Source organism: Pseudomonas sp. HR96, from assembly GCF_034059295.1.
In the GTDB taxonomy this organism is placed as follows: domain Bacteria; phylum Pseudomonadota; class Gammaproteobacteria; order Pseudomonadales; family Pseudomonadaceae; genus Aquipseudomonas.
On sequence record NZ_CP139141.1, the window covers coordinates 3,854,854 to 3,967,537 of the forward strand.

Annotated in this window: 102 protein-coding genes, 3 tRNA genes, 3 rRNA genes and 2 pseudogenes (2 of these 110 running past the window's edge); 55 read left to right on the top strand and 55 right to left on the bottom strand. The window is 64.8% G+C overall.

Translation table 11 applies throughout. The features are described from left to right. Positions 1-213, bottom strand: partial view of a DUF1652 domain-containing protein gene (locus SFA35_RS17175; RefSeq protein ID WP_320571738.1) — the 5' portion only. The gene continues 48 nt to the left of window position 1, outside the view; only the first 213 of its 261 coding nucleotides appear in the window; it begins with the start codon at positions 211-213; its stop codon lies beyond the left edge, outside the window. 296 nt (positions 214-509) lie between these two features. Here SFA35_RS17175 and SFA35_RS17180 point away from each other — a divergent pair, with 296 nt between their 5' ends. After that, complete coding sequence (locus SFA35_RS17180) at positions 510-1,436, top strand: Ku protein (RefSeq protein WP_320571739.1); 927 nt, start codon at positions 510-512, stop codon at positions 1,434-1,436. Between the two features lie 23 nt (positions 1,437-1,459). Continuing rightward, entirely contained in the window at positions 1,460-2,095 is a 636-nt protein-coding gene (locus tag SFA35_RS17185; RefSeq protein WP_320571740.1) for a hypothetical protein, read from the top strand. On the opposite strand, the gene SFA35_RS17190 is transcribed toward SFA35_RS17185, so the two are convergent. Beyond that, positions 2,092-2,289: a hypothetical protein gene (locus SFA35_RS17190; protein WP_320571741.1), complete on the bottom strand. Its 198-nt coding sequence runs from the start codon at positions 2,287-2,289 to the stop codon at positions 2,092-2,094. The two genes, SFA35_RS17185 and SFA35_RS17190, sit on opposite strands and share 4 nt — an antisense overlap. A 138-nt stretch (positions 2,290-2,427) precedes the next feature. Between SFA35_RS17190 and SFA35_RS17195 the strand changes: the two genes are divergently transcribed. The 4 genes from SFA35_RS17195 (at position 2,428) to csrA (ending at position 6,517) form a co-directional block, all read left to right on the top strand. Continuing rightward, positions 2,428-2,709 (top strand): RcnB family protein, encoded by a 282-nt coding sequence (locus tag SFA35_RS17195; protein ID WP_320571742.1) that lies wholly within the window; start codon positions 2,428-2,430, stop codon positions 2,707-2,709. Then, positions 2,706-4,127, top strand: coding sequence for an MFS transporter (locus SFA35_RS17200; protein WP_320571743.1), 1,422 nt, complete (start codon positions 2,706-2,708; stop codon positions 4,125-4,127). Before SFA35_RS17195 ends, SFA35_RS17200 begins: the two co-directional genes overlap by 4 nt. A 340-nt stretch (positions 4,128-4,467) precedes the next feature. Then, positions 4,468-6,054, top strand: a complete 1,587-nt coding sequence (locus tag SFA35_RS17205; RefSeq protein ID WP_320571744.1) for an ABC-F family ATPase — start codon at positions 4,468-4,470, stop codon at positions 6,052-6,054. Positions 6,055-6,319: 265 nt separating this feature from the next. Then, the gene (csrA, locus tag SFA35_RS17210) at positions 6,320-6,517 is read left to right on the top strand and encodes a carbon storage regulator CsrA (RefSeq protein ID WP_320571745.1); all 198 of its coding nucleotides are present in this window, start codon (positions 6,320-6,322) and stop codon (positions 6,515-6,517) included. Between the two features lie 67 nt (positions 6,518-6,584). On the opposite strand, the gene SFA35_RS17215 is transcribed toward csrA, so the two are convergent. Then, positions 6,585-6,893, bottom strand: coding sequence for a hypothetical protein (locus SFA35_RS17215; protein WP_320571746.1), 309 nt, complete (start codon positions 6,891-6,893; stop codon positions 6,585-6,587). 170 nt (positions 6,894-7,063) lie between these two features. On the opposite strand from SFA35_RS17215, the gene xth reads away from it, so the two are divergent. After that, positions 7,064-7,861 carry an exodeoxyribonuclease III gene (xth, locus tag SFA35_RS17220; protein WP_320571747.1) on the top strand — a complete coding sequence of 266 codons (798 nt, stop codon included), beginning with the start codon at positions 7,064-7,066 and terminating at the stop codon, positions 7,859-7,861. 174 nt (positions 7,862-8,035) lie between these two features. Next, positions 8,036-8,170, top strand: a complete 135-nt coding sequence (locus tag SFA35_RS17225) for a hypothetical protein (protein WP_320571748.1) — start codon at positions 8,036-8,038, stop codon at positions 8,168-8,170. Here the strand turns inward: SFA35_RS17225 and SFA35_RS17230 are convergent. The 3 genes from SFA35_RS17230 to SFA35_RS17240 are packed head-to-tail and all read right to left on the bottom strand — an operon-like array spanning position 8,146 to position 13,344. Then, positions 8,146-10,557, bottom strand: coding sequence for a response regulator (locus SFA35_RS17230; protein WP_320571749.1), 2,412 nt, complete (start codon positions 10,555-10,557; stop codon positions 8,146-8,148). The genes SFA35_RS17225 and SFA35_RS17230 overlap by 25 nt on opposite strands. A gap of 44 nt (positions 10,558-10,601) precedes the next feature. After that, positions 10,602-11,063, bottom strand: coding sequence for a response regulator (locus SFA35_RS17235; RefSeq protein WP_320571750.1), 462 nt, complete (start codon positions 11,061-11,063; stop codon positions 10,602-10,604). 13 nt (positions 11,064-11,076) lie between these two features. Continuing rightward, positions 11,077-13,344 (bottom strand): ATP-binding protein, encoded by a 2,268-nt coding sequence (locus SFA35_RS17240; protein ID WP_320571751.1) that lies wholly within the window; start codon positions 13,342-13,344, stop codon positions 11,077-11,079. Between the two features lie 195 nt (positions 13,345-13,539). Between SFA35_RS17240 and SFA35_RS17245 the strand changes: the two genes are divergently transcribed. Then, positions 13,540-13,625 (top strand) — tRNA-Leu (locus tag SFA35_RS17245). 74 nt (positions 13,626-13,699) lie between these two features. Continuing rightward, positions 13,700-14,029, top strand: coding sequence for a DUF6388 family protein (locus tag SFA35_RS17250; RefSeq protein ID WP_320571752.1), 330 nt, complete (start codon positions 13,700-13,702; stop codon positions 14,027-14,029). 45 nt (positions 14,030-14,074) lie between these two features. On the opposite strand, the gene SFA35_RS17255 is transcribed toward SFA35_RS17250, so the two are convergent. Next, on the bottom strand, positions 14,075-14,407 hold the full coding sequence (locus SFA35_RS17255; RefSeq protein ID WP_320571753.1) for a hypothetical protein: 333 nt from the start codon (positions 14,405-14,407) through the stop codon (positions 14,075-14,077). Positions 14,408-14,737: 330 nt separating this feature from the next. Between SFA35_RS17255 and SFA35_RS17260 the strand changes: the two genes are divergently transcribed. The 5 genes from SFA35_RS17260 (at position 14,738) to SFA35_RS17280 (ending at position 16,891) form a co-directional block, all read left to right on the top strand. Next, on the top strand, positions 14,738-15,058 hold the full coding sequence (locus tag SFA35_RS17260; protein ID WP_320571754.1) for a YXWGXW repeat-containing protein: 321 nt from the start codon (positions 14,738-14,740) through the stop codon (positions 15,056-15,058). An 89-nt stretch (positions 15,059-15,147) separates the two neighbouring features. Further along, positions 15,148-15,729 (top strand): RNA polymerase sigma factor, encoded by a 582-nt coding sequence (locus tag SFA35_RS17265; RefSeq protein WP_320571755.1) that lies wholly within the window; start codon positions 15,148-15,150, stop codon positions 15,727-15,729. After that, entirely contained in the window at positions 15,726-16,172 is a 447-nt protein-coding gene (locus SFA35_RS17270) for a hypothetical protein (protein WP_320571756.1), read from the top strand. Before SFA35_RS17265 ends, SFA35_RS17270 begins: the two co-directional genes overlap by 4 nt. Next, positions 16,169-16,633 (top strand): periplasmic heavy metal sensor, encoded by a 465-nt coding sequence (locus SFA35_RS17275; RefSeq protein ID WP_320571757.1) that lies wholly within the window; start codon positions 16,169-16,171, stop codon positions 16,631-16,633. Before SFA35_RS17270 ends, SFA35_RS17275 begins: the two co-directional genes overlap by 4 nt. Positions 16,634-16,660: 27 nt before the next feature. Then, on the top strand, positions 16,661-16,891 hold the full coding sequence (locus tag SFA35_RS17280) for a hypothetical protein (RefSeq protein ID WP_414058417.1): 231 nt from the start codon (positions 16,661-16,663) through the stop codon (positions 16,889-16,891). Positions 16,892-16,939: 48 nt separating this feature from the next. On the opposite strand, the gene SFA35_RS17285 is transcribed toward SFA35_RS17280, so the two are convergent. The 7 genes from SFA35_RS17285 to SFA35_RS17315 all read right to left on the bottom strand — a co-directional run bounded on the left by SFA35_RS17285 (position 16,940) and on the right by SFA35_RS17315 (position 22,609). Next, positions 16,940-18,034, bottom strand: a complete 1,095-nt coding sequence (locus SFA35_RS17285; RefSeq protein WP_320571759.1) for a lactonase family protein — start codon at positions 18,032-18,034, stop codon at positions 16,940-16,942. Positions 18,035-18,158: 124 nt separating this feature from the next. Beyond that, positions 18,159-19,064 (bottom strand): metal ABC transporter substrate-binding protein, encoded by a 906-nt coding sequence (locus SFA35_RS17290; protein ID WP_320571760.1) that lies wholly within the window; start codon positions 19,062-19,064, stop codon positions 18,159-18,161. Continuing rightward, on the bottom strand, positions 19,061-19,942 hold the full coding sequence (locus SFA35_RS17295; RefSeq protein WP_320571761.1) for a metal ABC transporter permease: 882 nt from the start codon (positions 19,940-19,942) through the stop codon (positions 19,061-19,063). The genes SFA35_RS17290 and SFA35_RS17295 overlap by 4 nt, the downstream gene beginning before the upstream one ends. Next, positions 19,939-20,688 carry an ABC transporter ATP-binding protein gene (locus tag SFA35_RS17300; RefSeq protein WP_320571762.1) on the bottom strand — a complete coding sequence of 250 codons (750 nt, stop codon included), beginning with the start codon at positions 20,686-20,688 and terminating at the stop codon, positions 19,939-19,941. Before SFA35_RS17300 ends, SFA35_RS17295 begins: the two co-directional genes overlap by 4 nt. Continuing rightward, positions 20,685-20,810: a hypothetical protein gene (locus SFA35_RS17305; protein WP_320571763.1), complete on the bottom strand. Its 126-nt coding sequence runs from the start codon at positions 20,808-20,810 to the stop codon at positions 20,685-20,687. Before SFA35_RS17305 ends, SFA35_RS17300 begins: the two co-directional genes overlap by 4 nt. A gap of 125 nt (positions 20,811-20,935) precedes the next feature. Further along, positions 20,936-21,112, bottom strand: a complete 177-nt coding sequence (locus tag SFA35_RS17310; protein ID WP_320571764.1) for a hypothetical protein — start codon at positions 21,110-21,112, stop codon at positions 20,936-20,938. Positions 21,113-21,151: 39 nt separating this feature from the next. Next, positions 21,152-22,609: an FAD/NAD(P)-binding protein gene (locus tag SFA35_RS17315; RefSeq protein ID WP_320571765.1), complete on the bottom strand. Its 1,458-nt coding sequence runs from the start codon at positions 22,607-22,609 to the stop codon at positions 21,152-21,154. Between the two features lie 256 nt (positions 22,610-22,865). Here SFA35_RS17315 and SFA35_RS17320 point away from each other — a divergent pair, with 256 nt between their 5' ends. Then, on the top strand, positions 22,866-24,923 hold the full coding sequence (locus tag SFA35_RS17320; protein WP_320579084.1) for an ATP-binding protein: 2,058 nt from the start codon (positions 22,866-22,868) through the stop codon (positions 24,921-24,923). On the opposite strand, the gene SFA35_RS17325 is transcribed toward SFA35_RS17320, so the two are convergent. After that, positions 24,920-25,621 (bottom strand): CerR family C-terminal domain-containing protein, encoded by a 702-nt coding sequence (locus SFA35_RS17325; RefSeq protein WP_320571766.1) that lies wholly within the window; start codon positions 25,619-25,621, stop codon positions 24,920-24,922. The two genes, SFA35_RS17320 and SFA35_RS17325, sit on opposite strands and share 4 nt — an antisense overlap. A gap of 118 nt (positions 25,622-25,739) precedes the next feature. Between SFA35_RS17325 and SFA35_RS17330 the strand changes: the two genes are divergently transcribed. From SFA35_RS17330 to SFA35_RS17340, 3 genes are read left to right on the top strand one after another with little or no spacing between them, the layout of a single operon-like run. After that, a complete protein-coding gene (locus tag SFA35_RS17330; protein ID WP_320571767.1) occupies positions 25,740-26,843 on the top strand; it encodes an HlyD family secretion protein in 1,104 nt (367 codons plus the stop codon). Then, positions 26,836-28,416, top strand: coding sequence for a DHA2 family efflux MFS transporter permease subunit (locus SFA35_RS17335; RefSeq protein WP_320571768.1), 1,581 nt, complete (start codon positions 26,836-26,838; stop codon positions 28,414-28,416). The genes SFA35_RS17330 and SFA35_RS17335 overlap by 8 nt, the downstream gene beginning before the upstream one ends. Further along, entirely contained in the window at positions 28,413-29,837 is a 1,425-nt protein-coding gene (locus SFA35_RS17340) for an efflux transporter outer membrane subunit (protein WP_320571769.1), read from the top strand. The genes SFA35_RS17335 and SFA35_RS17340 overlap by 4 nt, the downstream gene beginning before the upstream one ends. 474 nt (positions 29,838-30,311) lie before the next feature. Here the strand turns inward: SFA35_RS17340 and rrf are convergent. From rrf to SFA35_RS17365, 5 genes are all read right to left on the bottom strand, one after another. Beyond that, positions 30,312-30,427, bottom strand: a 5S ribosomal RNA gene (gene rrf / locus SFA35_RS17345). Between the two features lie 140 nt (positions 30,428-30,567). Beyond that, positions 30,568-33,460, bottom strand: a 23S ribosomal RNA gene (locus tag SFA35_RS17350). A gap of 252 nt (positions 33,461-33,712) precedes the next feature. Then, a tRNA-Ala gene (locus tag SFA35_RS17355) sits at positions 33,713-33,788 on the bottom strand. 30 nt (positions 33,789-33,818) lie between these two features. Continuing rightward, positions 33,819-33,895: transfer RNA gene (locus SFA35_RS17360), tRNA-Ile, on the bottom strand. A gap of 122 nt (positions 33,896-34,017) precedes the next feature. After that, positions 34,018-35,554 (bottom strand): 16S ribosomal RNA (locus SFA35_RS17365). Together the 16S, 23S and 5S rRNA genes with 2 tRNA genes alongside form the textbook arrangement of a ribosomal RNA operon. 625 nt (positions 35,555-36,179) lie before the next feature. On the opposite strand from SFA35_RS17365, the gene rhtA reads away from it, so the two are divergent. Both rhtA and SFA35_RS17375 read left to right on the top strand, forming a co-directional pair. After that, the gene (gene rhtA / locus SFA35_RS17370) at positions 36,180-37,067 is read left to right on the top strand and encodes a threonine/homoserine exporter RhtA (protein ID WP_320571770.1); all 888 of its coding nucleotides are present in this window, start codon (positions 36,180-36,182) and stop codon (positions 37,065-37,067) included. Positions 37,068-37,235: 168 nt separating this feature from the next. Next, complete coding sequence (locus SFA35_RS17375) at positions 37,236-37,517, top strand: hypothetical protein (protein ID WP_320571771.1); 282 nt, start codon at positions 37,236-37,238, stop codon at positions 37,515-37,517. 3 nt (positions 37,518-37,520) lie between these two features. Here the strand turns inward: SFA35_RS17375 and SFA35_RS17380 are convergent, their stop codons facing one another. Together SFA35_RS17380 and SFA35_RS17385 are read right to left on the bottom strand one after the other, a co-directional pair. Continuing rightward, the gene (locus SFA35_RS17380) at positions 37,521-39,329 is read right to left on the bottom strand and encodes an aminopeptidase P family protein (protein WP_320571772.1); all 1,809 of its coding nucleotides are present in this window, start codon (positions 39,327-39,329) and stop codon (positions 37,521-37,523) included. Positions 39,330-39,484: 155 nt separating this feature from the next. After that, positions 39,485-39,751, bottom strand: coding sequence for a hypothetical protein (locus SFA35_RS17385; RefSeq protein ID WP_320571773.1), 267 nt, complete (start codon positions 39,749-39,751; stop codon positions 39,485-39,487). 301 nt (positions 39,752-40,052) lie between these two features. On the opposite strand from SFA35_RS17385, the gene SFA35_RS17390 reads away from it, so the two are divergent. The 8 genes from SFA35_RS17390 (at position 40,053) to gloA (ending at position 48,825) form a co-directional block, all read left to right on the top strand. Beyond that, on the top strand, positions 40,053-41,375 hold the full coding sequence (locus SFA35_RS17390) for a sugar ABC transporter substrate-binding protein (protein ID WP_320571774.1): 1,323 nt from the start codon (positions 40,053-40,055) through the stop codon (positions 41,373-41,375). Positions 41,376-41,484: 109 nt separating this feature from the next. Continuing rightward, entirely contained in the window at positions 41,485-42,411 is a 927-nt protein-coding gene (locus SFA35_RS17395) for a sugar ABC transporter permease (protein ID WP_320571775.1), read from the top strand. A gap of 10 nt (positions 42,412-42,421) precedes the next feature. Next, positions 42,422-43,255: a carbohydrate ABC transporter permease gene (locus tag SFA35_RS17400; RefSeq protein ID WP_320571776.1), complete on the top strand. Its 834-nt coding sequence runs from the start codon at positions 42,422-42,424 to the stop codon at positions 43,253-43,255. 31 nt (positions 43,256-43,286) lie between these two features. Next, positions 43,287-44,390, top strand: a complete 1,104-nt coding sequence (locus tag SFA35_RS17405; RefSeq protein WP_320571777.1) for a sn-glycerol-3-phosphate ABC transporter ATP-binding protein UgpC — start codon at positions 43,287-43,289, stop codon at positions 44,388-44,390. A gap of 32 nt (positions 44,391-44,422) precedes the next feature. Further along, positions 44,423-45,907, top strand: a complete 1,485-nt coding sequence (locus tag SFA35_RS17410) for a mannitol dehydrogenase family protein (protein ID WP_320571778.1) — start codon at positions 44,423-44,425, stop codon at positions 45,905-45,907. Between the two features lie 3 nt (positions 45,908-45,910). Beyond that, entirely contained in the window at positions 45,911-47,401 is a 1,491-nt protein-coding gene (xylB, locus tag SFA35_RS17415; RefSeq protein ID WP_320571779.1) for a xylulokinase, read from the top strand. A 233-nt stretch (positions 47,402-47,634) separates the two neighbouring features. Continuing rightward, positions 47,635-48,009 carry a histone-like nucleoid-structuring protein, MvaT/MvaU family gene (locus tag SFA35_RS17420; protein WP_320571780.1) on the top strand — a complete coding sequence of 125 codons (375 nt, stop codon included), beginning with the start codon at positions 47,635-47,637 and terminating at the stop codon, positions 48,007-48,009. Positions 48,010-48,303: 294 nt separating this feature from the next. Then, the gene (gene gloA, locus SFA35_RS17425) at positions 48,304-48,825 is read left to right on the top strand and encodes a lactoylglutathione lyase (protein WP_320571781.1); all 522 of its coding nucleotides are present in this window, start codon (positions 48,304-48,306) and stop codon (positions 48,823-48,825) included. A gap of 120 nt (positions 48,826-48,945) precedes the next feature. Here gloA and ahpF read toward each other — a convergent pair whose 3' ends face one another. The 4 genes from ahpF to galU form a co-directional block, all read right to left on the bottom strand. Continuing rightward, positions 48,946-50,508 carry an alkyl hydroperoxide reductase subunit F gene (gene ahpF, locus SFA35_RS17430; protein WP_320571782.1) on the bottom strand — a complete coding sequence of 521 codons (1,563 nt, stop codon included), beginning with the start codon at positions 50,506-50,508 and terminating at the stop codon, positions 48,946-48,948. Positions 50,509-50,628: 120 nt separating this feature from the next. Next, the gene (gene ahpC / locus SFA35_RS17435; protein ID WP_320571783.1) at positions 50,629-51,192 is read right to left on the bottom strand and encodes an alkyl hydroperoxide reductase subunit C; all 564 of its coding nucleotides are present in this window, start codon (positions 51,190-51,192) and stop codon (positions 50,629-50,631) included. Positions 51,193-51,331: 139 nt separating this feature from the next. Next, positions 51,332-52,708 (bottom strand): glutathione-disulfide reductase, encoded by a 1,377-nt coding sequence (gene gorA / locus SFA35_RS17440; protein WP_320571784.1) that lies wholly within the window; start codon positions 52,706-52,708, stop codon positions 51,332-51,334. Between the two features lie 118 nt (positions 52,709-52,826). Beyond that, positions 52,827-53,666, bottom strand: a complete 840-nt coding sequence (gene galU / locus SFA35_RS17445) for a UTP--glucose-1-phosphate uridylyltransferase GalU (RefSeq protein WP_320571785.1) — start codon at positions 53,664-53,666, stop codon at positions 52,827-52,829. A gap of 288 nt (positions 53,667-53,954) precedes the next feature. On the opposite strand from galU, the gene SFA35_RS17450 reads away from it, so the two are divergent. After that, positions 53,955-54,239, top strand: coding sequence for a hypothetical protein (locus SFA35_RS17450; RefSeq protein WP_320571786.1), 285 nt, complete (start codon positions 53,955-53,957; stop codon positions 54,237-54,239). A gap of 52 nt (positions 54,240-54,291) precedes the next feature. Here the strand turns inward: SFA35_RS17450 and SFA35_RS17455 are convergent, their stop codons facing one another. Next, positions 54,292-54,642, bottom strand: a complete 351-nt coding sequence (locus SFA35_RS17455; protein ID WP_320571787.1) for a hypothetical protein — start codon at positions 54,640-54,642, stop codon at positions 54,292-54,294. Positions 54,643-54,798: 156 nt separating this feature from the next. Between SFA35_RS17455 and SFA35_RS17460 the strand changes: the two genes are divergently transcribed. The 4 genes from SFA35_RS17460 to ada all read left to right on the top strand — a co-directional run bounded on the left by SFA35_RS17460 (position 54,799) and on the right by ada (position 56,912). After that, positions 54,799-55,101: a DUF1883 domain-containing protein gene (locus SFA35_RS17460; protein WP_320571788.1), complete on the top strand. Its 303-nt coding sequence runs from the start codon at positions 54,799-54,801 to the stop codon at positions 55,099-55,101. A gap of 23 nt (positions 55,102-55,124) precedes the next feature. Next, the gene (locus SFA35_RS17465; RefSeq protein WP_320571789.1) at positions 55,125-55,286 is read left to right on the top strand and encodes a hypothetical protein; all 162 of its coding nucleotides are present in this window, start codon (positions 55,125-55,127) and stop codon (positions 55,284-55,286) included. A gap of 37 nt (positions 55,287-55,323) precedes the next feature. Beyond that, positions 55,324-55,968 (top strand): DNA oxidative demethylase AlkB, encoded by a 645-nt coding sequence (alkB, locus tag SFA35_RS17470; protein ID WP_414058551.1) that lies wholly within the window; start codon positions 55,324-55,326, stop codon positions 55,966-55,968. A gap of 116 nt (positions 55,969-56,084) precedes the next feature. After that, entirely contained in the window at positions 56,085-56,912 is an 828-nt protein-coding gene (ada, locus tag SFA35_RS17475) for a bifunctional DNA-binding transcriptional regulator/O6-methylguanine-DNA methyltransferase Ada (protein WP_320571791.1), read from the top strand. Between the two features lie 42 nt (positions 56,913-56,954). On the opposite strand, the gene SFA35_RS17480 is transcribed toward ada, so the two are convergent. Beyond that, positions 56,955-60,392 carry a hypothetical protein gene (locus SFA35_RS17480; protein WP_320571792.1) on the bottom strand — a complete coding sequence of 1,146 codons (3,438 nt, stop codon included), beginning with the start codon at positions 60,390-60,392 and terminating at the stop codon, positions 56,955-56,957. A 178-nt stretch (positions 60,393-60,570) separates the two neighbouring features. Between SFA35_RS17480 and SFA35_RS17485 the strand changes: the two genes are divergently transcribed. Continuing rightward, positions 60,571-63,048, top strand: a complete 2,478-nt coding sequence (locus tag SFA35_RS17485) for a PAS domain-containing protein (RefSeq protein WP_320571793.1) — start codon at positions 60,571-60,573, stop codon at positions 63,046-63,048. A 44-nt stretch (positions 63,049-63,092) separates the two neighbouring features. Then, complete coding sequence (locus SFA35_RS17490) at positions 63,093-63,305, top strand: AbrB/MazE/SpoVT family DNA-binding domain-containing protein (protein WP_320571794.1); 213 nt, start codon at positions 63,093-63,095, stop codon at positions 63,303-63,305. A gap of 109 nt (positions 63,306-63,414) precedes the next feature. On the opposite strand, the gene SFA35_RS17495 is transcribed toward SFA35_RS17490, so the two are convergent. Together SFA35_RS17495 and SFA35_RS17500 are read right to left on the bottom strand one after the other, a co-directional pair. Next, entirely contained in the window at positions 63,415-64,689 is a 1,275-nt protein-coding gene (locus tag SFA35_RS17495) for an MFS transporter (protein ID WP_320571795.1), read from the bottom strand. Positions 64,690-64,792: 103 nt separating this feature from the next. Beyond that, positions 64,793-65,752 carry a LysR family transcriptional regulator gene (locus tag SFA35_RS17500; protein ID WP_320571796.1) on the bottom strand — a complete coding sequence of 320 codons (960 nt, stop codon included), beginning with the start codon at positions 65,750-65,752 and terminating at the stop codon, positions 64,793-64,795. 101 nt (positions 65,753-65,853) lie between these two features. On the opposite strand from SFA35_RS17500, the gene SFA35_RS17505 reads away from it, so the two are divergent. From SFA35_RS17505 to SFA35_RS17535, 7 genes are all read left to right on the top strand, one after another. Further along, on the top strand, positions 65,854-66,630 hold the full coding sequence (locus tag SFA35_RS17505) for an SDR family oxidoreductase (RefSeq protein ID WP_320571797.1): 777 nt from the start codon (positions 65,854-65,856) through the stop codon (positions 66,628-66,630). Between the two features lie 30 nt (positions 66,631-66,660). Continuing rightward, complete coding sequence (locus SFA35_RS17510; protein WP_320571798.1) at positions 66,661-67,509, top strand: ureidoglycolate lyase; 849 nt, start codon at positions 66,661-66,663, stop codon at positions 67,507-67,509. Between the two features lie 93 nt (positions 67,510-67,602). Next, positions 67,603-68,580, top strand: coding sequence for a D-erythronate dehydrogenase (gene denD / locus SFA35_RS17515; protein ID WP_320571799.1), 978 nt, complete (start codon positions 67,603-67,605; stop codon positions 68,578-68,580). A gap of 73 nt (positions 68,581-68,653) precedes the next feature. Beyond that, positions 68,654-70,027 carry an MFS transporter gene (locus SFA35_RS17520; protein ID WP_320579086.1) on the top strand — a complete coding sequence of 458 codons (1,374 nt, stop codon included), beginning with the start codon at positions 68,654-68,656 and terminating at the stop codon, positions 70,025-70,027. After that, positions 70,024-70,908 carry an NAD(P)-dependent oxidoreductase gene (locus SFA35_RS17525; protein ID WP_320571800.1) on the top strand — a complete coding sequence of 295 codons (885 nt, stop codon included), beginning with the start codon at positions 70,024-70,026 and terminating at the stop codon, positions 70,906-70,908. The genes SFA35_RS17520 and SFA35_RS17525 overlap by 4 nt, the downstream gene beginning before the upstream one ends. A 19-nt stretch (positions 70,909-70,927) precedes the next feature. After that, the gene (locus SFA35_RS17530) at positions 70,928-72,712 is read left to right on the top strand and encodes an IlvD/Edd family dehydratase (RefSeq protein WP_320571801.1); all 1,785 of its coding nucleotides are present in this window, start codon (positions 70,928-70,930) and stop codon (positions 72,710-72,712) included. A 16-nt stretch (positions 72,713-72,728) separates the two neighbouring features. Then, positions 72,729-73,910, top strand: coding sequence for a fumarylacetoacetate hydrolase family protein (locus SFA35_RS17535; protein ID WP_320571802.1), 1,182 nt, complete (start codon positions 72,729-72,731; stop codon positions 73,908-73,910). A 101-nt stretch (positions 73,911-74,011) separates the two neighbouring features. On the opposite strand, the gene SFA35_RS17540 is transcribed toward SFA35_RS17535, so the two are convergent. Beyond that, a complete protein-coding gene (locus SFA35_RS17540; protein WP_320571803.1) occupies positions 74,012-75,211 on the bottom strand; it encodes an MFS transporter in 1,200 nt (399 codons plus the stop codon). Between the two features lie 106 nt (positions 75,212-75,317). On the opposite strand from SFA35_RS17540, the gene SFA35_RS17545 reads away from it, so the two are divergent. Then, complete coding sequence (locus tag SFA35_RS17545) at positions 75,318-76,259, top strand: LysR substrate-binding domain-containing protein (protein ID WP_320571804.1); 942 nt, start codon at positions 75,318-75,320, stop codon at positions 76,257-76,259. Here the strand turns inward: SFA35_RS17545 and SFA35_RS17550 are convergent. Next, positions 76,241-77,134 (bottom strand): AraC family transcriptional regulator, encoded by an 894-nt coding sequence (locus SFA35_RS17550; RefSeq protein ID WP_320571805.1) that lies wholly within the window; start codon positions 77,132-77,134, stop codon positions 76,241-76,243. The genes SFA35_RS17545 and SFA35_RS17550 overlap by 19 nt on opposite strands. Positions 77,135-77,316: 182 nt before the next feature. On the opposite strand from SFA35_RS17550, the gene SFA35_RS17555 reads away from it, so the two are divergent. The 4 genes from SFA35_RS17555 (at position 77,317) to SFA35_RS17570 (ending at position 79,654) form a co-directional block, all read left to right on the top strand. Then, complete coding sequence (locus SFA35_RS17555) at positions 77,317-78,369, top strand: NAD(P)-dependent alcohol dehydrogenase (RefSeq protein WP_320579088.1); 1,053 nt, start codon at positions 77,317-77,319, stop codon at positions 78,367-78,369. 179 nt (positions 78,370-78,548) lie between these two features. Then, on the top strand, positions 78,549-78,788 hold the full coding sequence (locus tag SFA35_RS17560; protein WP_320571806.1) for a CopG family ribbon-helix-helix protein: 240 nt from the start codon (positions 78,549-78,551) through the stop codon (positions 78,786-78,788). After that, positions 78,778-79,062, top strand: a complete 285-nt coding sequence (locus SFA35_RS17565) for a type II toxin-antitoxin system RelE/ParE family toxin (RefSeq protein ID WP_320579091.1) — start codon at positions 78,778-78,780, stop codon at positions 79,060-79,062. Before SFA35_RS17560 ends, SFA35_RS17565 begins: the two co-directional genes overlap by 11 nt. Positions 79,063-79,096: 34 nt before the next feature. After that, on the top strand, positions 79,097-79,654 hold the full coding sequence (locus SFA35_RS17570; protein ID WP_320571807.1) for a GNAT family N-acetyltransferase: 558 nt from the start codon (positions 79,097-79,099) through the stop codon (positions 79,652-79,654). 4 nt (positions 79,655-79,658) lie between these two features. On the opposite strand, the gene SFA35_RS17575 is transcribed toward SFA35_RS17570, so the two are convergent. After that, entirely contained in the window at positions 79,659-79,958 is a 300-nt protein-coding gene (locus tag SFA35_RS17575; protein WP_320571808.1) for a hypothetical protein, read from the bottom strand. Positions 79,959-80,199: 241 nt separating this feature from the next. Between SFA35_RS17575 and SFA35_RS17580 the strand changes: the two genes are divergently transcribed. Beyond that, the gene (locus SFA35_RS17580; RefSeq protein ID WP_320571809.1) at positions 80,200-82,137 is read left to right on the top strand and encodes a tyrosine-protein phosphatase; all 1,938 of its coding nucleotides are present in this window, start codon (positions 80,200-80,202) and stop codon (positions 82,135-82,137) included. A 328-nt stretch (positions 82,138-82,465) separates the two neighbouring features. On the opposite strand, the gene SFA35_RS17585 is transcribed toward SFA35_RS17580, so the two are convergent. The 14 genes from SFA35_RS17585 to SFA35_RS17650 all read right to left on the bottom strand — a co-directional run bounded on the left by SFA35_RS17585 (position 82,466) and on the right by SFA35_RS17650 (position 94,131). Further along, a complete protein-coding gene (locus tag SFA35_RS17585; RefSeq protein WP_320571810.1) occupies positions 82,466-83,455 on the bottom strand; it encodes a helix-turn-helix transcriptional regulator in 990 nt (329 codons plus the stop codon). 121 nt (positions 83,456-83,576) lie between these two features. Continuing rightward, the gene (locus SFA35_RS17590) at positions 83,577-83,996 is read right to left on the bottom strand and encodes a type II toxin-antitoxin system VapC family toxin (protein WP_320571811.1); all 420 of its coding nucleotides are present in this window, start codon (positions 83,994-83,996) and stop codon (positions 83,577-83,579) included. After that, positions 83,996-84,247 (bottom strand): type II toxin-antitoxin system Phd/YefM family antitoxin, encoded by a 252-nt coding sequence (locus tag SFA35_RS17595; RefSeq protein ID WP_320571812.1) that lies wholly within the window; start codon positions 84,245-84,247, stop codon positions 83,996-83,998. Before SFA35_RS17595 ends, SFA35_RS17590 begins: the two co-directional genes overlap by 1 nt. Before the next feature lie 66 nt (positions 84,248-84,313). After that, positions 84,314-86,566 (bottom strand): type II secretion system secretin GspD, encoded by a 2,253-nt coding sequence (gspD, locus tag SFA35_RS17600; protein ID WP_320571813.1) that lies wholly within the window; start codon positions 86,564-86,566, stop codon positions 84,314-84,316. Beyond that, positions 86,563-87,069 carry a type II secretion system protein N gene (locus tag SFA35_RS17605; RefSeq protein ID WP_320571814.1) on the bottom strand — a complete coding sequence of 169 codons (507 nt, stop codon included), beginning with the start codon at positions 87,067-87,069 and terminating at the stop codon, positions 86,563-86,565. The genes gspD and SFA35_RS17605 overlap by 4 nt, the downstream gene beginning before the upstream one ends. Beyond that, a complete protein-coding gene (gspM, locus tag SFA35_RS17610; protein ID WP_320571815.1) occupies positions 87,066-87,677 on the bottom strand; it encodes a type II secretion system protein GspM in 612 nt (203 codons plus the stop codon). Before gspM ends, SFA35_RS17605 begins: the two co-directional genes overlap by 4 nt. After that, positions 87,652-88,686: a type II secretion system protein GspL gene (locus SFA35_RS17615; protein ID WP_320571816.1), complete on the bottom strand. Its 1,035-nt coding sequence runs from the start codon at positions 88,684-88,686 to the stop codon at positions 87,652-87,654. Before SFA35_RS17615 ends, gspM begins: the two co-directional genes overlap by 26 nt. Next, entirely contained in the window at positions 88,683-89,402 is a 720-nt protein-coding gene (locus tag SFA35_RS17620; protein WP_320571817.1) for a type II secretion system protein GspK, read from the bottom strand. Before SFA35_RS17620 ends, SFA35_RS17615 begins: the two co-directional genes overlap by 4 nt. Continuing rightward, positions 89,399-90,001: a prepilin-type N-terminal cleavage/methylation domain-containing protein gene (locus tag SFA35_RS17625; protein ID WP_320571818.1), complete on the bottom strand. Its 603-nt coding sequence runs from the start codon at positions 89,999-90,001 to the stop codon at positions 89,399-89,401. Before SFA35_RS17625 ends, SFA35_RS17620 begins: the two co-directional genes overlap by 4 nt. Beyond that, on the bottom strand, positions 89,998-90,360 hold the full coding sequence (locus tag SFA35_RS17630; protein WP_320571819.1) for a prepilin-type N-terminal cleavage/methylation domain-containing protein: 363 nt from the start codon (positions 90,358-90,360) through the stop codon (positions 89,998-90,000). The genes SFA35_RS17625 and SFA35_RS17630 overlap by 4 nt, the downstream gene beginning before the upstream one ends. Further along, complete coding sequence (locus SFA35_RS17635; protein ID WP_414058418.1) at positions 90,357-90,785, bottom strand: Tfp pilus assembly protein FimT/FimU; 429 nt, start codon at positions 90,783-90,785, stop codon at positions 90,357-90,359. Before SFA35_RS17635 ends, SFA35_RS17630 begins: the two co-directional genes overlap by 4 nt. A 4-nt stretch (positions 90,786-90,789) precedes the next feature. Beyond that, complete coding sequence (gene gspG / locus SFA35_RS17640) at positions 90,790-91,209, bottom strand: type II secretion system major pseudopilin GspG (protein ID WP_320571821.1); 420 nt, start codon at positions 91,207-91,209, stop codon at positions 90,790-90,792. Positions 91,210-91,222: 13 nt separating this feature from the next. Then, positions 91,223-92,422 carry a type II secretion system inner membrane protein GspF gene (gene gspF / locus SFA35_RS17645; RefSeq protein WP_320571822.1) on the bottom strand — a complete coding sequence of 400 codons (1,200 nt, stop codon included), beginning with the start codon at positions 92,420-92,422 and terminating at the stop codon, positions 91,223-91,225. Continuing rightward, positions 92,422-94,131 (bottom strand): GspE/PulE family protein, encoded by a 1,710-nt coding sequence (locus tag SFA35_RS17650; protein WP_320571823.1) that lies wholly within the window; start codon positions 94,129-94,131, stop codon positions 92,422-92,424. The genes gspF and SFA35_RS17650 overlap by 1 nt, the downstream gene beginning before the upstream one ends. Positions 94,132-94,669: 538 nt before the next feature. On the opposite strand from SFA35_RS17650, the gene SFA35_RS17655 reads away from it, so the two are divergent. Next, on the top strand, positions 94,670-94,927 hold the full coding sequence (locus SFA35_RS17655) for a hypothetical protein (RefSeq protein ID WP_320571824.1): 258 nt from the start codon (positions 94,670-94,672) through the stop codon (positions 94,925-94,927). After that, a complete protein-coding gene (locus tag SFA35_RS17660) occupies positions 94,924-97,674 on the top strand; it encodes a beta-glucosidase (protein WP_320571825.1) in 2,751 nt (916 codons plus the stop codon). Before SFA35_RS17655 ends, SFA35_RS17660 begins: the two co-directional genes overlap by 4 nt. Before the next feature lie 15 nt (positions 97,675-97,689). On the opposite strand, the gene SFA35_RS17665 is transcribed toward SFA35_RS17660, so the two are convergent. From SFA35_RS17665 to SFA35_RS17675, 3 genes are read right to left on the bottom strand one after another with little or no spacing between them, the layout of a single operon-like run. Then, positions 97,690-98,343 carry a TetR/AcrR family transcriptional regulator gene (locus SFA35_RS17665; protein ID WP_320571826.1) on the bottom strand — a complete coding sequence of 218 codons (654 nt, stop codon included), beginning with the start codon at positions 98,341-98,343 and terminating at the stop codon, positions 97,690-97,692. Then, a complete protein-coding gene (locus SFA35_RS17670) occupies positions 98,330-99,700 on the bottom strand; it encodes an MATE family efflux transporter (RefSeq protein WP_414058419.1) in 1,371 nt (456 codons plus the stop codon). The genes SFA35_RS17665 and SFA35_RS17670 overlap by 14 nt, the downstream gene beginning before the upstream one ends. Further along, complete coding sequence (locus SFA35_RS17675) at positions 99,697-104,925, bottom strand: DUF4011 domain-containing protein (RefSeq protein WP_320571827.1); 5,229 nt, start codon at positions 104,923-104,925, stop codon at positions 99,697-99,699. Before SFA35_RS17675 ends, SFA35_RS17670 begins: the two co-directional genes overlap by 4 nt. A 232-nt stretch (positions 104,926-105,157) precedes the next feature. Here SFA35_RS17675 and SFA35_RS17680 point away from each other — a divergent pair, with 232 nt between their 5' ends. Further along, positions 105,158-106,033, top strand: coding sequence for a LysR substrate-binding domain-containing protein (locus SFA35_RS17680; protein WP_320571828.1), 876 nt, complete (start codon positions 105,158-105,160; stop codon positions 106,031-106,033). On the opposite strand, the gene SFA35_RS17685 is transcribed toward SFA35_RS17680, so the two are convergent. The 5 genes and pseudogenes from SFA35_RS17685 to SFA35_RS17705 form a co-directional block, all read right to left on the bottom strand. Next, positions 106,030-107,391, bottom strand: coding sequence for an MFS transporter (locus SFA35_RS17685; RefSeq protein ID WP_320571829.1), 1,362 nt, complete (start codon positions 107,389-107,391; stop codon positions 106,030-106,032). The two genes, SFA35_RS17680 and SFA35_RS17685, sit on opposite strands and share 4 nt — an antisense overlap. A 49-nt stretch (positions 107,392-107,440) precedes the next feature. Then, positions 107,441-107,756: pseudogene (locus SFA35_RS17690) on the bottom strand (aldo/keto reductase); the annotation flags it as partial. A gap of 65 nt (positions 107,757-107,821) precedes the next feature. Next, positions 107,822-108,334: a formaldehyde-activating enzyme gene (gene fae, locus SFA35_RS17695; RefSeq protein WP_320571830.1), complete on the bottom strand. Its 513-nt coding sequence runs from the start codon at positions 108,332-108,334 to the stop codon at positions 107,822-107,824. A gap of 148 nt (positions 108,335-108,482) precedes the next feature. After that, on the bottom strand, positions 108,483-109,694 hold the full coding sequence (gene zigA / locus SFA35_RS17700; protein WP_320571831.1) for a zinc metallochaperone GTPase ZigA: 1,212 nt from the start codon (positions 109,692-109,694) through the stop codon (positions 108,483-108,485). A gap of 221 nt (positions 109,695-109,915) precedes the next feature. After that, positions 109,916-110,776 carry a LysR substrate-binding domain-containing protein gene (locus SFA35_RS17705; protein WP_320571832.1) on the bottom strand — a complete coding sequence of 287 codons (861 nt, stop codon included), beginning with the start codon at positions 110,774-110,776 and terminating at the stop codon, positions 109,916-109,918. 214 nt (positions 110,777-110,990) lie between these two features. Here SFA35_RS17705 and SFA35_RS17715 point away from each other — a divergent pair. The 3 genes and pseudogenes from SFA35_RS17715 to SFA35_RS17725 all read left to right on the top strand — a co-directional run. Beyond that, positions 110,991-111,268 (top strand): annotated as a pseudogene (locus tag SFA35_RS17715) (2-aminoethylphosphonate--pyruvate transaminase); the annotation flags it as partial. 23 nt (positions 111,269-111,291) lie between these two features. After that, positions 111,292-112,119: a phosphonoacetaldehyde hydrolase gene (gene phnX / locus SFA35_RS17720; RefSeq protein WP_320571833.1), complete on the top strand. Its 828-nt coding sequence runs from the start codon at positions 111,292-111,294 to the stop codon at positions 112,117-112,119. 77 nt (positions 112,120-112,196) lie between these two features. Continuing rightward, a protein-coding gene (locus SFA35_RS17725) for an isochorismatase family protein (RefSeq protein WP_320571834.1) crosses the window boundary here: on the top strand, positions 112,197-112,684 show its 5' portion. The gene runs 148 nt beyond the window's last position; the window shows 488 of its 636 coding nt (coding positions 1-488); it begins with the start codon at positions 112,197-112,199; its stop codon lies off the right edge, out of view.

Consider the following 112,684-nt stretch of genomic DNA (forward strand, 5'->3'; position numbering starts at 1 on the left):
GAGGTCGGCGCGCAGGCCGGCGATCAGGTTGGAAATGGCCCGGCTGCTGGTCAGTTGGTCGCCCTTGATACCGGTAACGGTCAGGTCGACACGCTTTGACGATCGATCGAAGACACGCACCGTCAGCGACCGGTCCTCGGCCTGGGTGCATTGGCAGCGCACTGGCAGAAAGCTGCTCTCGATAATGTTGCGCAGTTCCAGGGTGGACAGCATAAAAACTTCTCCTTGACTTCTTTTCGTGTGGCGCCGGATCGATCGAACCCGTCTCGCCAAGATGGAGCAGCTTTCATGCCTACGGCGACAAACGGTCGCACCCTGCGCAATCAAGGACTTACGCCAATGCTGGCCGCACGCCTTCGTGCAGAACGCCTGATCGTCGGGCGGCGGCCATGCACTTTGCATTATGCCGGTGCACGCTCTGGCCCGGCGACGCCATCCGATGAGCCGCTGGAAACTTTGCCGCGCCTGCCAAGGTCTTCCGCAACACAGGGTTCAGGCAAGGAATGGCAATGGCTCGCTCGATCTGGAAAGGCGCAATAAGCTTCGGTCTGGTGCACATCCCCGTGGCCCTGGTCTCGGCCACTTCTTCCAAGGGTGTCGACTTCGACTGGCTGGACAAACGCAGCATGGACCCGGTGGGGTACAAGCGCATCAACAAGGCCACCGGCAAGGAAATCGACAAGGACAATATCGTCAAGGGCGTGGAGTTCGAGAAAGGCCGCTACGTGGTGCTCAGCGAAGAGGAGATCCGCGAGGCGCATCCGCTATCGACCCAGACCATCGAGATTTTCTCCTTCGTCGACAGCGACCAGATCCCCCTGCCGAACATCGATACTCCCTACTACCTGGCGCCCGACAGGCGCGGCGAGAAGGTCTATGCTCTGTTACGCGAGACCCTGGAAAACACCGGCAAGGTCGCCCTGGCGCGCGTCGTCCTGCATACCCGCCAGTACCTGGCAGCCCTGATGCCGCTGGAGTCGGCGCTGGTGCTGGTCAAGCTGCGCTGGCCGGCCGAAGTGCGCGGGCTGGACATTCTCGAGCTCGGCAGCGAAGTGGCCAAGCCCAAGCTGGACAAGCGCGAGTTGGAAATGGCCAAGCGCCTGGTGGAAGACATGAGCGGGCAATGGTCGCCTGAAGAATACGTCGATCAGTTCGAGGAGAAGATCATGCAGCTGGTGGACAAGAAGGCCAATGAGGGCAAGATCGAAGACGTCGAAACCGAGGTGGGCAAGGATCAGCGCAAGACCGCCGATGTCATCGACCTTACCGAGCTGCTCAAGCGCAGTCTGGGCGGCAAGGCACCGGCCCGGCCAGCCGCCAAGGCCGAGCCCGCTGCCGACAAGCCGGCCAAGGCCCCTCGCCGCAAAACGCCTGCCGCCAAGGCCCAGGACAAACCCGAGGCCAAGCCGGCGCGCAAACCTCGCAAGGCTTCCTGAGTGCGTGACCGGGGACATTGATCATGCCGGACATCGAAGCAAAACTGTTGAATGCCCTACCCGAGCAACTGGCCCCGCCCCTGGCGACGCCGCAACAGCAGGCGCCGTCGGGCGACTGGGTGTATGAAATCAAATACCACGGCCATCGCCTGCTCACCCGGGTGGTAGAGGGTGAAGTGCGCATGTTCTACCGCAACGGCGAAGACTGGACCGAGCGCTTGCCCGTGCAGGTCGACGCCGTGGCCAGCCTGGAACTGGAAAATACTTGGCTGGACGGTGAATTGGTTGCCATTGGTGACGAGGGCGTGCCGGACTTTCTGGCGCTGCAGGCGGCGCTGGAAAGCGGCGACACCGGCGCACTGCAATATTATCTGTTCGACCTGCCGTTCTACCGCTGCAGCGACCTGCGCGAGCGGCCGCTGGAGGAACGCCGCGCCCAGCTGGCGCAACTGCTCGGGCATGGGTCGCCGGCCTGCCTGAAGTTTTCCGCAGCCTTTGCCTCGCGGCAGGCCGAGGACATCCTGGAGTGCGCCGGCATGCTGCACATCGAAGGCCTGATCGCCAAGCGCGTCGGCAGCCCCTACCGCTCCGAACGCTGCCCGGACTGGATCAAGCTCGATTGCGCGCAGCAGCCGGGCAAGCGCCCGGACGACGCCTAGGCGGGGTCGTCGGGGCTGATGTCATCGTCGCCGGTTTCACGGCGCACGGTGTCAGGGTCCAGCTCGGGGTCCTGGTCCAGCGGCAGCGGCGCCTCGTCCTCGTCTCCAGGGCGGGCGGGGTCCAGCGGGGTCTGCGAGCGATCGAGCGGGTCCGGCAGGTCGGCGGCCGCAGCAACGGGCGAATATGAGGTCATGGCACTGGCTCCAGTCAATGGCAGGTAAAGGATTGGAGCTCGCCATGGCGCCAGCGTGCCATTTATCATTGAGAGTATGATCCAGAGCAGCCCGACGGCTGCTTCACCTCGCCTCCCACCCTGTTTTCGGAGCGCATCATGTCTGCTCGTACCCTCTTCGGCGCCACCTTGCTCGGCGCTCTGCTGCTCACTGGCCAGGCCCAGGCCGCCTCCGCCACCATCGATGGCGTGTACAACCCACGCGTCGGCACCCAGGCCCCGGCCCGCTATAACGGCACGGGCCTGACCCAGAAGCAGATGGACGAAGCCGGGCTCAAGGCGCCGGCAGCAGGAGCCAAATGGGTGCAGATCGGCGACAAGTACGTGCAGTTGCACTCCTCGGATGGCACCGTGCTGGCGGTCGAGCCGACCGTTAAATGAATGAAGCCCTGAAAACCCCAACCACCCCGGTCGACGGCCTGAGCGGTACACGCCTGCTGTTCGCGGCCATTTCCATCTACATCGGCATGATCTGCGCCAACCTCGACATGGTCATCCTGCAGAATGCCCTGCCGACCTTGACCCGTGACCTGCAGGTCGATTCGGCGACGGCGGTGTGGGTGGTAACCCTGTACATGCTGGTGATGCTGGTGTTTCTGCTGCCGCTCTCCAGCCTTTCCGACCGCATCGGCTACAAGCGCACCTACCTGTGGGGGTTCGGCATGTTCACCGTCGCCTCGCTGGGCTGCGGCTTCGCCACCAGCTTCTTCTCGCTGCAGGCCTGGCGCGGCGTACAGGGCCTGGGGGCGGCGGCCATGATGTGCAGCACCACTTCACTGATCCGCGTGGTCTACCCGCGCGCACGCATGGCCCGCGCCATTGGCGCCAATGCCACGGTGGTGGCCGTGTCGCTGGCAGCCGGCCCAAGCATCGCCGCGCTGATTCTCGAGCAGGGCAGCTGGCACTGGCTGTTCTGGGTCAACGTGCCCTTGGGCGCGCTGGCGCTGCTGGTGGGCAATTGGGCGCTGCCAGCCAACCCGGTGCAACTGAGCCTGGGCCGTGGCCAGGGCCGCGAGTGGCTGGCGGCCTTGCGGGTGATCGATCTGCGCAGTTTTGTGCTCAGTGCGGCGTTTTTCATCGCCCTGGTGCTGGGCTCCGGGCGAATCGACGTGGCGCCGCTGCAAGGTGCCGGGGTGCTGGCGCTGGCCGTCCTGCTCGGCTATGCCTTCGTTCGCCGCGAGCGGCGCAGCGCCGTGCCCATGCTGCCGCTGGACCTGCTCGGCCAGCGCCACTATGGATTGACCATCCTCACCTCCTACGCCTCGTTCGCAGCCCAGGGCGCCGCCTTCGTCGCCCTGCCCTTCTACCTGCAACACGGCCTGGGCTTCTCCCTGGCCGAGTCGGCGCTGGTGATGACCGCCTGGCCGTTCTCCCTGGCCCTTGCCGCGCCGGTGGCGGCACGCCTGACCCAACGCCTGCCGATCAGCCACGTCTGCGGCGCCGGCCTGTTCGCCTTGGCGGCAGGCCTTTTGAGCATCGCTAGCGGCTGGCTGCCGGCCACCCCGGCCCTGCTCGCCGTGCCACTGGCGATCTGCGGCGCAGGGTTCGGCATGTTCCAGGCACCCAACAATTACCTGATCATTGCCGCCGCGCCGGCCAACCGCAGCGGCGCCGTGGGCGGCTTGAGGGCCGTGACGCGCACCTTCGGGCAGATGAGCGGCACCGCAGCGGTGGGCCTGCTGCTGGCCCTGCAGGCAACCCTGGGGGTCAATGGCGCGATCCTTGGGCTGTTCGCCGCCGCCGCGCTGGCGGCCAGTGCGGGGTACGCCAGTGTGGCGAGGGGCGGCGCTGGCACCTGACCGCAGCGCAAAGGGCAAGATGCCGCTCACTGATTTTCAGACAAAACCACCGCGTCCGATCGTCGCGGCGGCCCGGCCCTGCTGGGCCGCCGTGGATCACATCAACGATAGAGGCCATACACCTGCCGTCACACCTATGCGACAATGCGCGCAATGTCCGGTTTGAATCCCGCCTTTCTTCGCCCAGCAGCCTGGCCCTTGCGTCCAAACGTTGCTGACGTCTTATGCACGATGGATCATCCCAAGCGCCGATGGGTGCGAACTGGAAAAATCGCCGACGGGTCCTGCACGACCTCTACGCCACCGCCAGCAGTCTCTACGTTATTGATAGGTAAGCCCTTTGATCTCCACCGCTAATATCACCATGCAGTTTGGCGCCAAGCCGCTGTTCGAGAACGTCTCGGTCAAGTTCAACAACGGCAACCGCTACGGCCTGATCGGCGCGAACGGCTGCGGCAAGTCGACTTTCATGAAGATCCTGGGTGGCGATCTCGAACCGACCTCCGGCCAGGTCATGCTCGAACCCAACGTGCGCCTGGGTAAACTGCGCCAGGATCAGTTCGCCTACGAAGAGTTCAGCGTGATCGACACCGTGATCATGGGTCACGAGGAACTGTGGCGGGTCAAGGCCGAGCGCGATCGTATCTACTCGCTGGCAGAGATGAGCGAAGAAGACGGCATGGCTGTGGCCGAACTCGAAACCGAATTTGCCGAAATGGACGGCTACACCGCCGAATCCCGCGCCGGCGAGCTGCTGCTGGGCCTGGGTATCGGTATCGAACAGCATTTCGGGCCGATGAGCGAAGTCTCGCCCGGCTGGAAGCTGCGCGTGCTGCTGGCCCAGGCGTTGTTCTCCAACCCGGAAGTGTTGCTGCTCGACGAGCCGACCAACCACCTGGACATCAACACCATCCGCTGGCTGGAAAACATCCTGACCCAGCGCAACAGCACAATGATCATCATTTCCCACGACCGTCACTTCCTCAACAGCGTGTGCACGCACATGGCCGACCTGGACTACGGCGAACTGCGCCTGTTCCCAGGCAACTACGACGAGTACATGACGGCGGCCACGCAGTCGCGCGAGCAGCTGCTGTCGGACAACGCCAAGAAGAAGGCGCAGATTTCCGAACTGCAATCCTTCGTCAGCCGCTTCTCGGCCAACGCCTCCAAGGCCAAGCAGGCGACGTCGCGGGCCAAGCAGATCGACAAGATCCAGCTGGCCGAGGTCAAGCCTTCGAGCCGTGTCAGCCCGTTCATCCGCTTCGAGCAGACCAAGAAGCTGCATCGCCAGGCGGTCACCGTGGAGCGCATGGCCAAGGGCTTCGACGGGACCATTCTGTTCAAGGACTTCAGCTTCGTGGTCGAGGCCGGCGAACGCGTGGCCATCATTGGCCCCAACGGCATCGGCAAGACGACCCTGCTGCGCACCCTGGTCAACGAACTGACCCCAGACGCCGGCAGCGTGAAATGGACCGAAAGCGCCGAGCTGGGCTACTACGCCCAGGACCACGCCCATGATTTCGAAGATGACGTCACCCTGTTCGACTGGATGGGCCAGTGGACTCAGGGCGAGCAAGTGATCCGCGGCACCCTGGGGCGCATGCTGTTCTCCAACGACGAGATCCTCAAGTCGGTCAAGGTCATTTCCGGTGGCGAACAGGGCCGCATGCTGTTCGGCAAGCTGATCCTGCAAAAGCCCAACGTGCTGATCATGGATGAGCCGACCAACCACCTGGACATGGAATCCATCGAGGCGCTGAACCTGGCCCTGGAAAACTACCCAGGCACGCTGATCTTCGTCAGCCACGACCGCGAGTTCGTGTCGTCGCTGGCTACCCGCATCATCGAGCTGAGCGCCGACGGCGTGATCGACTTCAGCGGTACCTACGACGACTACCTGCGCAGCCAGGGCGTGACGTTCTAGCCCGCGGGTTTGCTGCGGCCGTAGCGGGCGGACGACTAAAGAAGCCCGCTATCAGGCCGATGAATTTTTTGACAGGCACAAGTCGTAGGCGCCGTAGCACGATCCAAGCCATACTGGCAGCACCTGCACCCACCGTGTCGCTGACAGGCCGTCTGTGGTCGCCTGGCAATACAGGGAATTAAATCCGCTAACTCGCGTCTCTTGTAAGACGCAGCGGGGCAAATACTCACTGGAATCAACAAGCAAAGGAATCAAGGAGCCGTTAATGCTGATACTCACCCGCAAGGTAGGCGAAAGCATCGTCATCAATGACGACATCAAGGTCACCATCCTCGGCGTCAAGGGGATGCAGGTTCGCATCGGCATCGATGCGCCGAAAGACGTGCAGGTTCACCGCGAAGAGATTTTCAAGCGCATCCAGGCCGGCAGTCCTGCTCCAGAGAAGGACCACAAGGACCAATAAACGCTCGGGCGGGCGGCTGACGTTGGGTCAGCGCCCGCGGGGTGCCACGTTCGAACCGGCCGCCTGGCTAGATCGGCGTCGCCTGGTGGTGATTGTCGTTGGGAGCGCCGAACGCTCCACCCGCGATACGCTTGGCCCGGTCGGCACCGTGGTCACGAGCTTTCTTGACTGTACTGCCATCCTCCACGGTAATGCGCTCTTCCTTGAACAAGGCGCCATCGGGCCCATGCACGTGAAGCAGCACGACGATTTTCTTCTCTCCTTGCTGTTCGGCCCACACCTCTATGCGTGCGCCGTTGTCCAGCGTCTGCCTGATCGGTGCGTCGTCACGCAACGGTGTCACGGAGCGGTGATCTTCAAAGCCATGGTCAGCCATCTCGATATCCCTCTTCAGCGATTATTCTAGTTTTTGAATCTCTCTACATCGACCCGTCCAGGCCGGCGAGGTTCACCGCCCCCCGGCAATCGCCCGACGCGAATCCGCCCGGTAACGGACGCCCTGCGCGCAGGTCACAGCTGGTATCTCCACTGCTGTGACCTGCGCCCATGAAAAAGCTCAAGATCGCCACCTTCAACGTCAATGGCATCCGCGCCCGGTTGCCCAACCTGCTGGCCTGGCTCGACCGGGAAAAGCCGGACATCGCCTGCCTGCAAGAGCTCAAGGCCATCGACTCGGCGTTTCCCGCCCAAGAGCTCAAGGCTGCCGGTTATGGCGCACTGTGGCAGGGCCAGGCGTCATGGAACGGGGTGGCGATACTGGCTCGCGACGCCGAGCCCCTGGAAAGCCGCCGCGGCCTGCCCGGTGACCCTGGGGACAAGCATAGCCGCTATCTCGAAGCAGCCGTGCACGGGGTGGTGGTGGGTTGCCTGTACCTCCCCAATGGCAATCCGCAGCCCGGGCCCAAGTTCGAGTACAAGCTGGCCTGGTTCGAGCGCCTGATCCGCCACGCGGCGGCGCTGCAGGAGAGCGAGCACCCAGTGGTGCTGGCCGGCGACTTCAACGTGGTGCCGACCGATGAGGACATCTACAACCCACGCTCCTGGCTCAAGGACGCTCTGCTGCAGCCCGAGAGCCGTGAATGCTACGCGCGGCTGCTGGCCCAGGGTTGGACCGATTCGCTGCGCGAGCTGTACCCGCAAGAGCGGATCTACACCTTCTGGGATTATTTCCGCCAGCACTGGCAGAAGAACTCCGGCCTGCGCATCGATCATCTGCTGCTCAACCCGGCGCTCAAGCCGTACCTGCTCAATGCCGGCGTCGACGCCTGGGTGCGCAACGAAGAACACGCCAGCGACCATGCGCCGACCTGGATCGAGCTGAGTTCGCGCAAGCAGCATCGTTGAACCAGCAATGGCCGTCCGACGACCGGTCAATGACGCGCTCAAAAAATTTGAATTAGCGCAAATGCACCAGGGTCAAGAACTATGTAAGGCAGTTTTCTACAGTTATTGAAACGCCAGCCGTTAACATGACAAGGCGTTAACGTGACCCGCTGTTTAGCTAACGAGGAACTTACCATGACCATTGAAGCCGATACCCTGTCGCAACTCACTGCAAAACTGCGCAAACAAGGTAAAGTCTTATTTACCGAAGTTCATTTCATCCGGGCCCCGTATCGGGTGGATCATCACTGGGTGTGCACCGTCGCATGAAGCGCGGCACCGTGGCTCAAGGCGTTATGCAGTTTTGCCGCCAGTTCGTCGTCGCGAAACGGCTTTTGCACGATGAACTGGTCTTCGGCATCCAGAATACTCAAGTCGGCATAACCGGTAATAAACAGAATCGGTAACTGCGGACGCACCTGGCGCACTCGCCGGGCCAACTCGGCACCGTTCATTCCAGGCATGGCAAAGTCGGTCAAGAGCAAGTCGATTTCATCGTTCAACTTGCCCAGTGCCTGATCGCCACTCCCCGCCTCGACCACCTGATAACCATAGGCATCCAGCAAGGCAGCGGTGACTTGACGCACCTGCGGATCGTCGTCGACCAACAGAATGGCTTTCTGTTCGCCATCGCCCAGCGGTCGCGCCAGCACTTCAGCCTTGGCCGGCGTCAGCAACTGCTGCTCGCCGATACGCGGCAGGTAGACCTTCACTGTGGTGCCCTGGCCAGGTTCGGTGCTGATAGCGACGCCACCGCCGGACTGTTTGGCGAAGCCAAACACCTGTGCCAGGCCCAGCCCCGAGCCTTTACCCACGCCCTTGGTGGTGAAGAATGGCTCGAAGGCCTTGGCCAGCACCTCGGCGCTCATGCCGCTGCCCGAGTCGCGGATCGACAGCACCACGTAATCGCCGGGTTCCGGGTCCTGTGGGCGCAGCGGGGCGCGGGTGATGCGCTCGTTGGCGGTGCCCAGGCAGAGGGTACCGCCATTAGGCATGGCATCCCGGGCGTTGATGGCCAGGTTGAGCAGGATCATCTCGGTTTGCGTCGGGTCGACCAGCGCGTCCCACAGATCGCCCGCAGTGTCGGTCTCTATCCATATGCCGCCGCCCAGCGTGCGCTGCAGCAGCTCGATCATGCCCAGCACGGTGTCGTTGAGGTTGACCGAGACCGGCTCCAGACGCTGGCGCCGGGAGAACGACAGCAGCTGGCCGGTCAGCTTGGCCCCGCGCTCACCGGCCTCGGTGATGTTCTGCAGGCGGCTGCGGGTCTTTTCGAAACGGTTCTTCTCGATGTCGCGCACCACGAAGCTGGCGCTGGTGAGAATCACCGTCAACAGGTTGTTGAAGTCGTGGGCAACCCCTGCGGTCAGCTGGCCCACGGCCTCGAGGCGCTGCATTTGCTGCAGGGTGGCCTCGATCCGCTGGCGCTCGGCGATCTGCTCGCGCAGGCGCTGGTTGGTGGCCGCCAGTTCGTCGACCACGGCGCGCTCGCCGGTGATGTCGCGCACCGCGGCATACATCAGCCCCTGGTCGGGGACAATGGTCCAGGACAACCAACGGTAGTCACCGTTGGCATGGCGCATGCGGTTGACGAAGCGCGTGGAAACATTGCCGCTGGCGATGCTCTCGGTCTCGCGCAAGGTGGCGTCGAGGTCCTCGGGGTGCACCAGGCTGCGCAGCTGCATGCGCCCCAGCGCCTCGCGCGACCAGCCCAGGGTGTGCTCCCAGGCCGGGTTGAGCGCGGTGGGGGTCATGTCGAACTGCATCACGCCCAGCAGCTCGCGCGACAACTCCCAGGTTCGATCGCGCTCGCGGGTGCGCAACTCGACCCGTTCGCCAAGCAGGTCGTTCAGGCGTTGCAGGGCCTGGGTGGCTGCCTTCTGCTCGCTGACATCCTGCAACACGCCGGTGAAGCGCACGCAGCGGCCATCCTCGAAAAACGCCCGGCCGCTGCTCGACAGCCAGCGCTGCCGCCCCTCGGGCAGCACCACGCGAAATTCGGCGTGATAATCGTTGTCGTGGGCGGCGGACATGGCCAGTTGCACGCGCCGCTCCACTTCCGCACGGTCGTCCTGGTGGCAGTGCTTGAAGAAACCCGGCAGGTCGACGACATCGTCGCCGGTCATGCCGTAGAAGCTCTTGCAGCGCTCGTCCCAGTTCAAGCGGCCGGTTTGCGGGTCGAAATCCCACATGCCCATCTGCGCCGCATCGATCGCCAGGCGCGCACGCACCTCGACATCCATCAGCGACTCTTCGGCGCGGCGGCGCTGACGCCGCTCCTCGACCTCGTCCATGGCGCGCTGCACGGCCTTGGGCAACAGTGCTAGGTTCTGCTTGAGCACGTAGTCCACCGCGCCCAGGCGCATCATCTCCACGGCCTGCTCTTCGCCGAAAATGCCCGACAGGAAGATGAACGGCACATGCGGGCACTCGCGGCGGGCGATGTGCAGCACCTGCGGCCCGGAAGAGCCGGGTAGCAGGAAATCGCACAGAATCAGGTCGAAATGCTTGGCAGTCAGCGCCTGTTCAGCCCCCTGATGGTTGAACACCAAGGTGGGCTCGATCAGCAGGCCGTGCCGTTCCAAGGTCAACAAAGCCAGTTCGGCATCGCGCGCGCTGTCTTCGATGAGCAGGAGTTTCAAAGGCTTGGAAGGCATAAATGTTCACTTGCAGGAGAAATACAGCCGCAGCTGGTCGGAAATCAAGCGCTCGGCTTGCGCACGATCCGCAGGGAGCCGGGTGGTGGCTCGTTGAGCACCGCCCAGAATATCCCCAGGTCGGAAATGGCCGAGACGAACTCCTTGAATTCGACCGGCTTGACCACGTAAGCGTTCACTCCAAGTTCATAGGCGCGATTGAGATCGGGTTCTTCCCGCGAGGAGGTGAGCATGACGATGGGAATGCTGCGCAAGGCGTCGTCCTCGCGCACGGCCTTGAGCACTTCCAGGCCGTCGACGCGCGGCAGCTTGAGGTCCAGCAGCATGACGGCCGGGTTGCCCTCGGCGCGACCAAGGTAGTCGCCACGCTTGAACAGGTAGTCCAGCGCCTCGGCGCCGTCGCGCAGCACGATCACTTCGTTGGCCAGCTGGCTGCGCTCCAATGCAACCAGGGTGAGCTCCAGGTCGTGGGGATTGTCCTCGACCAGCAGAATGGGTTTGAGCATGTTCTACCTCGTTTCAAAAACCTGCGGTGCTACCGGCAGTGCCTGAATGGTTGCGACGTGGCAGGGCAAAGTAGAACGTCGCGCCCTTGCCCAACTCGCCATGGGCCCAGACCTTGCCATCATGACGCTCGATTATACGGCGAACGCTGGCCAGGCCAATGCCCGTGCCCTCGAATTCTTCCATCCGGTGCAGCCGCTGGAACACGCCGAACAGCTTGCTCGCGTACTGCATGTCGAAGCCCACACCGTTGTCGCGAACATACACCACCACCGCATCGGGATCTTCCACGGCGCCGACTTCGATCACGGCATGGGGCTGGTTGCGGGTGTACTTGATGGCGTTGGACATCAGGTTGCGCAGCGCGAGGTGCACGAAAGCAGCATCGGCGATCACCGTCGGCAGCGGTTTGAGCTCCCATGTGATGTCGCGACCTTCATAGTCCGGAAGCATCTCGCGGCGGATCGATTCGACCAGGGCGCTCATGTCGACGTCGGAGAAGCGCAGCGCCGAGCGGCCCATCTGGGAGAAACTCAGCAGGTTGTCGACCAGGGAACCGGCGAATTTCGCCGAATCGCCAATGTGCTCGAGAAAACGCAGGCCGCGCTCGGACAGTCGCTCGCTCTCGAAGTCCGCCAGCAGCTCGGCATACCCGGCGATGTGCCGCAACGGCGCGCGCAGGTCATGGGAGACACTGTAGGAGAACGCCTCGAGCTCCTTGTTGGACTTCTTCAGTTCGTTGGACAGTTGCGCCAGCTCCTCGGCCTTGCGCAGCACGATGCCCAGCACCGCCACGCGCAGTTCCCGCGCGCCCTCGGCTTCCAGCTCATGCCATGGGCTGGAAAAACCGCGCACGGTCTCGGCCCAGCGCTCGAAGCTGGCGCGTGGGTTGAGCGAACCGCTGTCAGCCAGGGTTTTCTCCGGGCGACCGGCCCAGTCCACGGTGCGCGCCTGTTCGGGCTTGAACCAGAACAGGTAGTGCGAATGCAGTTCGGAAATCGCCACCGCCATCACACCGCCAATGTGCTGGGTCAGCTCGGGCAGCTCAGGGATGTCGCGTCCGACGTTGTCGCTTTGGAAAACATCGTGCACGTTACGGTCGGCCAGCCACTGCGCCAGGGCGTCGACCAATGATTGTGGCGGCGTGTCACCCATCAGCTCGCAGTGCGGGCCGGTGACCACGGCGGCGCCGTTGGCCTGGGCGAATCCGATGAACACATCGGGCAGGGCCTTGAGGCCTTCATTGACACTGTCGCGATCGGCCATGGAGGACAGCAGCTGGACGATCTTGTGCCGCAGCCTTAGCAGATGCTGATGATTGTCATGGGTTTCGCGGGTTTCGATCTGCAGCGACAGCACGTTGCCGACCAGCTCGCAGGCTGTTCGGGCGTGCACATCCAGCTGGCGCGGTTCGTTGTGATGGCAGGAGATCAGGCCCCAGAGGCGGCCAGCGACCACGATCGAGACCGACATGGAGGCCAGCGTCCCCATGTTGCGCATGTACTGCAGGTGCACCGGCGAGACGCTGCGCAAGGCGGCGAAGCTGAGGTCCAGGGGCGCACCGGTGACGTCATGGGTGGCCGGCAGCAGTGGCACTGGCTCATAGTAGGCATCGGCGATCAGGCGCACGCGGTTGGCGCAGTACAGCGACCGCGCCTGCTGGGGGATGTCGTCGGCCGGAAAGCACAGGCCCAGGTAACGCGGGTAGCCCGGGTCGGCCAGCTCGGCGTTGACCCGGCCATTCCCCTGGGCGTCGAAACGGTATGACTTGACCCGGCCGAAGCCGCTCAAACGCTTGATTTCCTCGACAGCCAGCAGGCACAGCTCGTCGACGCTCTGCGCCGCTTGCAGCTGGTTGATGAAGGTGCGCACCACCGGGTAGAGCTGCGCATAGGGCGACATACGCTCGCTGACCGCCTCGAACTCGACGATCAATACACCGTCATTGCGGTGCGCAAGCATTGCCGCCCGCCGACCGGCGCCGTTGAGGAAGCGTACATCGGCGACATGGTAGGGGTTCTGGTCGTCTTCAGGCATGCCCAGCAGGCGTTCGACCAGCGGCCCGCCGTCTTCGATGAGGTCACCCAGGGCCTGGCCCAGCAGCGCCTGCGCGCCGACCCCAAGCCAGGCCTCGGCGTTTTCGCTGGCCTGCAGGATCTGCGATGCACTCACATCCAGCACCAGCAGCAGGCCATGGGGCTGAATGCTGCCGGGGATGTGAATAGGCTCTCTGGCGCAGTTTTCACTGGCAGCCAGAAAAGCGGCGGTCTCGCTCGACTTCACAGAACATCTCCTCGCGGCGTTGGCGGGTTGGCCAGATCGCGATCAGGGCAGGGGGTCGTGTGACATCACCTTAACAAAAACGTGCACTACGATGCTATCGCCGTTTTGCCACGGCCCGGCCGCGTCCAGCCCACGCCCGCCCGGCGCATTAGCGAATGACATTATTCAAAGTAATCAGTATCATGCGCGCTGCATGCGAGGTTGGCGAAACTGGTAGACGCATCAGACTTAAAATCTGACGGCCTTAGGCTGTGCGGGTTCGATTCCCGCACCTCGCACCATGCATTTGCATCCCTTCTTGAAGCACCTCCCCCACGCCCCCATCTGGTCTTCATCCTTGCCATGAGAACCCTCGATGAGTACGCCTGAACCGCGCCACCAAGCCGCGCTCGACCGCTTCCTGCGCGAGCGCCCGCCACTGGCTGAATCCCTCGAACACCTCAACCCCTTGCAGGCCCAGGCCGCCGGGTTGAGCATGGCGCAGTACCGCGCAGAGCGGCTGCACGAAGCTTTCGAAGAGTTCGCCCAACAGCAGGGGTTGTTCGCCTGGGAGCTGACCTTGCAGCTGACCTGCGCCAGCGCCGAAGAATTCGAAGCCCAGCGCCTGGAGGTGCACCGCGAGGTGGCCGAGATGGCGCACATGAGCTGGGCCGAATACGCTGAACTGCATGGCCTGAAGGGCTGACTCCAAGCCACTGCGCGCCCGACCACAGGCTGTACTAGCGGCGCCCTACAGGCACGATTGCGCCATCTTGGTCCAAGCCGTGGTGCCGGCCCATTCCGGCGGCAGGAACACGGTGACCTTGGCTCCGCTGCCCTGGCTGTCGATGGTGGCCACCGCGCGCTCGCCGGTGAACTGCGCGGCGGCTTCCACGCGCCAGCCGCTGGCGGTGGCCGTCGACGTCGCGGTGGGTACGAAGGCCTGCCACTTCGGTGCCAGGCATTCGGCATAGGCCTCGGCGCTCTTGCTGGTGGTCTGGGTCAGCGCGTCACCCGCTTCATGGTGAACGGTGGTGCATGCCGCCAACATTGTGGCGGCCACGGCAGCAATCTGGATGCGCATAATGAAGTCTCTGAAAAGGAATGCTTACTGTAGCAGCGTATGGCCAGTTTTCCCTCCTCTTGCCGCTTCGCTGATTATCGGGACAGCGATTGAAGGAGGAGGCAATGCCCAAGCGTCCGCCATCGGATGAAAATGGAACCACTACATCCTTTTCACGAATCGTTCACCGCACCGCCCCTATTCTTGCCCCAGCTCCTTCAATGTTTCTTCAGCCCGCAGATTGCGGGCTTTTTTTTGCTTTTTTTTCAGCACAGCGCGACGGATTCCTGCACACGGCTCCGTTCAACTTATCAGCTACGGTCACTACCGACCGCCGCATGAGGAGTCGTCATGTCATTCGCACGCCGTCTGGCCAAATTTCGCTACGCGCTGATCCTGCCGTTCGCGCTCGCTTCGTTGGCGAGTCTTCCGTCCATTGCCCAGGCCCAGGGTTTCAACCAGCCACCGCCGCCGCCGATGCGCGCCGAGATGGTCCCCGGTGGCCGTCCTGGCTTCGCCTGGGATCCGGGCCACTGGCGCTGGGAAGGCGGTGGCTATGGCTGGGTCCCCGGGCACTGGGAACCCATGCGCGGCCACGGTCACTGGCAGCCCGGCCACTGGGTCGCCCGCGGGCCGAACTGGTTCTGGGTGGATGGCCGCTGGGTACGCTGAAACCTTGGTCGGGGAGTGACCTCTATAGAGGCACCCCTCCCCGGCCAGCGCCCGGCTGAAGTCCCGCCACCGTCCCTGGAAATGCCATATTGAAAGACACTGATCCGGACGTCGAGTTGTTGGCCCGTGTCGGCCACAACGAAGCGGCGGCCGTGAATGAAATGGTTTCACGCAAGCTGCCGCGTCTGCTGGCCCTCGCCAGTCGCCTGCTGGGTGACGCGGACGAGGCCAGGGATGTGGCCCAGGAAAGTTTCTTGAAAGTCTGGAAGCACGCCGCCGATTGGCGTGCCGGCCACGCACGTTTCGACACCTGGCTGCACCGGGTGGTGCTCAACCTCTGCTACGACCGGCTGCGCGGGCGCAAACCGCTGGCGCCGTTGGACAGCGAGGAAAGCATGGAGCTGGTCGACCACCGACCAGCCCCGGATGAACAATTGCAGGCAGCCGACATGAGTCGGCAAATGGAGATCGCTCTGGCGGCCCTGCCGGACCGCCAGCGCGAAGCAATCGTGTTGCAGTACTACCAGGAGCTGTCGAACATCGAGGCGGCGGCGTTGATGAACATCAGCGTCGATGCTCTGGAAAGCCTGCTGTCGCGGGCCCGGCGCAACTTGCGCACTCTGCTGGCCGAAGCCCACGGCCCGGCGGTTCAAGGGAGGGAAAGATCATGACGCCAGAACGATTCGCGCAATTGTCCGACGCCTATGGCGCCAACCTGCAGCGCTGGCCCAGCGCCGAGCGCAGTGCCGCCCAGGCGCTGCTGGCGACTGGCGACCCGCAATTGCAGGCGTGTCTGTCCCAGGCCGGTTGGCTGGATCGGCGGCTGGACGCCTACCAGGTGCCGGCGCCCTCGCCTGCCCTGGTGCGCAGCATCGCCGCCGGTGCGCTGGCGGCCCGCAGCCAGTCGTTCTGGAGCCGCTATGGCGCCTGGTTGTCGCGGGTCAGTTTCGTCGGCGCCGGCCTGGCCGGGTTGGCCACCGGCATGCTGGTGGTAGCGCTGAACATGCCGATCGGCCAGGCGCCCGGCATGGAAAACGAAGCCTTGCCCAGCGTGTTCGATCACAGCGACCTGGAGAGCGTCTACGCCGGTGACACCGAGGAGAGCGAGCAATGAACCAGCCCACCAGGCATTTCAAAGCCCTGCTCGGCGTATCGCTGATGTGCAACGTGTTCCTGGTCTGCGCGCTCGCCGGCGGCGCCTACCAATGGCGCAAGCACAGCCAGGTGCAGCTCGCCGCGGCGCATCCCCATGGCCTGCGCCAGGCCCTGGCGCAATTGCCCGAGCAACGCCGGCATGAGTTGCGTCACCTGCTGCGCCAGGCCCGTGCGCAAAACCAGCCGCTGATCGCTGCCGGCCGCCAGGCGCGGCAAGGCGTGGTGCAGCAGTTGCAGGCCAGCACGCTGGACCGTGAGGCGCTGGACAAGGAATTGGGCCAGGCGCGCCAGGCCGATGTTGAACTGCGCGCCCGGGTCGACAGCACCCTGGCCGAATTCGCCAGCACCCTGGAACCGGATGAGCGCATCAAGCTGGCCGACGCCATGCACCTGGGCAAAGGTGCCCGGGCACCGAATTGAAGCACAACACATCACCTGAAGAAGGAAATGGCAGTGTCAGGAACAGTCAAGACTATCGTGGTGGCCGCCCTGCTGGCGGCTTCATTGAGCGGCTGCATCGTCGAGCCCGTGCATCATCGCCGGCCACCGCCGCCGCCACCGGTCGAAGTGGTGCCGGTGATGCCAGCCCCGAACTATCATTGGGTCGCCGGTCACTATCGCTGGGGGGAACAGCGCGGCGAGTGGCTCTGGGTGCCTGGGCATTGGCAGGGTCGCTGATCGCCAGGCAACAGCAGCTTGACGGTTGCCCGGCAAGGTCCTTAGCGCTTACAACCGCACCACTTCGATCCACACCTGATTACGCCCCGCCGGCGCCTCGCCGGTGCGGGTCAGGCTACCGTCCTCCGGGTCGATGTCATAGCTGGCGAACTTCTCGCTCTTCTCGCCACTGACCAGCAGCCAGCGACCGTTGGCCGAAAAGGCGATATTGCGCGGCTGCTTCTCCTGCACCGGGTAGTAGCCCAGCCAGGTCAGTTCGCCGCTGTCCGGGTCGACGGCGAAGGCCGATACCGAGCTGCTGGTGCGCTCGCTGAAGTAGAGCAAGGTCCCGTCCGGGCTGAGCTTGATGTCGGCCGCCCAGATACGCGGCGTCGGGTCGTCCTTGCCGTCGTTGTTGCGCGCGTCGCGGACGATCCCCTGGGCCAGTTTCGACGTCTCGGGAATCCCCACTTCGCGGGCCGACTGGCTCAGGGCCCCGGTGTCGGGATCGATCAGGTAGGCGGTGACCGCGCCGTCGGTTTCGCCCAGCACATAGAGGAAGCGGCCGTTGGGCGAGAACGCCAGGTGACGTGGCCCGCTGGAGGCGGTCGCGGCGATCTTGCCGCCGTCGATGGCACTCAGGTCGCCGCTGTCATGCAGGCGATATTGCAGCACGTGATCGGTGCCCAACTCGCCGATGTAGACGAAGCGGTTGCTGTTGTCAGTGCGCACCGAGTGGGCATGCATGCCGGTCTTGAGCACGCAGGTCGGCTCGGCTTCGACACTGTGGTCGGGATTGATTGCTTGCACGCTGACCAGGTCATCGCCATAGGAAGCGCCAAAGAGGAACTGGCCGCTGCGGTCGGTGGACAGGTAGGCCATGCTGCCCGGCAGCGGCGTTTCGCCGACATGGCGCAGCGTCCCGGTGCCGGGTTCGATGGCAAAGCGCACCGAGCGCGGCGCCTGGCCGCGCAGGGCGACGTAAAGGGAACTGCGGTCGGGGCTGACCGCCATGGGTGAAGACTGCTCGCCGGCGACCACCGTATCGATCAGGGTCAAGGCGCCGGTCTGCTCGTCGAGCCGGTAGTGGCTGATCAAGCCGTCGGCGGTGCTGGACACGTAGACGAACGTGGTCGCAGCGGCGGCGCAAGTTTTACTGACCATCGGAATGTCCCTTTCTTGGCAAGGCAGAAGAATGGACCATCCTACGTCCGGCGGCAAAAGGCCGGCAAGCGCGGGGACGGATGTTTCATGCCCCGGCCTGCCTGGTCGCCCCAACCTGGGTCGACTATTGGGCCGCCGGGAGCGGGTGTTTCATGGCCGTCACCAACTGGTCGACGTTGTAGCGGAACATCTGCGCGTAGGTCGCTGCCGGGCCGTCCGCCGGGCTCAGCGCTTCCACGTACAATTCGCCACCCGGCTGCGCGCCACTGGCCGCAGCGATCTGCTTGACCAGGCGCGGGTCGCCGGAGTTTTCGAAAAAGTACGCGCTGACCCGCTCCTGCTTGATCTGACGGATCAACTTCGACACGTCGGCCGCCGACGCCTCGTTCTCGGTCGAAAAGCCCAGCGGCGAGATGAAGTTCACCCCATAGGCGTCGCCGAAGTAGCCGAAGGCATCATGGGAAGTCAGCACCTTGCGCTGCGCAGCCGGCACTGCCTGCACCTGGGCCCGGGCATAGGCGTCAAGGCCCTGCAACTGCTGGATGTAGGCTTTGCCGTTGCGCTCGTAGTCGGCGGCGTGGGTCGGGTCGGCCTGGTCCAGCGCAGCGATGATGTTGCGCACGTAGATCACGCCATTGGCGGCGCTGTTCCAGGCGTGCGGGTCGACGATTTTTTCACCGTCTTCCTGCATGCCGCGGGTCTTGATGCCCTGCGACAACACCACCGGCGTGCCGGCATAGCCGGACGCCTTGATCAGGCGGTCCATCCAGCCTTCCAGGTGCAGGCCGCTGACGAAGGCGATGTCGGCATTGTGCAGCGCCTGGGCGTCGGCCGGCGTCGGCTCGTAGACGTGGGGGTCGCCGTTGGGGCCGATCAGCGAGGTGACCTGCACGTGTTCGCCGCCGACCACATGGACCATGTCGGCGATCACCGTGAACGAGGCCACGGCGTGCAGCGGCTCGGCCTCGGCCAGCGCGTTGAACGTCAGGGCAAACGCCGCGAGGGCGGGCAGCAACGAGAGCTTTTTCATACAGGTCCTTGGTCCGACAGGTGGGGTTGTGGAAACAGCCGGCGCAGGATGCCCGTGCGCCCGAACAGCACCGAGAAGGCGTAGAAGGCGCTGGCCGACAAGACAATGGCCGGCCCCGAGGCCACGCCCAGGTGATAGGAGACGATCAGGCCGATAAAGCCGGACAAAGTGGCGATCAGCGTCGAAATCAACATCAGCGCGCCGAGCGAAGTCGCCCAGAAGCGCGCGGCGGTGGCCGGCAGCATCATCATGCCCACGGCCATCAGGGTGCCCAGCGCCTGGAAGCCCGACACCAGGTTGAGCACCACCAGCAGCAGGAACAGCACGTGGTACAGCGAGCCACGCCCGCCTACGGCGCGCAGGAAACCGGGGTCGAAGCACTCCATCACCAATGGGCGGTAGATCAGGGCCAGCAGCACCAGGGTGAACGAGGCGATGGCGGCCACCAGGTGAATGGCGTCGGCGTCGATGGCCAGGATGGTGCCGAACAGCACGTGCAGCAGGTCGACGTTGGAGCCGTGCAGCGACACGATCATCACCCCCGCCGCCAGCGAAGTCAGATAGAAGCTGGCGAAGCTGGCGTCCTCGCGTAGCGTCGTCAGGCGGCTGACCAGGCCGGCCAGCAGGGCCACCGCCAGGCCCGCGACCAGGCCGCCAAAGCCCATCGCCGGCAATGACAAGCCACCGAACAGAAAGCCTACCGCAGCCCCGGGCAGCACGGCGTGGCTCATGGCGTCACCGACCAGGCTCATGCGCCGCAGCATCAGCAAGACGCCCACCGGGCCCGAGCCCAGGCCCAGGGCCAGGCAGGCCACCAGCGCCCGGCGCATGAAGCCGAACTCGACGAAGGGCTGGATCAACGAGGTGTATAGGATCACAGGCCCGCCTCCCCGGCCACGCACGGCAGGCTGTCGGGGCTCCAGGCCTCGGCCATGTTGCGCGCCCGGCGCAGGTTGTCGGCGGTCAGCACGCTCAGGGTGTCGCCCCAGGCGACGGCGCTGCGGGCCATCAACAGAGTCTGGGGAAAGTGCCTGCGCACCTGATCGAGGTCATGCAGCACGGCGATCACCGTACGGCCCTGGCGGTGCCAGCCACTGACCAGCGCCAGCAGGTCTTCGGTGGTGCGTGCGTCGATGGCGGTGAATGGCTCGTCGAGCACGATCACCTTGGCGTCCTGCATCAGCAGCCGAGCGAACAACACGCGCTGCAGCTGCCCTGACGACAGCGAGCCAATGCTGCGCGCTTCGAAGCCTTCCAGGCCCACCGCCGCCAATGCCTGCACGCTGCGCTCGGCCTGGGCGCGGCTGAGCCCCAGCAGCGCGCCGATCTGGCCCCAGGCGCCCATGGCCACGGTATCGCCCACGCTCAGCGGAAAACTGCGATCGATCTCCGCCGCCTGGGGCAGGTAGCCGATGGTGCGCGCACTGAGCCGGCCCAGATCGACCTTGCCCTGGGCCGGCTTCATGACGCCGACCAGGGCCTTGATCAAGGTCGACTTGCCGGCGCCGTTGGGCCCAACGATGGCGGTCAGGCTGCCGGCGGCGAACTGGCCGCTGATATGGTGCACGGCCGCGCGGCGTTCGTAGCTGACGGTCAGATTGGACAACTCGATGGCGGCGCTCATGGAATCGCCACCGCCCACTCTACGGCCAGCCACAGCAGGGCCAGAGCGCCGAGCGCCAGGAGAATGCGATAAGCCGCCGAGCGGGCGAGCATGGAGTGAGCGAGGGAGCGGCGAGCAGTCATGGTGGCCTGGGCAGTGATGAGCGGCCACGCATGCTAACAGCGAGTGTTATGTTATAACAACTTATTTAAATGACAGAAAATTCAGCTGGCTGTGGAAGGGGCAGGCCCCTTCCACAAGCGTCGTCTCATTTGGTGAAGGGCGGATACTCCGGATCATCAACCCCACTGTCCGGCTTCACATCCGGATCACCTTCAGGCACCTCGGCCGGATGGGTCGGGTCGACATCGGGATCGGCCACGTCGGGCGAATCCTCGTCGAAACCCGGGTCATTGGGGGTGCTGGCATTGGCAATAGACGTCATGGCAACCTCTGATCCATGGCCCGGCGATTGCGGGCCCTGTCATTCTGAGGCCGGGCCGGGCCTGGAGTGCGACGCCGCTGACGAGTGGTGCTGTTGCACCAGGGTCATGGCCAGCGCCTTGGCCTGGGCGGCGACGTCGGTGACCGCCGTGCTTTCCCACCACAGCCCGCGCAGCGGCGGCCCCATGGCGAACAGCCGCTCGCTGGCGCGGCCATCGGCGCCCAGCACCGCCCCGGCGGCGGTTGCAGCGATGCCCAGCGCCAGCGGCCCCGGCTGCACCAGGCCGCGGGCCAGCAGCTGGCGCGGGAGGGGAAGGTCGACCCGGCGCCAGTCGTACTCGATGCCACTGGAGTTGATTAGCGCATCCCCGGCCACTGTCTCGACCTCAAGGCAGCCACGCCGGCGCAGGCGGATCCGCACCGGCCCTTGATCGCCGGCGTCCAGGCCCTTGAACGATGCCGCCTCGATGCTCAGCCGACCGCTGTCCAGCAGGCGGGCCAGCAGCGCTCCACCCTGGGGCGGCGAGCGGTGGTGATGGCTTTCCCACCAGGGCCGCACGTGACGCACGAACTGCCGGCGCTGGACATCGCTGGCCTGGCTCCACAGGCGGCCGATGTGTGCCCGCACCGTGTCCAGTGGAGCTTGCCAGTCGATGCCCGCCGCTGCTGCCAGCCGGCATTGCCGGCGCAGCTCGTGGAGCAGCTGGCGCGGCGTGCGCAGGCTGTGGTCGGCCGCCAGAAAGTCCTCCCAGGCCGGTGGCTGGCGGCGCACATGGGGCAGCAGGCCATGGCGCGAGAAGACCTGGATGGGGCCGCGGTGGCCGGCTTGTTGCAGCGACTCGACGGCGTCGACCATGGTCAGCCCGGCGCCGATGATCAGCACCCGCGCCTGCTCGGGGAGCTGGCGCATCGCTGCGACGTCCCAAGGGTCGAGGGCGCGGGCATTCAGGCCGCTGGACTGGCGCTGCGGCGTGCGCGCCGCCGGAAACATGCCGGTGGCCAGCACTGCGGCCCGGCCGGCCAACACCTGACCGTCGGCCAGGGTCAGACGCACCCCGCCCGCCTGCACCTCCAGGTCCACCGCTTCGCCCTGTACGTGCTCGACGCTGCGGCCGAGGCCTGCGCCCGCCGCGCAGGCTTCGCGCAGGCGCTGCTGGACATAGACGCCAAACAGCCCGCGCGGCGGGAACAACTCGGCAATCGGCACATGTTGCTGCCTGGACTGCGGCCAGCCGCCCTCGGCAATGTGGGTCGTCAGCCACTGGCTCAGGTCGTCGGCGTTGTCCGGGTCGACGCTCATGCGCGCGGCGTTGCCGTTCAGGGTATGGCCCAGCTCTGTGGCGCTGTAGGCCTCGCCGCGGCCCAGTTCGGCGCGCCGCTCGACCACCCGCACCCGCCGCGCGCCCGGCAGGCGCATCAGCTGCAACGCCAGCAGTGCGCCGCTGAGGCCGCCACCGATGACCAGGATGTCGTTTGTCGCGGGCGCAGCTGCTGTCATGGGTCCGTCTCTGCAGGGGGTTGCCCGGCATGATGCCGGGCCGACCCATCCCCGGCAAGGCTCACGATCCCTTCGACAAATCCGCGCCAATCGCCGATGATTACCGGGCAATCGACCTGGACCAGCGTTCCCCCGGCAGCGCCCGCGGCAGCGCTATTTTTTTGCCCGGGCCTGGCGTCCGACCCACTGACATGAAAGCACTCGCGTGACCGACGATACTCTCAACCAGCTTGACCAGCAGGCGCTTCAGGCCGAGGTGGTGCGCCTGCACCTGGCCGTCGAGCGCAGCGAGGAGCGTTTCCGGACCATCCTGGAAACCATCGAGGCGGCATTCGCCATCGTCCAGGTCAAGTTCGATGCCGACGACCACCCGGTAGACTACCGTTTCCTTGAAGCCAACCCGGCGTTCGAACGCCAGGCCGGGGTCAACCTGCGCGGCAAATGGGTCACCGAGTTCGCCCCGGACCTGGAAAAATTCTGGTTCGAGACCTACGGCCACGTCGCCAAGACCGGCGAGTCGGCCAACTTCGAGAGCTACGCCAACACCTTCGAGCGCTGGTTCGACGTGCGCGCGGTGCGCGTGGGCGACCCGGCGCAGCGGCAGATTGCGATCTTCTTCAGCGATGTGACCGGCCGCCGCCGTGCGGAGGAGCGCCTGCGCGAAAGCGAGGCGATCGCCCGCGAAAACATCGAGCGGGTGCAGCTCGCCCTGGCCGCCGGGGCGATCATCGGCACTTGGCACTGGCACCTGCCCACCGACCGCTTCACCGTCGATGAAGCCTTCGCCCGCGCCTTCGGCCTGGACCCGGCCCTGGGCCGCGACGGCTTGAGCCTGGAACAAGTGGCGGCCACTGTGCACCCCGACGACCGCGACAGCCTGCTGCTGGCCATCAACGAAGCGGTGACCCGCGGCGGCGCCTACTCGCACCAGTACCGGGTGCGCCGCGACGACGGCCGCTACTACTGGATCGAGGCCAATGGCCGCGTCGAACACAGCGAAGATGGCACACCGCTGCGCTTTCCCGGCGTGCTGATCGATGTCGAGGAGCGGCGCAGCGTCGAGGCCGAGCGCGACCGCGCGACCACCGCCCTGCGCGCGCTCAACGACACCCTCGAGCAGCGCGTCGCCGAACGCACCGCCGAGCTGATGCAGGCCGAGGAGAAGCTGCGCCAGTCGCAGAAGATGGAAGCCGTCGGACAGCTCACCGGTGGCCTGGCCCATGACTTCAACAACCTGCTGGCGGGTATCTCCGGGGCGCTGGAGCTGATGGGCAAGAAGATCCTGCAGGGCCGCTACGCCGACATCGACAAGTACATGCTCAGTGCCCAGGGCGCCGCGCGTCGGGCCGCCGCGCTGACCCACCGGCTGCTGGCGTTTTCCCGCCGGCAGACCTTGGACCCGCGCCCCACCGACGTCAACAGCCTGGTCGACGGCATGGCCGAGCTGATCCGGCGCACGGTCGGCCCCGGCATCCTCCTGCACACGGTCGGCGCCCCCGGCCTGTGGCCAGTGCTGGTGGACGCCAGTCAGCTGGAAAACGCCCTGCTCAACCTCTGCCTGAACGCCCGCGATGCCATGCCGGACGGCGGCAGCATCACCATCGAGACCGCCAATTGCCTGCTCGCCCATGATGCCGCCAGCACCTACGGCATCCCGTACGGCGAGTACCTGTCGCTGTGCGTCACCGACACCGGCACTGGCATGACGCCGGAAGTGATGGCCAAGGCCTTCGATCCCTTCTTCACCACCAAACCGACCGGCCAGGGCACAGGCCTGGGGTTGTCGATGATCTACGGCTTCGCCGAGCAATCCGGTGGCCAGGCGCGTATCCAGTCCAGGCTCGGCCACGGTTCGACTATCTGCCTGTACCTGCCGCGCTACCACGGCGAAGCGGCCCCTGAAGAAAACGCCAGCGGCGAACCGACCGCCGCGTTCGCCGAGGCCGGCGAGACCATCCTGATCGTCGAAGACGAACCGACCGTACGCATGCTGCTGACCGACGTGCTCGGCGAGCGCGGCTACACCTTGATCGAGGCAGCCGACAGCATCGCCGGGCTCAAGGTACTGCGCTCGGACGTGCACATCGACCTGCTGATCACCGATGTCGGCCTGCCCGGGGGCATGAACGGGCGGCAGTTGGCGGACGCCGGACGCGAAGTGCGCCCGCGGCTCAAGACCCTGTTCATCACCGGCTACGCCGAAAACGCCGCCATCGGCAACGAACAGCTGGGCCACGGCATGCAGGTGCTGACCAAGCCGTTCGCGGTGGATGTCCTCGCCGCCCGGGTCAGCGCCTTGCTGCAGGCAGGCTAGGCGCCTTTCTGCCGGGCCAGGCCCTCGAGGGTGAAGCGTGCCTGGGTCAGCACCACGTCACGCACCCGTTCCATCTGCGCCTGATCGATGCTGGTCCATTTCAGCGCGGCCAGCAGCCCAGGCTTGCGGATACGGAACGCCAGGCCCTGGGTGAACAGCGCCATGGCATGAATCACCGTGCGTTCATCGTCCACCGCCAGCCCCGCCAGCCGTGCGATCAGCAGGCGGATCACCTGGCTGATACGCGCCTTGAAGCGCTCCTCGAACGCCTGGGTCGCGCTCGGCGGACACAAGCCGGCCTGATGGCGCTCGAGAAAGTTGCCCATGGCCGTGGTCTGCGGGTCGTCCTGGATCGACGCCAGCACCGCGCTGAGCAGCTGCAGGGATATCTCGATCAGCAGCTGGTCGGGCGTCGCCGGGTCGGCCAGGGCGCCGTGGGCGGCTTCGACCGAGGGCCCCATGCGCTGCCATAGCCGTTCGATGAGGTGCTCAACGCACGCCAGGTAGACCCCTTCCTTGCCATCGAAGTAGTACTGGATGGCCGGAGCGTTGACCCCGGCGGCGGCAGCGATCTCCCGGGTGGAAGCGCCGTCGTAGCCACGCTCGGCAAACACCGCCACCGCCGCCTCGACGATTCGCAGACGGGTTTCTTCACCGCGCTGGTAACCGCCCTCGGCAGTCGGTCTGTGTCGTGCCATGAGGCCGCTCTCCTGTGCATTGGCGGTCGATGAAAAGCATGCCGGCCAAAATATACCAGTTGACAAAATTTGGCGAACATCTGATTTTATTCCAAACGGTATATTTTGGAGTGGCCCCATGCCGCCTGCAGTCTCCTCCCCCAGCCCATCCATCCCACCCGAAGAGCAGCGCGGCAAGGCCCGCCGAATTCTCCTGACGCTGGTCGGCGTTGCCTTGCTGCTCGCGCTGGGCTGGGGCCTGTGGTGGTGGCTGAACGGGCGCTTCATGCAAAGCACCGATGACGCCTACCTGCAGGCCGACAACATCAGCGTGGCGCCGAAGATCAGCGGTTACGTCGGCGAGGTGCTGGTGACCGATAACCAGTACGTGCGCCGTGGCGACGTGCTGGTGCGCCTGGATGCCCGCAAGTACCAGGCGGTCACCGACCAGGCCAGCGCCACCATTGCCGCGCGCCAGGCCGACCGGGCCAAGGCCGAGGCCGACCTGGTGCAGCAGGATTCCACCATCGCCGAAGCCAGCGCCCAGCTGCAAGGGGCCCAGGCCGACGTGCGCCACGCGCAGACCGAGGTCGCCCGCTATGCCCCGCTGGCGCGGTCTGGCGCCGAGCCCGAGGAGCGCCTCGCGCAACTGCACAACCAGCTCGACCAGGCCCGCAGCACCCTCGCCGCCCGCCAGGCCGCGTTGCGCTCCAGCCAGACCCGCTACGCCACCTTGCAGGCGCAGCTCAAGCAGGCTCGCGCGCAACTGGGCGTGGCCCAGGCCAGCGCAGCGCAGAGCCAGCTGGATGTCGATGATGCGGTGATCGTCAGCCCCCTGGACGGCCGCATCGCCGACCGCGGCGTGCGCGTCGGCCAATACGTGCAGCCTGGCACGCGGCTGCTGACGGTGGTGCCTGTCGACGCGCTGTACCTGACCGCCAATTTCAAGGAAACCCAGATCAGCGCCATGCACGCGGGCCAGGCCGTCACCGTGCACGTCGATGCTCTGCCCGGCCATGACCTGCAAGGCCGCATCGACAGCCTGGCACCCGGCACCGGCGCGCAATTCGCGCTGCTGGCCCCGTCCAATGCCACCGGCAATTTCACCAAGATCGTCCAGCGCGTGCCGGTGCGCATTGATCTGCAGGTGCCCGACGCCCTGCGTGGGGTGTTGCTGCCCGGCCTGTCAGCGACCGTCGAGGTCGACACCCGCACCACTGCGGCGGACGCTCATCATGGCTGAGTCCGCGCTGCACCCGGCGGCGGCCGAAACGCCGCGCAATGCCTCGCTGACCGACTGGATCGCCGTGGCCGCCGGCTCCCTGGGAGCGCTGCTGGCGACCCTGGACATCTCCATCACCAACTCGGCACTGCCGCAGATCCAGGGCCAGATTGGCGCCACCGGCAGCGAAGGCACCTGGATCGCCACCGGCTACCTGATGTCGGAAATCGTCATGATTCCGCTGGCCGCCTGGCTGACCCGGGTATTTGGCCTGCGCCGATTTCTGATCGGCACGGCGCTGATGTTCACCCTCTTCTCGATGTTCTGCGGCCTGTCATCGAGCCTTGGCGCGATGATCGCCGGACGTATCGGCCAGGGTTTTGCCGGCGGCGCGATGATCCCCACCGCACAGACCATCGTGCGCACTCGCCTGCCTACCCATCAGTTGCCGATCGGTACCACGCTGTTCGGCATGACCGCCATCCTCGGGCCACTGCTGGGGCCGGTCATCGGCGGCTGGCTGACCGAGAACATCGATTGGCGCTGGTGTTTCTTTCTCAATCTGCCCATCAGCGTGGCGTTGATCACCCTCCTGCTGACCGGGCTGCCGAGTGAGCGGATGAACCTGGCACAATTCATCGAGGCCGATTGGCTGGGTATTCTGGGCCTGGCCATGGGGCTGGCATCGCTGACCGTGGTGCTCGAGGAGGGCCAACGCGAACATTGGTTCGACTCGGTGCTGATCACCTGGCTGAGCCTCGCCTCGGCGATCGGTTTCTTGCTGATCGCCATCGGCCAGTGGCGCGCACGCACGCCCATTCTGCGCCTGCAGCTGCTGGGCAACCGCAGTTTCGCCAGTGTGCTGCTGATCGGCACCGCCGTCGGGGCGGGCCTGTATGGCACGGCCTACCTGGTGCCGCAGTTTCTCGGCATTCTATCGGGGTACAACGCCGAGCAGTCGGGGTCGATCATGCTGCTGTCGGGCATTCCGGCGTTCATTGTGCTGCCCTTCCTGCCAAGGATTCTTGGCCGTTACGATCTGCGCTACATGGTCGGCGCCGGTCTGCTGCTGTACTGGGCCAGCTGTTTTCTCGACACCGAGCTGACCACAGCCAGCGTCGGCCACGATTTCATCGGGTCGCAGTTGCTGCGCGGCTGCGGCCAGATCCTGGTGATGATGCCGCTCAGCCAGCTGAGCATGCGCTCGGTGGAGGCCCGACATGCCGGCGACGCTGCCGGGCTGTATAACATGTCGCGCAACCTGGGCGGCACCTTCGGCCTGGCGCTGCTGGGCATCCTCATGGACCGCCGCAGCCACTTTCACGACAGCGCCCTGCGTGAAGGCATCAGCGCCAACAGCAGCCTGGCCCAGGACCAGATCACCAGCTGGACCGCGAGCTACCTGGCGCAAACCGGCGACCCCGGCACCGCGCAGCTGCAGGCGTTCGGCCAACTGGCCAACGACATCGCCCAACAGGCTGCGGTGATGGCCTACAACGACGCTTTCTATGCACTCGGCCTGGCCATGCTGGCCTGCCTGCCACTGATCTTCCTCCTCAAAAAGCGCACAGCGCCGGCTGGCCCTCGCCCATGAATATCCGCTTTGTCTACACCTTGCTCGCCAGCGCCTGCCTCGCCGCTTGCACGGTGGGCCCCAACTACCCAGGCGCCCCCGCAGTGGCCACCGGGACCCTGAGCGCCGGGCGCCTGCCGCATGCAGGCAGCGAGGCCAGCAGCCCGGCGGTGGCCCGCTGGTGGCTGGCGCTGGGTGACCCGACACTGGACCAGCTGATCGATCAGGCTTTGCGCAACAGCCCGGACATCGCCAGCGCTGCCGCCCGCTTGCGCCAATCGCGGGCCAGCCTGAGCGGCGCCAGGGCCGATGCCCTGCCCAAACTCGGCGCCGAAGCCGACATGCTCAAGCTGCGCTCTCCTGACCTGTCTGCACTGAGCGGCGACAGCAGCGGGGGCGGTCGGGGCCCGTTGACCTTCTACCTGGCAGGTTTCGATGCCAGCTGGGAGGCCGACCTGTTCGGTGGTACCCGGCGCGCCGTGCAAGCGGCCAGCGCCGAGGCCGACTCGGCCCAGGCGCGGCTGGCCGACGCCCAGGTACAACTGGCCGCCGAGGTGGTGCAAAGCTACGCCGACCTGCGTGAATGGCAGGGACGGCTTGCCCTGGTGGATGCCAGCGTCGACATCGAGAGCCAGGCCCTGGACCTGACCGGGCAGCGTCGCAGCCGCGGCGTGGCTTCGCAACTGCAACTGGAGCAGGTGCTGACCCAACTGCAGGACACCCGCGCCCAGCGCCTGCCACTGCAAGCCTCGATGGTCGAGTCGCTGGACCAGCTGAGCTTGCTTTGCGGCCTTGAGCCGGGCGCTGTCGACGCTCGCCTGGCACCGTCGCAACCCATGCCAAGGGTGCCCGCCAATGTGCCTTACGCCGACCCGGCAGCCATCCTCAAGGCTCGTCCGGACATCCGCGTCGCCGAACGCCAGTTGGCCTCGGCCTATGCGCAGATCGGCGAGAAGCAGGCGGACTGGTTCCCCAAGCTCAGCCTGATGGGCGACCTCTCGTTCTCGGCGGCAGACCCCGGCCACCTGGTGCGCAAGGACAACGGCACCTGGCTCCTGCTGCCGCGTCTGACCTGGAACGTGCTGGACTTCGGCCGCGTCAGCGCCAGTGTCAAAGGCGCCGAGGCCAACCGCGACCAGGCGCTGGCGCAATACAAAGGCGTGGTCCTCGGCGCCCTGCGCGACGCCGATGTGGCACTGGCCCGCTACGGCCACCAGCGCCAGAATCTGCTGCTGTTGCAAGACGTCGAAGCGTCCGCTGGGCGCGCCGCCGACCTGACCCGCCAGCGCTACCGCGCCGGCACTGCCAGCACCCTGGATTGGCTTGACGCTGAACGTACACGCTATCAGGCGCAGGAGAACCGGATCTCGGGCGACGCCGCCTTGCTCAAGGATTTTGCCTCGCTGCACAAGTCCTTGGGGCTGGGTTGGCAGCTGGATTGAGCGGCACTTGATGGGAAAGCGACAGGCCTGTCGCGCAGCTGTAAAGACGCCCCCTGCCAGTACCTTGGCGCATCGCCAAGTTGTTCATTTTCCGAGCAAAGCTGTCCAAGGCAGGTGGCACAAGCCTTACAGCGACTTATCCACAGAGATACCCAAGATTGTGGTGGATAACTTGCTGCGGCCGCGCGTTGGTGGGGGTGAGAACTGCAGATTTGGCAAGCAGAAAGTGCGGTTGGTGAAGAGATTCGCAAGCCTTCCGCTCTAGTGGGAGAGGTGGGTTGTGGGAGGGGGCGAAGCCCCAGCGAGGCCGTCAGGCCGGTTTGATCTGCAGGATCAAAAGATCGTGGGCTGCGCCCACTCCCACATTGCCCGCATTGCACCAGGCCCTGCATGGCAGCTGGGCCTGCCTTGGGCGTTTTCCAGGCACAAAAACAAAACCCCATCTGCGCGAGCAGATGGGGTTCTGGAATTTAATCTTGACGATGACCTACTCTCACATGGGGAAACCCCACACTACCATCGGCGATGCATCGTTTCACTGCTGAGTTCGGGATGGGATCAGGTGGTTCCAATGCTCTATGGTCGTCAAGAAATTCGGGTGCCGAGGTGTCTTTTGAGGGACAACTCGGCAAATCAGGTATGTGATGTTTGTGAGTCGCAAATTTTCGTGCTGTTGTCGTCTTCACAACACCGCAATCTGGTCGTTCGACGCAAATTGCTTGGGTGTTATATGGTCAAGCCTCACGGGCAATTAGTATGGGTTAGCTCAACGCCTCACAGCGCTTACACACCCCACCTATCAACGTCGTAGTCTTCGACGGCCCTTCAGGGAACTCAAGGTTCCAGTGAGATCTCATCTTGAGGCAAGTTTCCCGCTTAGATGCTTTCAGCGGTTATCTTTCCCGAACATAGCTACCCGGCAATGCCACTGGCGTGACAACCGGAACACCAGAGGTTCGTCCACTCCGGTCCTCTCGTACTAGGAGCAGCCCCTCTCAAATCTCAAACGTCCACGGCAGATAGGGACCGAACTGTCTCACGACGTTCTAAACCCAGCTCGCGTACCACTTTAAATGGCGAACAGCCATACCCTTGGGACCGGCTTCAGCCCCAGGATGTGATGAGCCGACATCGAGGTGCCAAACACCGCCGTCGATATGAACTCTTGGGCGGTATCAGCCTGTTATCCCCGGAGTACCTTTTATCCGTTGAGCGATGGCCCTTCCATACAGAACCACCGGATCACTAAGACCTACTTTCGTACCTGCTCGACGTGTCTGTCTCGCAGTCAAGCGCGCTTTTGCCTTTATACTCTACGACCGATTTCCGACCGGTCTGAGCGCACCTTCGTACTCCTCCGTTACTCTTTAGGAGGAGACCGCCCCAGTCAAACTACCCACCATACACTGTCCTCGATCCGGATAACGGACCTGAGTTAGAACCTCAAAGTTGCCAGGGTGGTATTTCAAGGTTGGCTCCACGCAGACTGGCGTCCACGCTTCAAAGCCTCCCACCTATCCTACACAAGCAAATTCAAAGTCCAGTGCAAAGCTATAGTAAAGGTTCACGGGGTCTTTCCGTCTAGCCGCGGATACACTGCATCTTCACAGCGATTTCAATTTCACTGAGTCTCGGGTGGAGACAGCGCCGCCATCGTTACGCCATTCGTGCAGGTCGGAACTTACCCGACAAGGAATTTCGCTACCTTAGGACCGTTATAGTTACGGCCGCCGTTTACCGGGGCTTCGATCAAGAGCTTCGCTTGCGCTAACCCCATCAATTAACCTTCCGGCACCGGGCAGGCGTCACACCCTATACGTCCACTTTCGTGTTTGCAGAGTGCTGTGTTTTTAATAAACAGTCGCAGCGGCCTGGTATCTTCGACCGGCATGAGCTTACGGAGCAAGTCCTTCACCCTCACCGGCGCACCTTCTCCCGAAGTTACGGTGCCATTTTGCCTAGTTCCTTCACCCGAGTTCTCTCAAGCGCCTTGGTATTCTCTACCCAACCACCTGTGTCGGTTTGGGGTACGGTTCCTGGTTACCTGAAGCTTAGAAGCTTTTCTTGGAAGCATGGCATCAACCACTTCGCGTCCTAAAGGACACTCGTCATCAGCTCTCGGCCTTAAGATCCCGGATTTACCTAAGATCTCAGCCTACCACCTTAAACTTGGACAACCAACGCCAAGCTGGCCTAGCCTTCTCCGTCCCTCCATCGCAGTAACCAGAAGTACAGGAATATTAACCTGTTTTCCATCGACTACGCTTTTCAGCCTCGCCTTAGGGACCGACTAACCCTGCGTCGATTAACGTTGCGCAGGAAACCTTGGTCTTTCGGCGTGGGTGTTTTTCACACCCATTGTCGTTACTCATGTCAGCATTCGCACTTCTGATACCTCCAGCAAGCTTCTCAACTCACCTTCACAGGCTTACAGAACGCTCCTCTACCGCATCATCATAAGATGATACCCGTAGCTTCGGTACCTGGTTTGAGCCCCGTTACATCTTCCGCGCAGGCCGACTCGACTAGTGAGCTATTACGCTTTCTTTAAAGGGTGGCTGCTTCTAAGCCAACCTCCTAGCTGTCTAAGCCTTCCCACATCGTTTCCCACTTAACCAGGATTTTGGGACCTTAGCTGACGGTCTGGGTTGTTTCCCTTTTCACGACGGACGTTAGCACCCGCCGTGTGTCTCCCATGCTCGGCACTTGTAGGTATTCGGAGTTTGCATCGGTTTGGTAAGTCGGGATGACCCCCTAGCCGAAACAGTGCTCTACCCCCTACAGTGATACATGAGGCGCTACCTAAATAGCTTTCGAGGAGAACCAGCTATCTCCGAGCTTGATTAGCCTTTCACTCCGATCCACAGGTCATCCGCTAACTTTTCAACGGTAGTCGGTTCGGTCCTCCAGTCAGTGTTACCTAACCTTCAACCTGCCCATGGATAGATCGCCCGGTTTCGGGTCTATTCCCAGCGACTAGACGCCCTATTAAGACTCGCTTTCGCTACGCCTCCCCTATTCGGTTAAGCTCGCCACTGAAAATAAGTCGCTGACCCATTATACAAAAGGTACGCAGTCACAGAACAAAGTCTGCTCCCACTGCTTGTACGCATACGGTTTCAGGATCTATTTCACTCCCCTCTCCGGGGTTCTTTTCGCCTTTCCCTCACGGTACTAGTTCACTATCGGTCAGTCAGTAGTATTTAGCCTTGGAGGATGGTCCCCCCATATTCAGACAAAGTTTCTCGTGCTCCGTCCTACTCGATTTCATGACAAGGAGATTTTCGCGTACAGGGCTATCACCCACTATGGCCGCACTTTCCAGAGCGTTCCGCTAATCTCCAAGCCACTTAAGGGCTGGTCCCCGTTCGCTCGCCACTACTAAGGGAATCTCGGTTGATTTCTTTTCCTCAGGGTACTTAGATGTTTCAGTTCCCCTGGTTCGCCTCTTGCACCTATGTATTCAGTACAAGATAACTGTCTTATGACAGCTGGGTTCCCCCATTCAGACATCTCCGGATCACAGTCTGTTTGCCGACTCCCCGAAGCTTTTCGCAGGCTACCACGTCTTTCATCGCCTCTGACTGCCAAGGCATCCACCGTATGCGCTTCTTCACTTGACCATATAACCCCAAGCAATCTGGTTATACTGTGAAGACGACATTCGCCGAAAATTTGCTTTCTCAAGTCAATTGAGAGTAACTCACAAATTTTACCTTAGCCTGAACAACACCAGTGAAAGTGCTATCCAGTCTATACTTCTATCACATACCTAAATTTTTAAAGAACGATCTAGTCAAAGACTAGAAATCAACATTCACGCATCAATCATCTGATGGAATGCTCATTTCTAAGCTTTAAGGCAGAAGCAGTAATGGTGGAGCCAAACGGGATCGAACCGTTGACCTCCTGCGTGCAAGGCAGGCGCTCTCCCAGCTGAGCTATGGCCCCGTATCTCTACAGGCGTTTCCCACACAAAATTGGTGGGTCTGGGCAGATTCGAACTGCCGACCTCACCCTTATCAGGGGTGCGCTCTAACCAACTGAGCTACAGACCCAATTTCGAGCTTGTAGCCGTTAGCGTGAGCTATCAGCTTGGAGCATAAAGCTGCTTCTATCGTCTTCTTCAATGAATCAAGCAATTCGTGTGGGTGCTCATGAAACAGATGATGTCGTCGATTAAGGAGGTGATCCAGCCGCAGGTTCCCCTACGGCTACCTTGTTACGACTTCACCCCAGTCATGAATCACACCGTGGTAACCGTCCTCCCGAAGGTTAGACTAGCTACTTCTGGTGCAACCCACTCCCATGGTGTGACGGGCGGTGTGTACAAGGCCCGGGAACGTATTCACCGCGACATTCTGATTCGCGATTACTAGCGATTCCGACTTCACGCAGTCGAGTTGCAGACTGCGATCCGGACTACGATCGGTTTTGTGAGATTAGCTCCACCTCGCGGCTTGGCGACCCTCTGTACCGACCATTGTAGCACGTGTGTAGCCCAGGCCGTAAGGGCCATGATGACTTGACGTCATCCCCACCTTCCTCCGGTTTGTCACCGGCAGTCTCCTTAGAGTGCCCACCTTAACGTGCTGGTAACTAAGGACAAGGGTTGCGCTCGTTACGGGACTTAACCCAACATCTCACGACACGAGCTGACGACAGCCATGCAGCACCTGTCTCAATGTTCCCGAAGGCACCAATCCATCTCTGGAAAGTTCATTGGATGTCAAGGCCTGGTAAGGTTCTTCGCGTTGCTTCGAATTAAACCACATGCTCCACCGCTTGTGCGGGCCCCCGTCAATTCATTTGAGTTTTAACCTTGCGGCCGTACTCCCCAGGCGGTCAACTTAATGCGTTAGCTGCGCCACTAAGAGTTCAAGACTCCCAACGGCTAGTTGACATCGTTTACGGCGTGGACTACCAGGGTATCTAATCCTGTTTGCTCCCCACGCTTTCGCACCTCAGTGTCAGTATGAGTCCAGGTGGTCGCCTTCGCCACTGGTGTTCCTTCCTATATCTACGCATTTCACCGCTACACAGGAAATTCCACCACCCTCTACCCTACTCTAGCTTGCCAGTTTTGGATGCAGTTCCCAGGTTGAGCCCGGGGATTTCACATTCAACTTAACAAACCACCTACGCGCGCTTTACGCCCAGTAATTCCGATTAACGCTTGCACCCTCTGTATTACCGCGGCTGCTGGCACAGAGTTAGCCGGTGCTTATTCTGTCGGTAACGTCAAAATTGCTTCGTATTAGGAAACAACCCTTCCTCCCAACTTAAAGTGCTTTACAATCCGAAGACCTTCTTCACACACGCGGCATGGCTGGATCAGGCTTTCGCCCATTGTCCAATATTCCCCACTGCTGCCTCCCGTAGGAGTCTGGACCGTGTCTCAGTTCCAGTGTGACTGATCATCCTCTCAGACCAGTTACGGATCGTCGCCTTGGTGAGCCATTACCCCACCAACTAGCTAATCCGACCTAGGCTCATCTGATAGCGCAAGGCCCGAAGGTCCCCTGCTTTCTCCCGTAGGACGTATGCGGTATTAGCGTTCCTTTCGAAACGTTGTCCCCCACTACCAGGCAGATTCCTAGGCATTACTCACCCGTCCGCCGCTGAATCGAAGAGCAAGCTCTTCTCATCCGCTCGACTTGCATGTGTTAGGCCTGCCGCCAGCGTTCAATCTGAGCCATGATCAAACTCTTCAGTTCAATGCTGCATGGGTTTTGAGAAAACCCTAAACTTGGCTCAGCAATCGTTGGTTACATCTTTGATTTCTCGCAGAGTAACTTGTGATGCTGATAATCTAGTGACGATCAGTCTTATCTCACAAGCACCCACACGAATTGCTTGATTCAGTTGTTAAAGAGCGGTTGGTTGATTCTTTCGTCTCAACCGAGGCGCGCATTCTACGCTTTCCTCAGAGCCTGTCAAGCGTTTATTTTGAAGTTTTTAACGACAATCTCGTTAAGAACCAAACACTTGACTCGCTTCGATCTCTCGTCAGCGGGAGGCGAATTCTACAGCGTTTCAAACCGCTGTCAACCACCTTTTTCACCGCTTTCGATCGTCAGGCCCAAGCCCGCATCGAAGCACCACCTCGCTGCTTACTTCGGTTAACTCATTGAATATCAAGGAGTTTTCCGTTTCGTCTGCGCCGGAAGTGGGGCGAATTATAGACAGATCTCGGAAGGCGTCAACCCCCCATTGAAGGGATTCTGCAAAGAAAAGAAATTGCGCAGTATATTGCTCATTTTCTCGATCTTGCTCATCATGTGCGTATGGAGGCGCTGCCTGCGTATTCCTTCTTCTATATACAGCCGGACCTGCCCTTACATGAACACCATCAAACCCAGTCTCGCCAGCAGCCTGTTTCCTGTCGGCCTGCTGCTGATTGCCATGGCCTCGATTCAATCCGGAGCCTCACTGGCCAAGCAGCTGTTTCCCCTGATCGGCCCACAAGGCACCACCACCCTGCGCCTGCTTTTTGCCAGCCTGGTCATGCTGCTGTTGCTGCGCCCCTGGAGGGCCCGATTCAACGCCGCGTCGTTGCGCAGTGTGGTGGTCTACGGCATATCCCTGGGCTGCATGAACCTGATGTTCTACATGTCGCTGCGCACGGTGCCACTGGGCATCGCCGTGGCATTGGAGTTTACCGGTCCGCTGGTAGTGGCCCTGTATGGCTCGCGTCGCGCCATCGACTTCGCCTGGATCGCCCTGGCTGTGCTGGGCCTGATCCTGTTGGTTCCCATGGGTGACGCTGCCGCCGGCATAGACCTGGTGGGGGCAGGTTTCGCATTGGGTGCCGGAGCGTTCTGGGCACTGTACATCGTGTATGGGCAAAAAGCCGGGCATGACAATGGCGTGCAGACTGCCGCCCTGGGCGTGATGATCGCCGCACTGTTCGTGGCGCCGGTAGGTATGGTCCACGCCGGAGCCGCCCTGCTCAACCCGGCGCTGATACCGTTGGGAATCGGCGTTGCAATCCTTTCCACAGCCCTGCCCTACAGCCTGGAAATGGTCGCTTTGACGCGTCTGCCAGCGCGCACCTTCGGCACCCTGATGAGCATCGAGCCGGCATTCGGTGCCTTGTCGGGGCTGTTGTTTCTGCACGAGGTGCTCAGCGTCACCCAGTGGCTGGCGATCGCCTCGATCATCGGTGCGTCGGTGGGTGCGACCCTGACGCTGCGCAAGGACAGCGCGCCAGCCGTTGCCATGGATTGAACGGGTCAGGTCCAGCATGATGGCCATTTGCGTTGGCGGGCCGGTCTGTTTAGTCTGTAGTCCGGCAATAAACGCCAGCACGCAGTTGACCCGGACAAGGAGCGTTCCTGGGAATCAGTGCGAACCCATCGCAGCCGAGACCACTCGCGCATGCCAGCAAGGATATCAATGAAACACGCCACGCTACTGGTTACCGCGCTGCTGCTGAGCGCTTGCGCAGCCACCCAGTCGTCACACGTCACCCGCGGCAAGAAGGGCTTGCACATCAACTGCTCCGGGCTTTCGTCGAACTGGGAGCAGTGCTATCAGAGCGCTGCCGATTCGTGCGCCCCCAAGGGCTACAAGATCATCGCCAAGTCCGGCGATGCGGTGGAAGACCCTGGGGACTACCCGTTCGGGCTGAACCCGGCCGGGTATACCAGCCGGAGCATGATTGTCATCTGCCGCTGAACGTCACACTGCCACTGTGCGCTCCTGTAACCAGGCCAGGCCAGCGCCGTCGAGCAGCGGGCTGAGCCGTTCGCGCACTTGAGCATGGTAGTCGTTCAACCATTCGCGTTCCTCCTGGGTCAGCAGCTCCAGCTGCAGGCAACGCGTGTCGATCGGGCACAACGTCAGCGTCTCGAATTCAAGGTACTCACCAAACTCGCTGCCGGCAGCCGCTCGATTCAGCACGAGGTTCTCGATCCGCACGCCCCACCGGCCGGGGCGATACGTGCCCGGCTCGATGGAAGTGATCATGCCCGGCTGCATGGCCGTCTGCGGCGTGGCGGGCGCCTGGTAGGCGATGACCTGAGGGCCCTCGTGCACATTCATGAAATAGCCGACGCCATGCCCGGTGCCATGCCCGTAGTCGACGCTGTCGGCCCACAGCGGCGCCCGAGCGATGGCGTCCAGCAGCGGTGACAGGATGCCCCTGGGAAAGCGCGCCCGGGACAGCGCCGACATGCCCTTGAACACCCGCGTGCAATCGCGCTTCTGCTCGCTGCTTGGCGTGCCGACGGGCACCATGCGGGTGATGTCGGTGGTGCCGCCCAGGTACTGGCCGCCGGAGTCGATCAACAGCAGGCCGTCGCCCTCGATCACTGCGTGGGACTGCTCGGTCGCTCGGTAATGCGGCATGGCGCCGTTGGCGTTGAAGGCGGCAATGGTAGCAAAGCTTGCCGACACATAATCCGGACGCCGCGCGCGGGCGGCGGTCAGCTCGGTGTCGATATCCACTTCCGTGACCCGCCGTTGGCCCAGTGCCGATTCCAGCCAGGCAAAGAACTCGCACAGCGCCGCGCCGTCCTCGGCCATGGCCTGGCGGATGAATCGGGCATCGGTGTCGCTCTTGCGCGACTTGGCCAGCGTGGTGGGATTGAGTCCTTCGAGCAACTGCACCTGACCGTCAACGTGATCAAGCAACCCGCAGGTGACCCGCACCGGGTCGATCAGCAACGCGCTTTGCGCCGGGATCGCCGCCAGCGCCGCGCCGACTTCGGCGTAGTCGCGCAGGCCGATCCCTTCGTGTTGCAGTTGCCCGGCCAGCTCGGCGTCCAGCTTGCCAAGGTCGAGGAACAGCTCGGCGCTGTCCTGCCCCACCAGGGCAAAGGCCACGAAGACCGGGTTGTAGGTCACGTCGGAGCCGCGCAGGTTGAACAACCAGGCGATGTCGTCCAGGGTCGCCAGGAAATGCCATTGCGCGCCGCGTTCGGCCAGGCTTTCGCGCAAGGCGGCAAGCCGGCTGGCGCGGCTCTCACTGGCGTAGGGTGGCAGGTGGGCATATACCGGGTTGCCTGGGAGCGGCGCGCGATCATGCCAGAGCGAGGCCACCAGGTCGGTGTCGGTGCGCAGGCGGGCCCCGCGCGCCTGCAGCTTCTCGCGCAGAGTGCGGGCAGAAGCCAGGGCCATGACGGCGCCATCCACGGCGACCACGTCGCCGGCGCCAGCCTGCTCGGCGAGCCAGTCCAGCGGGCCGGGCTGGCCGGGGCGCAGCTTCATGAGGGTGATGCCACTGCCGGACAGCTCCTTGTCAGCCTGTTCCCAATAGCGGCTGTCCACCCACAAGCCGGCAAATTCGCCGGTGACCACCAGGGTACCCACCGAACCTTGAAAACCCGACAACCACTGCCTGGCCTGCCAATAGGCTGGCAGGTATTCGGAAAGATGAGGGTCGGCAGACGGCACCAGCAAGGCGCTGACGCCCTCGTCGCGCAACAGCGCGCGAACCTGCTGCAGGCGCGCAACGACCTGGGTAACGGATGAAGACTGGGTACTCATGGGGCTGGAACTCCTGCTCGCCACTCTGTGCTTTCCCGGCAGGGAAACAGATCAAGGGGCAGATAATGGAGCACACCCTCCTCTGCGGCAACCGTCAGCAACATTTGCAGACACAGCGGCCAGTCGCGGGCCGGCAGTCAGCACAATAGCGGGACTCAACCCTTGACCCGTGGCGCCTGGCCGGCAACGGCTGCAGCATCGGCGATGCCCTGCTCGGCAGCGGTCGCGGGGTGCAGCAGCTCAGCCTTGCGGCGCTGGAACTCGTCGAACGGCAGGCCCTGGCGAGCCAGCGACTCGAGCGCCAGCTCACGCGTTTCTTCAGCGGTATAGGGACGCAACTCGGGATGATTGGCACAACCGGTCAGGTTGGCGAGGCCGGTAACGATCAGGGCAGCGAACAGCAGGCGGGTCGTGGCTTTCATCAGGGGTTCTCCTTGTATCCAGAAGGTGGGCGAGTTGCCAATCAGTGGGTTCAAGGTAGCGGCTGGCGCAGACGCCGAGAAATCATCGGGATCGATAGTGTCTATTGCCGATTTCACGAAACTTTCACATCGGTCCCGCGAGCGGCCGAGCCAGTACAAGAAAGTATCAGTGAAAGTGCGCCCAAGGATTTGTATAAACCGGCTCCGGGGTCTGTAATCACCAGGAGCTACTTCCTCACTTCGGAAGGCACAACAACAATAACCAAGCTTCGGTGGCCACGGCCCCGAGCAGGAGTGCACGATGCCCACAACCCTACCGTTCTCTATTCGCACTACGGTCCTGGCTGCCTGCCTGGCATTGTCTGGTACAGCCCTTGCCGACCAGACGCTGACCATCGCCACGGTCAACAACAGCGACATGATCCGCATGCAGCGGTTGTCGAAAACCTTCGAGCAGCAACATCCTGATATCAAACTCAACTGGGTCGTGCTCGAAGAAAACGTGCTGCGCCAACGCCTCACCACTGATATCGCCACCAAAGGTGGCCAGTTCGACGTTTTGACCATCGGCATGTACGAAGCCGCACTCTGGGGTGCGAAGGACTGGCTCGAACCAATGAAGGACCTGCCGGCCAGCTATGACCTGGACGACGTCTTCCCCTCGGTGCGCGAAGGGCTCTCGGCCAAGAGCCAGCTCTATGCCCTGCCCTTCTACGCCGAGAGCTCGATCACCTACTACCGCACCGACCTGTTCAAGGCTGCGGGCCTGACCATGCCCGAACACCCGACCTGGACCCAGATCGGTGAATTCGCCGACAAGCTCAACAAGCCGGACAAGGAGCAATACGGCATCTGCCTGCGCGGCAAGGCCGGCTGGGGCGAGAACATGGCGCTGATCACCACCATGGCCAACGGCTTTGGCGCGCGCTGGTTCAACGAGCAATGGCAGCCGGAGTTCACCGGGCCAGAGTGGAAGGACGCACTGACCTTCTACGTCGACACCATGAAGAAGGATGGCCCGCCCGGTGCCTCCAGCAACGGCTTCAACGAGAACCTGGCGCTGTTCAACAGCGGCAAGTGCGCCATCTGGGTCGACGCCAGCGTGGCCGGCTCGTTCGTCACCGACAAGACCCAGAGCAAGGTCGCCGACAGCGTTGGCTTCACCTACGCCCCCCACGAGAAGACCGACAAGGGCTCGTCCTGGTTGTACTCCTGGGCGCTGGCCATCCCGACCAGCTCCAAGGCCAAGGACGCCGCCAAGCAGTTCGCCGCCTGGGCAACCTCCAAGGACTACGCCAAGCTCGTCGCCGACACCGACGGCGTCGCCAACGTACCGCCAGGGACCCGCAAGTCGACCTACAGCGATGCTTACCTGGCGGCCGCGCCCTTCGCCAAGGTCACGCTGGAATCGCTGAAAGTCGCCGATCCGAAAAACCCGGGTGCCCGCGCTGTGCCTTATGTCGGTATCCAGCTGGTGACCATCCCCGAGTTCCAGGCCATCGGCACCGCAGTCGGCAAGACCTTCTCGCTGGCGCTGACTGGCGGCAGCACGGTGGACAAGGCGCTCCAGGATGCGCAGACCTACACCGAACGCGAAATGAAGCGTGCGGGCTATCCCAAGTAGACGTCTGCCGTGCGTAGGCGATGACGGCGTCCCGCGCCGTCATCGCCAGCACGCTTCACTGCGCCTCGCCACACCCTCAATGAGCAACCTACAGGCTCGGGCTATCACTATGAACACCCATACTGCCAAGGCGCATCTGGAGACGGCTGACGTCCCTCGCAAGCGCCATTTCCTCAATCCCGGCTGGTTTCTGGTCAGCCCTTCGGTGGCGTTGCTGCTGCTGTGGATGATCGTGCCGTTGGGCATGACCCTGTACTTTTCGCTGATCCGCTACAACCTGCTCAACCCCGGTGAAAACGAATTCGTCGGCCTGGACAACTTCAGCTTCTTCGTGACTGACTCGGGCTTTCTGCCCGGGGCCATGAACACCCTGCTGCTGGTCGGCAGCGTGTTGCTGATCAGCGTGGTGTTCGGCGTGCTGATTTCCGCGCTGCTGGAAGCCAGCGAGTTCTTCGGCCGCGGCATCGTGCGGGTGTTGCTGATCTCGCCCTTCTTCATCATGCCCACGGTCGGCGCGCTGATCTTCAAGAATCTGATCTTCCACCCGGTGTCGGGCATTCTCGCCGCGCTGTGGAAGCTGTTCGGCGCCCAGCCCGTCGACTGGCTGGCGCATTACCCGCTGCTGTCGATCATTATCATCGTCTCCTGGCAATGGCTGCCGTTCGCCATCCTGATCCTGATGACCGCCATGCAGTCCCTTGACCAGGAGCAGAAGGAAGCCGCGCGTCTGGACGGGGCTGGCCCGATCGCGATCTTCTGGCACCTGACCCTGCCGCACCTGGCTCGCCCGATCGCCGTGGTAATCATGATCGAGACGATCTTCCTGCTCTCGGTATTCGCCGAAATCTTCACCACCACCAACGGCGGCCCCGGCTTCGAGTCGACCAACCTCGCCTACCTGATCTACAACCAGGCGCTGGTGCAGTTCGATGTCGGCATGGCGTCGGCCGGTGGGCTGATTGCCGTGGTCATTGCCAACATCGCCGCCATTATCCTGGTGCGGATGATCGGCAAAAACCTCACCGACAAACAATGAGGACCGCGCCATGATGACGCTCAAACAATCTCGCCGGCTGCAAAGCGTGTTCCTCGGATGCCTGGCCTGGGTGATCGCGCTGGTGCTGTTCTTCCCGATCTTCTGGATGATTCTCACCAGCTTCAAGACCGAACTGAACGCCTTCGCCACGCCGCCGCAGTTCATCTTCACCCCGACCCTGGAGAACTATCTGCACATCCAGGAGCGCAGCGACTACTTCCACTTCGCCTGGAACTCGGTGGTGATCTCCTTCAGCGCCACCCTGCTGTGCATGCTGATCGCGGTTCCGGCTGCCTATTCCATGGCCTTCTACGAGACCAAACGCACCAAGGGCACACTGCTGTGGATGCTCTCGACCAAAATGCTGCCACCGGTGGGCGTGCTGATGCCCATCTACCTGATGGCCAAGACCTTCGGCCTGCTCGACTCGCGCCTGGCCCTGATCATCATCTACACGCTGATCAACCTGCCGATCGTGGTCTGGATGATTTACACCTACTTCAAGGACATCCCCCGCGACATCCTCGAAGCAGCGCGGCTCGACGGTGCCACCCTGGCCCAGGAAATGATTCGCGTGCTGCTGCCCATCAGCAAGGGTGGCCTGGCGTCGACCGTGCTGCTGTCACTGATCCTGTGCTGGAACGAAGCCTTCTGGTCGCTCAACCTGACCAGCTCCCAGGCTGCTCCGCTGACCGCACTGATCGCCTCCTATTCGAGCCCCGAGGGGCTGTTCTGGGCCAAGTTGTCGGCGGTGTCGACCCTGGCCTGTGCGCCGATCCTGATCTTTGGCTGGATCAGCCAGAAACAATTGGTCCGCGGCCTGTCCTTCGGCGCCGTGAAGTAAGCCCAACCTACAATTACAAGGGAATCTGCACATGGCCACCCTGAAAATTCGCAACCTGAAGAAAGGCTTCGAAGGCCTCTCCATCATCAAGGGCATCGACCTGGAAGTACGCGACAAGGAATTCGTGGTGTTCGTCGGCCCCAGCGGCTGCGGCAAGTCCACCCTGCTGCGGCTGATCGCCGGCCTGGAAGATGTCACCTCCGGCACCATCGAGCTGGACGGGCGCGACATCACCGAGGTCACCCCGGCCAAGCGCGACCTGGCCATGGTGTTCCAGACCTACGCCCTGTACCCGCACATGACAGTGCGCAAGAACCTGTCGTTCGCCCTCGACCTGGCCGGCAAGGACAAGGCTCAGGTCGACGCCAAGGTTGCCGAAGCAGCGCGCATCCTCGAGCTGGGGGCGCTGCTCGACCGCAAGCCCAAGCAGCTGTCCGGTGGCCAGCGCCAGCGTGTGGCCATTGGCCGGGCGATCGTGCGCAACCCGAAGATCTTCCTGTTCGATGAACCGCTGTCCAACCTGGACGCCGCCCTGCGCGTACAGACTCGCCTGGAGCTGTCACGCCTGCACAAGGAACTGCAGGCGACCATGATCTACGTGACCCACGACCAGGTCGAAGCCATGACCCTGGCCGACAAGGTGGTGGTGCTCAACGGTGGCCGGGTCGAGCAGGTCGGCTCGCCGCTGGAGCTCTATCACCACCCGGCCAACCTGTTCGTCGCCGGCTTTCTCGGCACCCCGAAAATGGGCTTTCTCAAAGGCCGGGTCAACCGCATCGACGGCCAGAGCTGCGAGGTGCAACTGGACGCCGGCACGCTGGTGCAGTTGCCGCGCGTGAGCCCGACCCTGAGTGTCGGCAGCTCGGTGACCCTGGGCATTCGACCCGAGCACCTGGAACTCGCCGGCGCCGGCCAAGGGGGCTTCGCGGTGGTCGCCGACGTCAGCGAGCGGCTGGGCAGCGACACCTTCTGCCACGTAGTGACCGAGTCGGGCGAGCCGCTGACCATGCGCATCCGCGGCGACATGGCCAGCCAGTATGGCGAACGGCTGCAACTGCACCTCGACCCGCAGTACTGCCATCTCTTCGACGCCGATGGCGCTGCCGTGGGCAAGCCCCTGGCTGCGGCCGCCTGAGCCACCTTCAGACCACGAAACCGGACCCTGCCATGAAACTTGACCGAATCAACCTCGACCAGCTCGACCCGCGCATCCAGCGCCCAACCTACCAGCTGGCGGACACCCACCAAGGCATCGTGCACATCGGCGTGGGTGGTTTTCACCGTGCCCACCAGGCCTACTACACCGATGCCCTGATGAACCTGGGCGAAGGCCGCGAATGGGCCATCTGCGGCGCCGGCCTGCGCGCCGAGGACCGCGGTGTGCATGACGCCCTCGCCGGCCAGGATTACCTCTATACCCTCTACGAACTGGGCGACACCGACGACACCGAAGTGCGCGTGATCGCCGCCATCAGCGGCATGCTGCTGGCCGAAGACAGCGCCCAGGCGCTGATCGACAAGCTCGCCGACCCGGCCATCCGTATCGTTTCGCTGACCATTACCGAAGGCGGCTACTGCATCGACGACAGCACCGGCCAATTCATGAGCCACCTGCCATTGATCCAGCACGACCTGGCCCACCCCGACCAGCCGAAAACCGTGTTCGGCTTCCTCTGCGCAGCCATGGCCAAGCGCCGTGCCAGCGGCACGCCAGCCTTCACCCTGATGTCCTGCGATAACCTGCCGCACAACGGCGCAGTGGCCCGCAAGGCGCTGCTGGCCTTCGCCGTTCAGCGCGACCCGGAGCTGGCCGAATGGATCGACCAGAACGTCAGCTTTCCCAATGCCATGGTTGACCGCATCACCCCCATGACCAGCAACGCCCACCGCCTGCAGCTGCACGACAGGCATGGCGTGGACGATGCCTGGCCGGTGGTCTGCGAGCCATTCGTGCAGTGGGTGCTGGAGGACAAATTCGTCAACGGCCGGCCGGCCTGGGAAAAGGTCGGCGTACAGTTCACCGACGACGTCACGCCTTATGAGGAAATGAAGATCAAGCTGCTCAACGGCAGCCACCTGGCCCTCACTTACCTGGGCTTTCTCAAGGGCTACCGCTTCGTCCACGAGACCATGAACGACCCGCTGTTCGTCGACTACATCCGCACCTACATGGACCAGGACGTCACCCCGCAGCTGGCGCCGGTGCCGGGCATCGACCTGACCCAGTACAAGCAGACGCTCATCGAGCGGTTCTCCAACCAGGCCATCGCCGATCAGCTCGAGCGGGTCTGCTCCGACGGCTCCTCGAAGTTTCCCAAGTTCACCGTACCGACCATCAACCGCCTCATCGCCGATCACGCCAGCCTCGACCGCGCCGCCCTGGTGGTGGCTGCGTGGGCCCTGTACCTCAAGGGCGTCGACGAGCAGGGCACGACCTACCGCATCCCCGATCCGCGCGCCGAGTTCTGCCAGGCGCTGGTGGCCGACGACGGCACGTTGACGCACAAGGTGCTGGGCGTCGACGAGATCTTTGGCAAAGCCATCCCCCATTCGGCGCAATTCGTCGCGGCCTTCGAGCGTCAACTGCACAATCTCAAGACGCTGGGGGTCACCGGCACCCTCGAACAACTGGGCAAGACCACCAAGGAGTGAGGTATGGGCCTGTATCTGGGCATTGATTGCGGTACCCAAGGTACCAAGGCGTTGCTGCTCGACGCCGCCAGCGGCCAGGTACTGGGCCTCGGCTCGGCGGCCTACGCCATGCACAGCGGCGCCAACGGGCGCCGTGAACAGGACCCTGCTGACTGGCTGCAGGCCTTGCACAAAGCCACTGCCCAGGCGCTGGCGGCGGCCGGGGTCGATGGTCAGCAGGTGCTCGGCGTCGGCGTTTCCGGCCAGCAGCACGGGCTGGTCCTGCTCGACGCCGACGGCCAGGTGCTGCGCCCGGCCAAACTTTGGTGCGACACCGAAACCACCGCGCAGAATGACCGCCTGCTCACCTACCTGGGCGGCACGCACGGCTCGCTCGAACGCCTGGGCCTGGCCATCGCTCCCGGGTATACGGTGTCCAAGCTGCTGTGGACCCGTGAACAGTTCCCCGAGCTGTTCGAGCGTATCGCCCACGTGCTGCTGCCCCATGACTATCTCAACTACTGGCTGACCGGGGTCTGCCGCGCGGAATATGGCGACGCCTCCGGCACCGGCTATTTCGACATCCGCACGCGCCAATGGGACCTCGACCTGCTGCGTCATATCGACCCCAGCGGCCGGCTGGAGAAGGCCCTGCCCGACTTGATCGATTCGCATCAGGCGGTCGCACCGATTCTTCCGGCGATTGCCCAGCAACTCGGGCTCAACCCCCGTGCGCTGGTGTCCAGTGGCGGCGGCGACAACATGATGGGCGCCATCGGCACCGACAACATTGCCCCGGGGACGATCACCATGAGCCTCGGCTCGTCGGGCACGGTGTACGCCTACAGTGCCGAACCGCTGGTCTCGCCGGAACCTGCGGTGGCGGCCTTCTGCGCCTCCAGCGGCGGCTGGCTGCCGCTGATCTGCACCATGAACCTGACCAACGTCACCGGCATGGTCCGCGAGCTGTTCGAGCTGGACCTGGCCGCCTTCAACCAGCGAGTCGCCAGCGCTCCCATCGGCGCCGGCAACGTGCTGATGCTGCCGTTTCTCAACGGCGAGCGGGTACCCGCCCTGCCCCAGGCCACCGGCAGCATCCTCGGCCTGGACAGCACCAACCTGAACCAGGCCAACCTCTGCCGCGCGGCCGTCGAAGGCACTACCTTCGGTCTGCGCTACGGTCTGGACCTGTTGCGCGACGCCGGGCTGCCAAGCCAGTCGATCCGCCTGATCGGCGGCGGGGCCAACAGCCCGGTGTGGCGGCAGATCGTCGCCGACATCATGAATACCGAGGTGGTGTGCACCGAGCAGACCGAGGCGGCCGCCCTTGGCGCGGCCATTCAGGCCGCCTGGTGCGTGGCCGATGGCGGCCAATCCCTGGGCGAGCTTTGCCAGCGTTGCGTGCGCCTGGACAGCGCCACGCAAACCCACCCGATCGCGGCAAACGTCAGCGCCTACGAAACCGTCTATCAGCGTTATCGCGCCCAGCTGCCCGGGGCCGCAAACAGCCAGTAAGCGGCCTGACAACACTGCGCGGTGCCTCGCCAACAGCCGCGCTAGTTACCGCCTCCCGCCTCGTCAACTGCGTTCCCGTCGCCTGCTGCAAGTCAGCCGGCGACTCGCCGTTGCATTTTAATTGGCATTTGCTTATTTGCACGCCGCGCAACTAGCACTATAGTGCTCAGGAACGCTGGGCCGTTACGAGCGGTCTCAATGGGGTAAAGCCAAACTATTGAATGGGGTAAACCATGTCCAGACTTGCCGAATTTCGCGCCGCCGAGAAAGCATTGCAAGAACAACTTGCCCAGTTGGAGTCCTTGAAAAACGATGCCGGCCTGAAAAAAGAAATTGAATTCGAAGAAAAGCTCCTTGGTTTGATGAAACATTATGACAAAGGATTACGAGACATCATTGCCATTCTTGAACCGGGCAAGAGCTCGGGCAAACTGACCAGCAAAGCTGCGGCACCTGCGCCCAAGCAGCGCCGCGCTCGCGTGGTCAAGGTCTACGAGAACCCGCACACGGGTGAGCTGATCGAAACCAAGGGTGGCAACCACCGGGGCCTCAAGGCCTGGAAACAGGAGCACGGCGCCGCCACCGTCGACTCCTGGCTGCGTACCTGAGGGGGCAGCGGCACAAGCACGCCGCCGTTTAGCGGGCGGCGACTCCCTCGCTGAACAAACGCTGAAGAGTTTCACGATATTTTCACAGCGATTGTTCCAGGATGGAATCTGCTAATGGAATAGCGCCCCAATGCCCGCTTCGGCGGGCTTCTTATTGCCTGCAGGAAAGTCGACGTTTGGCCTGCGGTACGCTTTTACGTATCATCCCCTTCCTGCAAAAAAGAACTCTGGCCCCCTGTCGCAATCACACAAGGCAGTGAGCAAGACGTTTCCCATCCCTGTTCTGGAGTCCCCATGAGCCTGCAAGAATTGAATAGCCTGCCCGGTGTCACCGCGCAACCCGATAGCGCCACCGCCAAGTTCGTGTTCAACCACACCATGCTGCGGGTCAAGGACATCGAGAAGTCACTGGACTTCTACACCCGGGTACTTGGTTTCAGCCTGGTGGAAAAGCGCGACTTCGCCGACGCCCAGTTCAGCTTGTACTTTCTGGCGCTGGTAGACCGTCAACAGATTCCGGCCGACGATGCCGCGCGCAATGAATGGATGAAGTCGATTCCCGGCATTCTCGAGTTGACCCACAACCACGGCACGCAAAGCGACGCCAACTTCGCCTATCACAACGGCAACGGCGAGCCACGCGGCTTTGGTCATATCTGTGTTTCGGTACCGGACATCGTTGCCGCGTGCGAGCGCTTCGAGCAACTGGGCGTAAGCTTCCAGAAGCGCTTGAGCGATGGCCGCATGAAGAGCCTGGCGTTCATCAAGGACCCGGATGAGTACTGGGTCGAGATCATTCAGCCGACGCCGCTGTAACCTCTTCGGCGACCCCTGGAGAGGCAAAAGCCTCCCAGCGATCGCCCTGTCGGCTTTAACCGGTCGTAAAAAAACCTTGGCCGCTCACGCGGCCAAGGTTTTTTTTGCATCAGCCCATCATCAAGCTGGAGCGGACGTGCGGATCAGGTGATCGAAAGCCGAGAGCGAGGCCTTGGCGCCCTCGCCCACGGCGATGACGATCTGCTTGTAGGGCACGGTGGTCACGTCGCCAGCAGCGAAGATGCCCGGCAGGTCGGTTTCACCGCGAGCATCGACCATGATCTCGCCACGGTTGGACAGCTCGATGGTGCCCTTGAGCCAGTCGGTGTTAGGCAGCAGGCCGATCTGCACGAAGATGCCTTCCAGTTCCACGGTATGCTCTTCGCTGGTCTGACGGTCCTTGTAACGCAGGCCGTTGACCTTCTGGCCATCACCGGTGACCGCAGTGGTCAAGGCGCTCTTGATCACCTTGACGTTCGGCAGGCTGTTGAGCTTGCGCTGCAGCACGGCGTCGGCCCGCAACTGGCTGTCGAACTCGATCAGCGTCACATGGGCAACGATGCCGGCCAGGTCGATGGCCGCCTCGACGCCCGAGTTGCCGCCACCGATCACTGCCACACGCTTGCCCTTGAACAGCGGGCCGTCGCAGTGCGGGCAGTAGGCTACGCCGCGATTGCGGTACTCCTGCTCGCCTGGCACGTTCATTTCGCGCCAGCGCGCCCCGGTCGCGAGGATCACGGTCCGCGCCTTGAGGGTGGCGCCGCTGGCGAAGCGGACTTCGTGCAGTGCGCCATCCTTGCCAGGAATCAGCGCTTCGGCACGCTGCAGGTTCATGATGTCGACTTCGTACTGCTTGACGTGCTCTTCCAGCGCCACGGCCAGCTTCGGCCCTTCGGTTTCCTGCACGGAAATGAAGTTCTCGATGGCCATGGTGTCGAGCACCTGGCCGCCGAAGCGCTCGGCGGCCACACCGGTGCGGATACCTTTGCGAGCGGCATAGATGGCCGCTGCGGAACCGGCTGGGCCACCGCCGACCACCAGTACATCGAAGGCCTCCTTGGCGCTGATCTTCTCAGCCTGGCGGTCGCTGGCGCTGGTGTCGATCTTGGCAAGTATCTCTTCCAGGCCCATGCGGCCCTGGCCGAAGTTCACACCATTGAGGTAGACGCTCGGCACCGCCATGATCTGGCGTTCTTCGACTTCGGCTTGAAACAGGGCGCCGTCGATGGCGACATGGTGGATATTGGGGTTGAGCACCGCCATCAGGTTCAGCGCCTGGACCACGTCTGGGCAGTTCTGGCACGACAGCGAGAAATAGGTTTCGAAGTGGAACTCGCCCTTGATCGAGCGGATCTGTTCGATCACCTCGGCACTGGCCTTGGACGGATGGCCGCCCACTTGCAGCAACGCCAGCACCAGGGATGTGAATTCGTGGCCCATGGGCAGACCGGCGAAGCGCAGATGCACCGAGCCGTCGGGGCGGTTGATGGTGAACGACGGCTTGCGCGCATCGCTACCGTCTTCATGCAGGGTGATCTTGGCCGAGAGGCCATCGATGTCACGCAGCATGGCCAGCATTTCCTGGGACTTCGCGCCGTCGTCGAGGGACGCAACGATCTCGATCGGTTGCGTGACCCGCTCCAGGTACGATTTCAACTGAGTTTTAAGAGTGGCGTCCAACATACGGGCGATATCCTGAAAAAAATTAGAGCAAAAAAAAACGCCCGAGCGTATTCGCCCGGGCGTTTTCGGGGCGAGAGTTGCAACTACTTGCGGGACACTCCCGCCATAGACAGCATCGGCTTAGATCTTGCCGACCAGGTCCAGCGACGGAGCCAGGGTGGCTTCGCCTTCTTTCCACTTGGCCGGGCACACTTCGCCTGGGTGGGCAGCGACGTACTGGGCGGCCTTGATCTTGCGCAGCAGCTCCAGAGCGTCACGGCCAACGCCGCCGTCGTTCAGTTCAACGATCTTGATCTGACCTTCAGGGTTGATGACGAAGGTACCACGGTCAGCCATGCCGTCGGCTTCGATCAGTACGTCGAAGTTTTTCGACAGGATGTGAGTCGGGTCGCCGATCAGCGGGTAGGTGACCTTGCCGATCACGTCGGAAGTGTCGTGCCAGGCTTTGTGCGAGAAATGGGTATCGGTCGATACGCCATAGATTTCTACGCCCAGCTTCTTGAATTCGGCGTAGTTGTCAGCCAGGTCGCCCAGTTCGGTCGGGCAGACGAAGGTGAAGTCGGCTGGGTAGAAGAACACGACAGACCACTTGCCTTTGAAATCGGCATCGGAAACCTCGACGAATGCGCCGTTGTGAAAGGCGGTGGCGTTGAATGGTTTGACGGTGCTGTTGATGATAGGCATCGGGATGACTCTCCTTCAGGTGTATGAATCGTTCAATGGGGCTAATCCTAGCCCCTATCGGGTCAGAGCGCTCATTGGCAAAGTCGATGCTGATGATTGGCTTTGCCTATGGGCGCACACTATAAATAGCAGAAACGCATCACGCCTTTTCGGGCGTGACAGTTCGAGTGACGGAACGCAAAGTGACAAATTCCTCGGCCGAGGTGGGATGCACGCCGATGGTCTCGTCGAACAGCTGCTTGGTCGCGCCGGCTTTGAGCGCAATGGCCAGGCCCTGGACGATTTCGCCGGCGTCCGGGCCGACCATGTGACAGCCCAGCACCTTGTCGGTGCTGGCGTCGACCACCAGTTTCATCAGGGTCTTTTCGTCTGCAGCAGTCAACGTCAGCTTCATCGGCTTGAAGCGGCTCTCGAAGATCTTGAGCTCATGGCCGGCCTCCAGGGCCTGCTGTTCGGTCAGGCCGACGGTACCGATCGCCGGCTGGCTGAACACTGCCGTGGGGATGTGCTGGTAGTCCACCGGCCGGTACTGCTCGGGCTTGAACAGCCGCCGTGCTACCGCCATGCCTTCGGCCAGCGCCACCGGCGTCAGCTGCACCCGGCCGATCACGTCGCCCAGGGCCAGCACCGAAGGCTCGGCGGTCTGGTACTGCTCGTCGACCTCGATGAAGCCGTCCTCGCGCAGCTTGACCGCCGTGTTCTCCAAGCCCAGGTTGTCGAGCATCGGCCGCCGGCCAGTGGCGTAGAAGATGCAGTCAGCGTGCAGCTGGCGGCCATCCTTGAGGGTCGCCGTGAGGCTGCCATCGGACTGTTTGTCGATGCGCGCGATGTCGGCGTTGAACTGAAGGTCGATGCCTTTTTTGCGCAGCTCCTCGGCCAGGTGCTCGCGCACCGTGTCGTCGAAGCCGCGAAGGAACAGCTCGCCGCGATACAGCTGGGTAGTGGCACTGCCCAGGCCGTTGAAGATTCCGGCAAACTCGACGGCGATGTACCCACCGCCGACGATGAGGATGCGTTCAGGCAGTTGCTCGAGGAAAAACGCCTCGTTGGAGCCGATGGCATGCTCGCGTCCGGGAATGTCCGGAATCACGGGCCAGCCGCCGGTGGCCACGAGAATTTTCTCGGTGCTGAAACGCTGCCCATCCACTTCGACCTCGTGGGGGCCGAGAATTCTCGCGTGCCCTTCGAGCAGCTTCACCCCGCTGCTTTCCAGCAGGTGGCGGTAGATGCCGTTGAGCCGCTCGATCTCGCGGTTCTTGTTGGCGATCAGAGTGGGCCAGTCGAACTGATGCTCGCCGACGGTCCAGCCAAAACCTGCGGCCTGCTCGAAGTCCTCGGAAAAGTGCGAGCCGTACACCAGCAGTTTTTTCGGTACGCAGCCGACATTGACGCAGGTACCGCCCAGGTAGCGACTCTCGGCCACCGCCACCTTGGCGCCGAACCCTGCGGCGAAGCGCGCCGCGCGCACGCCGCCCGAGCCTGCGCCGATGACGAACAGATCGAAATCATGAGCCATGCTTAAACCCTGTGCTTGAGCGCCCTCAGGCGCAGAAATGAAAACGCCGCGCATCCAAGGATGAGCGGCGGATCGAGAAACGGCAAGCCTGCAATTCATTCAGGCTGCTGGCGGCGGGTCAGTAAGCCTTGCCGGTCTTGTAGAAGTTCTCGAAGCAGAAGTTGGTGGCATCGATGTAACCCTCGGCGCCACCGCAGTCGAAACGCTTGCCCTTGAACTTGTATGCCAGCACGCAACCGTCCTGGGCCTGTTTCATCAGAGCGTCGGTGATCTGGATTTCGCCGCCTTTGCCGGGCGGAGTGTTGCGAATGATGTCGAAGATATCCGGGGTGAGAATATAGCGACCGATGATCGCCAGGTTCGACGGCGCGTCTTCCGGGGCTGGCTTCTCGACCATGCTGTGCACGCGATAGATGTCATCGCGGATCATCTCACCGGCGATCACACCATACTTGTTGGTTTCCTGCGGATCGACTTCCTGGATGGCGACGATCGAGCAGCGGAACTGGTTGTACAGCTTGACCATCTGCGCCAGCACGCCGTCACCATCGAGGTTGACGCACAGGTCGTCCGCCAGAACCACGGCGAACGGCTCGTCGCCGATCAGCGGCTGCCCGCTGAGGATGGCGTGGCCCAGGCCTTTCATTTCGATCTGGCGAGTGTAGGAGAAGGTGCAGTTGTCCAGCAGACGGCGGATGCCGACCAGGTATTTTTCCTTGTCGGTGTTGCGAATCTGGTTTTCCAGCTCGTAGCTGATGTCGAAGTGGTCTTCCAGGGCGCGCTTGCCGCGACCGGTAACGATGGAGATCTGGGTCAACCCGGCCTCGAGGGCTTCTTCGACGCCATATTGGATCAGTGGCTTGTTGACCACCGGCAGCATTTCCTTGGGCATCGCCTTGGTCGCTGGCAAGAAGCGAGTACCGTAGCCGGCTGCTGGGAACAAGCATTTCTTGATCATATAAGTCCTTAATAAACGGGCTGTCTAACGAGGTTCGATGCAGTCTAATCAGGCCGTGGCCACCTTACAATGGCCACGCTGACCGGGAATCTTGCGCGAATTATTGGATGATAGAGAAATCTTGTTACAGATAGTTCAACGGTGTAACAAATATCCCGCAGCGATGTGACCTGAACGTGACGTTTCACCCGATTTGCACCACCATTCGCGCGCCAACCGCCGCTCCTCTATGCGCCGTGACAGGGGGCGTATAGCATGGCGCCACCGATCCCGAAGACACCCATTCCCATGCATCGAATTCCCTTGGTACTGGCGCTGGTCGCCACCCTGGCCGGTTGCGCGACCGCCTCCCCCACCTATCTCAAGGATGGCAAGCAAGGCTTGAGCATCGACTGCTCCGGCCAGGCCATGAGCTGGGAAAAGTGCTACGAGAAGGCCCAAGCCTCATGCCCGAGCGGCAACTACGACATCATCGGCACCGACGGCAAGCCCGCTCCCAAACCGGATGCCAGCCTGCTGGATGCCGATATCGGCAGCTTCCAGAACCGCACCCTGACGATTCAGTGCAAGTGAGCTGAGTTCAAGACGGGCGTGGGGGATGTCGATCACTCTGCCACCGCAACGGTCATCCCGAGATGCACGCCGTCGCCGCCTTGCGCACGTCCCCCGGGCGCAGCGGGAAGTTCTGCAGGTGTTCCTGCACCTTGATGCTGCTGCCGGTGGAGCGCTCGTCGATGGTGATCACCGCCGCTGGCCCGGACGAGAGCTTCTGCGGCACGATCACCCGAAAGCCATCCTTGTGCGGTTCGACGGTAGACGGCTTGCGGCTGTCCGCCAGCCTGCCCACCAGGCAGTCGGCATATTCCTTCGGCGTCTTGCCGGAAATCACGTTGAGCGTCTCGGGGCTGTGCTCGATGTCCGCCACAGAGGTGCAACCAGTCAGCAATACACCCATTACCAGCCAAGCCCACTTCATAGCCATCTCCATTCAAAAAAAACTACGACCGCGCGGTGACAGATTTTGCTCAAGTGCGCAGGTCAATCGTCGCCAGCTTGAGCATATCGTGCGCCGGTGTACAGCCCCGGCGTGGTATCTTTGCCGTTTGCCTGCACCTGCGTCCCGGAGACCGACATGAAATTCGTACACCAGCGCGAGCACCTCAACGAAGACGACCTGGTGGTTATCGAGTGCTCTCAACGCTGCAACATCCGCCTGATGAGCGATGCCAACTTTCGCAGCTTCAAGAACGGCGGGCGTCACACTTACCACGGCGGCGCGTTCGACACCTTCCCGGCGAAGATTGCCGCCCCCAGCACCGGTTTCTGGAACATCACCATCGACACCGCCGGCGCCCGGCCGTCGACCGTAACCCGCAAGGCGGCGTTCACCCACAAGATCAAGATCGTGCGCCGCTCGACGTCGAAATTCAGCTGAGCAGCCCCGGACGGTATCCCGACATGACCAAATATGTGATTCGCTACAAGCTCGACGGCGAGCGCCGCTGGGACTTCGCCCACCTGGCGACCGGCTCGCTGGAAGAAGCCAGTGCCGCCCTGGCGCAGATCCACGGCGACGAGGTGCAGAACATCACCGAGATCCACGTCAGCAAGGCGCTGTGACGCCGACCCGCTGAGGCCCAGTGCCGTGAACCTCGAACTGTTCGGCGAAGCCGACGCGCTGCAGCCGCCGCGCACCGAGCAACTGGCCACGCAGACCTTCGTGCTGCGCGGCTTCGCCCTGCCCTGGATCGACGCCCTGCTGCCAGAACTGCGCGCGGTGCTGGCCCAGGCGCCGTTTCGACGCATGGTCACGCCCGGCGGCTTCACCATGTCGGTGGCGCTGAGCAACTGCGGAGCCCTGGGCTGGACCACCGACCAAAGCGGCTACCGCTACAGCGGCCGCGACCCGCGCACCGGGCAGCCCTGGCCGGCGCTGCCCCAGGCCATGCGCGAACTGGCCGTGGCCGCCGCAGCGGCGTGCGGCTTCGCCGACTTCGACCCCGACGCCTGCCTGGTCAACCGCTACGTGCCGGGGGCGAAGATGTCGTTGCATCAGGACAAGAACGAGCGCGACTACAGCCAACCCGTGGTCTCCGTGTCGCTGGGCCTGTCTGCGCTGTTCCAGCTGGGCGGCATGCAGCGCAGCGACCGCCCCGTGCGCGTGCCGCTGCTGCACGGCGACGTGATGGTCTGGGGCGGCGTCGACCGCCTGCGCTTTCACGGCGTGCTGCCGCTCAAGGAAGGCAGCCATCCGCTGATGGGCCCGCAACGCATCAACTTCACCCTGCGCAAGGCCGGCTGAAACAGCCCAGGAAACGGCGCAGAACAACAGCGCAGAAAAACAGCGCAAGAGTCGGAGTGCGACAGCCGCAGCCAGCCTTTAACATCGGCTCATCTTCGCTTCCAGGAAAGCCTGCCATGTCCAGCCTCGAACGCCACAGCGCCGCCGTCACTGCCGCCTGCCGGCAGATCGACCAAAGCCCCGAGCTGCCCGACCTCGATGCATTGGCCCAGCAGGCCGGGCTCAGCCCCTGGCACTTTCACAGGGTGTTCAAGCGTCTCACCGGCCTGACCCCGCGCGACTATGCCGCCGCGCGCCGCGGCCAGCGCGTGCGTGAGCAACTGCAGGCCGGCGCCACGGTCACCGACGCGCTGTACCAGGCCGGCTTCAATTCCAACGGGCGGTTCTACGAGGCGGCGGACGGCATCCTCGGCATGAAGCCGTCGGACTACCGCAAAGGCGGGCGCAACGCGCTGATCCGTTTCGCCCTCGGCCAGTGCTCGCTGGGGGCCATCCTGGTGGCCCGCAGCGATCGGGGCATCTGCGCGATCCTTCTGGACGACGACCCGCAAGCGCTGCTGCACGACCTGCACCGGCGTTTTCCCCGCGCCACCTTGATCGGCGCCGACCGCCAATTCGAGCAATGGATGGCTCAGGTGGTGGGCTTCGTCGAAGCCCCGGCGCTGGGTTTGAACCTGCCGCTGGATATCCGCGGCACCGCGTTCCAGCAGCGGGTCTGGAACGCCTTGAGCGAAATTCCGCCAGGCAGTACCGCCAGCTACGCCGAGATCGCCCGGCGCATCGGCGCGCCGGCGGCGACCCGGGCAGTCGCCGGGGCCTGCGCGGCCAACGCGCTGGCGGTGGCGATCCCCTGCCACCGGGTGGTGCGCAGCGACGGCGGCCTCTCGGGGTACCGCTGGGGGGTCGAGCGCAAACAGCAGCTGCTCGAACGCGAGCAGCCCTGAGCCGACGGTACAGCATCGCGCCCTTCAAAACTTGGCGTAGCTTCAAAACTTGGCATAGTTCAGCGCATCGACGATCGCCGAGCCGCCGATGCCGGTCAGTGAGAGCAGCACCGCACGCACCATGGGCTCGTCGGAGTAGCGTGAGAACGCCCCGGTCCTGAGGTCGGCGACGCGCTTGCGGATCACTTCGAAGCGCGCGCGCAAGGCCTGCTGCTCCTGTTCCTCGAGACTCTCGAAGAGAAATTCGTCGATGCGCAGCAACGCGATAACCCGCGCCTTCTCTGCCGCCCGGCGCAGCGACAGCGCCGAGCACAACAGCAGGCAGGCCGTCAGCAGGTAGGAGATCACCAGGCTGGGCGGCGTCGGCCAGTTGTCGAACAGGCTGCTGCGCGAGGCCAGCAGGATCAGCAGCACGATGGTCGGCGCGTACACCAGGCGGCTGACCGCAGCGCTGCGCCGGGCGATCAGTTCAACCCCCAGCCAATCGTCGATGCACGGATGACGTGCATGATTCTCCCCCAGCCCGAATTTGCGCTGGTGCTCGAGCCGTAGCGTCTTCGGCCACTGGCCATGGTGAGTGCTCAGCTGGTGAATGAAGCGCGTCAGCAGGCGATTGGCGTCCATCACCCAGAACACCAGCAGCTGGAACACCAGGGTCGGCAGCAGCCAGGTGCCGCTGCCCTGCAGGATCTGGCCGCGGATGGGGCTGCCGTCCATGGGCCAGACCACGAACAGCATGCTGGTCAGCACCATGTAGACCCAAGTGGCCAGGCCGGCGCGCAACAGGCGCGCGCCGAAGGTGCCGCATACACAATGCTCGCGCCACAGCAGCTCGATCGAAATCCGCCGCCGCTGGCGCGCGTCGGCTCCGCCCGCTCCCGGCAAAGCCGACCAGGCCGTGGTGCTCGGCGACAGCGGAAACAATACCTGGAACAGGCAGTGCGCCAGCGCGCTGAACCAGTCGTGCCAAGGCTGTGCCCCGACATGCAATTGCAAGCGCGGCAGGTGAGCCCACAAGCTGACCGGCAGGCTGCGATCAACCAGGCGCAGGTGATATCGCTCTTCGATCTCTGCGCAGTTGATGCACAGCTTGCGCCAACCCCAGCCCAGCGCGGTGACGGCGAACAGCACCGCCAACAGGCGCAGGGCCATGCTCGGCCAGGCGCTGATTCCTTCGAACAGGTACATGGGCTCGCCCAGCCCGGCTTCGGTCAGGCTGTAGCGCGCCTCGTAGGCGCCCATCAGCGCCAGGATGAAGACAATGCTGGGGGCCACCACGTACCAGGCCCGCGACCCCAACACGCCCTGTTCCAAGGCACCGACCGAGAGCCGATGGGCACGAGTGCGACGGTTCATTTCAGTCACCACCAGCGCGGCAACCGCCAGCAGGAAGGTGATCCACATGAACTCCACCCGCCAGAAGCGCAGGGCTATCCAGGCGCTGCACCCTGCGGCCAGGTAGAACGCCAGCGGCAGGCTCGCCACCCAACGGGGCCCGGCATGCCCGAGGTCGCGGCTCGGCCCCCACCAGCCGCCGAGAAACACCCCAAGCACCAGCAGCACCAGTACCAGGGGCCCGGCCCAGAACAACGAAAACAGCGCGCCGAATTTCGCCCGCAGCTTTTGCGTAGCCTGCGGATAAGGCGCAGCCACCGGATCCTGCAGGCAGCGCAGGGCCATGATGTCCTGGCCGCGCACCTTGTCGCCCGCCCCCGGTACGGCGCAGTCGTCCATGCGCGAGGCGTTGGGCTGGCTGGCCAGGCCGATGAAGCCACTGACCCCGACTTCATAGATCCCGGGCGAGAGCAGGCCGGAACGCGCATAGTCGAAGTGCTGGCGCTTGGCATCGAAGGGCTGTGGCGACTGCGCCGCCAGCACGGCGACGAACACCGAGCTCTGCAGACTGTCACGAAACGGTGGCACGTCCTGTTGCAGGGCGCGGGTCAGGGTCAGGCCGTAGGGCGCGGCGAGAATGACGTTGCGCGAAGTCTGAGCCTGGCCGCGCTGGAGCATGCGCGCGTCCAGATTGGTGGAGAAGAACAGCTTGCCCGGCATGCGGCTCTTCAATGCCTGCAACACCAGCAGCTTGTCGTAGGTATCGTAGCCCAGCACGCCGATCGCGCCGATGCCGCTCTGACCCTCGCGGCGGTATTGCTCGTCGGTGCTGGCGATCTGTTCGGCCAGGCGCCGCAGATAGTCGAGCTGGGAGTTGCCGTCGGCCTTCTCCAACGGACTGAGGTCGATGGCGGCGGGCGACTTGGCGCCGTCCTTGTCGGCTGGCGCCTTGCTGGCGGCGTCTTCCGGCAGCAGCCCGTCGAGGCCACGCAGGTAGCTGAAGCGCAGCACCCAGTTGTCGATGGCGGCCACGGCCCTGGGCTTGCGCTGCGGGTCGTAGTCGTCGAGCCCGGCGTCCTCGGCGACCCCCATCTTGAAGCTTTCGATCAGGGCGCGGCTGTAGAAGCTGTCCCACTCCGAAACCAGGGCGACACGGTTGGCCGCCCGCCCGCGCCGCTCGTTGCAGGGCACGCCGACCCTGACCTGCGCCCCCGGCGCGCAGGCGACTCCGGCCGCCGGGTCGACCTGGCGCCGCTTCAGCTCGTCGAGCAGCATGCGCGTCAAGGTGCCATCGTCGCTGATGGTACGTATCAGCTTCATCGGCGGCGCCAGCGGCACGCTGCCGGGGAGGTTGCGGGTCAACAATCGATAGTCGGCCGTGGCCAGCGGCGAATAGATCTCGACATGCTCGCTGGCCTTGCCGGCAGCCTCGTCGCGGTACATGGCGCGCAGCACGCTGGAGGTCGCCGGGCCAATGACCTTGAGGATCAGGGCGCTGTCGTCCGGGCGCCCGGTCTGCTGCGCAAGCTGGCGGCGTAGCGCGTCGAGCGCCAGCAGCGGCTGTGCACCCAGGTCCTCCTGGCGGACCCAGAACAACAGCGTACGTGCGCCCGGCCGCGACTGCTCGTTGATATCGGCGGGCGGGTCGAAAGGGTTGGCGGCGAAGCTTTCGTACGGCAAATCAAGATTCGGCTGCGCGCTGGCCAGGCCGCTGACCCGCAGGCAGCGCAGGTGCTGCTCGTCTTCAGGCACCCAGCGCGCGTTCTTGAAGCCGGCCAGCAACGCGTAGCGCATGCGCCGGCGCATCTCCACCGTCTCGGCATGGGGGCCGCCTTCGACCATCGCCAGCATCAGGTCGGGAGCCGCCGCATGGGCGTCCGACGGCGGTGGCAGGCTGTCGACACAGGCTTCAGGCTTGGCGTCGGGCTTGCCGGCAGCCTTGCGAAAACGCTCCAGGGCATCGAACGGGTCCTGCCACAGGCGCGCGTCGATCGGCACCTGGGCCTGAAACTGCGCACCCACCGGGCGCGCTTCCAGAAAGGGCTCGCGGGTCAGGGCAAAGGTCGAAACCAGCAGGCTGAGGATCACTGCGCTACCTGGCAGCCAGAAGGCCAGGTTGCTTCCCGATTCCTTGTTATTGTCCATGGCCGCTCCGGGGAAGTGGGGCCGTTGGCAGTAAAACTGTGGTTAGGTATAGCGCTGCATATGAAACTCGCCATACCACTCGTGACTATTTTTTCATGGACGCGGAACGACCCGGCGCAGGCCAGGGTCATGAACTAAAGCCCTGCGCAACGCGGCTGAATCAGAAGAACGGAATCCGATGCCCGAACAGTTTGCCAACTCGACCCTCAGCTTTCTCGCCGGTGGCGGCGAAACGGGCGAGCTCATCCGCCAGCACGACTGGGCGCGCACGCCGCTTGGCTCGCCAGCGGCCTGGCCGGTCGCCCTGCAGACCCTGGTGATCGTGATGCTTGCGGCGCGCCAGCCGATGTTCGTCGCCTGGGGCCCGGCCCGCGCCCTGCTCTATAACGATGCCTATGCCGCCATTCTTGGCGAGCGCCACCCGCAGGCCCTGGGCGCCGATTTCATCGAGGTCTGGGAAGAAGTGCGCGCCGAGCTGCAGCCCTTGGTCGACCGTGCGTATTCGGGCATCGCCGTGCACATGGACGACTCAAGCTTTCAGCTGCGCCGCGACGGCCGCCTGCAGGAAGCGCACTTTGCCTTCTCCTACAATCCGGTGCCGGACGCCAGCGGCCAGATCCAGGGTTTTTTCTGCCCTTGCCAGGAAACCACCGAACAGGTGGCTGCCGAGCGCCGGGTGATTGCCGAGAGCGCCCGCCAGCGCCGCCTGTTCGAACGCGCGCCGGGCTTTCTGGCGATACTGCAGGGCCCCGAGCACGTCTTCGAATTCGCCAACGTGGCCTATTCGCTGCTGTTCGGCAACCGCGACTTTCTCGGCAAGAGCATCCGCCAGGCCTTTCCCGAACTGGTTGGCCAGGACCACCTGGAGTGGCTTGACCAGGTCTACCGCAGCGGCGAACGGCGCGTCTCGCATCATGTGCCGACGCGCCTGGCGGCCGCCGACGGCAGCCCCGCCCGCGAACTGCATCTGGACTTCATCTACGAGCCGATGATCAACGAGCTGGGCGAGGTGACCGGTATTTTCGTCCAGGGCCACGACGTCAGCGAGGCCCACCAGGCGCAACAGGACCTGCGCATCGCCACCGACAACCTGCGGGCACTCAACGAAAGCCTTGAAGCGCGGGTCGCCCAGTGCACCGTGGAACGCGACCGGGTGTGGCGCAACTCCCGCGACATGCTGTGCATCATCGACCGCAACGGCGTGCTCAAGGCGGTCAACCCGGCCTGGACCGACGTGCTCGGCTACACGCCAGAGGAGCTCGAGGGCCATCCGTTCTACGGCTTCGTCTGGCCGGACGACATTCACGCCACCCGCCGGCACTTCCTCGAAATGGCCGGTATTTCCCTGGAGGCGTTCGAGAATCGCTACCGGCACAAGGACGGCAGCCCGCGCTGGATGTCCTGGCACACGGTGCGCGAGGGTGAGCTGATCTACGCGTACGGCCGCCACGTCACCACCGAAAAGGCCCAGGCCGCCGCCTTGCGCCACGCCGAAGAACACCTGCGCCAGTCGCAGAAGATGGAAACCGTCGGCCAGCTCACCGGCGGTATCGCCCACGACTTCAACAACCTGCTGTTGGGCATCACCGGCTCGCTGGAACTGATCCAGGTGCGTATCGGCAAGGGCAAGACCGCAGGCCTGGAACGCCTGATCGAAGGCGCCATGCACTCCGCGCGCCGCGCCGCCGCCCTCACCCACCGCCTGCTGGCCTTCTCCCGGCGCCAGCCGCTGGTGCCCAAGCCCACCGATGTCGCCGCCTTGCTGCTGGGCATGGAGGACCTGCTGCAGCGCACCCTGGGCCCTTTGTACCGCCTGGAGCTGGTGGGCAGCGTCGACCTGTGGCCGACCCTGTGCGACCCCCACCAACTGGAGAGCGCCATCCTCAATGTGGTGGTCAACGCGCGCGATGCCATGACCCAGGGTGGCACTATCCAGATCGTGCTGCAGAACCAGCGTATCGAACTGGCCGAACTGCAGGCCGGCAATGACACCAGCGCCGGCGAATACGTCAGTGTGCGCATCAATGACAGCGGCACCGGCATGCCTGCCGACGTGCGCCAGCGCGCCATCGAACCATTCTTCACGACCAAGCCGCTCGGCCAGGGCACAGGCCTGGGGCTGTCCATGGTCTATGGCTTTGCCAAGCAGAGCGAAGGCCACCTGGAGATCCAGTCCACCCCGGGCCAAGGCACCTCGGTGGCGATCCTGCTGCCGCGCTTTGGCGGCGAACTGCAGACCCAGCCACTGCCACCGCCCGACCGGGTGCCGGTGCAGCATGGCGAAGCGGTGGTACTGCTGGTGGAGGATGAGCCGGCGATCCGCCAGCTGATCACCGGCGCGCTGGAGGAACTGGGCTGCACGGTGTTCGCCGCTGCCGACGGCCTGACCGGGTTGCAGCTGGTGGAGTCGCAGGACCATTTCGACCTGCTGATCACCGACCTCGGCCTGCCCGGCCTCAATGGCCGGCAACTGGCCGAGCGCGCGGTGCAGGTACGCCCGGCGCTGCCGGTGATGATCATCACCGGCTACGCTGAAGACGCCGCGCTGGCCAAGGGTTTCCTGACGGCGGGAATGGAGATGATGACCAAGCCGTTCGCCATTACCACCTTTACCCGCAACGTGTGCCGCCTGTTGCGCCGCACCGGCGAAAGTTGAATGCTGTCCACCGCTTTTTTTCATTCTCAGACAGGAGCATCGCCATGCAGGTGATCAAACTGACCATCGAAGACTGGGACGGCGACGGCGCCATCCGCCTGCCCGACGAGGTATTGCAGGAGCTGGGCGTCGACGTCGGCGATAACCTCTATGTCCTCGAAGCCGACGCGGCGGCCCACACCCTGGTGCTGGCGACCACGGCCAAGGTGCGCGACCGGTTGGATGACCTGCTGGAGGACGGCAAGGCGCAGGTCTGATTGCGTCCGCCCGGCGCTCACCCTGGGAGCGGGCGCGGCCCGCGAGCTGCGGACCGCTGTCCGGGTCAGCGAGCCTGGCAGCTTCTCGGGGCTATCGCGCCCTGCTGATTCACCCGGCGACCCGAACCCCGGCCTCGGCGACCGGGACCTTTTGCACCGGCTCCTTGAGCAAGGTGAAATAGGCCAGGGCCGAGCAGGCCGCGACCACCGCGCTGATCACGAATGCCGAAGAAAACGATCCGCTCTGCTGCACGCTGAAGCCGGTCAGGATCGGCGCAATGGAGCCGGCCAGATAGCCGCCGAAATTCTGGATCGAGCCGAACGAGGCCACCCGTTCGGAAGGCACGATAGTGTTGACGATCATCCAGGCCGTGGCACTGGAAATGCTGATGAAGAACATTGTCAGGCACAGCAGGATCACGCACGCCACCACATTGGTGGTGTAGGCGACGATCAGGGTGAACAGCGCGCCGCCAATCAGGCCGAGAATCACCATCAGCTTGCGGCTGGCCAGCGACTTCATGCCGCGCGCCACCAGGCGGTCGCAGGCCTTGCCGGCGACGATGGTGCCAGCCGCGCCGCACAGGTAGGCCAGCGACACCACCCAGGCGGTGCGGTACAGGTCCAGGCCGTGTTCGCGCTCGAAGTAACCGGGCAGCCAGGTGAGGTTGAGCCAGATCATGTAGATCACGCCCATGAAACCGAGAAACGCGCCCCAGGTGTTGCGCTCCTTGAACATCGCCGCCCAGCGCAGGCGCGGCGCCTTCACCGGCTGCTGCGCCAGCGGCTCGACCCGGCCCGTAGCCGCCATGTACTGCGCCTTGCTGCGGTAGAACTTCAGCCAGCATGCCGCCAGCACCAGGCCGATGACGCCGGTCAGGATGAACATGCCGCGCCAGCCCAGGTGCACCATGAACAGGGTCAACAACGGCGGCGCCAGGCACGGCCCGATGCAGGTGGACGACCACACCCACCCGGTGGCGGTGCCGCGCTCCTGGGTGTCGAACCATTCCGAGAGAGCCTTGGCCGCCGAAGGAAACACCGGCGCCTCGCCGATCCCCAGCAGAATGCGCAGGCCGATCATATGGCTATAGCCGCTGAACAAGCCGAACGCGCCCTGGGCCAGCGACCAGAGGATCAACGAGCCGCCCAGGGCCAGCTTGCTGCCGAGCCTGTCGATCAACGCGCCCAACGGCAGTTGGGAAAAGGCGTAGGCAACGGAGAAGGCCGACAGCAGGACGCCCATCTCCCCCGGGGTGATCGCCAATTCCTTCTGGATCGAGGTATTGGCAATGGACAGCGCACTGCGGTCCAGGTAATTGACCACACCGATCAGGAACAGAAAGACGATGGTCAGCGTCTGGTAGCTTTTTATTGTTTTCATGAGCGCCTCGAGTGAGCGTTGGCTGCCGGAGCAACGCCGCAACTCTAGTAGCGATTGGCCCCCGGCGCCCAATGAGAGCTTTCGATCAATCGATAACCCGACGTTATCGAGGGCTCTGCCTCGCACTGCGCAGAGCGTCCGCGCCGCTGCGCAGCTCCTCGATCAGCGCCTGGGCCGACCAGCCCGGAGTTTCGTTGCGCCGGGTGATGATGCCGTAGTCCGCCAGCACCAGGGGAAAGGGCAGCGCCAGGCGGGTCAGGCGCCCGGCCTGGATGTCCGGCTCGACCATGGACTCGGCGAGCATCGCCACCATGGGCGAGGTCTGCAGCAGTTGCAGCGTGGTCTGCAGCGAGATGGTCTCCACGGTGTTGTCCGGGGTCTGCATGCCGGCCTCGGCGAAGGCGCGCTCCAGCCGCGCGCGCATGGGTGTGCCGGTGGGGTAGACAATCCAGGGCCAGCTGCCAAGCTCCGCCAGCGGCAGATGCCGCGCGCCGGCCAGGGGGTGCTGGCTGCCCGTGACCAGGCACAGCGGCTCCGGCGCCAGGGCCTGGAAGTCGAAAAGCTGGCGGTGGCGGTCGAGCGTGAACCGCGCGATCACCAGGTCCAGCTCCTTGTGCTCGAGCATACTCAGCAAATTGGCACTGGTGCCTTCGAGAATCTCCAGGGTCAGCAGCGGCCAGCGCTGCTTGACGCCGACGATGGCCGCCGGCAAGGCCACCGAGGTGGGCGCGAAGATAGTGCCGACCTTGAGCAGGCCATGGCCGCCCTGCTGCAAGTGGTTGACCTGGCCGATGAAGTGCCGGGCGTCGTTCAGGGCGATCTGCGCGTAGCGCGCCACGTGGCTGCCCAGGTCGGTCGGCGACATACTGCGCGGCAGCCGGTGGAACAAGGCAAACCCCAGCTGCTTCTCGGCCTCGCGCAGCATCTTGCTCACCGCCGGCTGGCTGATGTTCATTTCCAGCGCAGTGGTGTGCATGTTCTGCGTACGCGCCAGGGTGTCGATCAGCACCAGATGGCGAAAGCGCAGCCAGTTGCACAGTTGGTTGAAACCCACTTCCGCCATTCGATAACCCTCGGTTATTGATGCTTGAGAATATCTCATTGGCGATTATCGGCAAGTCGCACTAGGGTTTCAGACGCAAAACAATAACAAAGGATGAGCCCATGAGCCTCGCCACCCTTTCCAGCCTTTCCAACATGTCCAACATGTCCAACAGACGGGTCCTGGTGACCGCTGCCGCGCAGGGCATCGGTCGCGCCTCGGTGCTGGCGTTTCAACAGGCCGGCGCCAAGGTGATTGCCACCGACCTGCACATCGAAGCCCTGCACGATATTCCCGGCATCCAGACCCTGGCCCTGGACGTCACCCGCCCCGAGGCGATCGAGGCGGTGCGCCAGCAGGTTGGCAGCGTCGACGTGCTGTTCAACTGCGCCGGCTACGTGCACAGCGGTGCGCTGCTGGAGTGCGACGAGCAGGCCTGGCAGTTTTCCTTCGACCTCAATGTCACCGCCATGTACCGCATGATCCGCGCTTTCCTGCCAGGCATGCTGGCGGCCGGCCACGGCAGCATCGTCAACATGGCCTCGGTGGCCTCCAGCGTCAAAGGCGTGCCCAACCGCCTGGCCTATTCGGCGAGCAAGGCGGCGGTGATCGGCCTGACCAAATCGGTGGCCACTGATTACGTCAGCCAGGGCATCCGTTGCAACTGCATCTGTCCCGGCACCGTCGACTCGCCGTCGCTGCGCCAGCGCATCGCCGAACAGGCGCGCGCCCAGGGCCGTACCGAAGCCGAGGTGTACCAGGCCTTCGTCGATCGCCAGCCCATGGGGCGCATCGGCACGCCGGCGGAAATCGCCCAGCTGGCGCTGTACCTGGCCAGCGACGCCAGTGCCTATACCACCGGCGGCGTGCACGTTATCGACGGCGGCATGAGCGTCTGAGCCTTTCACTCCCCTTCAAGGAAACCTTTTATGAAACTGCTGCGCTATGGCGACAAAGGTCAGGAAAAACCCGGGCTGCTCGATGCCCAGGGTCAGATTCGCGATCTCTCCGAGCATATTCCCGACATCGCCGGCAACGCCCTGGAAAGCTACAGCCTCAAGGCCCTGGCCAAGATCGACCCGGACAGCCTGCCGCTGGTGGCGGGCTCGCCGCGCATCGGCCCCTGCGTCGGCCAGGTCGGCAAGTTCATCTGCATCGGCCTGAACTACGCCGACCACGCCGCCGAGTCGAACATGGCGGTGCCCAGCGAGCCGGTGATCTTCAACAAGTGGACCAGCGCCATCTGCGGGCCCAACGATGACGTGCAGATCCCCCGTGGTTCGAGCAAGACCGACTGGGAAGTGGAGCTGGGCGTGGTGATCGGCAAGGCCGGGCGCTATATCGACGAGAGCAACGCCATGGAGCATGTCGCCGGTTACTGCGTGATCAACGACGTCTCCGAGCGCGAGTGGCAGCTGGAGCGCGGCGGCACCTGGGACAAGGGCAAGGGCTTCGACACCTTCGGCCCCATCGGCCCCTGGCTGGTGACCCGCGACGAGATCAGCGACCCGCATCAACTCGACCTGTGGCTGGAGGTGGACGGCCATCGCTACCAGAACGGCAACACCCGCACCCTGGTGTTCCAGATTCCGGCGCTGATCGCCTACCTCAGCCGCTGCATGTCGCTGCAGCCCGGCGACGTCATTTCCACCGGCACACCCCCGGGTGTGGGCCTGGGCATCAAGCCCAACCCGGTATTCCTGCGCGCCGGCCAGGAGATGCGCCTGGGGATCGCCGGGCTCGGTGAGCAGCGTCAGCGCACGGTGCAGGCGGACTGAAGGGCCGCTCGCAACACCGTTCCAGCAAAAACCGGTCCAGTAAAAACCGGTCGAATAAAACAAGAACAGGCTTTTCAGCAAGGGAGCATGACCATGCGAATTCTCATCACCGGCGGCACCGGTTTCATCGGCAAGCAGCTCGCCCAGCGCCTGCTCGACCTGCACAGCCTGGCGCTGGAAGGCCAGGCACCACAGGCCATCGAGCGCATCGTGCTGTTCGATGCCGTGGCCGGTGAAGACGTGCCCAACGACGCGCGCATCGAGGTGGTCACCGGCGACATCGCCGACCCCAGGGTGGTCGCCCGGGTCACCGACGGCGTCGACCTGGTGTGGCACCTGGCAGCAGTGGTGAGTTCGGCCGCCGAGGCCGATTTCGACCTTGGCATGCAAGTCAACCTGCACGGCCTGATGACCCTGCTGGAAACCCTGCGCAAGCAAGGCAAGCCCACGCGGCTGGTGTACGCCAGCGGCTTCGCGGTGTTCGGCGGCAAGCTGCCGGCGGTGGTCGACGACGACACCGTGCTCACCCCGCAATCCTCCTACGGCATGCAGAAGGCGGTCGGCGAGCTGCTGGTGGCCGACTACGCACGCAAGGGCTTCATCGACGGCCGGGTGCTGCGCCTGCCCACGGTCGCCGTGCGCCCGGGCAAACCGAACAAGGCCGCTTCGACCTTCTTCAGTTCGATCATCCGCGAACCCCTGGCCGGCTTGCCGGCGGTGTGCCCGGTGCGCCCGGACACCCAGGTCTACCTGACCTCGCCGCGGCGGGTGGTGGAGTCGATGCTGCGCGGCATGACGCTGGCGCCGCAGACGTTGGGCGAGCAGCGGGTCATTCCCCTGCCGGGCATTTCCACCACCGTGGCCGACATGGTCGCCGCCTTGCAGCGGGTGGCCGGCGATGAGGTGGTCAAGCTGATCGCCTGGGAACCGGACGCGACCATTCAGCGTATCGTCGAGAGCTGGCCCAGCCGCGTCGACGCCCCCCGCGCCCGGGCTCTTGGTTTCAGCGCCGACGCCGACTTCGATGCCATTGTGCGAGCGCACATGGAGGACACGAAAACGCCGAGCTAAGCTCTGGGCCGCCGCCGACTCGGTCCCTTTTGACACCCCCTCCAAAAAACAACAAGAACGCGAGGCCATGCCCATGATCACCCCACACCCGGAAGTCTCGGAGCTCGAAAGACAAACCATCAAGCGGGTCACCCGGCGCCTGGTGCCGTTCCTGATTCTGCTGTTCGTGGTGGCCTTTCTCGACCGCAACAACGTTGGTTTCGCCGCCCTGCGCATGAACGACGACATCGGCATCAGCCAGACCATCTTCGGCCTGGGCGCCGGGATCTTCTTTCTCGGCTACTTCCTCTTCGAAGTGCCGAGCAACGTGCTGTTGCATCGCTTCGGCGCGCGGGTCTGGCTGGCGCGAATCATGGTCACCTGGGGCATCATCGCCGGCCTCATGGGCCTGCTGCAGACCGCCGGGCATTTCATCACCCTGCGCTTCCTGCTGGGCCTGGCCGAGGCCGGGTTCTTTCCCGGGGTCATCTACCTGCTGTCGCTGTGGTTCCCGGCCCGCTACCGTGCGCGCATGATCGCCACCTTCTACCTCGGCGTGCCCATCGCCCAGGTGCTCGGTGCGCCGCTGTCGGTGGGCCTGATGCAGCTGGGTGACGTGGTCGGCGTGGTCGGCTGGCGGCTGATGTACATCGCCGAGGCGGTACCGGCGATCATCCTCGGCGTGGTCTGCTTCTTCTACCTGACCGACCGCCCGGCCGATGCCCACTGGCTCAGCGACGAGCAACGCACCTGGCTGATGAACACCCTGGACGCCGAAGAACGCGCCAAGCCGCTGGTGGTCGGGCGTCAGCCAAGCAAGGCGCAAATGGTGCGCAAGGCCCTGGGCAGCCGCCAGGTCTGGCTGCTGGCGCTGGTCTACTTCGGCATTACCTCAGGCTCCAACGCCATGAACTTCTTCATGCCCACGGTGCTGGCCTCGTTCCGCGCCTCGTTCGGCCTGGAGATCGGCCTGATGCAGAACGGCCTGATCACGGCCATTCCCTATGCCCTGGCCGCCGTCGCGATGATCTGGTGGAGCCGACGCTCCGACCGCCTGCAGGAACGCCACTGGCATGCCGGCGGCGCCGCCATCCTGGCGGCGGTGTCGATCGCCGTGGCGCTGCTGATCAACCAGCCGTGGATCATCGTCATTGGTTTCGTGCTGCTGGCTATCGGCGTGTACAGCGCCATCAACGTCTTCTGGGCCGTGCCCGGGCAGGTGCTGACCGGGGTCGGCGCTGCCGCCGGTATCGGCCTGATCAACTCGATCGGCAACCTCAGCGGTTTCACCGGGCCCTACCTGACCGGCTATCTGTTCAACCTGACCGGCAGCTATACCCCGGGCTTCCTGATCATCGCTGCCCTGGTCGGCGCCGGTGGTCTGGCGATGGTGCTGATGCCCCGCAACAAAGTGGTCCTCACGGACACGCCGGTCCCCCCCGTCAAAGCAGTTGGAGGAAAAGCATGAGTGGCAACACAGTAGCGTTCATCGGCACCGGCATCATGGGCAAACCCATGGTGCGCAACCTGCTCAAGGCCGGCTACGCGGTGCAGGCGTGGAACCGTTCGCCAGCCAAGGCCGGCGAGCTGGCCGCCGATGGCGCAAAAATCTGCACCAGCGCACGACAGGCCGCCGAGGGCGCCCAGGTGCTGGTGTGCATGCTCAGCGATGGGCCGACCTGCGACGCAGTGCTGTTCGGCGCCGAGGGCGCCGCAGCAGCGTTGCCGGCCGGGGCGCTGTTGATCGTCATGAGCTCGATTCCGGTCGACACCGCCGCCGCCCAGGCGCGCCGCTGCGCCGAGCTGGGGCTGGGCTATCTGGATGCACCGGTATCCGGCGGCGAGCGTGGCGCCCGCGAGGCCAGCCTGGCGATCATGGTGGGCGGCGAGCCTGCTGCCTTCGCCCAGGGCCGCGCGGTGCTCGCCGCCATGGGCCGGCCGGTGCACGTCGGCCCGGCCGGGACCGGCGAGCTGGCCAAGCTGGTCAACCAGTTGATCGTCGCCAGCACCATCGCCACGGTCGCCGAGGGCCTGCTGTTGGCCGAGCGCGGCGGCGCCGACCCGGCCAAAGTGCACGAGGCACTGCTCGGCGGCTTCGTCGACTCGCCGATCTGGCGCCAGCACGGCCAGCGCATGCTCGGCGGCGACTTCACCCCGGGCGGCATGGCCAAGTGGCAACTCAAGGACACCCATACCGCCCTCGCCCATGCCGACTCGCTGGGCCTGCAGCTGCCGGTCGGCCGCCTGGTGGACAGCCTTTTCGCCGCCATGGTCGAGGCCGGCGACGGCGAGCTCGACCATGCCGGGCTGATCCGCCAGCTGCGCCGTCACAACGCACTCCCACAATAATCATTCGCCGGAGTTCCCGATGACCGAGCCTACCCCCCGTCGCCTGCGCAGCCAGCAGTGGTTCGACGACCCCAGCCATGCCGACCTGACCGCGCTCTATGTCGAGCGCTACATGAATCAGGGCCTGACCCGGGCCGAGCTGCAATCGGGCCGGCCGATCATCGGCATTGCCCAGACCGGCAGCGACCTGACCCCGTGCAACCGCCACCACATCGAGCTGGCCAAGCGGGTCAAGGACGGTATCCGCGATGCCGGCGGCATCCCCATGGAATTTCCGGTGCACCCCATCGCCGAACAGAGCCGCCGGCCCACGGCGGCGCTGGACCGCAACCTGGCCTACCTGGGCCTGGTGGAAGTGCTGCACGGCTACCCACTGGACGGCGTGGTGCTGACCACCGGTTGCGACAAGACCACCCCCGCCTGCCTGATGGCGGCGGCCACCACCGACCTGCCGTCCATCGTGCTGTCGGGCGGGCCGATGCTCGACGGCTGGCACAAGGGCCAGCGCATTGGCTCGGGCACTGTGCTGTGGCATGCGCGCAACCTGCTCAGCGCCGGCGAGATCGACTACGAAGGCTTCATGACCCTCACCACGGCCGCCTCGCCGTCGATCGGCCACTGCAACACCATGGGCACGGCACTGTCGATGAACGCACTGGCCGAAGCCCTGGGCATGTCGCTGCCCGGCTGCGCGAGCATTCCGGCGCCCTACCGCGAGCGCGGGCAGATGGCCTATGCCACCGGCCTGCGCATCGTCGACCTGGTGCGCGAGGACGTGCGCCCCTCGCAGATCATGACCCACGCCGCCTTCGAGAACGCCATCGCCGTGGCCTCGGCCCTCGGTGCGTCGACCAACTGCCCGCCGCACCTGATCGCCATTGCCCGGCACAGCGGCATCGAGCTGTCGCTGGACGACTGGCAACGGGTCGGCGAAGACGTGCCACTGCTGGTCAACTGCATGCCCGCCGGCGAATACCTCGGCGAAAGTTTCCACCGCGCCGGCGGTGTGCCGGCGGTGATGCATGAGCTGGACAAGGTCGGCCGCCTGCATCGCGAATGCCATTCGGTGAGCGGCCGCAGCATGGGCGAAATCGTCGCCGACGCAGTGGCCAACGACCGCGACGTGATCCGCAGCTATGAGGAACCCCTCAAGCATCGCGCCGGTTTCATCGTGCTCAGCGGCAACTTCTTCGACAGCGCGATCATGAAGATGTCGGTGGTCGGCGAGGCCTTTCGCAGCACCTACCTGAGCGACCCCGAACAGCCCAACTGCTGGGAGGCCCGGGCCATCGTCTTCGACGGCCCCGAGGACTACCAGGCGCGCATCAACGACCCGGCACTGGACATCGACGAGCGTTGCATCCTGGTGATCCGCGGCTGCGGCACCGTGGGTTACCCGGGCAGCGCCGAAGTGGTCAACATGGCGCCGCCGTCAGCGCTGATCAAGGCCGGCATCGATTCGCTGCCGTGCCTGGGCGACGGTCGCCAGAGCGGCACCTCGGCCAGCCCGTCGATCCTCAACATGTCGCCGGAGTCGGCGGTCGGCGGCGGCCTGGCGCTGCTGCGCACCGGCGATCGCCTGCGCATCGATCTGAACGCCCGCAGCGTCGACCTGCTGGTCGATGAAGCCGAACTGGACATTCGTCGGCAGGCGCCGCTGCCGGCCCTGGCCCCGTCGCAGACACCGTGGCAGGAATTGTACCGCCAGCTGGTCGGGCAACTCTCCACCGGCGGTTGCCTGGAGCCGGCCACCCTGTACTGGCGGGTGATCGAGCAGAACGGCCCACCGCGCCACTCCCATTGAAGTTGAGGACATGCCTATGCAAGCGCTGCGTTTGACCATCGACAATACCCTGCCCGAGGATTGGCAGCGGGCAACCCTGGTGGGCCGCGTGTGGCTGCCCGGAGCGCTGGCCGGCCCGGCCGTGGTGATCGTGCGCGACGGCCAGGTGCTGGACTGCACCGCGCAGTTCCCCACCCTGAGCCTTTTGCTCGACAGCGAATCGCCCTTGCTGGCGGTGCGTGATGCGAGGGGTACGGCGCTCGGCAGCATCGAGGCGCTGCTGGCCAACAGCGGCGAGCAGCGCGACCCGGCGCGACCCAGCCTGCTGGCGCCTGTCGACCTGCAGGTGATCAAGGCCGCCGGCGTCACGTTCGCCTCAAGCATGATCGAGCGGGTGATCGAAGAAAAAGCCGGCGGCGACGCGCAGCGCGCCGAGCAGATTCGCCAGCTGGTGCACGAGGTGATCGGCGACAACCTGCGCGACCTGCGCCCGGGCTCCGCCGAGGCGATGCGCCTCAAACAGGTGCTGATCGATCAGCAGATGTGGTCGCAGTACCTTGAGGTCGGCATCGGCCCCGATGCCGAGATATTCACCAAGGCGCCAGTGCTGGCGGCGGTCGGCAGCGGCAGCGCGATCGGTATCCACCCTGGCTCGAGCTGGAACAACCCCGAGCCCGAAGTGGTGCTGGCCGTCGACAGCCGGGGGCGCATCCATGGCGCGACCCTGGGCAACGACGTCAACCTGCGCGACTTCGAAGGGCGCAGCGCCTTGCTGTTGAGCAAGGCCAAGGACAACAACGCCTCCTGCGCCCTGGGCCCGTTCATCCGCCTGTTCGACGAGCATTTCAGCCTCGACGATGTGCGCCGCTGCGAGGTCGCGCTGCACGTCGAAGGCCGGGACGACTACGTGCTCAACGGCAAGAGCTCGATGAGCCAGATCAGCCGCGACCCAGCGGACCTGGCCGGACAGACGCTCAACGACAACCACCAGTACCCGGACGGCTTCGTGCTGTTTCTCGGCACCCTGTTCGCCCCCACCGACGACCGCGACCAGCCCGGGCAAGGCTTCACCCACAAGGAAGGCGACCTGGTGCGCATCGCCTCGCCGGCATTGGGCGCGCTGCACAACCGCGTGACCACCAGCGACCAGGCGCCGCGCTGGGAATTCGGCGTCGGCGCATTGATGCAGAACCTGGCTCGGCGCGGGCTATTGAGGTAACGCGGCCCCTGTAGGGACCGAGTTTGCTGGGGAACCGGGTCGCCGGTTTCCCCGGTCAAGCCCGGTCTTGCAAAGCCAAGCCCGGTCCTGCAATGCCAAGCCTACTCCCGCACCCGCGAGGCAAACACCATCACCGGCACCAGCGTCAGCACCGCCGTCAACGCCACTACCACCGTCACGAAATGCACGCCCAAGTGATCGCCGATCACGCCGTACAACACCGGGGCCAGTGCTCCGGAGCCAATGGTGCCGGTATAGAAGATCGCGAACGCCCGCTCTAGTTTGTGCGAGTCGACCACATCTGCCACGGCGCCGTAGAACACCGAAGACGTGCCATTGAGCATCGCCCCGAGCAGTGGCAGGGCGAACAGGGCCAGCCCCAGCGGGGCCCACAGCACCACGCCGATCAGCGCCGCCGTGCCGAGTTCCGTCACCCATACCGTGCGGATCATGCCCAGCGATTCGGACAGCCAGCCGCAGGCGAACTTGCCCACTGCGCCGCCGATGAACACCAGGGTCAGCGCCAGCCCGGTCTGCGCCAGCGTGCCGCCATGGGCCCTGACGATGAAGGGCAGGAAGGTCAGAAAGCCCATGCGCACGGCGCTGTCCAGCACGCCGGTGGCCAGCAGGGCGTAGAACGCCGGCGGATTGGCCTGGCCAGGCAGGTCGCCCGGCTTGTGTTTGGCGGCGGCGGCCCCGACGTTTTCCGAGGACCGAAACAGCGCCCACATCAGCAACGCCGAGGCGATGCTGACGATGGCGTACAAGGCCACCGTGCTCTTGTATGAAAGATACCCCAGCAGCACCGCCGCCCCCGCCGGCAGCAGCGATTTGCCCAGGTCGCCGGCGAAGTTGTAGATCCCCAACGGCTTCTTCGCCTCGCGCCCATAGGCACGCGAGACCATCGCCGAGGCGATGGGATGCTGGGTGCTGGCGCCGATCCCCGAAAGCACCAGCGCCAGGCCCAGCAACACCACGCTGTCGGCCAGGCCGCCGAGCAGCCAGCCGCTACCGGTCAACAAGGTAGCGCCGATCAACAGTTGCTGTGGCCGGGCCATTTTCATCGCCAGTGCAGCCGCCGGCACCTGCAGGACCGCAAGGGTCAGCGAGTAGGCGCTGCGCAGCAGGCTGAGCACGGTAAAACTCAAGGCAAAGCGGTCTTTCCACACCGGCAGGAAGACGTACACCAGGTCGCTCAGGCCATCGTGGGTGGCATGGGCCAGACAGGCCGCAGCCAAGGTTTTCTTGCGCGAATGATCGGATTGTGGCGCAGCGGACAGGGCCGCATCGGAGAACTTCATGCTCACTCACCTGGCGATAAACAACGTGATTGCAACCGAAGCTTCATTCTAGAATGGGCACTTTCGCCCCGGTTAATGAAACGATTTCATACCCCATGATGCTTATTTGCGAGCACTGCCCGTGGCCCTGAAAAAACTCCCCTCGCTGGGCTCGCTCAAAGGCTTCGAGGCCTGCGCCCGGCACCTGAACTTCTCCCAGGCGGCCGCGGAGCTGCACCTGACCCAGAGCGCCATCAGCCACCAGATCAAGCAGCTCGAGGAGACCCTCGGGGTCAGCCTGTTCGAGCGCCAGCTGGGCGCCATCACCCTCACCGAGCAGGGCGCCGAATTGCTGTCGGTGGTGCGCGGTTTCCTGCGCGACATGACCCGGCTGGTCGACAGGTTCGCCCGGCAGACGCAGCGCCCGGTAACCCTGCAGGTCTATGTCCACGACTCGTTCGCCAGCACCTGGCTGCTGCCGCGCCTGGCCGGCTTCACTGCACAATGGCCGCACATCGATGTGCAGATCGCCAATGAAGAGTTCGCCCGCTTCGACGGCGCCGCGCAAGTGGCAATCAAGAATGCACCGAGAGGCCATCTCTGGCCCGGGCTGTTCACGTCCTTGCTGCTGGAAGAAAAGATGTTCCCGGTCTGCAGCCCGGGCCTGCTCGAGACGTTCGGGCGGCCCGGCCATGCCGCCGAAGTGTTGAACTACCCGCTGATCTTTCGCACCCGCGACATGCTCAATGGTGGCCCGGTGCGCGCGCCGTCATGGGATGCCTGGCTCGACCATCACGACCTGACCTACGCTCCGCTCAACCGCGCGCTGACCGTGCCGCACACGCACATGGCGGTGCTCGGCGCAGTTCGGGGCCTGGGCGTGGCCATGGCGCGCACCTCGCACCTGGGCGACGAGCTGGCCAGCGGCAAGCTGGTGAAGGTGTGGGACGAGGAGCTGGACACCGACAGCGGCTATCACTTCCTTTGCGCCCAGGGCAAGGAGCAGTCTGCGCCCATTGCCGCCTTCCTGTGCTGGCTGCGCGCCGAGGTTCAAGCCAGCGTGCGCTGAGCGGCTTCGCTACCCGGGCTGCGATCGTAGTAGCGCTTGTACTCGCGGCTGAACTGCGAGGTGCTCTGGTAGCCGACCTTGTGCGCCACCTGCGCCACGCCCAGGCCCTCGCCGATCAGCATCTGCTGAGCCTTGATCAGCCGCAGGCGCTTGAGGTACTGCACCGGCGAAAGCAAGGTGCTGCGTTTGAAATGCTCGTGGAAGGTCGAGGGGCTCATGTTCGCGCACCGCGCCAGTTGCTCCACGCTCAGCGGCTCGGCGTAGCGCTCGCGCAGGTAGTTCAGCGAGCTGGCGATGCGGGCGAAGTGCCCCTGCTGCTCGACCAGTGCCTGCAATACCCCGGCCTGCGGTCCGCGCAGCGCCACGTAGAGCACCTCGCGCAGTCGCGCGCGGCCCATCACCCGGCATTCGAGCGGGTCGTGCAGGCAGCGCAACAGTCGCTCGACACTGCTGCGCATGCTGTCGTCGAGGGCCGCCGAGGTCATCGACTCGGGAGTCTGCAACTGTGCGCTGCCGGGGGTGCCCATGCTTTCCACCAGTTCGCCGAGCAGCAGACGGTCGATGGCGATAGCCACGCCATACAGCGGCTCCTGCGCGGTAGCGAAGGTCTCGCACATGAAAGGTACCGACAGCGCCTGCACCAGGTAATGCCCGGCGCCGTACTCCAGGGTACGCGGGCCCAGGCGTGCCAGCTTGCTGCCCTGGGCAAGGACCATCAGGCTGGGCTCGTAGATCTGCGGGCTGCTGGCGACGTAGTGATCCCAGCTGAGCACCTGGACTTCGGGCAGCAGGGTGTCGACGAAACCGGGGCGGGTCGCCAGCGGCTTGATCAAGGCGCACAGGCTGGCATTGGCGTTGTCGTGGAGCGTGACCATGAACGAGGAGGACCGGGGCGGAGGATTGGACACTGGCATCATCGCAGAAACGGGCGTTTGCGTAAGGGCTCGGTGAGCAATGCCGGAGAATCAGGCATGACACCCGGAGGAATGTTCATGGGCTGATGTGCCCGGTGCGGGGAAAATGCCGGTCTGTTTTCATGACTCCTCGAGGTCCGACCATGTACACCGCCATCGGCTACGCCGCGCAGTCCGCCACCGCCCCCCTCGCACCCATGACCTTCGAGCGCCGCAGTCCGCGTGCGGACGACGTGGCCATCGAGATTCTTTACTGCGGCGTGTGCCACTCCGACATCCACCAGGCGCGCAACGAATGGGGCATCGCCGTGTACCCGCTGATGCCCGGCCACGAAATCGTCGGCAAGGTCACCGCCGTGGGCGCCAACGTCACCCGCTACAAGGCCGGAGACCTGGTCGGCGTCGGCTGCATGGTCGATTCCTGCCGCCAGTGCAGCGCCTGCCAGGCGGACCTGGAGCAGTATTGCCTGCAAGGCCCGACCATGACCTATGCCACCCCTGATCGGGTCGACGGCAGCAACACCATGGGTGGCTACTCCAACAGCATCGTGGTCAGCGAGCATTTCGTGGTGCGCATCCCGGCTGCGCTTGACCTGGCGGCCGCCGCGCCGATCCTCTGCGCCGGCATCACCACCTACTCGCCGCTCAAGCACTATGGCGTCAAGGCCGGCGACAAGGTCGGCATCCTCGGCATGGGTGGCCTGGGCCACATGGGCATCAAGTTTGCCAAGGCCATGGGCGCCGAAGTGACCCTGTTCACCCGCTCGGCGAGCAAGGCCGAAGAAGCCCGCCGCCAGGGCGCCGACCACGTCATCGTGTCCACCGATGCCGCGCAGATGCAGGCCGCCGCCGGGCGCTTCGACTTCCTGCTCGACACCATCCCGGTGCAGCATGACCTCAACCCCTACCTCGACACCCTGACCTTCGACGGCGTGCACATCCTCGTCGGCCTGATCGAACCGGTCGATCCGCCGGTACACGCCGCCAACCTGGTGATGAAGCGTCGCGTGCTGGCCGGCTCGTTGATAGGCGGCATCGCCGAGACCCAGGAGGTCCTGGATTTCTGCGCCGAGCATGGCATAAGCTGCGATATCGAGATGCTGGACATCCGCAATATCAACCAGGCGTTCACCCGCATGATCGCTGGCGACGTGAAGTATCGCTTCGTGATCGACATGGCGACCTTGCAGGCCTGAGGCTCGCAGTGGCCTCGCCTCCTCATCGCTGGGGCGAAGCTCCCGGGAGGCGCAGGGCCGCCCTGGCTGTTGTTCTGCAAGGCGGCCCGTGGGTCGCTGGTAATGCATGGAAACGCATCTGGCGTGTTCTTGTAAGCGGTTGTAGGCTGGTGTCATACACATCACTAGCCGAGACGAGCATGCCTGTCATGTCTATACGCCTATCCGAAGAAATGGCCGATTCCCTTGCGGCTCTGGCTCAGGCTACTGGCTGCAGCAAGTCCTACCTGGCGGTCGATGCGCTGCAAGGCTATCTCGACCGCGAAGCCTGGCAGGTCGCAGAGATAACCAAAGGCCTCGGCGAAGCGGATGCCGGCGACTTCGCCAGCCCGGGGGAAGTGGCCGCTGTGACAGGCAAATGGACCGGCACTGCAGGTTGAATGGCTGAAGACTGCGTTGCAGAACCTTGATGACGAAGCCACATACCTCGCGGCCCACTCTCCTGCTGGCGCTGCCGACTTCATACAGCTGGTCACGGCCGCCGTCGCCCGAATGGCGGAGTTTCCAAACATGGGGCGGCAAGGCCGCGTACTGGGCACCCGAGAGTGGTCCATCCCTGCCACCCCCTATGTAATTCCTTATCGGGTCAGGGCCAACCGTTTGCAGATCCTGCGAATATTCCACACTCGCCGTGCTCCGCCGGCAACCTGGTAACCCGCCACACTGGCCGGCAGCAAGGACTCGCCCCATGCCTACCCCTACCCTGCACACCCCGCGCCTGCTTCTTACGCCCCTGCAACTGAGCGACGCGGCGCATATCCAGCAGCTGTTCGCGCATTGGAGCGTGGTGCGTTTCCTCGACGCGCGGGTACCCTGGCCCTACCCCGCCGACGGCGCGCTGACCTACGTGCGTGACCACGCACTGCCCGCCATGGAGGCGCTGCGCGAGTGGCACTGGATGATTCGCCTGGCCGAGCAGCCGGCACAGGCCATCGGCAGCATTTGCCTGTATGACCAGCCCGGTAACCATCGCGGCTTCTGGTTGGCGCCCCAGTGGCAAGGCCAGGGTTATATGCGCGAAGCCTGTGCGGTGGTCAACGAATTCTGGTTCGAGACCCTGGGTCGCACCTTGATGCAGGTACCCAAGGCACTGGGCAATCACGCTTCACGGCGCATCTCCGAGAGCGAGGGCATGCAGCTGATCGATACCCGCCCCGGCGAATTCGTCGGTGGTCCCATGCTCAAGCAGACCTGGGAACTGACCCGGGTGGTGTGGCGCAGGCGCACGGGACGCCTGGCCCAATGACGCCTCAGTCGTCTTCCACGTCGACCTGGCAAACACCGTGGGTCTTGTCCTTGCCGGTGTAGGACACCAGCGGCGTGCCATCGGGATTGATCGTCAGCGACAAGGTGATGTTGGCATCGCTGGCTTCATAGGCGTTGTCATTGAGGGTCTTGAGCTTGGCTTCCTTGCCATTGATGGTGATCGGGCCGTTTTCGTCGGCATGCACCTGGACGCCCTTGGGGCAGGTCGCGTTCAGGAAGGGAATCTCGGCCTGGGCCGTACCGGTGACGGCCAGAAGCGCGCCTGCGAGCAATAGGTATTTCATCGTAGCCTCTCTAGGTGCCAGCACCCCGCTGGCCTGCAAGGCCCCCAAGATACCTCGGCACAGGGCCTGCTGCGAAGGCCCATCGACGTAATTGCTGCAGTTGTTCATGCAGCGATGTGGACCAATCGCGCCGGCGGCATACCGATCGCGCAGGCATTTGCCATGTGTCAAAACTTGTCATATTCGCGTTCGAATCGGCACAGATAGTGGCCAGCCTACCCCGTACTCAGGAGGCTGTATCGTGTTGCACCGTATCGTCTGTTCGCTATCCTTGCTCGCCCTGTCCATCGCCGCCGCGCAAGCCGCCGATGACACCGTCCTGACCACCCCGCGACTGGCCAGCATCGACAACTTCCGCGACATCGCCGGCACCACGCTGACCGCCGGCAGTACCCCCTACAGCACCGCCAATGACGGCACCATGCGGGCCGGCGTGTTCTACCGCTCCAACGCCCTGACGCCGTCGGCCGCCGACCTGGCCACCCTCGACAGCCTGGGCATCGGTGCCGTGTACGACCTGCGCACGGCCAGCGAAATCGCCGCCACACCGGACACCGTGCCCAGCGGCGCGACTTACACCAACATCGACATCATCGGCAGTGCCAGCTCCGGCGCCAACATCACCAGCGTCTCGTATACCAGCGCCGCCCAGGCGGTCGCCTTGATGCAGGAAACCAACCGCGCCTTCGTCAACGACGCCGGCATGCGCAGCCAGTTTGCCGTGCTGTTCAACGACCTCGCCTCGGTGGACGCCGCCCAACTGATCCACTGCACCGCCGGCAAGGACCGCACCGGCTGGGCTACCGCGGTTTTGCAGAGCATCGCCGGCGTCGACAGCGCGACCATCATGAGCGACTACCTGGCCACCAACACTTACACCGCCGCCCGGGTCGCCGCCACCCTGGCCGCCTTGCCGGCCAGCTATGCGGCCATCTACGCGCCGTTGCTGACCGTGGACGCCAGCTACCTGCAGGCCGGCCTGGACGAGGTGGTGGCCGACTATGGCAGCATGGACAACTACCTCAAGGAGGGCCTGGGCCTGTCCCAGGCGACCATCTACGTGCTGCGCGCCAAGATGGTCTATTACAACAGCCTGCCTGGCCAGGCCGGGCTGGTCGGCAACGCCGCCGCCGGTGCGCTGCTGTTGCAGCAACTGCAGAACAGCAGCCTCTCCGGCACCTACACCGCCTACAACTACTATCTGCAATCGGCCATCGACAGCGGCTCGCTGGGCGGCGTGCAGGACCGCATCGGCGGCCAGGTGCATGCCGATGCCGCAAGCTACCTGCTGCGCCAGGGTGGCCTGATCGAACAGGCGACTGCGCCCTATGCCAGCGCCGACGATCTCAAGGTCGGCCAGCGCAGCGTGTGGACCACAGGCCTGGCAGGCTATCTGGGCACGGACGGGTCGGCCCATGCCGCCAGCAGCAATGAACACACCCAAGGCACCCTGATCGGCGCGACCCAGCGCTTTTCCGAACAGCTGGGTGGTCACGTCGCGTTCGGCTACGGCCACGGCACGGTCGGCGGCGCGGGTGGCGAGGTGGACACCGACAGCACCTTCGTCGGCATCGGTGCGCGCCTGGCGGCAGACAGCCTGGAGCAGGGTCTGTTCGTGGCCGCCGACGTCAGCGCCGGCTATGTCGATTACTCCAGCAAGCGCGATCTGGGCGAGGGTCTGGGCACAGCCAAGGGTGATACCCATGGTCGGCTGAGCAGCGCTACCCTGGCCCTGGGGTATCGCCTGCCAGCGGCTGCGGTGACCCTGGAACCGAGCCTGGGCGTGCGGGTCAGCCACCTTGACCTGGACGGGTTCAGCGAAAAAGGCAGCGAACTGGCGCTGGACGTCGACGGCACCCGCCAGACCCGCCGCAGCGCCCTGGCCAACCTCAAGGCGAGCCTGACGCCAATGGGTCTGGCCGGCGGTTGGCAGCTGGTGCCGGGACTGCAGGTGGGCTACGAGCACGTGCTGGGCGAGCAGCGGGTCGACAGCGATGCCCAGGTGCTCGGCCTGGATGTCAGCCAGCAGGCGGCGTTCGCCCATCGCGATCAATTCAGTGGGGCGGCCAATCTGACCGCCAGCCTGGGCGCCCTCAGCCTGGGCGCCGAAGTCGGCGCCGTCGGCGGTGGCGACAGCAGTGGCTGGAGCGGCAGCGTCAAGGCCAGCTACAGGTTCTGAGGTTGTAGGGTTGGAATGGCCGCCATGTGTCCGTCGAGAAGTTCAATATGACCACCACCGGCCGCCCGCGCGGCCTATCGCCAGCTACGCCGGCTCCTACATCGGTTTCGATTTATGTTCATCCAATGGCATCGCCTATGACCGCTCTTGATGTTCGGTGATAGCCTGCCATGCACCAAGGCGGTCATAGGTAATGCCACTGGAATGGCACGTTCGAAGCAAATGTGGGAGCCGGCGTAGCTGGCGATAGGCCGCGCGGGCGGCCGCTGGTGGCCATATTCCCGGTCGGCGATATCGAACCTCACGCGCCCCCTCATGGCCCCCCAGCCTAGCGCCGCCGCACCTCCATCGGCCCTACCCCGTAGGCGCTGCGAAAATATTGGCTGAAGCGTCCGACATTGGCGAAGCCCAGGCCTTGGGCGATCTCGCTGACCGAGCGCGGGCTGTCCTGCCGCAGGGCCTGGTAGGCGCACTCGAGACGCACCTGGCGCTGGTAGCCGACGATCGAGGTGCCGGCAAACCGGCGAAAGCCGTCCTGCAGCGCCCTCAGGCTGACATGGCTCAAGGCGGCCAGTTCGCTGCCACTGACCAGCACCTCGGGCTGCGCCTGGATGTAATCCATGGCCAGCTTCACATGGCGCGGTGCAATGCCTGGCGCCGGGCGCTTGAGCGCCTCGCTGTGGTTGTGCGGCCACACCTCCAGCAGCGCATCCACCAGCATTTCCTGCAGGCGCGTGGGCAGCAGCGCGCTGCAGTTGATCAGGTGGTCGAGCTCGGCGCCGGTGGCAAAGCGCACCATTGCACGCAGGCCATCGAACGCCGGATCATTCAGGTCGACTCGGGGAGCGAAACGCACCGGCTGCATCACCGGCCGGCCGAGCAGCAGCGACAGGCGCTGGGCAAACAACCCGCGACGTACCGACAGCCCATACTGGCTGTGCCCGTCGACAAAGCGCACCAAGCGCACTTCGCGCTTTTCCACCGCCAGGCCGACGCTGGGCACGCCCAGGGTCTCGTTGGCCAGCTCGAAGACGATGCGCCCGGCCGTGGGCAACACAAAGGTGATTTCATCGTCCAGCGCCGGGATCTGCACGCGAAAGTCGCCGCGATAGCTCATGTGCCGAAAGCTCACGCCGTCGTGCCGGCCATACACCCCGGCCACGCTCAAGGGGTGGCCCTGGCGCGGAATGTCCGAATAGAGCGTACCGAATACTCGCTCGAACAGGCTGCCGAAGGCGTCGCCGCTCATGGCGTCGGAGCGGATGATGATCTGCCGGCGCCCAGCGCTGGCCATCGGGTAAGCGGATATCAGCGACATGACCGTCCTTTGCTGGCAATGCGTGCGGCACGCTAGCAATGCCAGATGACAGGCCTGTGACAACCAAAGGATCACGCCGGCTCGACGGCCTCTCGGGCGCTGCTCGCACCAGAGCCTGCGGTCAGGCTCGCCAAGGGTTGAGCAGCGGCACGCCCATGTGCTGGAAATCGCGGATATTGCGGGTCACCACCGTCATGCCGTGAAGCAGGGCCGTAGCGGCAATCAGTGCATCGGTCTCCTGCCGCGGGTCGGGTATGTGCAACCGCGCGCAGCGCAAGGCCACGGCGCTGTCGATCGCCAACACCCGTCCGGCAAATACTGGTAGTACATGCTGATCGATCCACGTACGCAGGATGGCGCCTTGGGACGCATCCTTACGCTGGATCCTCAACACGCCGGTTTCCAGCTCGAGCAGTGTGACGGCTGAAATGAACAGGTCTCCCGCGGCGACACCCTGCGCCCATTCGACCACGCCAGGGTCAGCCTTGGCCGACCTGGCCTTCCTCAATTCGGAAACGACGTTGGTGTCCAGTAGATACATCAGCTGAAGTCCACCGGACGCGGCTGAACCTCGACGCGAACAGGCTCGAACTCGATCTCTTCACTGCCCGGCATTGCCAGCAGATCGATGATGCTGGCCTGCCCGCCGGTGAGGCGCTGGTATTCACCGATGGTGAGCAACACGTGAGCCGGCTTGCCTCGATCGGTAATGAACACCGGGCCGTTGTGGGCGGCCTTCTTTGCACCGCTGGTGTCCTGATTGAATTCCCGGCTTGAAATGGTGAGGTGCATGGAAAGTCCTCCAGTCAAAGTGTAGATATGTTACTACAATATCCCTCACCGTCAACCAGCCCAGTCTCAAGGCCGCAGCAACTGCATCTGCTGGCGGTAATCGTCGGTCACCTGGCGCGCCTGGTTCGCACTGGTGACCACCCGCGGGGTGATCAGCACGATCAGCTCGGTGCGGTCGCGGCTCTTGCTGGTGGAGCCGAACAGCCAGCGCAGCCCGGGGATGTTGGCCAGGCCCGGGACACTGGAGGTGGACTCGGCGTTGTCCTGCTTGATCAGGCCACCGAGCAGCACGGTCTGCCCGCTTTGCACGGCGATCTGGGTCGAGACCGAGCGCGTCGAGATGCTCGGGTTCGGTTGCGCGGTGGTCACGCTGCTGGTGTCGGCATCGCTGACCTGCTGCTTGATGTCCATGTACACCAGGCCGCCCGGATTGATGCGCGGGGTCACGTCGAGGATGACCCCGGTCTGCACGTATTCCACGCTGCTCAAGGTGGTGGTGGAGCTGCTGGTATTGACCGTGGTCTGGTTGATGGGAATGTTGTTGCCGACCTGGATCTGCGCCTGCTGGTTGTTCATCACCACCAGCGAGGGGGCCGACAGCACCTGGGTGCGGCCATTGGTTTGCAGGGCATGCAGGGCAACCTGCAGGTGGTTGCTGACGAACGAATAGAACAGCGAGTCGCTGGAGCCCAGCCCCGCCCCGCCACCGCCCAGCGCACCCTGGCTGCCGCTGGCGTCGGCCACCGTGGTGCTGGTCGAGTTGCCCGCCAGCTGGCCCAGGTACCACTGCACGCCCAGGTCCAGTTCGCCGCTGAGCTTGACCTCGAGGATGCGCGTCTCGATCTGCACCTGCAGCGGCAGATTGTCCATGCGCTTGATGGCCGCCTCGATCTCCTTCCACTGCGCCGGGCGCGTGCGCACCAGCAACTGGTTGGTGCTTTTCTGCGCGGTGATGCGCACGCTTTCTTCCAGGGTCTTCTGGCTGGCGCTGCCGGCGCTGTCGGCGTCACCGGCGCTGTCGCTGCTGTCGCTGCTGTCGCTGTCGGCGTCCTCTTCACTTTCATCGCTGGCGGGGGTGGCGCTCTGCGCCGTGCTCATGCCGCCTGTCACCTGGCTGGCGCTGGTGGTCGAGCCGCTGCCGTTGAGCGATGACAGCGTGGTGGTGCGCAGGCCCGGCGCAACCTTGGCGGCGGCCTCTTCCTTGATTGCGCCGCTGCCGTAGATCTGCCGCAGATAGCGCGCCAGGTCGGTGGCCTTCATGTTGCGCACGTCGTACACGTACATCTGCGGTTCGTTGCCGCCGCCCTCGTCGATGGTCTTGATCCAGTCGCCGACCTCCTGCAGGTAGGCCGGCTGCGCGGAGATGGCGACGATGGAATTGGTGCGCTCGTTGGGCATGAACTTGACCATGCTGGCCAGCGGCATGCCGCTGTCGGGGCCGAAGGCCTTTTGCAGCTGCGGCATCAATTCACCGACCGCCGCGTGCTGCAAGCCGTACACGGCGATCGACATGCCCTTGAGCCAGTCGACGTCGAAGGTGTCGATGGTGTCCTGGTAGTTGGCCAGCTCCTCGGCGCTGCCGGCCAGGCTCAACACGTTGCGCGCGGGGTCCACCAGCAGGAAGGCGTTTTCCCGCACGAACGGCTTGAGCAGCTTCTGCATCTCCAGGGCGCCGATGAACCGCAGCGGGTACAGGCGCGCCGACAGGCCGCTGGCCGGCTGCGCCACGGGCATCTCCGGGACCAGCTTGCCGGCCACGGCCTGGGCGGCGGGCAGAATCACGTAGCGGTCGCCCTGGCGGATCATCGCGTTGTCGGTCCAGGACAGCAGCGTCTCCAGGATCGACAACGCCTGCTGCCGGTTGACTGGCCGCGAGGTGGAGAAGCTGACGTTGCCCTTCACCTGCGGGGTGATGCTGTAGTTGGCGTGCAGCACATCACCCAGCACCGTATTGATGACCGCGTCGATCGGCTGGTCGGTGAAGTTGAAGGCAATGTTGCCCGGCGCATCGTCGCCGCTCTGCGCCGTGGCGCCCGGCAGGGTGCGGCTGCCCTGGCCGTGGATGAAGCGCTGGCTGCCGACGATCAGCTGCCGGGGCGGCGGCGCACTGTTGGCCGGCGCCGGGCTCGGCAGCTCCAGCGCGGCGGGCGGCGGCGCCTGGTCGCCGGTGCCGTTGAGCGCCTCGCGCATCAGCGCCGGGTCGTTGTGGCTTTCCTGGCGCGGCCAGGCACAGCCGCCCAAGGCAATGGCCACGGCCAGGCCCAGCAGGGGCAGGCGCAAGGTGGCAAGGGGTGTCGGTGCAGCGATCGGGTGGGTCATGGTGCCGTTACGTCGAAAGGTGAGGAAAGCCGGACCGTTGGCGCGGGCAAGCGCACCAGAGGCAGATTCAAGGTTTGCGTCTGTCCCTGACGCTCGAAGGTGGCGCTGCTGCGCGACAGCGCATGCAGGGTCCAGCCGCCCTCCAGGCTGTCGCCCAGGCGCAGCTTGAGCGGCGGGTGACCGGCCTGGCGCAGCAGCGCCCATTGCGCCTGGCCCTGGCTGATCACCCCGCCCAGGGTCAGCCCAGCCAGCGGGTTGCTCACGGCGGCCGCCGGGCCCTGGTCAGGCTGGCGCGTTGGGCTGAACAAGGGGTGCTGCCAGGCCACGGCCAATTGCTCAGGAAGCAGCGGCGCCAGCGCCGGCATGGGCGCAGCACTCGTCCGCGCGGGCGCGCTCAGCGCGGCGGGCGGCCATTGCAGCGGCGCGCTGGGCGCCAGCCAGAGCCAGGCCAGCGCCGTAACCAGCACGCCGTCGAGCAACACGACCCACGCCAGCGGCCTCATGAGCGCGGCTCCACGGCGGCGCTGGCGGTAAGGTAGCCGCGCAGCAACAGCTGCACCTTGAGCCGCCCCGGGCCACCCGCCCCTTGCGGGCCGACGCTGCCGTGCAGGCTCAGGTCTTCGACGAACACCACCGGCTGGCCGTATTCAAGCTCGGCGAGCAGGCGCAGGAGCGGCTCGGTACCGCACGCAAGCGTCAGGCTGACCTTGACCTGCCGGTAGGGTACAGCGGGGTCCTGGGGCGGCACGATCGGCATGCGTTGGCTGACCACGCAGCCCGGCCCCTTGCCCGCCTGGGCATTGACCCGCTCCACCGCATACTGCATCAGGTCGGCGGCAGCGCCGTTGGCGTCGTCGCCGGCCAGCAGGCTGCGCTGGCTGGCCGGGTCGCTGCGGGCCTGTTCGAGCGCGGCCTGCAGTGCCGGCCCCTGCGCCAGCAACTGCGCGTAACGCTGATGCTGCTCCTGCAGCCCTTGCGCCTGCGCGTCGAGCTCGGCCATGGGCGCGGCGAACCAGCTGTCGATCAGCAGGTACCAGGCGCTCCACAGTAGCAGCGCCAGCAGCAGCAGCGCGCCCATCTGGCGTTCAAGGGGTTTGAGCGGTCGGCGCATCGGCGGCCTCCTGTCTGATTCGTGCCACCAGGGCGAAGCGGTCATTGCCGGTCTGCCCGTCGGGCTGGATGACCCCTTGAAACTGCACCGCCTGCAGGTGCGCGCAGCCCCGCGCGTGGTTGAGCAGCGCGCTGGCATGCCGGCTCTGGCCGGCGACCGAGAGCTCGCCGCTGTCGCGCACTTGCAATTGCTCCAGCCAGCTGTCGTCGCCCAGGCACTCGGTCAACTCGCCGAGCAGCTGGCTGGTGGTCGGCATGGCGGCCTTGAGGCGGCTCAGATAGCCCGCCGCGTCGCGACTGTCGGTCAATTCACGGCGCACGGTTTGCAGCTGCGCCACCTGCCGGCGTTGCTCGGCCACCTGCGCGCTCATCTGCTCGACCGCGACCTGGCGCTGCTCCAGCAGGCTGGCCAGCAGAGCGATCAGCAAGGCCAGCGCCAGCACCATTGCGGCGCGCAGCAGCCGGGTCGCAGCCCCAGCGGACCGGCGTTCGAGGGCCAGCAACTCGCCGGGCAGCAGTTGCCCACTTTCATCCAGCGCGCGCAGGCTGTGCACCTGCAGCCCAAGCCCCTGGCAGTGCTCGAGGATCGCGCTCAGCCGCTCGCGGCCGATGGCGACCAGCAGCACGCGGGCGCGGGTGGCATCGCGTTCGAGCAGGCGCACGGCGTAGTGCACCTGCTCGGCGGTGAACGGCGTGTAGCGGTCGATCTCGAAGCCGACCACCGCGTGCAGGTTGCCGGCAGCGGCCGCCGGCAACTCCAGGCGCTGCACCAGCACCAGCGACGCCGGCAACAACAGGGTCGCCGGGCGCGTGCTGTCCACGCCAGGCGGCAGTGGCCAAACCAGCCGTTGCCGCGCGGGGCCAGGGGCCATGCGTGCGCGCACGGCGCCGGGCAGCAGCCCGACCAGCTCGGCGCACCAGGCGTACAGCCACCGGCGCGGTGCGCTGTGGCCCCAGCGCTGGCGGAGCGAGTCAGCCTGCTGACGCAGGTTGGAAATCAATACGGTCATTCTTGCCAGCGCAGGACCCGATACGGTCGTGCGCCCTCCTTTGCCGGGTTGAGCATCAAGGTCGTGTGCAGCGTCGCGCGTTGGCCGTCGGCCAGGCGTGCGGTGCTGACAATGGTGAATATCTGCCCGGGCTGCGCGTCGCCGACATGCACCACCGGCAAGCCCAGCGCCCGGGCCAGGCGCGCTGGCGCGAGGCTCGGGTCGGGTTGTTCGGCGCCGGACCACACCGTGACCAGCCCTTGCACGCAGCGGTACAGCGCGTAGGTCATGCCCGGCAACTGGCCGAGTTCTTCCAGGGTGCGCAGCGCTGCCGGGCCATTACGCCGTTGCTCCAGCGCCTGACTGACGTCCGCGCTGGCCGCCGCATCGGCGCCGCAGGCCGACAGCAGCCGGCGCACGTCCGCCGCCGACGCGGCGTTGAGGTCCAGCTTGCCGCGCTCACTGCGCACCCGCACCCACAGCTGGGCGCGGCCCAGTTCGACGCGATGCGGCTGGCCATCGGCGGCCCAGCGCTCGCGCGGCTCGCGGGCCTGCAGGGCCATCACGGCCAGGCTCAGGCCGGCTTCGGCGGCCAACAGCGCCTGGGTGTGGCCACTGAGCCAGGCACTCTGGCGATGCTGCAACTGCACCGTCGCCGCCAGTGCGGCCAGCAGCACCGACAACAGTGCCAGCAGCCACAGCACCAGCAGCAGGGCAATCCCCTGTTGGCGCTTCATTCGCTGCCCACTTCGCCAGCCAGGTCCAGGCGCAGGTTGATCTCCTCGGTGACCCACGGCAGCGGCCCTTGCAGATGCGCCTGGATGCGCACCTGGCGCGGCAGCCGTTCGGGCCACGGCCAGGCGGCCAGCCAGCCGCTGTCCTGCGCCTGCGGCGACAGCCCGCGGTAGCTGAAGCTCATCTGTTGGACATCGTCGAGCAGCAGCTGCACCTCGCCCACCGGCAACAGGACCTGGCCCATCAGCCGCGCGAAGCGCACTTGCAGGCGGTGCTCGCTGCTGCTGATCCGTTGCTGATACAGGCCACCGCCCAGGGAATCGGGCAAGGGTGCGACAAACACCAACTGATCCGCCGCGCCGATGAAACGCGGCGCCTTGGCCTGCGAAACATCCGTGGCCAGCGGCAGGGCCTGGCTGATGGCCGCGCGCAGAAAACGCTGCGCCCCGCGCACCTCGTCCAGCCGTGTGGCGTAGAGATCGGCCCGGGCCTGGCTGGCGGTGGCGTTCAACACGAAGGTCCCGAGCAGGCCGATCAGCACCCCGAGCAAGCTCAGCACCACGAGGATTTCCAGCAGGGTAAAACCGCGTTCGCGCTTCATGGCCCGCTACCGCCGCTGCGCACCCGCAAGGTGCTGAACTGCGCCTGGCGCGCGCCGTCCCTGACGCTCAGCTCGATCTGCCAGAGCCGCGCCTGGCCGCCCTGGGCCGGTATCGGGGCGATGTCGCAGGACCATGGCAAGCCGTCCCACTGCCCTTGCGAGTGGCCGGCCTGGAGGGGCCCAGCGTCCAGCTGATCGAACAGCGAACGGGCGGCCAGACTGATGCGATCGTTGCTGGCCAACTGCTGCAGACTGCGCGCACCTTGACCGAAAGCCACCAACAAGACGCTGGCGCAGACGGCCAGCAACGCCAGCGCGGCGAGCATTTCCAGCAGGGTAAAGCCCTGCTGGCGGCTCATGGCAGCGCCCTCAGGGTCACGGCGCCCGTCAGCCAGGCGACGTCGATGCGCCACTGGCGTTGATCACGGCTGATCAGCACATTGCCGCCGCTGGCACCGCCATCGGGGTAGAACTCGAACGCCGCTCCCAACGCTTCGGCGGTCTGCAGGCGCACCTGCCAGTCAGCAGGCCACGGTGCGGGCCGCTGGTGCGGCCCCTGCACGCGGCGCTGCCCGAGGTCGAAGCGGGTCAGTGCCGGTTGGCCGCTGACGATGGCTTGCACCCGCGCCGCCCGCAGCGCCTGGACCATCTGCGTCAGCGCACGACGCTCGGCGGCCTGATGCAGGCCGCGGCCGAGGCCGACGCCGACCAGCCCCGCCGCCACCCCGACCAGCGCAATCACCACCAGCAATTCGAGCAGTGTGAAGCCACGGCCAGCGCCCACGGGTTTATTCCCAGTTGCCAAGGTCAGCCTTGTAGCCATCGCCACCGGGTTGGCCGTCCTGGCCGTAGAAGATCAGGTCGAAACTGCCGTGCTCGCCCGGGAAGCGATAACCGATCGGGTGGCCGAATGGGTCGTCGAGGTCCGAGGGCTTGGCGTAGGGGCCGGCCCAGCCCTTGGCATTGGCCGGTCGGGTGAGCAGTTCCGCCAGGCTCGCGGGCGGTGCGCCGACATCCAGCGCGTAGCTTTCCACCTTCATGCTCAGGCTGGCCAGCTGCGCCTTGCCCGCGCCGTACTTGCCCTTGTCGACGTTGCCGCCGACCTGGCGCACGACGATGGTGGCGACGATGCCCAGCAGGACAATGACCGCGAGCATTTCCAGCAAGGTGAAGCCGCCTTGGCGGCGGGCGGAGCGTGGCGTTTTCATGATGGGTGATTCCTCAAATGTTACTGGTCAGGCTCATCAGCGGAAGCATGATGGCCAGCATGATCAGGGCGACCAGCAGCGCCATGACTAGGGTCAGGGTCGGTACCAGCGCGGCCAGCACACGGTCGATACCGCGCTTGACCTCGACGTCGAAGACGGCGGCGGCCTTGAGCAACATGGCGCCCAGTTGCCCGGACTGTTCGCCCACCTCGATCATCTGCAGGGCCAGCTCCGGCAGCAGCGGCGGCGCGGCAAAGGCAGCGGCCAGGGTGCCGCCGCCCTTGACCTGTTCGATGGCTTGCTCGACCTGGCCGCGAATGGCCAGGTTTGCGCTGACCTGGCGCATGATCTGCAGCGCCTGCAGCAGCGACACGCCGTTGCCCAGCAAGGTGCCCAGGGTGCGTGCCAGCCGCGCGGCTTCCAGCCGTTGCAGCAGCGGGCCGATGATCTTCAGTTGCAGCAGACGCCGGTGGTGGCGCTGGCGCCGCAGCGGGTTGCGCCGCGCCGCGCCGGTGCCGGCCACCAGCGCCGCCGCAGCGCCCGCCAGCCACAGGCCGTAGGTGCTCAGGGCCTGGCTGAGGGCGAGGATGGCCTGGGTGATCCACGGGATCGGCACCCCGAGGTCGCTAAAGATCGGCACGAATTGCGGCACCACGTAGGTCAGCAGCAGGACCAGTGAGCCGAGCACGCCAACCACCAGAAAGGCTGGATAGATCAGCGCGTTGACCACCTCCCCGCGCAGCTTCTGGCTGCGCTCCAGGTACTCGGCCAGCTGCCCGAGGGCCAGTTCCAACGCGCCGCCGGCTTCGCCGGCACGCACCAGGCTGACGTACAGGCTGGAGAACTGCCCGCCCTCTTCTTCCAGCGCCTGGGACAGCGGCTTGCCGCCTTTCACTTGTTCGCGAACACGTTGCAGCAGCGTGGCTCGGCGGCGCTCGCCGGCCTGCCTGGCCAGCACGCCCAGCGCCCGTTCCAGCGGCTGGCCGGCGCCGAGCAAGGTCGCCAGCTGCTGGGTGAAGCTGACCAGATGCGCCCCGCCCAGCGCCTTGGCCACACGGCCACGGCGGCCTCGGCCCGCGCCCGGTTGCAGCTTGAGCACCAGCCAGCCGCGGGCCTGCAAGGCGGCGGCAGCGCTGGGCGCGTCGGCGGCCTCGATCCAGCCTTTGTGCGCGGCGCCGTCGGCGTCCAGGGCGCGGTAGCTGAAGGGTTGCATCAGTCCTCCCGCGCCACGCGCAGCACTTCTTCGAGCGAAGTGATGCCGGCCAGGGCCTGGCGCAGACCGTCCTCGAACAGGCTGACCAGCCCATGACGGCGCGCGGCCTGCTCCAGGGTGGCGACGTCGGCCTGGCGCATCAGCAGGCCGCGCAGCTCGTCGTTCATCACCAGCAGCTCGGTAATCGCGCTGCGCCCGTGGTAGCCGCCGCCGGCGCTGTCCGGGTCGGGACGATAGAGCAGGATCGGCCGCTGGGCGGTGTACTGGTCCAGACGATGGCGGGCGATCAGTTCGGCCGGGGCCTCGAAGGCGATGCGCGTGGCCGGGTCGAGCCGACGGACCAGGCGCTGGGCCAGGATGCCTTGCAGGGTCGAGGCGATCAGGTAGTGCTCCACGCCCATGTCGAGCAGGCGCGTGATACTGGCCGCCGCGCCGTTGGTGTGCAGGGTCGACAGCACCAGGTGGCCGGTCAGCGAGGACTGGATGGCGATGCGGCAGGTGTCCAGGTCGCGCATCTCGCCGATCATGATCACGTCGGGGTCCTGACGCACGATCGAGCGCAGCACGCTGGGAAAATCCAGGCCGATACTTGGCTTGACCTGGATCTGGTTGATGCCGGGCAGCTGGTATTCCACCGGGTCCTCGGCGGTGATGATCTTGCGCTCGGCGGTGTTGAGCCGCGACAGCGCGGTGTACAGGGTGGTGGTCTTGCCCGAGCCGGTCGGCCCGGTCACCAGCACGATGCCGTGGGGCCGTTCGAGCAGGCCCAGCAGCTTGGCCAGGCGCGGGCCGTCGATGCCCAGCGCCGGGAAGTCGAAGCTCACGGTCTGGCGGTCGAGCAGGCGCATGACCACCGACTCGCCAAAGCTGGTGGGCACCGTCGACACCCGCAGGTCGAGTTCGCGACCCTGCAGGCGCAGCATGATGCGCCCGTCCTGGGGCAGCCGGCGTTCGGCGATGTCGAGCCGCGCCATGATCTTCAGCCGCGAGATGACCGCGGCGGCGTAGCTGGCGGGCGGCGCCTCGCCGGTGGTCAGCAGGCCGTCGATGCGGTAGCGCACTTGCAGTTGGTCTTCGAAGGGTTCGATGTGCACGTCGGAGGCGCGTTCGAGTACGGCGCGCTGCAGGATCATGTTGACCAGGCGGATCACCGGCGCCTCGGAGGCCAGGTCCTTGAGGTGTTCGATGTCGTCCAGCCCGGGCGCCTCGTCCAGCGATTCGAGCAAGGCATCCATGGCGCTGCGACCCTGGCCGTGAAAGCGTTCGATCACGCTCTGTACTACGGCGGCCGTGGCCAGCTGCAGGCGTACGGCCTTGCCGGCGCAGTAGGCCAGCGCGTTAACGGCATAATGACTCAATGGCGGGCTGGCGACGACCTCGATATAGCTGGCGTCGGCCCCGATGACCACCAGGCCGTAGTGGCGCAGGAAGCGTTCACTGCCGATCGGCAGCGGTTCGAGCGCCGCCAGCGCCTCCTGCGCCAGCCGCGGCGCTGGCAGCAGGGCGGCGTAGGCCAGCACGGCCTGCTCGTCGCGCACGGCGCCCAATCGCAGCAGCACTCGCAGCAGTTCGCTGTCGTCGCGGTACTGCGCCACGCACAGCTTGCGCGCCCGGTTGATGTCGGCACTCGGCAGTTCGGCATGCTCTACCAACCATTCGCAAACTTGCGCCTGGGTTGCAATGGGCGCTGAACTTTCCGACCGCGACATTTATGCCAAACCACTCATCAACCCGCACCGAGCTGTCTATAGGCCGGCGCGCTGACTATTTAAATTACGGATATTGAATATCGCACCAGAGCGTAACTTTCCGCTTGGCGAGATTAACTTTGCATCACTGTTAGAGCACCGATTACCCCCTGAAAGGCAGCAGGATTTTCGACGCCGGAGAAGCTTAACAGGTGCTTAAACCTATTATCAACTAGGTTTAGTGAATGGGTTTAATATAGCGATAAATCAATTTTTAATGGCGTTTTATTGCACATTTCTACAGCTTATAGCTATCTAACACCGGGAAACTGACGAATTCTACCGCGACACCTCTCCCCGCCCAAGCCCTCACAGCGAGGCACAAGCTTTGCAACCCTGGCTTTTTGCGAACCCTTGGGCGTTTTGCAAAATCTTTTTGCAGCCGTTGAACTTTTAAGTGCATCATCCGGACTTAGTGACGATCCGCCCGGGCATGTAACGCCTGAACTCGTCATTCCTCTCACTTTCCACGACTCGAGACTTATCGATGATCCGACCCATGTTCCCCATCTTTGGGGCCGTTCTTCTGTGCGCCCAGAGTTTCGCTGTGCTGGCCGCCGACAGTGTCGCTACCGGTGCCGTTTCCGGAGCGTCTTCGGCCTCTGCCGAACAACAGGTGCGCGACAAACTCGAGGCCCAGCGTGCGCAGCTGAGCGGCGCCGCCAGCCTGGCCAAAAGTGCCAGCCAGGGGGCAACCACAGTCATCGACACCCCGGTGCAGAGCGACGACGCCCCGGCCCAGGTGCAGCAGCCATGATCCAGGACAACTGCGCGCAGGCCAGCCCTACTCTCGTTAAAAGGACCTTTCCCTTGTCAGTCTTCAAACACACCCTGGGCCTGAGCCTGCTGGCGTTCAGCGTGGCCCAGGGCAACCTGGCACTGGCGGCCGTGACGCCTGCCACCGGCAACGCCGTGGAAGCGCGGGTCAGCTCGATCCTCGACAACATGAACGAGTCGGAGAAGATCAACTTCACCCGCGTCGATGACGGCCACATGATTCCGTCGCTGCTCAAGTGGGGCATCAAGGGCACCGTGGCCTACGACTCTTCCATGGGCGTGCACGTCAACAACGCCACCTTCGGCGCGCAATACCCGTCGCAGTCGGCCCTGGCCGCGACCTGGAGCATCAACCGGGCCAAGGAGTTCGGCCTGGCCATCGCCTACGAGACGCGCATCTCCGGCGGCCAGCAGATGCTCTCCCCCGGCGTCAACCTGTACCGCACCCCGTACGGCGGCCGCGCGGCCGAGTACCTCAGCGGCGAGGACCCGTTCCTTGGTGCCGTGCTGGCTCCCGCAGTGGTCAACGGCATCCAGGTGCAGGGCATCCAGGCCAGCGGCAAACACTTCCTGGCCAACGAGCAGGAAGCCAACCGCCAGGCCGTGAACGTCAACGTCGACGAACGCACCCTGCGCGAGATGTACCTGCCGGGCTTCGAGTCGATGGTCAAGAACGCCAACGTCGCCTCGATCATGTGCGGCTTCAACAAGATCAACGGTGACTACGCCTGCGAGAACCATCACCTGATCACCGACGTGCTCAAGGGCGAATGGGGCTATCAGGGCATGGTCATCAGCGACTTCAACGCCATCCATGACGCCTTCAAGGGCGCCTGGGCCGGCACCGACATCGACATGCCGTCGGGCCTGCAATTCACCGAAGCCAACCTGATGCCGTACATCTGGAGCGGCCAGCTGACCCAGAACGTCATCGACGACAAGGTCAAGCGCAACCTGCGCGGCATCGTCAGCTACGACCTGCAGGAAAACCTCAACACCGCGCAGACCCTGGAACACACCGAGTACGGCGCGCGCGCCGCCCTGGACACTGCGCGCGAAGCTATCGTGCTGCTGCGCAACCAGAACACCAGCGCCGGCCAGCCGCTGCTGCCATTGGCGCGCTCGGCGAAGATCGCCGTGATCGGCGACTGGGCCTACGAGGCACCTGCTTCGCCGTTCGGCACCGCCAACTCGCCACCCAACAGCTACGTCACCGAGCTCAGCGGCCTCCAGCAACTGGCGTCGAGCAGCGCCAAGGTGACCTTCCTGCCCGAGCTGAGCCTCAATCCCAAGGCCTCGGTGTGGTACCAGCCGAGCACCGGCAGCAACAGCATCAGCAATGCCGGGGTCAAGGCCGAGTACTTCGCCAACACCAGCTTCTCCGGCAGCCCGGCGCTGACCCGGGTGGAACCTGGGGTCAACTTCAACTGGACCACCAGCAGCAACGTGACCGACGCCGGCACCACCGCCGTTTCAGGTTTCAGCCCCACCGCCGGCGCTTTCTCGGCGCGCTTCAGCGCGGTGATCAAGCCGGTGGTATCCGGCCCGCAGGTGTTCAAGGTGCGCGCCGACGGCCCGTACAAGCTCTGGGTCAACGACGTGCTGGTGCTGCAGAGCGACGGCGTGCCCTACTCCTCCGACGTGGTCAACGCCATGGTCACCTCTGGCCAGACCCCCTCCCTGGTCGCCGGCAAGCCGTACACCGTCAAGCTTGAGTACCAGCGCACCCAAGGCAACTTCACTCCGGCCCTGGGCGGTCTGGCTGGCGTGCAGATGAGCTGGGCAGCCATGCGCCCGGCCAAGGACCTGGCGCAATACGACGCCGTGGTGGTGGCCGCCGGTACCAACTACGAAAACGAGGGCGAAGGTTCAGACCACGGCTTCGAACTGCCCGACCAGCAGGCCGACCTGATCAGCAACGTGGCCAAGGTCAACCCCAACACCATCGTCGTCGTGCACGGCGGTGGCGTGGCGGACATGCAACCGTGGGCCACCAAGGTCGGCGCCACCCTGCAGGCCTGGTTCCCTGGCCAGCAAGGCGGCCAGGCCCTGGCGGAGATCCTCTACGGCAAGGTCAACCCGTCGGGCAAGCTGCCGGTGACCATCGACAAGAAGATCGAGAACAACGCCAGCTACGCCTCCTATCCGGACCCGGCGCTGTACCGTGGCGACAACGCGGCCACCCAGCTGACCTACAGCGAAGGCCTGTACCTGGGCTACCGGGCCTACGACAAGAACAACAGCAAGCCGCTGTACCCGTTCGGCTTCGGTCTGTCGTATACCACTTTCGGCTACAGCGACCTGAAACTGTCGAGCAACGTGCTGACCCCGGGCGCCACGGTCGACGTCAAGTTCACTGTGACCAACACCGGCGACAAGGCTGGCTACGAAGTCGCGCAGCTGTACGTGCAGCCGGTCAACCCGGCGGTCGAACGGCCGGAGAAAGAGCTCAAGGGCTTTACCAAGGTCTGGCTCAAGGCCGGTGAAAGCAAGCAGGTGAGCATCCCGCTGGATTCGCGCTCGCTGGCCTACTACGTCGACAGCAGCGACAGCTGGAACGTCGACGCCGGCAAGTTCAAGATCCGCGTCGGCAGCAGCTCCCAGGACCTTGCCCTGAGCAAGACCCTGACCACGCTGTACCCCGAGCAGCTGACCACCCGCGACAGCAACCCGCTGCCGCTGCCACTGCGCAAGGCGGTGCAGGTCAAAGCCGACCGCGCCTACTGATGGAACTCGCCGGGCTCAGGGATGAGCCTGGCGTTGCAGATCGTCGCCCAGGCGCTGCAGGTAGAGGTCGAACACGCGCATCACATCGACCCGCTCGCGGCCCCTGAGCCACTGGATCTGCAGGCCGTCCATCATGGCGAAGATCTCCTGAGCCAGTGCCTGCACATCCACCCCCTCGCGAATTTCTCCCGCCTGCAGCAACGACGTCAGATGCGCCTGCGCATGGCCATGGACCATGGCGAACTTCTCCTGATACCAAGGGTAGGCCGGGTGCAGCTCGGACAGACTCTCGGTGTTGATCATCACCGCCGCCTGGCATTCGCCAGCGTCTTCCACACTCAAGCTCATGCTCAAGCGCACGAACTGCAGAAAGCCTTGCAGGGTCGGTGCGGTCACCAGCTCGCCGAAGCGTTCGGTGATGCGCTGATCGCGGCGGTCGAGCAAGGCGCGCAGCAACGCCACCTTGTTGGGAAAATGATGCAGCAGGCCGACCGTGGTGATGCCGGCAATGTCGGCGACGTCGCGCATCGAGGCGCCCAGATAACCCTCGCGGGCGAACACTTGGGTGGCGGCATCGAGCAGCGCCATGCGGCGCATCTCGCCTTTGGGCGCACGTCGCCGCTTGGGTGCGGGAGACGCCTCGGGCGCCAGGGTTTCAGTCGTGGACATAAGCTTCTTTTCGATCGTTGAACATTGCCCTGCGCAGGGCGAAGAACGCTCGCGCCTGGCGCGCGGCCAACCACACTGCGGCAACGGCCACCAGGCCGTTGCCGCACCACATGCCGACCAGCGCGCCCGGCGCACCGCCGTAACGAGCACCCACCAGAACAAAGGGCACGCTGCCCAGGGTACCGCGCAACCAGCCCAGCGTCGGCACCCACCAGGCACGGCCGATGGTCAGGAAGGTCGCCTGGGCGACGAAGTCCAGCCCGGCCAGCAGCCAGAACCCGGCGCCGTAATGACACATGGCCAGAAACACTGCGCGGCCACTGTCCACCAGCTCGAAATGATCGGCGATGGCCGGCCCGCACACTATCAGCAAAAGCCATACGGCAACACCATACAGCAGCACCAGGCGGCGACTGATGACGATGGCGCGGGCCGCTCGCACATCGCAGCCGGCGCCGATATTCTGCGCCAGCACCGGGACCAGGGCGCCGGGCAAGGCGAAAAACACGCAATAGGCCAATTGCAGCACACGGTCGACCACGGTCATGCCGGCCAGCGCGGCGGCGCCCTGGGCGGCCATGGTCAGCATCAGGCAGGTGATGCCCACCGGCATCGCCAGGTTGCCGAGCATCACCGGCAAGGCGACCCGCAAGGTACGCCCCATGTGCAAGGCGAGCAGGCGCGCGCTGCGCGGCAGGCTCAGGCCGATGTGCCGCTTGACCAGCACCAGCCCCACCAGCAAGGAAAGCAGTGACGACAGCGCATAGGCCAGCGCAGCGCCGTCCAGGCCCAGCCCGCAGGCGAAGATCAGCAGCGGGTCGGCCAGGGCCAGGCTGCCGGCACCGCACAACAGCAGCACCAGCGCCAGGCGCACCAGACCCTGCGCCTTGAGTAGCTGCGCGCACATCTGCATGCCCGCCTGCAGCACGCTGGCCGGCAGCGCCAGCCAGATGAAGTGTTGCGCCTGGGCGAAGGCCTGCGTGTCAGCGCCCAGCCAGCGGCTGACCGGTGCCACGCACAGCAGTTCGAGCAGCGCCACGCCAGCGGCAATGGCCAGCGCCAGTACCAGCAGATGGCTGACCAGGCGCCCGCGACGTTGCCCGGCATGGCGGCCGATGCGCTCGGAAAGCACCACGCCACCGGCGATCACCACGCCTGAGGCGAAGGCGGCATTGACGAAGACCAGGGTCTTGGCCAGGCCGACCGCCGCCAGTAGGGTCTGGTCGTGGAGCATGGCGACGTAGGTCAGGGTCAGGATGTCCACCAGGAACAGCGCCAGCTGGCCCGCCCCGCTGGCCCCGGCCATGGCCAGCAGCTGGCGCGGCAGCGAGCCTGCGGTGAACCGCGCAGGGATCACTGAGCGGGTTCCTCCAGCGTCAGCGCCACCGTTTCGGCCGACACGGCTGCAGCCTCCGGCAGACTGATGCGCGACTGCACGAGCAAGGCTTCGAGCGCTTCGTGCAGACGCTGCAGGGCCCCTGCCTTGTCCACCCACCAGTCGGTGGACCATAGCCGCAGCAGGTTCCAGCCCAACCCCTTAAGGATCGCCCCGCGCACCTTGTCACGATCGCGGGCGGTGGCAGCGCTGTGGTAGGTGGCGCCGTCACACTCGACGCCGGCCAGGTAATCGCCGGGGCGGTCCGGGTGGACGATGCCCAGGTCGATGCGAAAACGCGATACGCCGATCTGCGACACCACCTGCCAGCCCAGGCCCCGCAGGCCTTCAGCCACCGCCTCCTCGAACGGCGAGTCGTAGCCGCCGAGCGAGCCCTGCACCGCTTCGGCCAGGGCGCGCGGACCGTGCTGGGCGAATTCGATGAAGTGCTTGAGGTCGCGCACGGCGCGGGCGTTGGTGCGGTTGAGGTCGATCATGCCCGGGTCGAACGAGGAGAACACCAGCATCTCGCGGCGCGAGCGGGTGATGGCCACGTTCAAGCGGCGCCAGCCGCCGTCCTTGTTCAGCGGGCCGAAGTTCATCGACATCACCCCGGCACCCGGCTCGGTGGGGCCGTAGCCGATGCCCAGAATGATCAGGTCGCGCTCATCGCCCTGCACGGTCTCCAGGTTCTTCACCACCACAGGTTCCGTCTGGCTGTCCTGGAAGAAGGGCTCGATCTGCGGGTACTGCTGACGAGCGCGGTCGAGCAGGTCGCTGACCAGTTTCTGCTGGTCGGCGTTGAGGGTGATGATGCCGATGGAATGGCCGGCGGCGATGAACGCCGGGTCGGTCAGGCGCTTGACCGTCTCGTCGACGATGGCCTGCGCCTCCGCCTGGTTGTGGCGGCCCTTGCCCTTGGCGTAGACCCCTTCGACGCGCCGCCAGTGCACTGCGCTGGCGCGGGTTTCAGCCGCCGGGAAGGTGATCAGGTTGCTGTCGTAATAGCGGTGGTTGGAGAACGCGATCAGGCTTTCATGCCGGCTGCGGTAGTGCCAGCTCAGGCTGTGGCTGGGCACGCCGGCGCCCAGGCACTCGTCGAGGATGCTCTCCATGTCCTCGGCGGTGTCGTCGTCGCCGGCATTGGCGCCACGGTTGAAGAAGTTGGTCGGCGGCATCTGCCTCGGGTCGCCGGCGATCACCACCTGGCGCCCGCGGGCGATCGAGCCGATGGCGTCCCAGGGGGCGATCTGCGAGGCTTCGTCGAAGATCACCAGGTCGAATGGCGGCAACTCGGCGGGCAGGTACTGGGCGATCGACAGCGGGCTCATCAGCATGCACGGCGCCAGGCGATTGAGCGCGTCGCCCATTTCCACGGCCAGCTGGCGCACCGGCTTGTGCCGCCGCGACTTCTGCAACTCCTTCTTCAGCACAGCAAAGCCACTGTCCTTGACGATGTCGTTGCGCGATGGAATCAGCCCGCACTGGCGCGCGCGAATGTAGCGCACGCTCAGTTGCGCCAGCTCATCGTCGAGGCGACCGAACGCGGCGATGTCGCTCATGTGCTCGGCGGCAACGAAGTTGCGCAGCAGCGGCTCGGCGTCGATGCCGTGGGTGGCGAACCCGTGGGCGTAGGCCGTGACGAATGCCGCCTCGACTTCGCCAGGCGCCATCTGCCCGCCTTGCAGCGCTTCGGCGAGTGGCGCCAGGCCGGCCCCAGCGGCTTGCTCGCGCACTCGGCACCAATCGCACCAGGCCTTGAGTTGCGGCTCGTGTTGCTGGATGAACGTGCAGGTGGCGCGCAGTTCGGCCATGGGCAGGTCCAGCTCGGCGCCAGCCAGCCCGGCGAACTGCCGGGCGCTGGCGTCGTAACGCGTCAAGGCCAGCTGCAGAGCGGCCTGCGCCGCGTCGATCTGCCCGCCCGGGGCCAGCATGTCGTTGGCCTCCACCACCAGCCGCGACACGGCGCCACGCAGGGCGATCAACGCCTCGGGCGAAGTGACGAGCGCACTCAAGGCGCTGCGCAGACGTTCGCCCAACTCGGTAGCCTGTTGCAGGCGCTTGCCGTCGCTGGCCACGCCTTGCCAGCCCGGCAGTGCCTGCAGGTCGGCAGACAGGCTGTCGAGCTCCTGCAACAGCGTCTGCTGGCGCGCGAACACGTCCAGGTCAGCAGGCACATTCGGCTCGCCGCTGGCGCCGCCGAGGGTCGCCAGTTCGGTGGCGACCTTGTTTTTCGCCCAGGTGGCGAGGAACCAGAACCTGCCCTCGGCTTGCTGCCATTGCTGGCGCAACGTCGCCACGGGAATACGCCGGCAGGCGTCGACCGCGTAGGTCAACGACAGACCCTTGTGCAATTGGCGGTAGCTCGCCAACAACTCGGCGGCGCGGCGGGCGGCGCGCAAACGCGCCCCCGCATCGGCAGCGAACGCGAAGGCCAGGTCGACTCCGTGTGTCTGCCCGATCAGGCTGACCAACTCCTGCAAGCGGCGCAGCTCGCCGACTTCGCCCGCCGGCAGCGGCAGATGAGTAAGCGCCAGCAGCCGTTGCCCGGCGCCGCTCGACTCATCGAGCAGCATCGGCAATTCAACCGCGCTGGCGGCGATCTGTGCCTGCCAGGCATTGGACCACTGGGTCTGCGCCAGGGCGCCGAAGCCGCTGGCCAGATCATGCCCGGCCTGGCCGTTCAGGCCCAGGCGACGGCTCAGGTCGAGCAACTCAGCGTACTGCGCGGCGTCGTCGACGCTGGCCGCCGACCAGGGCAGGCGCGGCGTAGCCGGCGAATGATCGCGCACCACGCGGCCGATGGCCTGGTGCAGCGACCAGCCATTCGGTGCCCGCCGATGCAGCACCTGCACCACCTCGTTGAGCCGCGAGCGCAGGCTGCCTAGGCGCTGCGCCTCGGCTTGCCACTGCTCGGCGCTCAAGGTGTCGCGTACATCCCAGGCGCGGTCCAGCTGCTTGAGCACCTCGACTTTCGACGCCTTGCTCGAATGCAGCTCCAGACAGAATTCGCCCAAGCCCTTCTCCGCCAGGCGGCGATAGACCACGTCCAGCGCCGCGCGCTTTTCGGCGACGAAGAGCACGCGGCGGCCGAGGGCCAGGTTGTGCGCGATCATGTTGGCGATGGTCTGCGACTTGCCGGTGCCGGGCGGCCCGTCGAGGACGAAGCTGCGCTGGCCGGCCGAGGCGACCACGGCCGCCAGTTGCGAGGAGTCGGCGGGCAGCGGGGTGAACAGCTCGCCTGGCTTGACCTTGGCATCGAGCTGCTCGGGGCGCGGGAAGCTTTCGCCGTCACTCTCGCTGAAGGCCTCGCCGCCATCGCGCTGCAACAGATGCTGCACCAGCGGGCTTTGCAGCAGTTGCTCGGTGTTGGCCGCCAGGTCCTTCCACATCAGGTATTTGGCAAAGGAGAAAGTGCCCAGCACCACCTCGGTGCTGACCTCGAAACCGGCCACGTCGCGCACCGCGCGACGCACCAGGTTCCACACCCCGGCCACGTCGATGCCGTTTTCATCACCCGGCAGATCCCCTTCCAGGCCCGCAATGGTCAGCTCGAAGTCGTGGCGCAGCAGCTCCAGCAAAGTCAGGTTGAAGCGCGGCTCTTCGTCGAGCAGGCCGAGGGTGATGCCTGATAGCGCGCTTTTGCGCTCCAGCTTGACCGGCAGCAGGATCAGCGGCGCCGAATACACGCGCGGGTCTTCGGCAGCCTTCTTCCATTTGAGAAAGCCGATGGCCAGAAACAAGGTGTTCGCACCGCCCTCCTCCAGGTCGGTGCGCGCCTTGCGGTACAGCTCGATCAGGGTGGCCTCGAGTTTGGCCTTGTCCAGGCTGGCGAGCACCTCGCCACGGGCCAGGGCCTGACGGGCGACTTCGTCGAGCAGGCTTTCGTGATGCTGTTGCTGGTACAACGCCGGGTCGCGGCCTGCGCCTTCGAGGTCGGGCAGCGGCACCACGCGGATGCGCTGCCCCCCGGCCAGCACGTCCTCCAGCGCAGCCGGATCGGCACAGTGCAGGCGTACGCCCTTGGCGCTGTCGGGCAAATGCAGCAGGCGGTTACGGGTGGTCAGGTCGAGCAACTTGCGCTGCCACAGCACCAGCTTGCCGGTACCGCCGGGGTCGCTGTCTTCGACTTCGACGTCGAAGCCGGGCAGCGCCGGTGCCTGTTCCAGGGTGTCGGCCGGCGCAGGTGCGGGCGCGTCGGCACTGGCAGCGCTGTCCAGCGCAGTGACCAGCGCGAGGGGGCGGATCTTCTGCATGCGCGCGCGGTGCAGGTCGATGGCCATGATGAACGTATCGTCAGCCAGCTGGCGCTCGGCAGCAGCGATCGCCTGGCCGAACCCGGGCACCGGTGCGCGGGTGGCCAGAGTGGTCTCGAACACCAGCATTTCCTTGAGGTCGATGCGCTTGCGCACCGCCGAAGCTTCATCGGTCAGCAGTTGGGAAAATTCCTGGGGTTGCAGCCACAGGCCGACGAAAGCATGCCCCTCGGTCATCATCAGCAACGCATTGAGGCCTGCCTGTTCCAGTGCTGCGGCGAACAGCAGGGCACTGTCCAGGCAGGTGGCCACGCCACTGTCGAGGACCTGGCTGGGCGGGCGGATCTTCTGTCCCTGCTGCTCGAAGCTGGCCGGCGGCAAGGCATAGCTCAGCCTGAAACCGCAGACCGCCGACCAGATGGCCGAGGCCAGCTCCCAACTGCGGCTGCGTGAACGGCTCTCATAGCCGTCGATGGCGTGGTTGCGCCCGGCGCTGCGCAAGACATCCGACGCCGCCTTGAGCACGCGATCCACGGCCGGGTCATTGGGCATGCAGAACGCCGCGAGCAGCTCGGGCATGGCGCTCAGGCCGCCCCATTCGGTGCGCGCCAGCAGTTCGGTGGGGTAGCGCTGTTCAACCAGCACCCGCTCGCCCTGGGCCAGGCGCAGGGTCACCTCGGCGCCGAGGCTTTCGCTCAGTCCCGAGAGATAATCGGCGTTGAGCTTGATGTCGCGTTCGGCGATCCCCAGGCGGTCGCCCGGGTTGAGCCGAGCCAGGTTCCAGCGGCGCGGTTCGACGAAGGCGGGGTCGCTGCTCAGGGTCAAGGTCAGGTCTTGCAGAGGATGCTCGCCGGCATGGGCGATGCTCAGTTCACGCACCAGCGGCACGGAGTTCTGATGGGAGGCAAAGCCGATCTTGCGGGCGATCAGCGCCTCGAGGGTGATGGTCATTCATGGGCTCCAGCGGCGGCCTGCGCTCGCGGCCGGCTGGGCCGCGAGTAAATGGCGCCTATAGTCCATGAGTGGTGGGGCTTTTGGAATGGCTTTGTGCGGCGTACGGATGAAATGCCATGGCACGCACCGCCGGGAGGGGGCGAGGCTGGCTTGTGTCAGGGTGCCACCAAGGCCAGCGCCGGGCGACTCGGATAAACTGACGCCCCTCCCCCAACCAGGCCCGGCCCTGATGCGCCAACTGCCCTCGCTCAACACCCTGCGCGTCTTCGAGGAAGTCGCCCGGCACCGCAGCTTCAATCAGGCCGCCACCCACTTGAATGTCACCCAGGGCGCCGTGAGCCGGCAGATCAAGCAACTGGAGGACTACCTGGGAGTCGCCTTGTGCGTGCGCACCGCGCAAGGCCTGGCGCTGACGGCGGCCGGCAGCACCCTGGCCGGGCAGCTGCGCGAGGCGTTCGATCAGGTCGAGCACGCCTTGCACGCGGTGCGCGTGCCCAACCTGCGCCAGCGCCTGCGCATCGCCGCACCGCCGACCTGGGCCACCCGCTGGCTGTCGGCGCACCTGCGCGGCTTTGCCTCGCGCTACCCGGACATCGGCTTGAGCGTCATCCACGGCGCCGGCCAGGAGCATCTGGCCGGGGTCGACTGCCAGATCCGCTTCGGCCTGGCGCCCCGCACCCATTGCCACAGCCGGCTGTTGGTGATGGAGCGCCATCTGGCAGTGGCCAGCCCGGAACTGTTGGCCGAGGGTCCGCCGCCGGACCTGAACCGGGCGACCTTGCTGCACATCCTGCACCATGGCAAGCGCCTGCCGGTGTGGGAAAACTGGTTGGCGGCGACCGGCCGTGAAGGGGTCGATGCCAGCCAGGGCATGGAATTCAGCACGCTGGATCAGGTCATCCACACGGCGCTGGCGGGCGGCGGCCTGGCCGTGATCGATCGGCAGATGATCGAGCGCGAGCTGGCCGACGGCCGCCTCCAGGCCATTGCCCCGGTGGAGGTGACCGGCCCTTACGGCTACTGGCTGGACGTCGCCAACGACAAGCAGGGCCTGGCCAAAGTGCAGCGCTTCAGCGAGTGGCTGGCTGGGGTCTGCAACCCCTAGAGCGGCGGCGCTGGCTTGTTCACCGCCAGCACCTGGCCGCAGCCCGGCTGCACTTCGCCCGCTTGATCGAGGGTCAGGGCGCCGGTCTCCGGGGCCCAGGCCCAGGCCGCCAGCGCGCCAACACCGAGGATGGCAGCAAGGATTGCCATGGTCGGGCTCATGCCCAGGCCCACCACGCTCATCGGCAGCAGGAAGGTGCTGATCGCCGAACCCAGGCGACTCATGGCGGTGGCCAGACCGATGCCGCTGGCGCGCACCTCGGTGGGAAAGCTCTCGGCCGGGTACACCCCGACCAGGCCGCTCACCGCCGACAGCACCAGGGTGAACACCCCGAAGGCGAGCACCATCAGCCAGGGAGCCTTGCCCGGCAGCACGGCCAGCAGCAGCAGCGACACGGCAAGGATGACGAACGAGTTGATCAGGAACCCGCGCCGCGAAAACCTGACGATGCAGGCGATCCCCAGCACCGCGCCGACGATCAGCATCAGGTTGAGCAGCAGCCCGGTGCCAAAGCCCTGTGCCAGGCCCAAGGTGTGCAGGATCGACGGCAGAAAGGTGTAGATGGCGAAGTACGGCATCACGATGCAGACGAAGAACAGGCAATTGAATGCGGTGCGCTTGCGGTACTCGCGGTTCAACAGCACGGCGTAGCCGGAGCGATGCTCGCCGGCAGGGTTTTCATCGAGTGCGACATGCGCGCCCAGGTGTTTGGCCACCACCGCCCGCGCTTCGCCGATACGGCCCTGGTTGACCAGCCAGCGCGGCGATTCCGGGGTGCCGATGCGGGCGATGAGGATCAACGTTGCCGGCAAGGCCGAGGACGCCAGCATCCAGCGCCAGGCGTTATCGCCCAGGCCGAGCATGGCCGTGCCAATGAAGGTCGCGGCAACATAGCCCAATGTCCAGACCACGCTGAACGAGCCGAGCAGCAGGCCGCGCTGCCTGCGCGGGGCGAACTCGGCGAGCATGGCATGGCCGACGCTGTAGTCGCCGCCCAGGCCAATGCCGATCAGCACTCGGCACAGCACCAGGGCCAACGCCGACTCGACGTGAAACTGCAGCCATGAGGCGACGGCGATCAGCAGGAAGCTGACCAGAAAGATCTTCTGCCGGCCGACCTTGTCCGACAGCCAGCCAAAGAACAGGCTGCCGACAAACAGCCCGAACAGCGCCGAAGCCCCGATCAGGCCCTGCCAGAAAGCATCCAGGCGCATCTGCGGGCCAAGCTGGGTGAAAGCGATGCCGATCAGTCCGAGGATGTAGCCATCGGTCAGATGGGCGCCGAAGGTCAGCCCGGCAAGCTTGATGTGGAAGCGCCCGATGGGCACGTCGTCGATCCTTGTGACAGGTAAGTTCATGGCCAGCTCCGTTGGCCGTCGACGTAATGGCCGTTACGGATCAGCTCGTTCACGCCACGGCCTGGTCAGGTTGAATGCGCGCAAGGCCGGGACGGGCCGAGCGCAAGATGCGCTTGCCGGCGGTGTAATCGTTGATCACGTCACACGGGGTGTCACTAAAAGTCGGTCTGATTGCGCGTCGACTGCCCATCACCGCTCAGAAGGCCTGGAGCCGGCGGGTTGAACACCGAGACGCCGAGGCCCTGATCGCGGCAGAACGGGATCATCTCGCGCTATTGCTCGCGGTACGCACAATTGATTTGCAACTGCATGTTGATCGTCTTGACCTGTCCACGCCGCTCACAGGCCATGAGGATCTTCGCCAACCCGGCACAGGCGCGAGACCTCCAGACCCGAGTGGCCCAGACGGGTGCAGTGCATGGCGTGGACCTCAGACTTTGGGGGTGTAGAACGGGTTGCCTATGTGGTTGATCACGTCGGCCAGCTGGGCGATCTGCGGCGCTCCGGTCAGGGCTGCATGGATTGCGGTGCGGCATGCGTTGTAGTTGTTCAGGTACACCGCATCGAGGTCGTCGCAGGCCGGGTTCACCCAATTGGCGGTGACGATCGCCCATTGATCTTCGGCTTCGGGCGGCAGGGTGCCGTCGAGCAAGGCTTCGAGCACCGCCTTGGCGATGCCGGCCTGGGACGCGCCCCAGGTGGCATTGCCGTGCAGGTGGCTGGCGATGGCGGCCTTGTTGACATAGAGCGTCATCGGCTTGACCGGAATGTTCGGCTGCGCGATCACCAGGAACGGGCAATGCCCCTGGCTGGGCGAGGCCAGGCCGTTGGCGAAGGCCTGACCCGCTGGCCCATTGCGCGGGCCGAAGAGCAGGTTGATGTGCGCGGCATTGACGCCGGGGCCCTCGAAGCCTTCACCGATGTAGAGTTCGAGTGGTTGCATGGCGGGGTTCCTTGCGGGCGAGTGAAATGGGCGGGTGGGCCCGTTTTTTATCACTGACGCGGCAGGGGGCTGTAGCCAGGAAAAGTCACTGGGGTATGAGCGCAGGTCATACCTGTGCCGGGCAATACGGGCTCGAATGCCGGCGGCGTTACCCCTGGAACGGGTCGACGAACGCCTGCCACTCGCCCTCGCCCAGGGCCATTTCGGCGTCGGTGAGCAGGCACTCATCGAGCATCCGGGTGAGCGCCACCTTGTCCATGTGCATGCCGATGAGCACCAGTTCCTGGCGGGCATCGCCAATGTCGTCGAGCCATAACTCAGCAATCGCTGCCTGCTCGGCCGGGTCCTGCGGCCAGTCCTCACGGGCGACTGCAACCCACCAGTAGCCGGCGATCTCGTGCCGAGCCATCGCCCCGGCCTGGGACCAGCTGCAGGCATGGTCGGCGCGGCTGGCCAGCCAGAAATAACCTTTGGAGCGCACCACCCCGGGCCACTCGCTGTGCACCACGGCATGGAAACGCTCGGGGTGAAACGGCCGACGCGCGCGGTAGACAAAACTGCTGATGCCATATTCTTCGGTTTCCGCACGGTGCTCACCGCGCAGCTCGCGCAACCAGCCGGGCGCGCTGGCCGCCTCGTCGAAATCGAACAGGCCGGTGTCGAGCAGTTTGTCGAGCGCGACCTTGCCGAACGCTGCGGGCTCGATCCGTGCCCGCGGGTTCAGGCTGGCCAGGATGGCGTACAGCTCGTCGCGCTGGCTGTCGCTCACCAGATCGAGCTTGTTGAGCACGATGACATCGCAGAACTCCACCTGCTCGATCAGCAGGTCGACCACGGTGCGGGTGTCTTCATCACCCATGGACTCGCCGCGAGCATCGAGGCTGTCCTGAGAGCTGTAGTCGTTGAGAAAGTTGAAGGCATCGACCACGGTAACCATGGTGTCGAGCCGGGCCACGTCCGACAGCGAGAGGCCGTCGTCGCCCATGAAGGTGAAGGTTTCTGCCACCGGCAGCGGTTCGGAGATGCCGGTGGACTCGATCACCAACTGGTCGAAGCGACCTTCCCCGGCCAGGCGCCCGACCTCCAGCAGCAGGTCTTCGCGCAGCGTGCAGCAGATGCAGCCGTTGCTCATCTCCACCAGTTTCTCTTCGGTACGCGACAAGCCTGCTCCGCCACCGCGCACCAGGGCAGCGTCGATGTTGACCTCGGACATGTCATTGACAATGACCGCGACACGTCGGCCCTCGCGGTTGTTGAGGATATGGTTGAGCAATGTGGTCTTGCCGGCGCCAAGAAAGCCGGAGAGCACGGTAACGGGCAAACGCGGACGCGGTGGTTGGGTGGCGCTAGGCTGAGGCATGAGGTGACTCCGATGGTGGCTGAGCAATGATGAATTGTTACAATATAACATATCATCCATCGAGTCTGCCTTGCTGGCTCTATCGCCCATCCGATCCATATGAAGCGGTATACGGTGCAGAGCACAAGGTCGACGAGAAATACGCGTACACGGGTGAACTTCGAAAAAAAACCCGCCGATGCGGGTTTTTTGTGCGCTGAAAATGCCCGTTTGCCTGATCCCTAGTCCCTTGCCGTCGCCAGCGCCATGAACGCCGCAATCAGTCGCGACTCGCTGCGCCGCTGCAGGCACCCGACACTGTGCCGGTTAAGCAACCCCTCCCCCACGATCGGCACCGCGACCAACCGCGGATCCTGGCCAAGCTCGGCGGACGAGACGATGCCGATGCCCAAGTCCGCGGCGACGGCTTCGGCCACCGCTTCGCGGCTGTCGAGCTCGAGCAGGACCCGGGGTTGCACTGCCGCCTGGCGGCACGCCTGATCGAAGGTGCGACGAGTGATCGATTCGGGCTCACGCAGCACCATGATCTGCTGATCGAGCTGATGGAGGTCGATGCGCTTGCCCGCCAGGCGGTGACCCGAGGGCACCAGCGCGCAGATCTGCGAGTCCGGCATGGCCTGCAGAAGCAGGCCCTTGCGCGGCTCGACTTCGGTCATCACGGCCACATCCACATGCTCGGCCACCAGCGCCGCCAGGGTTTCCTGGGCGTTGCCCAGACGCAGGTTGACCACCACCCCGGGGTGCAGGGCGCGCAGCCTGGCCAGCATCGGCATCACCCGATGGGGTCCATCGGCGGCCACTTCCAGGCGCCCGCCGAGCAACTGTTGATTGGCCTCCAGCAACGCCTGCGCTTCATCCACCAGGCTGAACATGGCCCGCGTGATGGCGGCCAGTTGGATGCCTTGGGCGGTCAGCTCGACCCGCCGAGCGGTGCGTCGCACCAACATCATCTGGTAATGCTCTTCGAGCATCTTGATATGGCCGGTAATGGCCGGCTGGCTGACGTGCAGACGCGCGGCCGCGCGGGTGAAGCTGCCTTCGCGGGCGACCGCATCGAACGCGCGAAGCTGGAAGAGATTCATATCTATCGGCCTGACTTATACCTTAAATAACAAAAAACAATTTGATTGATGCGATGCCGGATTGCAACCTGTGTCCTGTCCAGCTCCCCTCGTCGCGAGTACCTGCCAATGAACGCTTGCACCTCCACCTTGCTGACGCCAGGCCCCCTGACCACCTCATTGCGTACCCGCCAGGCCATGCTGAGGGACTGGGGCTCCTGGGATCAGGACTTCAACGCTGCTCGAAGGCATGCACGCCCTGGGCCTGCGCAGTTCATTCGCGCCGAGATCCAGGCACCGATCATCGCCACCTTCCACGCGCCAGATAGCCCTCACTACGACTTCAAGACTTTCTACGAACGGGTCAAGGCCAAGGGTTACCTCCTCTACCCCGGCAAGTTGACCCAAGTCGAAACCTTCCGCGTCGGCTGCATCGGCTGCGTCGATCACCAGGCCATGCCAACCGCAGTGGACGCCATCGGCCAGGCCCTCGAAGACATGCACGCCCTCTGACCTCTGCCAACAGGAATCGGACCATGAACTACAACAACCCTGCCCGCACCCAAGCGGTAATCCTTGACTGGGCCGGCACCGTCGTCGATTTCGGCTCCTTCGCACCCACGCAGATCTTCGTCGAGGCTTTCGCCGAGTTCGACGTTCAGGTGTCCATCGAAGAAGCCCGCGGGCCGATGGGCATGGGCAAGTGGGAGCACATCCGCACCCTCTGCGACCAGCCCGGCATCAGCGCCCGTTATGCCCAGGCGTTCGGCCGGGCGCCGACCGACGAAGACGTGACCGCCATCTACGACCGCTTCATGCCCTTGCAGATCGAGAAGATCGCCCGTCACTCGGCGCTGATCCCCGGCGCGCTGGAGACGATCGGCCAGCTGCGCACCCAGGGCCTGAAGATCGGCTCGTGTTCGGGCTACCCTGCCGTGGTCATGGCCAAGGTGGTGGAGCTGGCCAGACAGAATGGCTACGTCGCCGACCATGTGGTGGCCACCGACGAGGTTCCCAACGGCCGGCCGTACCCGGCGCAGGCGCTGGCCAACGTGATCGCCCTGGGCATCAGCGATGTGGCCAGCTGCGTCAAGGTCGACGACACCGTACCGGGCATCCTCGAAGGCCGCCGTGCCGGCATGTGGACCGTGGCACTGGTGTGTTCGGGCAACGCGCTGGGGCTGACCCATGAAGAGTACCAGGCCATGGATGCGCAGCAGTTGGCCGGCGAGCGTGTACGCATTCATGGGATGTTCGCGGGTTCGCGGCCGCACTACCTGATCGATACCCTCAACGATCTGCCGCCGGTGATTGCCGATATCGATCGGCGGCTGGCCGCTGGGGAGATGCCCCAGGGCAGTTGATTGCAACGATGTGCAGGCGCCCCCGAGCGGCCTGTGCCCGGTGTACAGTATCGCCTGGCCCACCGCGAGCGAAGACCATGAAGCACAGCACCGCGACCTTTGACGTAGACGCCCAGAAGGGCTTCACCCCGCTCTGCCCGCAGGAGCTCCCGGTGACAGGCGGCGAAACCCTGGCGCCGATCCTCAATGCCATGGCCGAACTGGGGCGCTTTCGCGTCGGCTCCAAGGATGCTCACTCGGCGACCGCCAGCTGGGTCAATCCCGACCGCAGCCAGATGGCCTCCGCCACCGGGCTGGCCGAAGCGCCGCTGCACTGGCCCAGCCACTGCGTGGTCGGCACCGAGGGCTTCGAGCTGCTGGAGGGCTTGCCGCATCCGCAGGCCTACGATTTCTTCGTGTGGAAAGGCGTCGAAAGTGACCTCCACCCCTTCGGCGCCTGCTTTCACGACGTCTCCGAGCGGCGGACCACCGGGGTCATCGAGGTGCTCCAGAGCCAGGGCATCGAACGTGTGCTGGTCGGGGGGCTGGCTTTCGATTTCTGCGTCAAGGACACCGCCATTCAGCT

Bases quoted from the DNA above. Each gene is read 5' to 3' on its own strand.
- SFA35_RS17180 (WP_320571739.1), top strand. From the start codon at position 510: ATGGCTCGCTCGATCTGGAAAGGCGCAATAAGCTTCGGTCTGGTGCAC.
- SFA35_RS17185 (WP_320571740.1), top strand. From the start codon at position 1,460: ATGCCGGACATCGAAGCAAAACTGTTGAATGCCCTACCCGAGCAACTG.
- SFA35_RS17190 (WP_320571741.1), bottom strand. From the start codon at position 2,289: ATGACCTCATATTCGCCCGTTGCTGCGGCCGCCGACCTGCCGGACCCG.
- SFA35_RS17195 (WP_320571742.1), top strand. From the start codon at position 2,428: ATGTCTGCTCGTACCCTCTTCGGCGCCACCTTGCTCGGCGCTCTGCTG.
- SFA35_RS17200 (WP_320571743.1), top strand. From the start codon at position 2,706: ATGAATGAAGCCCTGAAAACCCCAACCACCCCGGTCGACGGCCTGAGC.
- csrA (WP_320571745.1), top strand. From the start codon at position 6,320: ATGCTGATACTCACCCGCAAGGTAGGCGAAAGCATCGTCATCAATGAC.
- SFA35_RS17215 (WP_320571746.1), bottom strand. From the start codon at position 6,893: ATGGCTGACCATGGCTTTGAAGATCACCGCTCCGTGACACCGTTGCGT.
- xth (WP_320571747.1), top strand. From the start codon at position 7,064: ATGAAAAAGCTCAAGATCGCCACCTTCAACGTCAATGGCATCCGCGCC.
- SFA35_RS17225 (WP_320571748.1), top strand. From the start codon at position 8,036: ATGACCATTGAAGCCGATACCCTGTCGCAACTCACTGCAAAACTGCGC.
- SFA35_RS17230 (WP_320571749.1), bottom strand. From the start codon at position 10,557: ATGCCTTCCAAGCCTTTGAAACTCCTGCTCATCGAAGACAGCGCGCGC.
- SFA35_RS17235 (WP_320571750.1), bottom strand. From the start codon at position 11,063: ATGCTCAAACCCATTCTGCTGGTCGAGGACAATCCCCACGACCTGGAG.
- SFA35_RS17250 (WP_320571752.1), top strand. From the start codon at position 13,700: ATGAGTACGCCTGAACCGCGCCACCAAGCCGCGCTCGACCGCTTCCTG.
- SFA35_RS17255 (WP_320571753.1), bottom strand. From the start codon at position 14,407: ATGCGCATCCAGATTGCTGCCGTGGCCGCCACAATGTTGGCGGCATGC.
- SFA35_RS17260 (WP_320571754.1), top strand. From the start codon at position 14,738: ATGTCATTCGCACGCCGTCTGGCCAAATTTCGCTACGCGCTGATCCTG.
- SFA35_RS17270 (WP_320571756.1), top strand. From the start codon at position 15,726: ATGACGCCAGAACGATTCGCGCAATTGTCCGACGCCTATGGCGCCAAC.
- SFA35_RS17275 (WP_320571757.1), top strand. From the start codon at position 16,169: ATGAACCAGCCCACCAGGCATTTCAAAGCCCTGCTCGGCGTATCGCTG.
- SFA35_RS17280 (WP_414058417.1), top strand. From the start codon at position 16,661: ATGGCAGTGTCAGGAACAGTCAAGACTATCGTGGTGGCCGCCCTGCTG.
- SFA35_RS17285 (WP_320571759.1), bottom strand. From the start codon at position 18,034: ATGGTCAGTAAAACTTGCGCCGCCGCTGCGACCACGTTCGTCTACGTG.
- SFA35_RS17290 (WP_320571760.1), bottom strand. From the start codon at position 19,064: ATGAAAAAGCTCTCGTTGCTGCCCGCCCTCGCGGCGTTTGCCCTGACG.
- SFA35_RS17300 (WP_320571762.1), bottom strand. From the start codon at position 20,688: ATGAGCGCCGCCATCGAGTTGTCCAATCTGACCGTCAGCTACGAACGC.
- SFA35_RS17305 (WP_320571763.1), bottom strand. From the start codon at position 20,810: ATGACTGCTCGCCGCTCCCTCGCTCACTCCATGCTCGCCCGCTCGGCG.
- SFA35_RS17310 (WP_320571764.1), bottom strand. From the start codon at position 21,112: ATGACGTCTATTGCCAATGCCAGCACCCCCAATGACCCGGGTTTCGAC.
- SFA35_RS17315 (WP_320571765.1), bottom strand. From the start codon at position 22,609: ATGACAGCAGCTGCGCCCGCGACAAACGACATCCTGGTCATCGGTGGC.
- SFA35_RS17325 (WP_320571766.1), bottom strand. From the start codon at position 25,621: ATGGCACGACACAGACCGACTGCCGAGGGCGGTTACCAGCGCGGTGAA.
- SFA35_RS17330 (WP_320571767.1), top strand. From the start codon at position 25,740: ATGCCGCCTGCAGTCTCCTCCCCCAGCCCATCCATCCCACCCGAAGAG.
- SFA35_RS17335 (WP_320571768.1), top strand. From the start codon at position 26,836: ATGGCTGAGTCCGCGCTGCACCCGGCGGCGGCCGAAACGCCGCGCAAT.
- SFA35_RS17340 (WP_320571769.1), top strand. From the start codon at position 28,413: ATGAATATCCGCTTTGTCTACACCTTGCTCGCCAGCGCCTGCCTCGCC.
- rhtA (WP_320571770.1), top strand. From the start codon at position 36,180: ATGAACACCATCAAACCCAGTCTCGCCAGCAGCCTGTTTCCTGTCGGC.
- SFA35_RS17375 (WP_320571771.1), top strand. From the start codon at position 37,236: ATGAAACACGCCACGCTACTGGTTACCGCGCTGCTGCTGAGCGCTTGC.
- SFA35_RS17380 (WP_320571772.1), bottom strand. From the start codon at position 39,329: ATGAGTACCCAGTCTTCATCCGTTACCCAGGTCGTTGCGCGCCTGCAG.
- SFA35_RS17385 (WP_320571773.1), bottom strand. From the start codon at position 39,751: ATGAAAGCCACGACCCGCCTGCTGTTCGCTGCCCTGATCGTTACCGGC.
- SFA35_RS17390 (WP_320571774.1), top strand. From the start codon at position 40,053: ATGCCCACAACCCTACCGTTCTCTATTCGCACTACGGTCCTGGCTGCC.
- SFA35_RS17395 (WP_320571775.1), top strand. From the start codon at position 41,485: ATGAACACCCATACTGCCAAGGCGCATCTGGAGACGGCTGACGTCCCT.
- SFA35_RS17400 (WP_320571776.1), top strand. From the start codon at position 42,422: ATGATGACGCTCAAACAATCTCGCCGGCTGCAAAGCGTGTTCCTCGGA.
- SFA35_RS17405 (WP_320571777.1), top strand. From the start codon at position 43,287: ATGGCCACCCTGAAAATTCGCAACCTGAAGAAAGGCTTCGAAGGCCTC.
- SFA35_RS17410 (WP_320571778.1), top strand. From the start codon at position 44,423: ATGAAACTTGACCGAATCAACCTCGACCAGCTCGACCCGCGCATCCAG.
- xylB (WP_320571779.1), top strand. From the start codon at position 45,911: ATGGGCCTGTATCTGGGCATTGATTGCGGTACCCAAGGTACCAAGGCG.
- SFA35_RS17420 (WP_320571780.1), top strand. From the start codon at position 47,635: ATGTCCAGACTTGCCGAATTTCGCGCCGCCGAGAAAGCATTGCAAGAA.
- gloA (WP_320571781.1), top strand. From the start codon at position 48,304: ATGAGCCTGCAAGAATTGAATAGCCTGCCCGGTGTCACCGCGCAACCC.
- ahpF (WP_320571782.1), bottom strand. From the start codon at position 50,508: ATGTTGGACGCCACTCTTAAAACTCAGTTGAAATCGTACCTGGAGCGG.
- ahpC (WP_320571783.1), bottom strand. From the start codon at position 51,192: ATGCCTATCATCAACAGCACCGTCAAACCATTCAACGCCACCGCCTTT.
- gorA (WP_320571784.1), bottom strand. From the start codon at position 52,708: ATGGCTCATGATTTCGATCTGTTCGTCATCGGCGCAGGCTCGGGCGGC.
- galU (WP_320571785.1), bottom strand. From the start codon at position 53,666: ATGATCAAGAAATGCTTGTTCCCAGCAGCCGGCTACGGTACTCGCTTC.
- SFA35_RS17450 (WP_320571786.1), top strand. From the start codon at position 53,955: ATGCATCGAATTCCCTTGGTACTGGCGCTGGTCGCCACCCTGGCCGGT.
- SFA35_RS17455 (WP_320571787.1), bottom strand. From the start codon at position 54,642: ATGAAGTGGGCTTGGCTGGTAATGGGTGTATTGCTGACTGGTTGCACC.
- SFA35_RS17460 (WP_320571788.1), top strand. From the start codon at position 54,799: ATGAAATTCGTACACCAGCGCGAGCACCTCAACGAAGACGACCTGGTG.
- SFA35_RS17465 (WP_320571789.1), top strand. From the start codon at position 55,125: ATGACCAAATATGTGATTCGCTACAAGCTCGACGGCGAGCGCCGCTGG.
- ada (WP_320571791.1), top strand. From the start codon at position 56,085: ATGTCCAGCCTCGAACGCCACAGCGCCGCCGTCACTGCCGCCTGCCGG.
- SFA35_RS17480 (WP_320571792.1), bottom strand. From the start codon at position 60,392: ATGGACAATAACAAGGAATCGGGAAGCAACCTGGCCTTCTGGCTGCCA.
- SFA35_RS17485 (WP_320571793.1), top strand. From the start codon at position 60,571: ATGCCCGAACAGTTTGCCAACTCGACCCTCAGCTTTCTCGCCGGTGGC.
- SFA35_RS17490 (WP_320571794.1), top strand. From the start codon at position 63,093: ATGCAGGTGATCAAACTGACCATCGAAGACTGGGACGGCGACGGCGCC.
- SFA35_RS17495 (WP_320571795.1), bottom strand. From the start codon at position 64,689: ATGAAAACAATAAAAAGCTACCAGACGCTGACCATCGTCTTTCTGTTC.
- SFA35_RS17500 (WP_320571796.1), bottom strand. From the start codon at position 65,752: ATGGCGGAAGTGGGTTTCAACCAACTGTGCAACTGGCTGCGCTTTCGC.
- SFA35_RS17505 (WP_320571797.1), top strand. From the start codon at position 65,854: ATGAGCCTCGCCACCCTTTCCAGCCTTTCCAACATGTCCAACATGTCC.
- SFA35_RS17510 (WP_320571798.1), top strand. From the start codon at position 66,661: ATGAAACTGCTGCGCTATGGCGACAAAGGTCAGGAAAAACCCGGGCTG.
- denD (WP_320571799.1), top strand. From the start codon at position 67,603: ATGCGAATTCTCATCACCGGCGGCACCGGTTTCATCGGCAAGCAGCTC.
- SFA35_RS17520 (WP_320579086.1), top strand. From the start codon at position 68,654: ATGATCACCCCACACCCGGAAGTCTCGGAGCTCGAAAGACAAACCATC.
- SFA35_RS17525 (WP_320571800.1), top strand. From the start codon at position 70,024: ATGAGTGGCAACACAGTAGCGTTCATCGGCACCGGCATCATGGGCAAA.
- SFA35_RS17530 (WP_320571801.1), top strand. From the start codon at position 70,928: ATGACCGAGCCTACCCCCCGTCGCCTGCGCAGCCAGCAGTGGTTCGAC.
- SFA35_RS17535 (WP_320571802.1), top strand. From the start codon at position 72,729: ATGCAAGCGCTGCGTTTGACCATCGACAATACCCTGCCCGAGGATTGG.
- SFA35_RS17540 (WP_320571803.1), bottom strand. From the start codon at position 75,211: ATGAAGTTCTCCGATGCGGCCCTGTCCGCTGCGCCACAATCCGATCAT.
- SFA35_RS17550 (WP_320571805.1), bottom strand. From the start codon at position 77,134: ATGGTCACGCTCCACGACAACGCCAATGCCAGCCTGTGCGCCTTGATC.
- SFA35_RS17555 (WP_320579088.1), top strand. From the start codon at position 77,317: ATGTACACCGCCATCGGCTACGCCGCGCAGTCCGCCACCGCCCCCCTC.
- SFA35_RS17560 (WP_320571806.1), top strand. From the start codon at position 78,549: ATGCCTGTCATGTCTATACGCCTATCCGAAGAAATGGCCGATTCCCTT.
- SFA35_RS17570 (WP_320571807.1), top strand. From the start codon at position 79,097: ATGCCTACCCCTACCCTGCACACCCCGCGCCTGCTTCTTACGCCCCTG.
- SFA35_RS17575 (WP_320571808.1), bottom strand. From the start codon at position 79,958: ATGAAATACCTATTGCTCGCAGGCGCGCTTCTGGCCGTCACCGGTACG.
- SFA35_RS17585 (WP_320571810.1), bottom strand. From the start codon at position 83,455: ATGTCGCTGATATCCGCTTACCCGATGGCCAGCGCTGGGCGCCGGCAG.
- SFA35_RS17590 (WP_320571811.1), bottom strand. From the start codon at position 83,996: ATGTATCTACTGGACACCAACGTCGTTTCCGAATTGAGGAAGGCCAGG.
- SFA35_RS17595 (WP_320571812.1), bottom strand. From the start codon at position 84,247: ATGCACCTCACCATTTCAAGCCGGGAATTCAATCAGGACACCAGCGGT.
- gspD (WP_320571813.1), bottom strand. From the start codon at position 86,566: ATGACCCACCCGATCGCTGCACCGACACCCCTTGCCACCTTGCGCCTG.
- SFA35_RS17605 (WP_320571814.1), bottom strand. From the start codon at position 87,069: ATGAGGCCGCTGGCGTGGGTCGTGTTGCTCGACGGCGTGCTGGTTACG.
- gspM (WP_320571815.1), bottom strand. From the start codon at position 87,677: ATGCGCCGACCGCTCAAACCCCTTGAACGCCAGATGGGCGCGCTGCTG.
- SFA35_RS17615 (WP_320571816.1), bottom strand. From the start codon at position 88,686: ATGACCGTATTGATTTCCAACCTGCGTCAGCAGGCTGACTCGCTCCGC.
- SFA35_RS17620 (WP_320571817.1), bottom strand. From the start codon at position 89,402: ATGAAGCGCCAACAGGGGATTGCCCTGCTGCTGGTGCTGTGGCTGCTG.
- SFA35_RS17625 (WP_320571818.1), bottom strand. From the start codon at position 90,001: ATGAAGCGCGAACGCGGTTTTACCCTGCTGGAAATCCTCGTGGTGCTG.
- SFA35_RS17630 (WP_320571819.1), bottom strand. From the start codon at position 90,360: ATGAGCCGCCAGCAGGGCTTTACCCTGCTGGAAATGCTCGCCGCGCTG.
- gspG (WP_320571821.1), bottom strand. From the start codon at position 91,209: ATGAAAACGCCACGCTCCGCCCGCCGCCAAGGCGGCTTCACCTTGCTG.
- gspF (WP_320571822.1), bottom strand. From the start codon at position 92,422: ATGCAACCCTTCAGCTACCGCGCCCTGGACGCCGACGGCGCCGCGCAC.
- SFA35_RS17650 (WP_320571823.1), bottom strand. From the start codon at position 94,131: ATGTCGCGGTCGGAAAGTTCAGCGCCCATTGCAACCCAGGCGCAAGTT.
- SFA35_RS17655 (WP_320571824.1), top strand. From the start codon at position 94,670: ATGTTCCCCATCTTTGGGGCCGTTCTTCTGTGCGCCCAGAGTTTCGCT.
- SFA35_RS17660 (WP_320571825.1), top strand. From the start codon at position 94,924: ATGATCCAGGACAACTGCGCGCAGGCCAGCCCTACTCTCGTTAAAAGG.
- SFA35_RS17665 (WP_320571826.1), bottom strand. From the start codon at position 98,343: ATGTCCACGACTGAAACCCTGGCGCCCGAGGCGTCTCCCGCACCCAAG.
- SFA35_RS17675 (WP_320571827.1), bottom strand. From the start codon at position 104,925: ATGACCATCACCCTCGAGGCGCTGATCGCCCGCAAGATCGGCTTTGCC.
- SFA35_RS17680 (WP_320571828.1), top strand. From the start codon at position 105,158: ATGCGCCAACTGCCCTCGCTCAACACCCTGCGCGTCTTCGAGGAAGTC.
- SFA35_RS17685 (WP_320571829.1), bottom strand. From the start codon at position 107,391: ATGAACTTACCTGTCACAAGGATCGACGACGTGCCCATCGGGCGCTTC.
- fae (WP_320571830.1), bottom strand. From the start codon at position 108,334: ATGCAACCACTCGAACTCTACATCGGTGAAGGCTTCGAGGGCCCCGGC.
- zigA (WP_320571831.1), bottom strand. From the start codon at position 109,694: ATGCCTCAGCCTAGCGCCACCCAACCACCGCGTCCGCGTTTGCCCGTT.
- SFA35_RS17705 (WP_320571832.1), bottom strand. From the start codon at position 110,776: ATGAATCTCTTCCAGCTTCGCGCGTTCGATGCGGTCGCCCGCGAAGGC.
- phnX (WP_320571833.1), top strand. From the start codon at position 111,292: ATGAACTACAACAACCCTGCCCGCACCCAAGCGGTAATCCTTGACTGG.